The sequence below is a fragment of the Pseudomonas sp. 2822-17 genome (assembly GCF_002742485.1).
In the GTDB taxonomy this organism is placed as follows: domain Bacteria; phylum Pseudomonadota; class Gammaproteobacteria; order Pseudomonadales; family Pseudomonadaceae; genus Aquipseudomonas; species Aquipseudomonas cyclaminis.
In genome coordinates, this window is sequence record NZ_LJRZ01000760.1 from 1 (window position 1) to 112,522 (window position 112,522).

Genomic DNA, 112,522 nt, shown 5'->3' on the forward strand with positions numbered 1-112,522 from the left:
GCCCGGATACATTAGCGCAAGCCTGATTTACCGTTCATCGTGACTGGATAGCAAAAGGTGGGCTGACCATACATTTGCTTACTTTTGGGTCTTTCCAAAAGTGAGCCGCCGTAAGGGCGGAACCATAGGCGGCCGTTACCTAACCAACGGATATGTACTCAGTCAACCACCCCCGCCATATGCTCCGCAATCCTCATCCTCAACCACCGCTCCGCCGGATCATTGTCATGCACCCCACTCCACACCATCGACAATTCCGCCGCATCAATCGCAAACGGCGGATCCTCCGCCCGTAACGTGGTGCCCTCAGTCAACGCACACGCCGCATAATCCGGCACGGTCGCAATGATCTGCGTCCCCGCCAACAACGCGCGCAACCCGCTGAATTGCGGCACCGCCAGCACCACCCGCCGTGCGCGGCCGATGCGGGCCAGGTCCAGGTCGATGTTGCCGCTCAGGTCCCCGGAGAACGACACCATCGCATGGGGCCGCTCGCAGTAATCATCCAGTGTCAGCGGTGCCACCCCATCATCCCCACGCAATACCTTGCACGGAATATCCCGCAGTTTCTTGCGCTTGGCATTCGCCGGCAGTTCGGTGGTGTAGCTCACTCCCACGGAAATCTCGCCGCTGGCCAGCAACGCAGACATCAGCAGGTAATTGGCACGGCGTACCACCACGATGATGCCGGGGGCTTCTTCGCGGAGCTGGCTGAGCAACGGCGGAAACAGGCCAAATTCGGCGTCGTCGGACAAACCGATGCGGAACACCGCACAGCTGGTGGAAGGGTCGAAATCCTTGGCGCGGCTGACCGCGCCGGAGATGGTGTCCATAGCCGGTTGCAGCTCCTTGAGGATCGCCAGGGCGCGTGGCGTGGGTTCCATGCCTCGTCCGTTGCGCAGCAGCAAGGGGTCGTCGAACAGGTCGCGCAACCGGCCCAACGCCGCACTCACCGCCGGTTGGCCCATGAAGAGTTTTTCGGCGACCCGGGTCAGGTTCTTCTCGAACATCAGCGCCTCGAAAATCACCAGCAGGTTCATGTCGACGCGGCGCAGGTCGTTGCGGTTCATGGCGATATCCAAACGGTTGGCAGGCTGCCAGCTAAGCACGCAAAACACTGGCTTGATTGCATGCCTGTGCTGTCTTTTCCGTGACTGCACCTGACGAAATTAACAACGATTAACTCGTCAGCCAGACGGTCCGGCAACAAGATTGACGCCATCTACACTGCACCCATTCACCGGGAACGCTCCCATCGACTGCGGATATTCGTCATGGCCCGAACCGAGCACTGCGCTCCTCGCTTATCCGCTACCGGCGGCCTATGCCCCCGGCGCGAGCGTATCGCCAAGCAATTGATCCTCGCCAACCTCGGCGAAAGCCTGGCGATTGCCGACCTGGCCCAGGCCTGCGCGTTGTCGCGCAGCCATTTTTCCCGTGCATTCAAGTGCACCACCGGGCTGTCGCCCCAGGAATGGATACGCCTGCAACGCATCCAGCGGGCCAAGGAATTAATCACGCAATCGTCCCTGAGCCTGACCCAGATCAGCCTGGAATGCGGGTTCTGCGACCAGGCGCATTTCTGCCACATGTTCACTCGCAGCGTAGGCGTCAACCCGATGACCTGGCGAAACCACCAACTGCGTCACAAGCCTCAAGAGATCGCTGCCTAGTGGTCTGCACGCACCTGGAATATGCTGGCCGCTTACTTTCTCCAGAGCATGGCCACCCATGAGTGACCCACGCGATCAGGCCGTGCACTTCGGGCCCTACCGTATCCACCCGCGCCAGCGCCTGGTGCTGGAGGCCGGTCGCCCGTTGCGCCTGGGGCGGCGGGCCGTGGATATCCTGCTGATTCTGTTGGAGCAGGCCGGCAATGTGGTGAGCAAACAGGAACTGATTGCCCGGGTCTGGCCCAAAAGCGTGGTGGAAGACGGCAACCTGCGGGTGCATATGGCGGCGTTGCGCAAGGCGCTGGGCGATGGCCAGGCCGGGCAGCGCTATATCGTCACGGTGGCCCAGCGTGGCTACAGTTTTGTCGCGCCACTGAGCATCGAGCCAATGAGCCTACCCACCGAAGGCGCGCCCCAACGCCCCTGCCATAACCTGCCGCTGCGCCGCACCCGCATGCTCGGCCGCCAGGCGCTGATCGACACGTTGGTGCAGCATTTGCCCGAGCAACGTTTTATCACCCTGACCGGCGCTGGCGGCATCGGCAAGACCACCGTGGCGTTGCGCGTGGCGGAATTGTTGATCGGGCATTACCGCGACGGTATCCGGCTGCTGGACCTGGCGCCCCTCAGCGCGCCGTCGATGATCCTGCCCAACCTCGCCGCCCTGCTCGACGTGACCCATACCGAGCACGAACCGTTGGCCACCTTCGCGCGCCGCCTGCAAGAGCACCAAGTGCTGCTGGTGATCGACAACTGCGAGCACCTGCTGGACGACATCGCGCTGATCAGCGAAACCCTGCTGCGCCACGCGCCCAAACTGCACATCCTGGCCACCAGCCGCGAAGCCTTGCGCGCCGAAGGCGAGTCGGTGCAACGCCTGCAACCCCTGGCCTGCCCGCCCGCCACTGGCAACCGCGCCCAGGCATTGGGCTATCCGGCCCTGCAATTGCTGATCGAGCGCGCCATGTCCCATCAGGACAGCTTCGCACTCAGCGAAGCAGAACTGCCTCTGGCGATTGATATCTGCCAGCGCCTGGACGGCATTCCCCTGGCGATTGAATTAGTGGCAGCGCAGATCGAGCGCTTCGGCCTGCCGGGGTTGCTGGTGCAGATGGAGGACAATTTTCGCCTGCTCACCCGTGGCCGGCGCAGCGCACTGCCCCGGCATCAAACCTTGCGCGCGACCCTGGATTGGAGCTTCGACCTGCTCACGGCGTGCGAGCAAATCTGCCTGCGCCGTCTCGCGGTGTTCCGGGGCGGTTTCAGCCTGGCCAGCGCGGCGGCGGTGATTGCCGGGGAGCAGATCGCACCGGCCGAAGTGCTCGGTTCGATCACTCAACTGGTCGCCAAATCCTTGCTCAATGTAGAGCCCGGCGATGAAGAGATGGTCTACCGTCTGCTGGATATCACCCGCACCTACGCCCTGGAAAAACTCAGTGTCGCCAACGAGCTCGACGCCACCCGTGAACGCCACGCCAACCGCTGCCTGGCGTTGATGGACCAGGCGCAGGACGATTGGGAGCTGATCGCGACCCAGTCGTGGATCGACCGCTATGCCCCGCTGCGCGAAGACATCCGTGCCGCCCTCGATTGGGGCCTGGGCGACCAGGGCGTGCACTTGCTGGGCATTCGTCTCACGGTCAGCGCCATGCCGTTGTGGCAGGAGCTGTCGCTGCTGCGCGAGCATGGCCTTACGTGGGCAAAGCCCTGGCGCGGCTGGCGCAATCGAGTGCGCCGAGCCAGCGCTTGCACATGGCGTTGCAGCTGGCTTTCGGCAGTTTTTCCTATCATGCCCAAGGGGGGACGTCGCAGACGATCGAAGCCTTTGCCTGTGCACGGCGCCTGGCTGAAGCGGACAAAAACCTGACTGGCCAATTGCGTGCGGTGTCAGGGCAAATGGCGGTCAGCCTGTGCGGCGGCAATTACCGCGAGGCCTTGAAGCAAAGCCTGCATTTCGATCAATTGGGGCCACACGCCGCACCGCTGCTGGACCTCAGCGCCCAGCGCCTGAGAGTGCTGGCGCAGCACTTCGCCGGCCACCAGGCAATGGCGCAGCACAATGCCGAGCAGGTGATCCAGCGCATGGCCCAGAGCGGCCATCTCAATCGGTTTACCCATGGTTTTGGCGTGCAGTACGACCAGAGCGTGGCGTCGCTGACCATCCTCGCGCGTATCCTGTGGCTGCGTGGTTTTCCCGAACAGGCATGGCGCACCGCAAGCCAGGCACTGGCGCTGGCGTTGCAGATCAACCACGGCACGTCGATCTGCTACACCCTGGCCCTGGCCGGCGTGGTGATCGCCCAGTACAACGGCGACACCGTTGTGGCCCGCGATCAGCTGGACCTGCTGTTGCAGCAGGCGCAAAAACACTCGGTGCCGTTGTTCCACGCCTGGGCGCAGTGCTACGAGGGCACGATGCAGATTGCCGAAGTGCAGGGGCTGGGGTTGGTCGAGGACATCCTGGTGACCTTCAATGCCATCGCGGTGAATGACACTCTGTTCGAGCGCGCCAGAAGCGGTGCGGCCGGCTGGTGCACCCCGGAGATTCTGCGCGTGCGCGCCCAGCACATGGCCGATGCACAGGCAGCCGAAACCTTGCTGCTTGAAGCCCTGGGCCTGGCGCACCAGCAAGGCGCGCTTGCTTGGGAATTGCGGTGCGCGGACAGCCTGGCGCGGCTGTGGCGCACCCAAGGCCGTGTGCAGGCCGCCCGCGACCTGCTGGGTGGCGTCTATGCGCGGTTTACCGAGGGCTTCGCTACCCAGGATCTAATCCGCGTACGCCGCCTGCTCGACGAGTTGCAAGACAAACGGCCGGCCTGAAAACGGCCCCAGGTAATGCCCATAAGCCTGTTGCAAACGCGCCACCTGCTGCGGGTCGCGCAGGAGTGCCAAGGCATAACTGCGCACACTGTTGAGCAGGCGATAGCGCGGGTATCCGGGACCGGGTTCAAGGTTCAGCAGCGAGGTGTCGACCAGCCGCGTCAGCAAGTAAGTCAGGTCGGCATGCTCCAGTTCTGTGCCGGCCACCAGCTCACTCAAGGTGGGTAAGGTCACCGCCATCTTGAACAGGCTCATTTGCAGAAACAGCCAGCGTTCCGGCAGGCAGAGGCGCTGGTAGGTCCAATCCAGCGCGGCGCTCAGGGATTGGTGGCGCTCCACCGCCGTGCGACGGCCCCGCGTGAGGACCTGCAAGCCCCGGCACACTTGCATCTGCACACCGCGCACACCTAGGGCATCCACTTGGGCAGCGGCCAGTTCTAGGGCCAGGGGAATACCGTCGAGGCGCCGGCAGATATCCCGCAACGGAGCCAGGTCAGGGTCTCGCAATACAAAGCCCTGTTGACCGGCGCACGCCCGCGCGACGAACAGTTGCACAGCGGGAAACGCCATTGCCTGCTCGACACTGCCCAGTGCCGACGGGGCCGGCACACCCAGTTGAGGCACACGCTGCACCCATTCGCCGGGGGCCTTCAAGACTTCACGACTGCTGACCAGCACGCTGACCTGGGGCGCGTTTTCGTGCAGCACACGCAGCAGATGTCGACAGGCGCCAAGCAGCAGGTCGGCGCCATCGAGTACCAGCAGCAATTGCCGGGAAACCAGTTGGCGGCACAGCTCAGTGGCGCTGCCGCTGGGTTCCAGGTGCAATGCCGTGGCCAGGTGGCGCAGCATCATCAACGGCGACTCGACGGTGGCCAGGTCGATCCACCACACCCCGTCGCGGTAGCGCGGCAATACACGCTCGGCCAGGGCCAGGGCCAAGGTACTTTTGCCCACGCCGGCGCACCCGGTGAGGGTCATCAGGCGCTGTCCGGACAAACGCCGCACCAGCCCCCCCAGCAGTTCATCCCGCCCCATCACCGGGCTGAGCCGCGCAGCCAGGTTGTGCCGGGGCAGCACCGCCGCAGCCACACCCTGCACGGGCGCGGCAAAGCAATAGCCGCGCTGGGGGTCATTGAGGACGAAGCGTTGCCCGTCGAGGGCACGGCGCAGCGCGGCGATGTGTACCCGCAGATTGTTCTCTTCCACCACGCTGTGCGGCCAGACCCGCTCGATCAGAATGGCCTTGCTGACAAACTGCCCAGGCGCCTCCAGCAGCACCGCGAGGATATCCAGCGCACGCCCGCCCAACGGCACCGGCCAACCCGCCTTGCTCACCAGCCGCTGCTGCCGGTGAAAGGCATAGGCACCGAAGCGCACCGTGCTATCCGCGTCCATCGCCTGAGGGTCGTTCATGTCTGCAATCGCGCTGAAACACCCGGCCTTGGGCGTTCGCGCATCCTTTTCCGTGGGCTCGACGCTATTCTTGCCAGCTACCCATGACAGGACAATGCTGGCACAGGGAGCGATACGGACAATCGGGTGTGCGAGACGGACATCCTGTCGTTAACTGAACTGCTGTCGGTATTGGGTAGGGTTGAGGCCGAGTTTTTCACTGAATAAAAAGCGCATGTGCCGCACGCTGCCGAAGCCTGCGTGGAACGCCACAGTCTTGAGCGGCAGGTCGGTGGTTTCCAGCAATTGCCGGGCACGGTCGATGCGCGCCCCTTGCAGGAAGGCCATGGGCGTCATCTGCACGTCCTTGGCAAACAGCCGGGCAAAGTGGCGCGCACTCATGCCGGCCAACGCGGCCATGGACTCGATGGTGAACGGCTGTTCCAAGTGTGCAAGCACGTGGTTCTGCACGCGGGTGATCGCAGTTTCCTGAGGCGCCACGGCGGCCGTCATCGGACTGAACTGCGCCTGGCCGCCCTGGCGTTTCATCACCACCAGCAGCACCTTGGCCACCTCCACGGCCACCTGCTTGCCATGGTCCTGGGCAACGATGGACAGCGCCAGGTCGATACCGGCCGTGACCCCGCCCGAGGTAATCAACCGCCCGTCCTGCAGGTAGATGCGGTCGGTCTCGACGATGGCCTTGGGGAACGCTTTGATCAGTCGCTCGGTGTAGTGCCAGTGGGTGGTCACGCGGTGCTCGTCCAGCAACCCGGCGTGGCCCAGCACAAAGGCGCCAGTGCAGATCGAGCCGAAGCGCCGCGCCCGGGGCGCCGCCGTCTTGAGCCAGGGCAGCAGCGCCGGATGGCATTCGTTATAGGCACCGGGGCCGCCGGGCACCAGCAAGAGGTCATAGGCGCCGTTTGCGTGTTCCAGCAACAGGTCGGTCTGCACCACCACGCCATTGGATGCACGCAACGGGCCGGGTTCGGTGCCGATGGTAAGGATCTGATAATGCGCCGCCGCCGGCAGGTAGCGGTTGGCGATGGAAAACACTTCGAGCGGCCCGGCCATGTCGAGCAGGAGGAAGTCCGGGAACAGCGCCATGGCCACGGTTTTCATACAAGAAGGATCCATCGAGGGGAAGAAAGCGGGAGGCATTATGGCATGCCTTTGACTGTCAATCTAAGAGAGACAGTTATTCAGATTTCAGCTTCTTAATGAATATTTCAGTAACCAGTAACCTTCTTCTCAACGCAAGCGCCCTGCATCTCGCAGCCAGCGCCCACTTGAGGACATCACCATGCTGACCCTACGCAAAGCTTCCGAACGCGGCGCCGCCAATCACGGTTGGTTGAAGTCGTTCCACACCTTCTCGTTCGCCAACTACTGGAACCCCAACGAGCAGGGTTTTTCCGACCTGTTGGTGATCAACGATGACCGCGTCGCCGCAGGCAAAGGTTTCGGCCAGCACCCACACCGCGACATGGAAATTTTCTCTTATGTGCTCGAAGGCGCCCTGGAACACAAGGACACCCTGGGCACCGGCTCGGTGATCCGCCCTGGCGACGTGCAACTGATGAGTGCCGGCAGCGGCGTGGCCCACAGCGAGTTCAACCACAGCCAAAGCCGTGGTGTGCACTTCCTGCAAATCTGGATCGTGCCCGCCGTGGCCGGCGCCGAACCGCGCTATCAACAAGAGCACTTCAGCGAGGCACAGAAACGCGGGCGCCTGCAGTTGATCATCTCGCCGGACGGCAGCGACGGTTCGCTGACCGTGCGCCAAGACGCCAGGGTTTACGCAGGTCTGTTCAACGGTACCGAAGCCGCAACCCTCGACCTGCCGCCGGATCGCCACTTGTACATCCACGTGGCCCGGGGCAGCGTGGAGATCAACGGCCAGCGCTTGCAGGAAGGCGACGGTGCCCGAGTGCGTGACGAGCAGCATATTCACGTCAGCCAAGGCCAGGATGCCGAAGTGCTGGTATTCGACTTGCGCCCCCAGGAACTGCCGCAGATGCCTTGACGGGCCTGGCGATGGCCCTTCGAAACGGACCATCGCTGGCATCGATAGTCACCATCAGCGCAATGAAGTTCTCTAAAAAAATGCAACGCGTAACATCAAACCCATACCAGGCAACACCCAAACTTAAACACTCGGAGCACACCCTCATGAAACGCCAAATCTTGCTTAGCCTCGCTTTCTCGGTACTCGCTGCAAACGCATTTGCCCACCCTGTTGTTGCTGAAGGCGGTTCGGATCGCTTGATGGAAAACCGTGTGGCTGAAGGCGGTTCGGACCGTCTGTTGGAACGCCGTGTTGCCGAAGGCGGTTCGGATCGCCTGATGGAAAACCGTGTGGCTGAAGGTGGTTCGGACCGTCTGATGGAAAACCGTGTCGCTGAAGGTGGTTCGGATCGCCTGATGGAAAACCGTGTGGCTGAAGGTGGTTCGGACCGCCTGATGGAAAACCACGTATAACCCTCTCTGTTCGAGGGGCACCCCAAACCGGCCTGATCAGCCGGTTTTTTTTCGCCTGCACTTTCAACCCCGCCCAGCGAAAAACCGTTGGAGCTAAAATACTTACCGAGCTTTAAGAATATGCACTAGCCTATGTGTAAGTTCGCGTAAAGCCCCTTGCAAAAGTCCCTAACTTCCCCGCCCCGACCTCAAAAATAACGTGACGAATGTTAAAATTTGTCACGCTTGGCCGTAATCAATTCGATTAGTATCTAGATGCTAGCAGCGATTGAACTGACGGCCTTGCATGCCGCAAAAGGGAGTAGGGTAATGCATTTTTCCAATGTCCTCGCTATTGCACGGACTCCATCGAAGTCGGAGGACTTTCGGGAACTGATAGTTCGCACTGTACCGAATGATTTAAAAGTCGATACACGCAGCTACGGGCAACTAACCGACAATCAGGAAATTCACGCGCACTACCGTGCCATCATTATAGAAATTGATACACCCTCCGCCAGCAATCAAATTCTGGACATCATCAGAAAAACCAGAACCGAAAACCCAGGCTGCACCATATTTGTGGTGGTGACCTTTGCGTCCACCCTCAGCAAAACAAAATACTATCTGGCCGGTGCAGACTACTGCATCAAGGTGGTAGAAACTTCCCCGGAAAAAAAGTTGAGCCTGTTCGATGCATTTCTCAGCGAGAGCGCTCGGCTGAACCAGTGCGGGCTGGTACTCGACCAAGACCGCATGTGTATCTATGGTGACGGGAAAAAACTGGAAATATCCTTTATCGAAATGAAAGTATTGGAAGCCCTTATTCACAGCCGACTCCTTAGTCACAATGAGATCGCTGGCGTCATGGGGCTTAATACCAAGTATTACGACTCCAGGGCCTTGGAAAAATCCATCAGTCGCCTGCGCGGTAAAATCAAAGCGCACTACGGTGAAAACATTATTCAAAACATTCGCGGCTACGGCTACAAACTCAGCCGCGGCCTTATTTGCGCCAGCCATTTCCAACCCACCAAGGAGAGGTAGCGCCGTGAACAGCGAGAAACGACCAGCGGCAGAAGCGGCGACTGTGCAGTTGGCCAGGCAGGCAATTGTCTCGCGCAGCCATGCATTGTGGGGCAGTGAAGTCAGTGTGCTGTGCCCCGGCAATCGGGAACCACGTGAAGTCGCCTACCGCGCGGCCCTACAGCACATCACCCCACGTCACCCTCCGCTGCAGGCCGCCGGCCACCTATTCCTGCGCCTGGATCAATCGGCCTTGATGAATGAAGACATCTTCACGCAGTTGACTCAGGTCGCCCTGGCCTTGGAAAAACACACGCAATACCTCACGCTCAGTATTGACAACCCACTGGACACATTGCCCGGCCCCGTAGAGCGCCGCGCAATGGTCCGCCAACTGTATAGACTCAAAGACCAACGCAGTATCAAGCTGGCCTACAACAACTACACACTGGATACAAAACATGCCGACCTGCTGATCGACCTGAAACTCTACGACTATATAAAGATGCCGTTTCCGGACGCCGCCCTCCGGCTGAGTTTAAACACGCGCTCCGACCTGTTCGATCGGCTCTACGACCGCATGCTAGAGCTGATAAACGCCGCCAAAGCCTGCTTCATTGCCGACCATGTCGAGTTTGCCGACAGCGCAATGATGGCTAAGAACTTGCCGTTCGAATATTTTCAGGGCGGTTATTACTCCCCTGCTGACCGCTTATAAAATCCTGCATCTTCCTGATCTCGGTGGACACTATGAGCTCTTTAAAGAAATACGCGTTCAGCCCAACGCTTCCGGCCATCGCGCTGCAAGACTTCACACCCAATGCAGAGGCGTTCCGCTATGACTTAAACGCTGTACCCACGCAGCCCCTTACCCTGCCTTCGCAACCCTTCAACGCGGCGCGGCCAGAATCAAGAACACTCGCTGCCAAAGCCCCCGACAACGCGCCGCATCAACAGAGTGGCGCCGACCGAACCCAGGTGTACCCCCAGGACTTCTGGCTGCTCACCCAACACGACCGGATACTGGTCAAAGGCGGCCTGCGCATCGCACTGACCACCATTGAGTCAGCCCTGATCAAAAAGATGCTGCACCATGAAGAGCGCGTGGTCAGCAAAGAAGAGTTGATCCGCAATATCGGGCGCGAGCCGGAACAGTACCGTGGCCTGGAGATGTGCCTCAGCCGCTTGCAGGAAAAGTTCAAGCGGGCCAACGACGGTGAACGTCTGTTTCGCGCGGTCAGAAACCGTGGTTATTGCCTTACACAAAAAATAAAAAAGCCGCTTGAACAGCACCCTTCGCGTCGATAAAAAATAATAACGTCAGACGTTATGCATCACCCTGCCTATTACCACACTCTTCTACCTGCCCTTTTATAACACCCACTTTAATACCCCCACCTGACCTTGTTATAAGTCGTCAGCCAATGCCCTCTGCCGTTTATTACTATCGACCGGTACGTGCTCGCGCGTGCCCGTTAATTTAGTGCGGTGAGTGCGCAACTTGATTAAACCCTGCCACCACCTGTTGTTACCCCCGGGAGCAGAACCATGCTGAATAACACTAGAATGCATCGCAACCTGGCCCCCAAGGGTTTGACGTTTTGGGGCCAGTGGACGCTGGCGTCGGGTCTGGTCGTTACGCTGTTATTTATGTTGGTGTTTTTCAAGACTGGACAACTTGAGTACAACTATCGAGTGTTGGCCGCTTTTACCATACTTGCCTCTCTTCCCGCGTATAGCGTGTGCGATGTCTACAGCAAAAAGGATGCGTATGGCGTAGGCCTGGGAAGACTGTTCATGGGCTGGCTGCTGACCGTGGGCATACTGTTGGTTGTCGGTGTGGCTTGTAACGCCAGTGCGATGTTCCCCCTGGAAACGCTGTTGCTGTGGGCGGCGGTCAGTTATCCGTTATTGGCACTGTGTTATATCCCGTTGCACAGCCTGTCCCGGTATTACCATCGCCAACTTCACGAACGGCATAAGTCATTGATTGTGGGCACAGGCAAACTGGCCGTCGACCTGGCCAGGACCCTCTCTCGGCAAAAGCGCTCGCCGCTGGTGGGGTTGGTTGGCAGCCGCGCCGAGGCGAGCGAGGATGCACAACTGCAGATCCTCGGCGAACTGCCGCTCCTGCCCCAACTGATCCGCCAGCACGGCATTCGCCGGCTCTACATCACCCATTCACTGCAGGAGGCCACCCACATCGAGGCGCTGTACCTCAATCTGCTCGACATCAGCGTGGATGTGATCTGGGTGCCGGACCTCAACAACATGCTGCTGCTCAACCACTGTGTGGCCGAAGTGGATGGGTTGCCGGCGATCTTCCTCAATGAAAGCCCTTTGACCAGCCGCCCCACCGCTGCCCTGAGCAAATCGTTGCTGGACAAGAGCCTGGCCCTGCTGGCGATCATCCTCCTGAGCCCGTTGCTGTTGCTGTTCGCCCTGCTGATCAAGCTCACCTCCCCAGGCCCGGTGATCTTCAAGCAGGACCGCCACGGCTGGAATGGCGAGGTGATCAAGGTCTGGAAATTCCGTTCGATGCGCGTGCATGACGATCACGAGGTGCGCCAGGCCAGCCGCAACGATTCGCGTATCACGCCAGTGGGTCGGTTCATCCGGCGCACCTCCATCGATGAACTGCCGCAGTTGTTCAATGTGCTGCAAGGGCATATGGCACTGGTCGGCCCCCGCCCCCACGCCATCGCGCACAACGACTACTACACGGGGAAAATCCGCGCCTACATGGCCCGCCATCGGATCAAGCCTGGTATCACCGGGCTGGCGCAGGTCAACGGCTGCCGGGGCGAAACCGAAACCCTGGAGAAGATGCAACAACGCGTCGACATCGATCTGCGTTACATCAACACCTGGTCGCTGTGGCTGGACATCAAAATCCTGCTGAAGACGCCGTTTACCTTGCTGTCCAAGGATATTTACTGATAACACGGTTCAACTGTGGAAGGGGCCCAAGCCCCCTCCACATTGTTGATCCACGGCCTATTCGGTGATCTTGTCGATGTTCTTGTAGAGCAGATCACTGTCGCGCCCATCGGTCATCGAATGCAGCGAATAGGCACGATTCAAGCGCGCCCCACCGTCACGGGTCAGCGGCGCCCACACCAGATTGGCGCGACGCAGGGTCGACAGGCTCATCAACTCATCGAACGGAATGGACAGGTACAGGCCTTTGTCGAAACTGCCTTCGCCGTACTGTTCGGTGGATGCGGTGGTGCGGGTGATCCACGCGCCAATGCGCACGCCGTTGTTGAATTCCCGCGACAGGTCCAGGGTCGCGCCCCAGTCCCTGGCCAGGTAACGGCCGACGCTCAAGGCGCCCTGCACGTTGAATGGCAATGCGGTATAGCCGGTGACATGCCCGGTGACGGTCCGGTAATCGCGCAAGCTGAAGTCCTGCTCGAAACCGCGTTGGCGCACGTAATTCAGGTCGGCACCCAACGCCCAGCGTTGGCCCATCGGGCGATACAGGACTTCGCTGCCGACACCGGCATACATCGACTCAAGCAACCCCCCATAGACCATGCCGTACAGGTCCTGGTCCAGTTGCACCGCATGATTGAGCTGGAAGGTCGGCAGGGTCACATCCGACGCAGTCATGTACTGGCGCAGGTCAGTACGCACGCGCGGTAAGCCGCTGGGTGCGTCGTAGGTAAACCCGTCGTAGTTGTTCAGCAGGTTGACGCTGAGCAGGCCGCTCCACCAGGTGTTGCGGGTGAAACGGTACTCGGCGTCGAGGTCGGCGGAAACCTGATAGAGCAAACCGTCCGGCCCACCGACGTTCTGCTTGTAGCCAAGGCCCACGCCATAGGTCAAGGGCGTGGGCGGCCGGGTATAGAGCACCGTCTGTGTGCGGTGACTGGCACGATTGACCTCCACTTGGCGATGCAGGTCCTGCACGTCCGCACGGTGGTTGACCACCTCGCGAAACGTCTCGCGTGGCACGCTGGTCTCTTCAATCGGCAGTGCGTAGCGCTCGCTGACCAGGGTGAACCAATCGATCTGGTCATTCACACTGTTATCCAGGATCCGACTGGCACGGCCCACCGCCTTGGCGCTGTAGAAGTAGCGCTGCTGTTCGCCGTACACCAACAGTTCCGGCCCGCGCTGGGCAATACGTTGCACGGTGTAGCCGGCGTTATCGTGCAGGCGCCTGGAGACCTCGGCCCAGTCCACCTGGTCCATCGGCGTGGTCGGGGCCTGCGCTGGCAGCTTGGGCGCCGGCGGGTCGTAGGTTTTCGCCGGCGCTTTGCGGCTGACGAAATTGGTGTGCAGGGTGATGCCGAACATGGCGGTGTTGCCGCGCTCCCAGGCTGCACTCAGATCGACCGAGTCGGCCAGTTTGTAGACCAGGCCCAGGTTGATCGGCGAGTCCTGGCGCAGCGGGTTGTCACGGGGCTCGCTCTGGTAGTCATTGCCGTCATACTCCAGCTTGAGGCTCAACGGCGCCCAGGGTGTCTGGTAGGCGATGCCGCCGAACAGCGCGGGACGCCCATGAAAGTAGCCGTTGGAAAAACTGCCGGAGCCTTCGGCGGCAGGCCGTTCGTTGAAGCGATCATCCAGCACGCCCAGCGGGTTGCCGAAGTCGCCACGACTGCCCAGGTAACCCCAGGCGATGCCGGCACTGAAATCCATATCACCATAGCGTTTGTTGGCCACCAGGTACTCGCTGGAAAACAGCCCGGTACCGCCCAGGTCCATGAAGCCCAGCGCCACCTCAGGCAGCCAGTGACTTTCCTGATGCAGGCGCATTTTGGCGTCGACGGCCTTGTCCTTGTAGCTCTGGCCACCGCTGAACGACTCGGCGCCATAGGGCCGATTGGTGATCGCGGTGTAGCGAAAGGTGCCCTCAAGCCAGTCCAGCGGCTGCGCCGAAAAACTGTAGCGGCTGTAGGGTTCGGTGCGGTTGGCGTTGACGCTTAGCTCGCCGGTGGGCGCCATGCGGGCGGTGGGTGTCTGCAGCAGCCCGACACCGCCGAAATCGCTTTGGGTGTAACGAGGATCGCCATGCACGACGCCACACGGCACCAGCAGCACGGCCGCAATACATAATTTCAAGGCGTGACCTCAGCCAGGGGTTGGGTGGCAAGAAACTCAGCCAATTGCTGATTGAGTTCAGGGGTGGGCGGGTCCAGGTCGTCACTGCGGATCGGCACCAGCAGCGTGCTGCCGGGTGCGGGTGGGACACCCTCCTCTCGGTTCCAGGGGGCGATGCCCAAGCGCGTGACGTGGCCATCGGGCTGGATCAGCCACAGGTAGTCGGCGTCGGCCTGCGCCGATGGCGGGCAACCGTGGAGGTAATCGCGTGCCGGCTGCATCGGCTGGAACACCAGGCGGCATGCCGTCGCGACGGCGCCGAGCACACGCACGTCATCGGGCCTGGGCGGGTAGATCAGGCGGTCGCCATCGCTGGCCAACGGGTTGGGCGCAAAACCCACCTCCACCGCCACCGGGTCGAGCATCGCCACCTGCCGGCCGGTTACCGGTAACGCCTGCACCTGTTGATAAAGCTGAGCCGCGGCACGTGCCCGCCCTTCGCGCCCGGCGGCCAGTGCGGCCCGATGCAGGGTGTCCAGGTCAAACAACACCCCGGCCTTGAGCCGTGTCTGTTGCTCCAGCAAAGGGTGGCGCAACCAGGCTGCGCCCAGCCAGTAACCCTGGGCATCCGGTTGCGACGCGGTGATCACATCCAGCAAGCGAGCCTCGGGCGTGAACGGGATTGGCCCCGGATTGCGGACCTCGCCACTGACCTTGATCGCCGCCTGGCAGACACTCGCGCAGCAGCACAACAGCATCAGCGCGCTGAGTCGTCGAACAGTCATGGGGCATCCTTGCGGGTAGGTTGCACCTGGGTGATGGTCAGGGTCAGGCTGGGTGTGAGGTGCTGTTCGCTGTGCACGATAAAACCGTCTTCAGGGTCGACCCAATAGCGGTTGCGCGCATGAAAATCGGCCGCCTCGATGTCTTCGTCCACCCGCAGCAAGGCATAGGGTTTATCGAGAATATCGAGTGTCTCCATGCCCTTGCGCGTCATGCGGCTGTGGACCGTGACGCCGAGACGATAGCCGTCCACCACGTCGGTCTGCCGCGTACTGCGATAGCCATCCGGTACACGGTGCAGCCCCTGCTGGAACGGCGACCGGCCCTGCCAGCGCGTGCCATCCAGGTCAGCCCCCAGACCCACTGTGCGCACCACCAGCCCGTCGCGCAGCAGCAGCACCTGCTTGCCGGAAGCGACCCAGAATTGCAGGTCGCCACGCTGGCGAATCAGCGCCATCACCCCTTCGCCGGACACCGTGCCGACCTTGATCTGGGGGAACGGCACCGCGTCCACCTGGGCCTGGGTCAGCACCAGCGGCGCCGGCCCGACCACAGCCGCCTTGAAGGTATCGAGGGAGGCATTCATCAATGGATTACAGCCAGCCAACATCCATGCCACGCCCACACAGGAAGCGATTTTCAGACTGTTCACGCAGGTTCCACCCTATCGGCTGCTGGCTTCGCTCAGGTTGTTCTGGGTGGACGCACCAATGCCGATGATTGAAGCGGACGGCACCAGTTGGCTGATAAAACGGTTCCAGCGCGTGATATTCGCGGGGCCGACAAACACCACATCCTGCGGCTGCACGTCAAAACGCGTGGCCAGGGCCATGGCCGCAGGCGATGCGGCTTCCAGCTGGAACACCTGGGCCGGCGCCACATCGATGTGCTGTGCGCCGCGAATCACGTAGATGGCGTCTGCATTGGAGGTGTTCTGGTTGACCCCGCCCACCGAACCCAGCACGTCGGAGAGGTTCATGCTGCGGGTCTTGAAACTCAGCGCACGGGGTTGCATGACTTCGCCCATCACGTAGATGCGCTTGCGGTCGTTGTAGGCCAGGTACAACTGGTCACCGTCCTTGAGGTAAACCTCGCTCAAGCGCGACGCGTCGAGGTTAAGCGTGTCCAGGTCCAGGCTGTAGCGCTTGCCGCCACGGGTAAGCGTGAGGTTCGACAGGTCGGCATTGATCGGATCGATACCGGCTAGGCCCAGGGCTTCGCTGACATTCATGGCGATGGTAGTGATCGGCACCGGGCCGGCCTTGACCACCGCACCGCTGATCACCACTTTCTGGCTGGCAAAACGCAATACGCTGACATCCACCTGAGGGCTGTCAATGTACTGACGCAGCTTGTCGGTGATCTCGCTGCGCAGCGCTTCAATGCTGCGGCCCTTGGCAACCACCTCACCCACATAGGGATAGAACAGGTTGCCCTCTGGGCTGACCAGCCGGCCGTTGGCATCGATCTGCTGTTGCGGGCCGGACGGCGCGGTGAGCTCCGGGTGATCCCACACCGTGATATACAGCGCATCATTGGCGCCGATCAAATACGGGCCGGGCTTATAACTCAGGAGTTCTGCCGGGATGGAGTAAGGCACTTGAGTGGCGGCGTCCATCGCCAACAACTTCGGGGTAATTGGAATTAACTCCACGCGACTGTTTCCAGCCCCACCCTCTTCAGTCAGGGCGGCGGTGTCCATATATTGACCCGGTGCAAACATGCAGCCTTGCAACACGGCGACGGCCACGACAGCCATAGAAAAAATACGCATCATAGTGTTGGAACACTCGCGATAAACGACAAGAAAAAAAGACCACTTGGGCGGGGAATCCAAGCGGTCTTAAAAGCGGAAGGTGTGTAACTAGTTGCTGGTACCCGTAGTGCCAGTGGTGCCGGTGGTACCTGTGGTGGTGCCACCATTGGAGCTGCCGCCGCTGTTTGAAGCGGCCGCAACTCCCGCCACGAGGGCAGCGCCAACCAACAGCGTTTGCCCCACCGTCACGCTCCCGACCACTGCGGTATCCAGCCCCAACGGCGTCTCGGCGGCCATCGCCGAAGTACTCAAGACACTGAGCGCTATAATAGCCAGTGATATTCTCATCTCAGACTCCTTATCATCAGTGAGCAGGCAAACCGATAGTGCCATCCAACTAAACAGCACGCCAGACTGATAACTTTTAACCCGCCTAGTTGAAAATAACGTTTTCCCGACGAAGCCCCCGGCGCTCAATGCATTGAGCCCCGTGAAGTTATTTAAAACGTTATTAATTGTCAGAAAACTTCACACCCTGCCGTACTTGTCTTCAATCCGCACAATATCGTCCTCGCCCAAGTAAGAACCCGACTGCACCTCGATCAGCTCCAACGGGATCACCCCCGGATTTTCCAACGCGTGCACTTGGCCGATGGGGATATAGGTCGACTGGTTTTCCGCCACCAGGTAGGTCTGTTCGCCATTGGTCACCTTGGCCGTGCCACTGACCACGATCCAGTGTTCGGCGCGGTGGTGATGCATCTGCACCGACAGCTTGGCCCCCGGCTTCACGGTGATGCGCTTAACCTGATAACGCGGGCCATTGTCCACCGAGTCGTACATGCCCCACGGCCGATATACTTCGCGGTGGTTGAGATGCTCCTGACGCCCGGCCTGCTTGAGCTGGTCGACAATGGCCTTGACCTGCTGCACCTGGTCCTTGTGCGCCACCAGCACCGCGTCCTTGGTTTCGACGATGATCAGGTCTCGCACGCCCACCGTAGCCACCAGCCGACTGTCGGCGTGTACGTAGGTGTCGCGGGTGTCCAGGGCCAGCCCATCGCCGCGTATCACGTTGCCGCTGGGGTCCTTGTCACTGGCCTCCCACAGCGCCGACCAGGAGCCGATATCACTCCAACCGGCCTTCAGCGGCACCATCACCGCGTCGTCGGTTTTTTCCATCACGGCGTAGTCAATGGAGTCATCCGGGCACGCGGCAAATGTTGCGGCGTGCACGCGGGTAAACGGCTGATCCTGGCTGCCGCCTTCCAGCGCCACGCGGCAGGCTTCGAGAATCGCCGGCTGGAAACGCTCCAGCTCTTGCAGGTAACGGCTGGCGCGGAACATGAACATACCGCTGTTCCAGTAATGCGCACCGCTGGCCACATACGCCGCAGCGGTGGCGGCGTCCGGCTTCTCGACGAAGCGCTTGACCCGGTAACCTCCCTCACCCGCCGCCGCGCCCTGCTCGATGTAGCCGTAGCCGGTGTGTGCGCTGGTGGGGGTGATGCCGAACGTCACCAGCTTGCCGTCCCGGGCGAACGCCAGCGCCACTTCCAGGCTGGCGTGAAAGGCCGGGATGTCGTCGATCAGGTGGTCCGCCGCCAACACCAGCAGGATCGGGTCCCGCTGTTCGGCAAGCGCCTTGCATGCCGCCAACGCAATGGCCGGCGCGGTGTTGCGCCCCACCGGTTCCAACAGGATGCTGGCTTGCTCCATGCCTAGATGACGCAATTGCTCGGCCACCAGGAAACGGTGCTGTTCATTGCAGATCAGCTGCGGCAACGCCACGTTTGCCCCGCTCAGGCGGGTGATGGTCTGCTGCAGCATCGACAGGTGCGCATCGGTCAGGCGCAGGAACTGCTTGGGGTTCAACTGGCGAGAAAGCGGCCACAGGCGCGAACCCGAACCGCCTGCCATGATCACGGGTAATAACATCAGGACATCCTCGGGAAACACAGAGTCAGAAGTAGGCGCGGGTGTGTTCATGCACCCGCGGGCTGATGCGCAGTTCGTCCTGGGACCACCATCGGTACTGCTGGTGTTGCGCCGTCGGCGGCTGCAGGACTTGGCCCTCGGCCAGCTCCAGGCAGTAGCTGAGCACCACATAATGGGTGTCCGGCCCCGATCCGGCGTTGGCAAACACACTGTCATCGTAGAAGTGCTCGAACACCCCCAGCAGCCGCGCTTCGGCACGCTCGAATGTGCACCCCAGTTCATCGCGGGTGATGCGGCGGAATGCACTGTCGAAGTTTTCGTTTTTCTGGATCCGCCCGCCAGGCACAAACCAGTAACCGTAGGCCGGCCGATTGACACGCAAGCCCAGCAAGGCCTCGCCACGGCCGTTTCTCACCACCAGGTCGATGGCCACCAGCGGCGTCGACGCGACGACCGTATGGAAGGTCGGTAAATCAAGCCACATACCCATCAAACCTGTGCCAGAAAACGTTGCAGAATGCGTTCCTTATCGAGGAACTCCTTGGCATAGTTCAACGCCACCTCATTGCGTGCCGGCAATGCCAGCGCCCGTTCAATGCCTGCGTTCAGGGCCGCGACGGACTCGGGTTCGATCAATACGGCAATACCAGGATGTTCCTCGCACAAACGGCCGAGGGTGGTGCCAGGGTCGGCGGTGATGATGGCGTGGCCGCCCACCGCCAGGATGTTGGTCAACTTGGAGGGCAACACCGAGTCCGCCACCCCGCGCTTCTGGACTACCAGATGCGCGTCGGCCGAGGCCAGCAGCGCCGGCAAGTCCTCGTAAGCCTGCAACGGCGCAAACACCACATTGTGCAGGCCGTCGCGCTGCACACGCTCCAACAGGCGCGCCTTGCCGGTGCCCTGGCCGACGATCAGAAACACCAGCTCCGGGCGATGAGCATGGGCCTGGGCGGCGTCGAGGATCAATTCCACGCCTTGCTTCTCGCCAATGTTGCCCGAGTACAGCAACACCCGCGTGCCGGGCGGCACACCGAGGCGCTCCAGCAGCACACGGTTGCGGGGCACTTGGCGAAAGCGCGTGGTTTCCGACCAGTTGGGGAAGAACAACAGCCGCTGGCTGCGTACACCTTTGCCACGGGCCTTGTCGAGCATGCCGCTGGAGATCGTCGAGACCCGGTCAAAGCGGCGCAACAGCCAGCGCTCAAGCGCAAACGCCATCCGCCGCAACAGCGTGCCGCCGCCGATGCCCAGACCGAACATCGCGTCCACTTCATAGTCCTGGATATGCAGCACCGAACGCGCGCCACTGAGCTTGGCCAACAGCAGCGCCTGGGGTGCACAGAACAGCGTGGGCACCACCAGGATCACCAGATCCGGCCGCCAGCGCAGTTGCCCCAGCACCGCGAAAAACGAGCTGGCGGAGAAGCTCATCAGGTGCAGCAAGCGCGTCAATGCCGTGGGCTGGCGCGGCACATACAGCGGGCAGCGAATCACGGTCACACCGGCATCCTGCTCGGTACAGAAGCGCCACGGCGAATAACCCTCGCCCACTGCCCAATGCGGGTAATACGGCGGCGCCGTGACGACCCGCACGTCATGCCCCTGACTCGCCAACCAGCGCGCCTGCTCGCCGCTGTACTTGCCGATGCCCGTCAGCTCCGGGCTGTAATTGATGCCATACAGAAGGATCTTCATCACTGGCCCCGCGGCTGTTCGAGCGCTGCAAGGTAGGCGTTATAGGTATCGCGCAGGCCCTCCTCCAGCGGCACGTAGGCCTCCCAGCCCAGGGCGTTGATACGGCTCACATCGAGCAATTTGCGTGGCGCGCCATCGGGCTTGCTGGCGTCGAAGCGCAAGCGCCCCCTGAAGCCTGTGACCCGCACCAACGCCTGGGCCAGCTCGGCGATGGTGCAATCCATGCCGGTGCCGACGTTCAAATGCGAACACATCGGCTGGGTGTGCTCGCGGTAGCGTGCCTGGCCCAGCTCCATCACATGCACACTGGCCGCCGCCATGTCATCCACGTGCAGGAACTCACGTCGAGGTTGGCCACTGCCCCAGATCAGCACCTCGTCATCCCCGCGCTGCGTCGCCTCGTGGAAGCGCCGCAGCAAGCCCGCGATGACATGGCTGTTGTGCGGGTGGTAGTTATCGCCCGGGCCGTACAGGTTGGTCGGCATTACGCTGCGGTAGTCACGGCCGTGTTGGCGGTTGTAGCTTTCGCACAGTTTGATGCCGGCGATCTTGGCCACGGCGTATGGCTCGTTGGTGGGTTCCAGGGCGCCGTCGAGCAACACCGCTTCGATCATCGGTTGCGGCGCATGCACCGGGTAAATACACGACGAGCCGAGGAACAACAACTTCTCCACGTCATGGCTGTGGGCGGCGCGGATCACGTTGGCCTGGATCATCAGGTTCTGGTAAATGAAGTCCGCCGGGTACGTGGCATTGGCGTGAATCCCGCCGACCTTGGCGGCGGCCAGGTACACCTGATCCATGCGGTGCTTGGCGAAATACGCGTGCACCGCCGCTGAGTCGAGCAGGTCCAACTCATCGCGGCCCGCCGTGAGGATCCGGGTGTACCCCAAGGCCCACAAACGCCGCACGATGGCCGAACCGACCATGCCGCGATGGCCGGCGACAAAGATCCGCGCATCAAGATCACGAGCCATGCTCAGTTCTCCACGGCAATCGGTGCGTCGTGGCCATGCAGGCGCAACAGTGCATGGCGCTGGGCGATCTTCAAGTCCTCGCGCACCATCTCTGCACACATCTCCTGGGCGCTGATTTCCGGCACCCAACCGAGTAAGCGCTTGGCTTTGGCGGGGTCGCCCAACAGCGTCTCGACCTCCGCCGGGCGAAAGTAGCGCGGGTCCACCCGTACAATCACATCCCCTACCAGAATGCCCGGGGCCAGGTCGCCATTGACCTGCTCCACCACTGCCACCTCCTCCACACCTTTGCCGACAAAACTCAAATGCAGGCCCAGTTCCGCCGCCGACCAGCGAATGAAGTCGCGCACCGAATACTGCACACCGGTGGCGATCACAAAGTCCTCGGGCGTGTCCTGCTGCAGCATCATCCACTGCATGCGCACGTAGTCCTTGGCGTGGCCCCAGTCGCGCAGCGCGTCCATGTTGCCCATGTACAGGCATTGCTCCAGGCCCATGGCGATGTTGCTGAGGGCGCGGGTGATCTTGCGGGTCACAAAGGTTTCACCGCGACGCGGCGACTCGTGGTTGAACAGGATGCCGTTGCACGCATACAGCCCATAGGCTTCGCGAAAGTTCACGGTGATCCAGTAGGCGTACAGCTTGGCCACCGCGTAGGGCGAACGCGGGTAGAACGGCGTGGTTTCCTTCTGCGGGGTTTCCTGCACCAGGCCGTACAGCTCGGAGGTGGAGGCCTGGTAGAACCGGGTCTTCTTTTCCAGGCCCAGCAGACGGATGGCTTCGAGGATGCGCAAGGTGCCCAGGGCATCCACGTCGGCGGTGTACTCCGGTGAGTCAAAGCTCACGGCCACATGGGATTGGGCGCCGAGGTTGTAGATTTCGTCGGGCTGGATCTGTTGGATGATACGCGTCAGGTTCGACGAGTCCGCCAGGTCGCCATAGTGCAGCACCAGGTTTTTGTGCAGGGCCTGGGGGTCCTGATACAGGTGATCGATACGCTGGGTATTGAACGACGACGAACGCCGCTTGAGGCCATGCACGGTATAGCCTTTTTCCAGCAGCAGCTCCGCCAGGTACGACCCATCCTGACCGGTAATCCCGGTGATAAGCGCAACTTTGTTCATGTCTGTCTCCCAATTTATAGGCGAGCGAGGGCCGACACCCAGACTTGGGTGTTTGTTGAAAACGCTCGGTTACTTCGGTGTGGGCAGGTTCAAGTTATGGCCGGTCAACTTCGAGAGTTCCCGGACAATGGCTTCCTTATCGTTTAAATGGGCAATCGCGGTTTCCAGCTCCAACACTTTGGCGCCCACCAGAAAGCGGTACCAATAGCCCTGGAGCAGGTGATAGACCAGGCCGCTGCGGCCATCGAGAAACCCCAGCTGGATGATGTAGCGCCACAGGAAATACGCGGTGGAACTCACAGTAAACGGCACCCGGTTGTACAGGCGGTGCTTGACCAACCGCTTGGTCTTGGCCTGCAACGAACTCTGCCCTGCGTGCAGGTCGTCGCGGATCACAAACAAGCCCAGCCGGGCGTTCAGCACTTCAATCGCTTCGCGTGTGGCGTACTGGTTGTGCTTGTGGGTGAAGAAGGTCAGGTCATGCAGATTGTGGTCGGCAAACCCGCCTTCCAGGGTGATGGTGCGGCCTTCGGCCACCGAGATGTGCTCGTCCATCCAGCGGTCTTCGATACGACCCTTCCCGGTGCGCCACAGCCGCAGCATCTTCAGCGGGTAGCGGCCGCCATGGCGCACCCAGCGCCCCATGAAGATATGCTTGCGCTTGAAGTTGATGCCGGTGACATCGTTTGCCAACAAAGGCAGTCGCGTATTGATCGCGGCGGCCAGGTCAGCCTCGATGATTTCATCGGCGTCCAGGCGCATCGTCCAGTTGCCGGTGATCGGTAGGTGGTCCAGCGCCCACTGGAACTGTCTGGCCTGGTTGACGAACGGGTGCTGCACCACCAGCGCGCCGTGGCGCCGGGCGATGTCACAGGTGTCGTCGCTGGAGAACGAATCGACCACCAGCACTTCGTCGCTGAAGGCACGCACCGACTCGATGGCCCGGGCGATGTGCAGGCTTTCGTTGTAGGTAAGGATGATCACACTGACGGTTTCTCGCTTCATCTCAACCACCGTGCAGTTGCAGGACTTCGGTGGTGAGCCGGCGCGGTGAACGCGCGGCCCGGAAATGGCTTTCCAGAGGCAAGCCCACGGCGATCATCATGATCAGCCGCTCGCTGGCCGCTATAGCGCCGATACTGCGGATTTTCCGTTCCACCGAGTTGAGGATCGCCAGGTTCAGCGGGCACGCCCCCAGGCCGTTGGCATGGCAGGCCAGCAACAGCCCCATGGAGAACAACGCGCCGTCGACGTAAAGCTGGTTGCGCTGGCCGGCGCCGCCCCAGGCGGTGACTTCCGAAGTGACCACAAACAGGTTGTCCACCGACTGTGCAAAGCCGCGCGAACCGCCTTGCAACTCAAGCAGCTGCGCGATCACGGCGCGGTCCTGGTACACATGCACCCGCGACGACTGGCGGTTGCATTGCGAAGGCGACGACTGCGCCAGCTCCACCAGCGAGGTGAGCAAGCCACTGTCAATCTTGCCGGCCTTGAACATCCGGCAACTGGAGCGCGATTGCAGGAACGCCTTGGCGTCCAGCCCGCCATTGCCCAGCCATGGCGCGGCGCGCTTGATACCGCCGGTGCCGGCGGTGCCGTCGCGCTTGAGGTGCTCGACATAGGCGTCCAGGTAAAACACAAAATCGTCGCTGATGCCGAGCGTACGATGCAGGTCCAGATAGCCCTGGAACGCGCCGAGGGCCATCTCCAGCGGCAACGCCGAATAAGTGCGGTCATATTCGTTGAGCATGTGGATGATGCCGTTGATCTTGTCCTTGCCGAACAGCGGCTTGGGCTCCTTGAGGGACAGGCCTTTCTCCACGGTGTGGGTTTCGATAAGGATCTTGTAGAACAGCTTCTTGTTGCGACTCTCCAGCGGCGAATAGCCGTTGTGGCGCATAAACGTGAGCATGTCGCGAAAAAACTCGCTGACGAACAACATCAACTTCCATGCCTTGGCCATCATGCGTTTCACCTGTTTCATAGTGCGATGTCTCTCGGTTTGAGGGCGCGGCATGGCGCACCGACGCAAATCATCCAGGCCGGCAGGTCGGCGGTGACCACCGACCGCGCGCCCACCACGCAGCCCTCTTCCAGCACACAGCCGGGATGGATAAACGCTTCGGCGGCGACCCATACGTGGTCCTTGATCACGATCTCCCGGGTCACCAACGGCCGCAGCAGGCTGCGGGTGTCATGGGTGCCGGTGCAGAGGAAACTGCGCTGGCTGATGGTGACCTTGGAACCCAGGGTGATCCGCGCCATGGCGTACACATCCACCCCGTCGGCGATGGCGGTGTAGTCGCCGATCTCCAGGTTCCACGGGGCCCAGATGCTGCAGGTGGGCGCAATCCGGCACCCCTCGCCGATCCTGGCGCCAAAGCAGCGCAGCAGCCCGCGCCGCCAGCCATGCAACATCCAGCGCGGCGTGGGGCGAAACAGCAGTTGATACACGATGCCCCACAACAGGCGTCGGGCCTTGTCACTGTGGGGCAAGGTGTCCACGTACTTGAGTTGGGCGAAGTCGCTCATGACTGGAGCGCCGCCAGCTGTTCCAGCAAGTAGCGTTCGCCCACCTGCTGCAATGCCTGGCGCCGGGCGCTGACGGCGACCCAGTCGATGGGCGCGGCAATCAAGCGTTGCACCTGGCCTGCGTCGTCCGCCGGCAAAAACCGCTGGGACAGTTCAAGCTTCTCCAACAGATTGCGCACCCGCGCGTTGAGCGAGGCCTTGGTGCCCGGCAGTCCCACGGCGATAAACGGCTTCTCGAAAATGATTGCGAACACCGTGGCATGGAACGAGTTGGTCACCACGTAGGCGCTGTCCTTGAGCAGCTTGAGCCAGTCCTGGGGGCCGACCTGCACGGTCTCGCCGATCTGGCGCCAGCGCCGGTGCGCGTTGTACGGCGAGACGATCGGTCCGGCCACATGGCGGGACAACGCCTGGGCCACCTCACGCACGCCCACGCCGGTGCGCAGCGCATAGCAGAACACGTGGCCAGTGCGGGTCTGGCTGGCGGTGGCGAGCAGCGCTGAATAATCGCGGTGCAGCAGCGTCGGGTCGGGCACGCAATGGGCGGCCAACCCGGCGACCTGCTGCACGATAGCCACCCCGCTCTCTTCGCGCACACTGATCGCCGACAGCTGCTTGAGCAGGCCTTCGGCTTCGGCGTGGTACTCGGGTTCCAGGTATTCCTTGCCGAAACTGGCTGCGTAGGAAATGCGTCGAGTCGCCTTGTCGCAGTCGAACGCCAGGAAGTACGCAGGGTCCAGGCCGGTCTGGCCCGAGGGGTTCCAGATCTGGTCACTGCCCGCCACCAGCAACTGCTGGCCGGCAACCGCCTGCTTGAGCTGCGCGGCGGTGGCGTAGCGCGGCGCCTGGATATTCAGGAAACGCGCCTTGAACGCCTGGAATTGGCGCGACTGGACATTGGGCCCCAGCACCTGGGTTTTCAACGCCAGGGCCTTGAGGTACAGCGCCTTGAGGTTGGCCTTGAGCTGGCGTGGGCTGAACAGTTGACGCAACTCGCTGCCGTCCTCCACATAGGCCGGGTGGTAGTTGATCAGGCTGACCTGCAAGCCCTGCTGCTGCAGCCAGCGCTGCAACGCATAGGCTTGCAGCACGGCGCCGAAGTTCTCGCTGAAATGGTAGGTCAGTATCCCGGCCTTCACGGGGCGTACAGATGCGTTCATGAACCAGCCTGTCTGAGTGAGGAATGGATTGGGCGCGCGGGCGGGCGAACGGCCTGGCGGGCAGGCGCGGCCGTGTTGAGCAGGCCGATAAGCATCGACCACACCAGCAAATAACTGCCATCGAAGGTGGTGAAGAACTGGTAGCTGGTCTTGAACGAAAAAATCAGCAGAATCGCCACCACCGCCAGCGACACCGGGGTGCGCGGCAGGCCGCTGAACAGCAGGCAGAACAGCGTCACACCGACGACGCCCAGCTTGGCGGTCACCCCCCAGTAGCCGTTCTCGATATCGAACTTGGAATTTTCGAACCAGCGCTCGTCATTGGTCGGCACGCCGGGGGTCAATTGCTTGGCCAGGCCATTGCCAAGGAACACCGTGGCCGGGTTGTCGAGGAACGACTCCTTGGCGTGGGCGATCTCGAACGCGCGGGTGACGTCTTCGCCCTTTTCCTCGAACAAGTACGTGGCAAAGCGCGACACTGCCAAGGGGCTGGCATAGAACGTCAACGTACCCAGGGCACCGATGGCCACCACCAATACCGCCAGGGACTTGACCTTGCGCTGCGTGATTGCCGACAGCAGGATCATCACGGCCATGGCCGCGAGGATGGTCTTGGAGCCGGCCGCCAGCAGTGTGACGGCGATGATCAGCATCAGGCCGATTTTGCGTTGGCAGCAGGCGTAGAAGAACAGCAGCACGGCCGAGCTGGTGGGGAACAACATGATCCGCCCCACTTCGTCGCTGGATTTGGAGGCAGCATTGGTCAGGTCGATGCCCACGCCGTACAGGCTGACCTGCAACAACTGGCCGAGGGCGAAGAAGTAAATGATCCGCTCGATAATCCGTCGATAGCCAGGGCTGTGGGCGCGGGCGATGTTCTCCACATTGGCCTGCACATAGCGGTACCCCGCCAACAGCAGCACAAAATAGAAAAACGGAATGCCCGAGCGCATGAACTGATACAGGGAAATCTTCGCCCCGCTGCTCACCAGCACCTGCAACACGCTGGCGGCAATCACCAGTGCCAGCAACGGCAGTGCCCGGCTGAAACCGCGCACCCCATACACCACGAACGGCAGCAACAGCAGCAACGCCAACGGCTGCGACAGGTTATTGCTCAACGCCAGCGGCAACGCAAAAAACGTCAGCGGCAAGTACAGGGTCAGGCGCGCCTGGGACAGCATCATGGGCCCACCTCCCCGACGCGAATCACCCGCAGGTAAACCAGCACCACCAACTCCGGCATTGCCAGCAACAGAGACGCGCCGAGCAGTGGATCGATGTGTGCCCTGCCCGCCAGCCACAGCAACAACGCGGCCAGGCTGCTCACGGCGTAGATCACCGAGGTGCGCGTATGGCGGTTGGTGGAAATCAGCATCGCCGCGAGGATGAACCACGCCACGTTGAGAATCGTATGGGCGCCGATCAGCGCCAATGACACGCGGTCCACCTGCACCAGGCCATGGCTCCACAGCGTAATGATCTGCGGCCCGGCCCAGATGCCTGCGCCGTACACCAGCACGCAGAGGCCCAGGACCATTGAACTGGCGCGCTGGGTAAAGCGTCGCGCCTGGTCGAATTGCCCGCGCCCGGCCAGGCGTGATATCTCCGGAGTGAGCGCATTGCTGCAGGTGATGCCCAACTGGATGATCAGCCGCATCAGGGTGCGCGCCATGGTGTAGCCCACCACCGCTGCCGGGCCGGCGATCTGGTTGAGCACTTGCAGACCGCCTTGCAGGGTAATGGCTTGCGCCAGCGGAATAGCTGCACTGCCCACTGCGGGTTTCCAGATACCGCGAAACTCGGCCCACGACGCCGAGCCCAGCCCCAGCAACGGCCAGGGTGAAATACGCCGTACAAACAGGGTCACCAGCAGCAGGAACAGCACCTGGCTGAAAAACATGCCCTGGGCCAATTGCAGCTCCGAGCCGCCGAGCAACAGCACACCGATCGACAACATAATGTCCAGGGTCCTGCGGTTGGCCATGATAAAGACGCCACCGACAGTCCTGTCGATGGTACGGAACCACGCGTCAATCGGCCCTCCGAGCAGCCGCGTGCACAGGTAGCCGGACATGAACACCACCACCAGGCTCGCTTGCTCGGGCGCCAGGGTCTTGAGCCTGAGCAGCGTCACCCAGTCGAGCCACTGGCCAAGGGTCAGGGCGAACACCAGCACCAGCCCCACCACCGCCAGGGTAAATGCCAACGCGGTCTGTACACTGCGCCGCGCACCGGGCACATCGCCCTGGCTGGCGCGCAACGTGGCACTGGTGGCGGACGCCTGGGCGACACCGAAATCGAGCAGGCTGAGCATCGACGGGATACCCGTGAGCACGAGCCAGTCGGCATAACGCCCGGTACCCCAGGCGTGCAGGAAGAACGGCACCAGCACCAGTTGTGCCGCCAGCGTCACCAGTTGGGTGTAGCCATAACTGAGCACGTTTAGGCGAAAGCGGCGCGACAGCGAACGGGGCATTTCAAGCGCCTTGTTCATCGGCATCAGGCCTTGTCGGACTGGTAGGCGTAGCTGTAGTAGCCGTAGTCGCCATAGCCGTAGCTGGCGGAACGACGCTTTTCCACGCCGTTGAAAATAGCGCCCTTGAGCTCGACGCCGTTTTGATAGAAACGGCGCAGGGTCAGCTCGATTTCCTTCGCCGAGTTCACCCCGAACCGCGTCACCAACAGACTGGTCCCGGCCTGGCGCCCGATAATTGCGGCGTCGGTCACCGCCAGCAGCGGCGGCGTGTCGATGATCACCAGGTCGTAGCGCTCGCTGACGTCGGCCAACAGCGCGGCAAAATTGGGGTGCATCAGCAACTCGGACGGGTTCGGCGGGATTTGCCCACGGCCGATGAAGTCGAAACGCTCCACGGCAGTGGGCTGGATCGCATCCTGAAGCTCGCAACGCTTGACCAGCAGGTCGGACAATCCTGCTTCCACCATCTGGCCGAGCACCTTGTGCAAGTAGCCCTTGCGCATATCGGCATCGATCAACAGCACCCGCTGGCCCGACTGCGCCACGATGGCCGCCAGGTTCGCCGAGACAAAGGTCTTGCCCACTTCGGGGCTGGGGCCGGTGATCATCAGGCGGTTGTTCTTCGCTTCAAGCATGGCGAAGTGCAGGCTGGTGCGCAGGCTGCGCATCGCCTCCATCACCAGATCATGGGGATGGTTGACCGCCAGCAACGACGGCGCGTCTGAATGGCGCTTGGCCGCATTGGCTTCCTCTGCCTTTTGCAGCAGGCTGAAGGGAATCGACGCGTACACCGGCAAGCCGAGTTTCTCGATGTCATCCGGGCTTTCGAGCCCCCGGTTGAGCAGGCTGCGCACCAGCACCAGGCCTATGGAAAGCATGCCGCCGAGCAGCATCGCCAGCAGCACCACGATCACTTTGCGCGGTTCCACCGGCTTGCTGATATTGGCATCGGCGCTGTCAATCAAGCGCACGTTGCCCACGGTGCCGGCGCGCATCACGTCCAGTTCCTGGGAGCGATTGAGCAACTGCGTGTAGATCTCGGTACCGACCTGCACGTCGCGGGTCAGGCTGAGCAATTCCTGCTGGGTGCTGGGCAGGCCTTCGACCCGCTTGGTCATCTGCGCCTGCTTGGCGTTGAGTTCAGCCAACTTGGCGATCAAGGCTCGATAGGCCGGGTGCTGCGGCGTGAACTTGCGGTCCATCTCGGCCTGTTGCAGCTTGAGTTCGGAGATGCCGGTGTCCAGGGCCACCACTTGGTCGAGCACGGCCTTGGCTTCCAGGCTGATGTCGATGGACTTGCTGCGAGTCTGGAAGCGGTTCAGCGCGTTTTCGGCCTTCTCCAGATCACGGCGTACCTGGGGCAACTGATCGTTGAGGAACGACAGGCTCTGCGCCGCCTCGGCCGAGGTACGGTCGACGTTCTGCTTCACATAGAGGTTGGAAATTTCAGTTAGGGTGCGAATCGCCAGGGCCGGGCGCGTGCTCTCCAGGGACAGGCTGATGATGCCCGACTCCTTGCCGCGTTCGATCACGGTGAGCAAGTCCTGATAGTCGGCCACCGCATCCAGGCGCGGTTTGCGCACAATCTTGAAATGCGCACCGGGGTTGGCCCGCAGTTCCTTGATCAGGACCTCCACGCCGCCGGCGGAAAACGCCTCGCCGACGCGGCCCGATGCGATCTCCCGGTCATCCTCATCAAACAGGCTGTAGCGCTGGGCCTCACCGGCCACCAGCAGCAGAGAAGTGCCGAGCAATGCGGCCGGCAGATTAAGCGTGGTCAGCGCCAGTTGCTCGCCCCCCACCGACCAGCGACTGAAGCCGAACAGCGGCGGCGCAATATCACCCTTGTGTTCCGGCGCATACCGTCGCGCAAGGAAACCGCCGATCAGCGGGAAACGCTGGGGTGTGACGGTGATGTCCAGCGCCAGGGTGTCGACAGTCTTGCCGATGATGGTGCGCGACTTGATCAGTTCGATCTCGGTCACCGCCGGCGATTCCTTGCCCAGCAGGCTGCTGACGTCGGAGAAACCGAGCATGTCGTTCTTCTTTGGCTCCACCTGGATCAACGCATTCGCCTGGTACACCGGCGCCGCCAGAATCGCGTAGGTCGCGCCGATCACCATGCAAGTGCCGGTGATCCCGGCGATCAGCCATTTGTGATCAAGCAGGGTGCCGAGCATGCCGAGTACATCGATCTCGTCACGTTGGGGGCTGTCAGCGGAAGCGTTCTGGGGTGAATACATAAATCGCGTCTTCGTCCTTGCAATCGTTTTAAAGAGGGAGCGTCAGCGCGCCAGGCGCCGGGCCCAGGCCTGCACGGCCTGTTCGATCAATGCATAGGCCTGAACAAAGGCAGGCTTGCCCTGGCGATAGGGGTCGGTGATCTCAAGGTTCTGCTGCCACTTGCCCAGCAGGAACACTTTGCCCCGCGCCTCGGGAGCGAGATTGAGCACCCCGTCGATGTGCCGCTGTTCCATAACCAGGATCAGGTCGGCCTCGCTGACGGCCTCGACGTTGAGTTGCCGCGCCTTGTGCGCTTGGGGAATATGCCCGTGCTCCAGCAGCACTTGCCCGGCGGTAGGCTCCAGCGGATGGTCACGCAACGCAGCCAGGCCGGCCGAACGCACCTGAATTCCGCAGGGGCTCAGCGCGGCGCCCAGCAAGTGTTCTGCCGTCGGGCTGCGGCAGATGTTGCCGATACACACAATCAATATATTTTTGAACAAGGCAACCTCCCACGCACCGCACATTTGTTTATCGGCAAAAGGGACGACCTTATTTAAATAACAAACAACTAACGACCGGCCAATTATGACCACAGGCTGCAACTAGAGACCATCTATCGCGCAGGACAAAAAATAACAACACACGCACTATCGGACTAAAAATAACATTCCAGTACTTTTTCACCCTTGCATAATAAAGTGCGGTTTTAATGCACCAACCAAGGGGCGGCCATGAACACGTCAAAGTTATTGGTAGAGCGTATTGGCCTATTTCCTTCTTCGGGGAATATTCACGTCGAGGTGAATAACTCGACCCGTGTCGTCGAGCGCATGCAGGTGTTGTATGCCAGCCATTCCCTGGCCAGCGATGAGTCGGGCGCGGGCTTGTCGATGGTCTTCGCCGACTGGCGCTTCAAGTTGCAGGTCAGCAATGCGCTATCGGTGTGCCTGTGCGTGGAAAGCCGTGGCGACAGCCAGTTCATGCAGGTCAAGACCGCCGAGCTGCTGGCGAATATCTCCGGCACCGAGGAGCGGTCATGAGCCTGTTGGGCGGGCTGCGCCGTGGATATGCCCTGAGAAAACTGACCGGCATGTTCCAGGGGTTTGTGGAGCCGCCAGCCGGCGCACAGTACCAGCAGAACACCCGGGCGATTGGCCACTGGCTGGACCAGCTGCAAGGCAGCTCTCCCCTGCAAATTACTCACACGCTGTTCAAGCAAATGCAGGGCGCGAAGCGTCGGGGCGATGCACAGTGTTTCAACGCGCAGACCGTATTGCTGGAACTGATGGTAGACAGCAACCTGGCCCTGGACCTGGCGAGCTACTCGGCCTTGGTGTGCGCCGCTCCCAGGCGCCAGGCCGGTTCCTGATGGGCTTGCTCAGCACCTGACAGGCTCACGGCGACGCGGTTGAGCAGCAACTCGGCGTTGTACTTGGGCACCAGCGCGCACGCCAATAAAAACATCAGGCCACCGCCCATAAGCCCTGGGGAAAGCTTGATGTTCGCCGCGTCAATGCGCCAAAGAAACGCAAGGGCAGCTGTTGAACCCAGCATGGCGCCGGCAAGGGCCTCATTCAGAGGATGTATGTAAGGCGCTACACAATAAGCACTAAAGCCCAGACTCAGGGTTAACCCCACTAACGCCGCCGGCCAACGCCATCCAACATTTAATTGGCGCACCCATAAACTCGTGGCCACTGTCACCATCAGGCACGTGTTCATCGCATGGCCACTTATAACGGCAATGTCCAAAGGCTGCGCGGACAATCCCCAGCCTTTAAACAGCAACTTGCTGGCCGCGACTATGGAGTAAGTAACACCCACCGTTATTATCCAGGCCCGCAATGCCCAAGGGGTGGAATACCTCAGCCAGACAGCAATCACCACTGCGGCCGGAATCATGACGGTAATGCCGCCAAATTGCGCCAGTTCTGCCCGCATCATTGCCTAACCCTGGAGGAGCCATTTTCGGCGCCCATCAGACCTCAGCCCCACGCAAAACACAACGTTATCTACCGTCAGCATCAAGCATAAAATGCAATTTACTGATCAAATAATAACCCTATGATTCTGAATTTTAATAATTAGGATAGAACCAAACGGCATTTTACAGCGGCTGTCGCGCCCCCTACCTTGGACGAGCATGACCGACCCCCTGCCCGGCGGAGGTACACACTCCCTACTCGACAAGGACAGACCATGAGCATCGAATTCATCGGCTATATCGGCGGCCACCACGCATCCGAAATCCACCCACGCAGCGGTCCGACCCTGCAACCGGACTACGTGGAAACCGTGGCCCGCGCCCACGAAGAGGCCGGTTTCGACCGCGCTCTGGTGGCCTTCCATTCCAACAGCCCGGACAGCACGCTGATCGCCTCCCATGCGGCCAGCGTCACTGAAAAGCTGCAATTCCTGATCGCCCACCGCCCCGGTTTCGCCCAGCCCACCCTTGCAGCGCGCCAGTTCGCCACCCTGGATGTGTTCAACGGCGGGCGCACCGCCGTGCATATCATCACCGGTGGCGACGACCGCGAACTGCGCGCCGATGGCAGCCACATTGGCAAGGATGAACGCTACGCACGCACCGACGAGTACCTGAGCGTGGTGCGCCAGGAATGGACCCGCGAACAGCCCTTCGATTTCGCCGGCACCTACTATCAGGTCGAAGGCGCGCACTCCAGCGTGAAGTCGCCGCAGCAGCCGCATATTCCGCTGTACTTTGGGGGTTCTTCCAAGGCCGCGATTGAAGTGGCCGGCAAGCATGCCGACGTGTACGCACTGTGGGGCGAAACCTACGAGCAAGTGCGCGAGACCGTGACCCAGGTTCGGGCCGAAGCGGCCAAACATGGCCGCACGATTCGCTTCAGCCTGTCGCTGCGACCGATCCTCGCCGAGACCGAAGAACTGGCGTGGGCGCGTGCTGACAGTATCTTGCAGCAAGCCACGGCACTGGCCGAACAGAACGGTTTTGTACGCCGCGAACCGCCGAATGAAGGCTCGCGCCGGTTGCTCGCGGCAGCGGCGCAAGGCTCAAGGTTGGATAAGCGTTTGTGGACAGGCATTGCGGGGTTGCTGGGCGCGCAGGGTAACTCCACGTCGTTGGTGGGCACCGCCGAACAGGTGGCAGAAGCGTTAGTGGATTATTACGACCTGGGTATCACCACGTTCCTGATCCGTGGGTTTGATCCGCTCAATGATGCGATTGAGTACGGCAAGCAATTGATCCCCCTCACCCGCCAACTGATTGCTGAACGCGAACAGGCCAAACAGGTCGCGTAAGCAGGAACACTACAAAACCAATGTGGGAGGAGGCTTGCCCCCTCCCACATTCTTCATTTGGCTCGGGATCAGTTCTTGTAGTCGGTATCCGTACGCTCCAACTGCCGAATCAATGCATTCCAATGCCGCGCCACGCCCGGGCCTTCACCGCTGCTATGCGCCTTGGCCTGCTCTTCCACCTTCGCCACCACCTCCTGTGGCGGAAAGACCAACTCCGCATTCCCCGCCGCCTGCGCCGCAATCTGGATATTGCACGCGCGCTCCAACCCTTGCAGTTGCTGGAAGGCATGTTCGACGCTGATGCCCGCCGTCAACAGCCCATGGTTACGCAGGATCATCACACTCTTGTCGCCCAAATCCGCCACCAGCCGCTCGCGCTCGTCCAGGTCGAGGGCGATGCCTTCGTAGCCGTGGTACGCCACACGCCCGGAAAAGGCGATGGAGTGCTGGGAAATCGGCAACAGGCCGTCCTTCTGCGCCGACACCGCAATACCGTCGCGGGTATGAGTGTGCAACACCGCTTGCAGATCATGGCGTGCGCCGTGGATGGCGCTGTGGATCACGTAACCGGCGTAGTTGATACCGAGGCCGGTAGGATCGTCGACGATGGTGCCGTCAAGGTCGACCTTGACCAGGTTGGAAGCGTTGATTTCATCGAACAACAGGCCAAAGGCATTGATCAGGAAATGCTCCTCCGGGCCCGGTACACGGGCGGAGAAGTGGGTGTAGATATGGTCTGTCCACTTGTACAAGGCCGCCAGGCGGTAGGCGGCGGCCAGTTTGACGCGCACGTCCCACTCTTCTGGCGTGACGCGTTGACGAACGTTGTTGGAAACGCTGGAAATCGAGGTGACGCTGCTCATGGCAAAACTTCCTGGATGGCCTTAAAGACTTCCAGGCAAGCCTAGGGGATGCTCAAAAATAATAAAAAGCACATTTTAATCTAAGCTAATTATTATTTTTTTTCATATCAAGCGGCGTCTCGAATCTTGTGCAACGACGCAGCCACCCACTTGCCAAACGCATCCACCGGCCCCTGCAGGTTGCCCAGGAAGTGCGGATAGATCAGCCACAAATCCATCACCGGCTTGAAGTCCTTGAGCGGCATCACCGCCAGTTGCTCACGGTGCGCACTGCGTTCCAGCAGCGGGCGCGGCACTAGGCCCAAGCCCAACCCATCGGCGACCAATCCCAATTGCAACTCGGTGCCGAACGTCTCCAGGTTGACCCGCAGCGCCAAGCCCTGGTCAGACAAGGTGCGCTGCAGGCCAGCGCGGAACCCGCAGCCGTCCGGATTGAGGATCCAACCATTCTGGTACACATCCGCCAGCTTGCACGGCTTCTTCGGCAACTGCGCCTTGGCGCACACCACCACCAGTTCCATCTTGCCGATGGACTCGCCAACGATGTTGTCCGGGAATATCTTGCCCGCCGGGAACAACGCCGCCGCCGCATCCAGCTCGCCGCGTTCGATCTTGCCAACCAACTGGCTGCCCCAGCCGGTCGCGACCTGGGCGCGCAGCTCGGGGTACTCGCTGCGCAGCAGCTTCAGCGCGTCCAGCAGCACTACATCGCCGATGGTCTGCGGTACGCCCAGGCGCAGTACGCCAGTGGGGGGAGCGTCGGTGGCGACCAGTTCACGCAACGCATCCATCTCGCGCAGGATCAACCGGCATTGTTCATACACGCGGGTGCCGATCAGCGTCGGCTTGAGGGGTTTGGTGTTGCGGTCGAACAGCTCTACCCCCAGCGCCTGCTCGAAGTTCTGCACGCGGCGGGTAATGGCCGGCTGGGTCAGTTGCAACGACTCGGCGGCATGGCTGATGGACTGGCAACGAATCACTTCGACAAAGGCATCGATATCGTCAATTTTCATTTGGGCCGCACATAGAGAACAGTCATTAAGATGTGTGCGAAGCATAGTTGCAGGAACGTTATCTGAATAGCCCAGGCTGGGATCGATAACGTCTAACGCTATTCAGACCGGTTCTAAATTACCTTCAGCTATAAGCTAATCATTAAAAAATAGCATATTAACTATAAACATTATGCTTAGATAAACCCATCAACACCGACTGATGGAATTGTCATGACCCAGGCCCGACACCCCGAGAGACTCAGAGCCTTTATTGGCGCCCTGGCGGAACTGATCGACGGCAATCCCCGCGAAGGTGACCTGCTGCACCGTGGCGGCAAGCTGCTCGCGCAACTGGTCAGCCATGATGACTGGCTCCCCGATGAATTCGCCCAACCCAACCCGGAGCGTTACCAGCAGTTCCTGCTGCATGCCGATTCGCGCCAGCGCTTCAGCATTGTCAGTTTTGTATGGGGACCGGGGCAAACCACGCCAATTCATGACCACCGGGTATGGGGGCTGATCGGCATGTTGCGCGGCGCGGAATTTTCCCAAGGTTTTGAACGCGCCCCCGACGGCAGCCTGGTCGCCGAAGGCAAGCCCATTGAGCTGGTGCCAGGCCAGGTCGAGGCGGTGTCGCCCAAGGTCGGCGATATCCATCAGGTGAGCAACGCCCACAGTGACCAAGTGTCCATCAGCATTCACGTGTACGGCGCCAATATCGGCGCGGTACGCCGCGCGGTGTACCAGCCTGACGGCAGCGAGAAACTGTTTATCTCCGGTTATTCCAACGCCTACCTCCCGAACATCTGGGATTTGTCCAAAGAAAAGAGCCCTGCCCTATGAGCACCGTACCGACCCGCAGTTTCGCGCAGATTCGCCAGGCCCTGTTGGACCATGCAGAAGTCGCCCTGATCGACGTGCGCGAAGAAGCGCCGTTTGCTGAATCCCACCCGTTGTTCGCCGCGAATATCCCGCTGTCCAAACTGGAACTGGAGGTGTTTGCGCGCATCCCACGGCGCGATACCCAGGTCACCGTCTACGACAACGGTGAAGGGCTGGCCGTGCGCGCCGCCGAGCGCCTGGCTGCATTGGGCTACACCCAGGTCAGCCTGCTCGACGGCGGCCTCGACGGTTGGCGCAGCGCCGGCGGCGAGTTGTTTATCGACGTGAACGTGCCGAGCAAGGCCTTTGGCGAGTTGGTAGAGAGTGAGCGGCACACGCCGTCCCTGGCCGCCGAAGAAGTGCAGGCCCTGCTCGACAGCCAGGCCGACGTGGTGGTGCTCGACGCCCGCCGTTTCGACGAATACCAGACCATGAGCATCCCCACCAGCATCAGCGTGCCCGGTGCCGAACTGGTGCTGCGCGCCCGTGAACTGGCGCCAGACCCGGCCACGCGCATCATCGTCAACTGCGCCGGGCGCACCCGCAGCATCATCGGCACCCAGTCGCTGATCAACGCGGGCGTGGCCAACCCGGTGTCGGCGCTGCGCAACGGCACCATCGGCTGGACCCTGGCCGGTCAGAAGCTCGCCCATGACCAGTCGCGCCGCTTTGCGCCGACGTCGGAAGAACACCGCCACATCGCTGCCCAGGACGCCCGCCGCGTCGCCGACAAGGCCCGCGTCGGCCGCGCCACCCTCGGCGACCTGCAACGCTGGCAGCAGGAGCCGAGCCGCACCACCTACCTGTTCGATGTGCGCACCCCGGAAGAATTCGACGCCGGCCACCTGCCCGGCGCCCGCTCCACGCCGGGCGGCCAATTGGTCCAGGAAACCGATCACGTGGCCAGCGTGCGTGGCGCACGACTGGTGCTGGCCGATGACGACGGCGTGCGCGCCAATATGTCCGCGTCCTGGCTTGCCCAACTGGGCTGGGAGGTGCACGTACTGGACGACCTGCAGACGGCGCACTTCAGCGAAAAAGGCGCCTGGGTCGCCCCGGTGCCCACGCCGCCCCAGGCCGAACTGATCAGCCCCCACACCCTCGCCGATTGGCTGGCCCACGGCGACACCCTGGTGCTGGACTTCACCGCCAGCGCCAACTACGTCAAACGCCACATCCCCGGCGCCTGGTGGGCCCTGCGTGCACAACTGCCCGACGCCCTCGCAAAAGTACCGACCGCCGAGCGCTATGTGCTGACCTGCGGCAGCAGCCAACTGGCGCGCCTGGCGGTGGCCGAAGTCGAAGCCATTACCGGCAGGCAAGTGTTCCTGCTGCAAGACGGCACCGCGGGCTGGATCAACGCGCAACTGCCCCTGGAAGAAGGCGAAACCCACCTGGCCTCCCCGCGCATCGACCGCTACCGCCGCCCCTATGAAGGCACCGACAACCCCAAGGAAGCCATGCAGGCGTATCTGGATTGGGAGTTCGGCTTGGTCGAGCAATTGGCGCGCGACGGTACGCATGGGTTCTATGTGATTTGACCCCTCCCGGCCGCGACGCTTCGCAAGATGAGTTGCGGCACGCGTTACAAAAATGCAATGCACTCGTACGGAGCGCGGTGTATGTCACATATTATAATTCGTCCGCGCATCTTTCTAACCTATACGGCAGCCTGCCCCTAAACTAAAAAGGCAATGTGCTGCTTATCACTGAAAACTTCTCTATAAGAGCTCCTTTAACGGCCAAATACTCCAGTGCAGCGTCCAAGCTTATAAATATTTTTACCTCTTCATTCTCGTCATCCTCAATCAGATCCATGCGCGATACCTCAACCGCAAAAAAGTACGTACAGTAAACATCATCTTGTTTTTTTATAGCGTATTGAAAAAAAAGCTCCTCACCACAGATCGTGCGACGTTCTTCGTAGCCTCTGCGCTTACCCGCATTTAGCGCCTCAATGAGCTTGTTCATTTTTTAACCCGCGATATCAATACGAACCATTGTTCCGTCAGCGCGCTTAATGTTGACGTGTGGTAGTTCACCATGGCCAGTGCCTTTCGGGTCGTCATGACCGTAAACACGCCCGGTATCCTTATTAATTGGATAATCTTTTCTATAACGAGCTTTTCCATCTCTTTTCTTAAACTGGTCCATCTTATGTTTCTTTCTTATACCACCAGCATCTTGCGAGCCTATACCCCTGACTTTCTGGACATCAGGAAATGCTGCGTCCAACAACTCGTTAGCCTCGCTTTTGTCCTTAACCCTCACGACTGTTTTTTGAGGCCCGTTACGTAAGGCGTCCACTTTCTTTGGACAGGCTGCCAGACCCAAGGGATCCAACCACGTAAAGGGATTAGGCGAGTAGGCGTAAGTATTCACGCCCCCCATCAACCCAATCGGATCCGGCGTCGTAAACCGCCCCACATCCGGATCATAAAACCTAAACGTGTTGTAGTGCAGCCCGGTCTCCCGGTCCAGGTACTGCCCCTGAAAGCGCAGGTTCTGTTCTTCGATAAAGTACGGCTTGCGCACCTCTTCGAGCGTGTTTCCCCACACACGGTATCGCGCATGCCACACGGTTTCCCCTTCGGTTTCGGTCAGTTGCTCAGGCAAACCGTTCAGGTCGTTGTGGTAGTAACGGATTTTTTGCTGGGGGCCGATCCCATCGACTCGCGCCAAGGGTTCGTAGCCTTCATCTTCATAGATGTAGAGGCTTGTCTGGGTATGTTTGTGCTCCTGCAACAAGCGCAAGCCGTCCCAATCAAAGCGGGTCTCTGCCAGCGTAAATCCGTGGCTGTCATGCTCGGTCTTGGCTATTCGCCGGCCGAGCGGGTCGTAGGTCATTTTCACGACCTGCTCCCGCCCATTTATCTGTCTGCAGACTTCGATCAGCCGGTGTTGAGCGTCGTACGCGAAGCGTTGCAGACCTCGCACGGTACTGCGCTTTTCGATCATTCGACCAAAACCGTCGTAACGGTAACGCTTATCCTGATAGGTCAGGAGCTTGTCGTGCCTGACCAGCCCACCCTGCCCTTGCGGGCCGTCCAGCAGGTTGGCGGCCGCGTCGTAGGCGAAGGTTTGCTGCTGACCTTGAACGTTGTCCTGGCTGGCGATAATCCGGCCGGTCGCGTCGTAATGCAGCAATTGGCGTCGGTGCCCGTCCAGGCGGCCGATCAGGTTGTCCGCCGGGTCGTACTCAAACGTTTTCTGTTGGGTTGGCGGCAACTGCCGGGGCTGGCCTGTAGGGCTGCATTTACGTGAACGCAATCGGCCGCAACGGTCGTACTCGCTACGGGTGATGAGCTGGCCTTGGGTGCGCAGGACTTCACGGTGCAGGCGGTCGCGTTCGAAGTCGCTGATAACGTGGCCGTCAAGGTTAAGCTGGTGCAGGTGGCCGCTGCCGTAGTGCAGGCGATTGAGCCAGCGGCCGTCGGGCAGTTGCGTCTGGATCAGGTTGCCAAGTTCGTCGTAGCGGTGGCTCAGGCTGCCGGCGGCACTGTGTTCGGTGAGCAGTTGGCCCAGTGGGTCGTAGGTGAAGGCTAGAGCCTGAGTGGTCTTATCGTTCCCGGTGAAAGTGACGGCGGTGAGTTGGTCGACTAAATCGTAGGCGTATTCGGTTCGCCCATCCTCCGTCTCTTTGGCCAACAGACGACCGACAGCGTTGCGCTCCAGGTAATGGACGATAGAAGCGTCGGCATTCGATGGCACATATTCGACGGCGGCAAGGTTATGCAGCGCGTCGTACGTATAACGCCGCGAGCTACCGCCGAGGTCTTGTTGCTGGGTAATACGGTCGCCCTGGTCCCAGGTAAAACGGTATTTTTCGCCGTTTTCGTTGGTCAGGGTTTGGAGTCGGCCGTAGGCGTCGTAGCAGAACTCGATCTGTCGGCCATGAGCATCGACCCGTTGGCGCATCTGCCCGCGCCGATCGTATTGATAGCGGGTGATATGGCCCGCTGCATCGGTATAGCCGATCAACTGGCCGCTGGGGTCGCGAAGATACTGTTCGATGTGCCCGTAGGGCCTTTCGGTTTGCAGCATTCGCCCTTGGTGGTCATGTTGATAGCGCTGCCGTTCCCCCCACGCATCGATCACGACTTGCAGGTGGCCACGCCGATCGTACTCGAATCGCGTGGGGTAACCCGAGCAGTCGATCTGCTCGATCAACTGTCCGATTCCATTCCAGCGTAAGGTGCTGCCTTTGCCCGTGGCGTCGATGATTTCTATCACCTGGCCAAACGCATCATGACGGTACCGCGTGACGTGACCGAGTGGATCGGTTTCGCTGGTGCAGTTGCCGCGCTGATCGTAGCGATACTGCCAGTGGTGTCCGGTGGCATCGGTCTCTACCAACGGTAGCGACCAGTGCTCCAGCCACGCGGTGGAATCGATACGGCCCAAAGGATCTCGGATGTTGGACAGGTTGCCGGAGGCGTCGTAGCCGAACGCCCAATGCCCGCCCTGAGGATCGGTGGCACCGAGCAACTGACGCTCGTCATTCCATTCAAATTGCCAGGTTTGGCCGAGATTATCGGTATACACGGTGATCTGGTACTGGGCATTCCAACGGCGCGTGCTGACGCGTTTCAGGCCGTCGCTGATCCGCGTGACGCCTCGTGACAGGTCGTAATCGAAGTGGTACGCGTCGCCTTCATCGGTCCAGTGCCTGATCACCCGCCATTCGTAATCATCCACGCAGGCCCATTGATAAAAACACCGCAGACCAGTGGGGAGTTGGTGTTCGACCATGCGCTGGCCACTGTCGTACGCAAAGCGGCGCTGCACATGCCCATCAACATCGCGCACTTCGGCCAGGTCGCCATGTGCGTCGTAGCCGTAGCTGGCGAGGGTTTCTCGGCTGTGATCCAGGTACAGGCGCTCAATACGCTCCACGCGGCCGGGCCATTGCAGGCTGTAGCCCAGTTCGATTCGCACATCGCTTAGGGGGTCGCGCAACTGACTCAGGCGGCCTTGATCGTCATAGTCGAGGACGACGCGATTGTCATTGCGATCTCCCAACTGGTTCAGCCGCAAGTGCAAGGGATTACCAGGCGTGGGCTCGAATAGCCGATAACGGCCGTCGACACTTTCAATCAGCAGGTGGCCGTCACGATGGCGTCTTACACTCAAGCCTTCGCCCGCGCTGAACACCGCGCCACCCAATGCAATCGCGCCCATGTCGATCCGACGCGCTTGCTCATCGGTGTAGATAAGTTGCTCGCCGCCTTCGGGATGCGCGCCAATCTCGACGCTAACCTCGTAGCTCACACTCCAACCGCAGCCAAATAAGCCCTCGCGGCGCTCGTCCTGGCTGCTGTAGTAGCGTTGCCACACAATCGGCAACAGGCCTGGCAACGCGAAATCCAGATCATCGTTTCCATCAAGGATCTTCGCACCCGTGGCGCTGTGCACTGGGTTGGGCGACCCCGCGACCGCAGCGGTCAGCGCTCGGTCCACCTGACTGCTACCCCACGACACCAGCCCACCCACCGCCATGCACGGCAACTGGCTGAAGAACTTCGCGCCACCGCCTCGCAATGCCAGCAGCGCCGTCACGGCCAAGCCGACGCCCGGCGTCTTGCCGCTGTGAATCTCGCGGACCACCACCGGCGCGCCGCCGACGATCACATTCGATGAAACCTGGACGTTTCCGACCTTGGCTTCGCAGCTGCTTCTGTCCCCGCTGCGCACAGCGGGCTGGCCGTTGATGAATACTTTGCTGGAACCTTCGGCCAGGTACTGCTCCGGCATGGGCGGGTGTTTATTGCAGTCGACCGTATCGGCAGGACAAGGCACCGCACCCGTGGCCGGAGCAGCCACGGTCGGACGCCACAATTGAGAAAAGAAGCCTGCGGCGATATCCAGATAGGTCGGCTCAACGCCAGCCTCGGCCACCACAGGCAAAACTTTTCCGGCCGCACGCGCAGCTGGTTTGCCATTGATGAACACATCGGGCGAGCCACTGCGGATAAAGGCATCGACTACCGGCGGGAACAGAGCATCGGCGACCGATTCACATAATCGCGAAAGCCCCTTATCCGCCCCGGCCTTGCTCATCCCGACGCCGACGACCACCCCCACGACCGCGCCCAATATGACGCAACCGAGGCCGCCCGTCGCCACGGTTATCCCAGTCGCCACCACCACGGCCGCTGTTGCCAGGGCGGTCACGGCCACGTTGGCCGCAATCTCAAGCACCCCACCCAACACGTCGGCGAGCATTGAGCTGTGCAACAGCGCATCACCCTCGCGGGCTGCCCACGGCGTATCAGTCATGTGCAACGATCCCTGTCCGAAAAGACCGAGATCAAATCACGCAGTGGCGTTATTGCTCAGGTGAGACTTTCCGAGTCGCTCGTAGGAAAGCTCTGGGGCGCGGCACCTGATAAATGCAATAACCGAATAATAACAATCAAAATAATAAATATATTTGATAATTAACTTATAACCAAAAAGAACTTCACAGCGAGTTCTTATGGGAATAACGTGAAGTCCTCACCGACCCCTTCTCCAGGCGGAGGTAACCGAACCCTTTCACGATCTGCCTGGAGCCTGCATCCCATGGTCTTTCCCACCCCCTTCAAACACCTGCTCCTGAGCACCGCCCTGGCCCTTGGCCTCGCCACCACCGCCCACGCCGCCGACCTGCAACCACTGCGGGTGGCCAATCAAAAATCGACGATTAAGGCCCTGCTCGAAGCCTCCGGCGAAACCAAAGACGTGCCCTACACCATCCAGTGGTCGGAGTTCCCGTCCGCCTCGCCCCTCGGCGAAGCCCTGAATGCCGGCGCGGTGGATATCGGGGCCTTGGGCGACGCGCCCTATGTGTTCGCGCTGGGTGCCGGGGCGTCGCTCAAAGTGGTCAGCATCATCCACGCCGAAGGGCGCAATACCACCGCACTGCTGGTGCCCAAGGACTCGCCGATCAAGACGGCAGCCGACCTCAAGGGCAAGAAAATCGTCACCGGCCGCGGCTCCATCGGGCATTACCTGGCGATCAAGGCATTGGCGACTGCCGGTCTGACCAGCCAGGATGTGCAGTTCATCTTCCTGCTGCCTGCCGAATCGCGCCTGGTGCTGGACAACGGCACCGCTGACGCCTGGGCGACCTGGGACCCTTACACCACGGTGGTCACCTCCCAAAGCCAGGCGCGAATCATCGCCAGCGGCAACACGCTGCTGAGCAACCACCTGTATCTCGCGGCGACCAGCCAGGCCATCGCCGACAAACGCACACAACTCGACGACTTTGTCGCCCGTGTCGACCGCGCCTACGCCTGGGCCAATACGCACCCCGACGAATACGCCGCCGCCCAGACCAGAATCACCGGCCTGCCACTGGCGGTGCATGTGGCCGTGGCCAAGGAAACCCGCCTGAGCCCGGTGTTGATCGATGACAGCGTGATCAGTGGCCTGCAAGCCACCGCCGACACCTATCAAAAAGAAGGCCTGCTGACCAAACACATCGACGTGTCCCAGGGCTTCGACAAGAGCTTTAACGCCAAGCGTGCACCCAACAACCAAGCCTCGCGCTGAAGGAGCAGAACATGAGCAAGCCACGTCATTTGAAATTGGGAGCAATGGTCCACGGTGTCGGTCACGGCTGGGGCGAATGGCGCCACCCGCAGGCCCTACCGAATGCCAGTACCGATTTCGGCTTCTACAAGCAGCAGACTGAACTGGCCGAAGCCGCCAGATTCGACTTCGTGTTCATCGCCGACAGCCTGCATATCCACGCCAAATCCAGCCCCCATTACCTCAACCGTTTCGAGCCGCTGACGATCCTTTCAGCCCTCGCGGCCCTGACCACCCATATCGGCCTGGTCGCCACGGTGACCGTCAGTTACACCGAGCCCTACCAAGTGGCGCGTCAGTTTGCATCCCTGGACCATATCAGCGGCGGTCGCGCCGGCTGGAACGTGGTCACCTCGTGGCTCAGCGGCACCGCCGACAACTTCGGCAAGGCCGAGCATCCGCCGCATGCCGTGCGCTACCGCATCGCCAAGGAACACCTGAACGTGGTCAAGGGCCTGTGGGACTCCTGGGAGGACGATGCCTTTGCCTACAACAAGCAAAGCGGCGAGTTTTTCAGCCCGGACAAGCTGCATGCGCTGAACCACAAGGGCGAGTTTTTCTCGGTCAAGGGGCCGCTCAACATTGCGCGTTCACGCCAGGGCCAGCCGGCGATTTTCCAGGCCGGCACCTCGGAAGACGGGCGTAACTTCGCCGCCGAACATGCCGATGCGATCTTTGTGCATGTGGAAAGCATCGAAGAAGGCCTGGCCTACTCCCAGGACCTCAAGCGCCGGGCCAAAGGCTTTGGCCGCGATGCCGACAGCCTGTCGATCCTGCCGGGCATCCGCCCGATTGTCGGGCGCGATGCCGCCGAAGTGGAAAGCCGCTACCAGCAAGCCGTGGACCTGGTCACCGTGGAAGACGCCATCGTCGCCCTCGGTCGCCCGTTCAACGACCACGATTTCAGTCAATACCCGCTGGACGAGCCCTTCCCGGAACTCGGCGACCTGGGGTCCAACAGCCAGAAAGGCGGCTCCGACCGCATCAAGCAACTGGCCCGCGACGAGGGCTTGACCCTGCGCGAAGTGGCCCTGCGCTTCTCGCGGCCCAAGCGGGATTTTGTCGGCACCCCGGAGCAGGTCGCCGATGCGATCCAGACCTGGTTCGAGACCGGCGCCAGCGATGGCTTCATCGTCAACTCGGTGCTGCCGGATGGCTTGCAGTTCTTCACCGAGCTGGTGGTACCGGTGCTGCAACAGCGCGGGCTGTTCCGCACCGAGTACAGCGGCCACACCCTGCGCGATAACCTGGGCCTGGACGTGCCGGCCAACCGTTACAGCGTCGAGGTGGAAGAACCGCAAGAGGCGCTGGCATGAGCGAATCCCTCAACGGTCGCCTACGCTCCGTGGAAGTCGCCAACTTCGAAGCCCTGCTCGAACGCCTCACCACCGAGCTGGCCAGTACTGCGCCGCAGTACGACGACAGCGGCGCCTTCCCCCACGCCAACTTCCAACGATTGCAGGAACACGGCCTGGTCGCCCTCACCGTGCCCAAGGCCCTGGGCGGCGGCGGTGCCAGCCTGGCCCAGGCGCGCAAGGCGATCAGTGCGATTGCCAAGGGCGAGCCGTCCACTGCGCTGATCCTGGTGATGCAATACCTGCAACACACACGCCTGCAAGACAGCAAAACCTGGCCCCCGCATTTGCGCGTGAAAGTCGCCGAAGACGCGGTGCGCAACGGCGCGCTGATCAACGCCCTGCGCGTCGAGCCCGACCTCGGTACCCCGGCCCGTGGCGGCCTGCCGGCGACCACCGCCGTGCGCACCGCCGAAGGCTGGCGCATCAGCGGGCGCAAGCTCTACTCCACCGGCAGCCACGGCCTGAGCTGGTTCAGCGTGTGGGCGCGCAGTGATGACGCCGACCCGCTGGTGGGCGCGTGGCTGGTGCCCAAGGCCAGCCCCGGCGTGACCATTATCGACACCTGGGATCACCTGGGCATGCGTGCCACCTGCAGCCACGAAGTGGTACTCGACAACGTGCTGGTGCCGCTGGACCACGCCGTCAGTGTCAGCCCCTGGAGCGCACCGCAGCCGGAGCTGGACGCCGACGGATTCCTGTGGATGGCGGTGTTGCTGTCGTCGGTGTACGACGCCGTGGCCCAGGCCGCGCGGGACTGGCTGGTGAACTGGCTGCAAGCGCGCCAGCCCTCCAACCTCGGCGCGGCGTTGTCGACCTTGCCGCGCTTCCAGGAAACCGTCGGGCATATCGACACCCTGCTGTTTGCCAACCGCAGCCTGCTCGACGCCGCCGCCGACGGCCACACCCCGGCGGCCAATGCCGCACAGTTGAAGTACCTGGTCACCAACAACGCCATCCGTGCGGTAGAGCTGGCCATCGAAGCCTCGGGCAACCCCGGCCTGTCACGCCACAGCCCCCTGCAACGGCACTACCGCGACGTGCTGTGCAGCCGCGTCCACACCCCGCAGAACGACGCCGTGCTGCAAGGTGTCGGCAAGGCCGTGTTCGCCCAACGCCAGAAGGAACGCACATGACTCAGGTGATTATCGCCAGCCAACTGGGCGAAGATTTCAATCAAGTGATCCGTGAACGCCTGGCGCCGCTGCACCCCAAGGCCCAGGTGATCGACGTCCCCATCGGCGTCCCCAGCGACCTGCCGCCCCACGCGAACATCCTGCTGCTGCGCCCGATCAATGTGCGCGGCTACACCGCCCTGGACACCCCGCCCCCAGGCTGGCCGTACGCCGCGAAATGGGTGCACCTGGTGTCGTCGGGGATCGATTTCTACCCGCAGTGGCTGTTCAATGGCCCGCCGGTGACGACCTCCCGTGGCAGCGCCGCCGACAACCTCGCCGAGTTCGCCCTGGCGGCGATCTTTGCCGCGTCCAAGCACTTGCCGGACATCTGGGTGAAAGACTCACAGTGGAATTTCACCGCGCTGCGTCCACTCAAGGGCACCACTTTGGGCATCCTCGGCTTTGGTGCGATTGGTGAAAGCCTGGCGCAGAAGGCCCACGCATTGGGGATCAACGTGGTGGCGCTGCGCCAGAGCCCGACGCCGTTCGGGGTCGACGGGGTTGAAGCGGCAAGGGACATCCACGACCTGTTCGCCCGCGCCGACCACCTGGTGCTGGCGGCGCCGCTGACCGATGCGACGCGCAACATCGTCGACCGCGACGTGTTGGGCAGCGCCAAGCCGGGCCTGCATTTAATCAACATTGCGCGGGGTGGCCTGCTTGATCAGGCGGCGCTGCTGGAAGCACTGGACAACGGGCAGATCGGCCTGGCATCGCTGGACGTGACCGAGCCGGAACCGTTGCCGGATGGGCACCCGTTGTACAGCCATCCAAGGGTGAGGTTGTCGCCGCATACGTCGGCGATTTCGACCAACAGCCGCAATGAAATTGCCGATACGTTTTTGGCGAATCTGGAGCGCTACATTTCGGGTACCGAACTGGCAAATCTCGTTAACGCCTGACGCAGTTTAAAAATATTGGTGTTATTTGATGCGGTAGTGGAACGTGTTGCGCACCGCCGGCACCGCAACAGCCTTGCCATCAACGATCCTTGGCTGATAGCGGAAGGTGTTCGCCGCCGTCAATGACGGCCGCATGAACAACGGATGGCAGCCGTCCAGCACCCTGGGATTTTCCACGCGGCCCTGGGTGTTGACGCTGTACTCCAGGGTGCAATCGCCTTCGATGTTCTTGTCCAGGGCGCGCTCGGGGTAGTCCGGTGCTTCCTTGCTCAGGGGCTGGTATTGGCGGCTGTCAAAAGCCGGTGCCGCTGCTGGGGTGGGTGTTGCGACGCGGGCTTTTTCGGCCTGGCGCTCCTGGGCCACGCGTTGCTGTTCCAGCTCGCGGTTGCGTTGCTCGCTCGCCAGGCGTTCCTGTTGTTGCTCGACCTTCTTTTCTTCGACACGTTTACGCGCCAAGGCGGCTTTCTCCAGCTTTTGTGCCTGGATTTGTGGGTCCACCGCAGGCTTGACCGGCGCCGGGACCACTACCGGCTCTGGCGGCGCGGGTGCAACGGCCACCGGTTCTGGCACCGGCGCAGGCGCAGGCGGCAGCATGACCAACTGGGTGTGCATCACCCGAGGCGCCTCCACCAGCGGCTTTTGCGTCGACCAACCCACCATCAACGCCGCCAGCACGCCCGCGTGCAGCGCCACCGCCAGGCTGGCGGCGAAGCTGTTGCGCCACACGCCGGACGTATCCCTGGGTTCCATCGCAAGCTGTGGACTGTGCATGATCATCGCCGTCATTGCGGGGCCTCGGTCACCAGCCCCAGGTTGCTCACACCGCCTTTTTGCAACACCGCCATGGCAGCGACCACACTGCCGTAGCCGGCATTGTCGTCGGCGCGGATATACACCTGGGTGTCACTGCGCGCCGCTACCACCTGCATGACCTTGGCGCCCATTTCGTCCAGGCTCACGGCGCTGTCGGTCTGGTGGCGGGTGTCGAGCTCGCCGCCGAGGTTCCAGTAGTAGCCGCCGTCGGCTTTTACCGACAGCGTCAGGATCTGCTGGCGGGTATCGGTGGCCAGCGCCTCGGCGGCGACCTTGGGCAGCTCGATCTTCACGCCCTGGGTCAGCATCGGCGCGGTCACCATGAAGATCACCAGCAGCACCAGCATCACGTCGATGTACGGCACCACGTTCATTTCGGCCTTGGGCCCGTGTTTGCGTTGCGGCCTGACTAACATCGGAATGCTCCTGTTCAGGCCGCCACGGCCAGGTTGATCGGCGCGCCGCGCAGGGTACGGTGCAGGCGCACTTGCAGTTCGTTGCCGAAGGCGTAGTAGCGAGTGAGCAAGGTCTGGCCGCGTGCGGCGAAGCGGTTGTAGGCGATCACCGCCGGGATGGCTGCAAACAGGCCGATGGCCGTGGCGATCAGCGCTTCAGCAATGCCCGGCGCCACCGTCGACAGCGTGGCCTGTTGCACCTGGGACAAGCCGATAAAGGAATTCATGATCCCCCACACGGTGCCAAACAAACCGATATACGGGCTGACCGAACCCACGGTCGCGAGAAACTGCAGGCCCTTTTCCAACTCGATTTCCTGCTCGGTGATCGCCACCTGCAAGGCACGCTCAACCCCTTCGAGCACCGCCGGGTCATGGCTGTGCAGGTGCTGGTATTCCTGGACGCCGGCGATAAAGATCGGCGCAATCCCGCCCTCGCCTGCCTGCACGGTTTCGCGGTACAGCGGTTGCAAGTCGGGGGCCGCGCGAAAGCGCTGCACAAAGCCGTTCAACTGGCGCTCCAGGCGGCGCAGGACGCTGCCGCGCTGGATGATCAGGTACCAACTGAGCAGCGACGCCAGCAGTAAAGTGATCATGACCGCCTTGACCAACAGGCTGGCGTCACTGATAAGGCCCCAGATCGTCATATGTTCCATCGTCGCGTGCATGGTGATGTCCTATTCGATTAAAAAGTGATGACCGGGTGATGACGGTTCACGGCAATTTCAGTGCGCGGGTCACGTCGGCCCACGGCACGAATTTGAAGTTCTGGGTTTGCTCGGGCATGCGCTTGCGCCCGTCCTGCACCACCAGCATGCCTTGGCTCCACGGCCCGCCAAGGTTGATCGCGGTGACTTCCAGGCCATCGGTTTCCGAGGCGCCGTCAATACCGGCGGCGGCATTCAGACCGACACGAAACCCGCCGTGAATGGCGAATGGCGGCTCGGCATCCACCACCAGGTAGCTGTCGTTGCCTTGGCTGGAGATCACCAGGTAGTCGCGTTTATCGCTCTGGTACAGCGCCAGGCCTTCGACATCCGCATGCAGTTGCGGGCCGACCTTGATCACGCTGGTGAGCGTGGCCGGTTGATCGGCGCGGGCGTCCACTGCCCAGACGCCCACGTCCTCCTCACCAATAAACAGGCGCTGGCGCTGATCGTCGGCCACACAGCCTTCGGGTTGGCTGTCGACCTTGAACTGGCGCACCAGCTCGCCCTGCACGCGACCATCCGGGGCACTCAGGCGGTATTGCAGGAAGGTGCCGTCCTTGCCGTTAGCAATGGCGTAGATCTCACCGCTGGCGGGCTGGTACAGGCAGATGCCGTAGATGTCCTTGAGCGGCGTGGGCACTTCACCGGCCTCGCGCAACTCGCCGCTCTGGCGGTCGATGCTGAACAGGCTGAGGCTGTTGTGATCACGATTGCTGGCGACGGCAAGGTCGACGGTCTGCGCGCCCAGCTTGAAGTTGGGGCGCACATCGACGTTGTTCAGGCGCCCGACTGCCAGTTCCTGCAACAGCTTGCCGTCGAGGTCGTAAGCCAGCAGGCCCTGTTTTTTGTTGGTGCCGAGCACGCGGCTTTTCGACGGTTGCTCAGGGTGAATCCAGATCGCCGGGTCATCCGCCGCATCGCCCTGGCGGCCGACCGGGTCGGTTTGACGCACGGCGGCGACTTGCGGCAGCGCCGGCTCGGCTGCTACCGGTTTGGCCTGCCAGTTGAGTTTGCCCTGGTAGAGCTTGCCGCTGTCGTCGTCGCGTACCAGCAGTTGCTGGCCGTTGACGCTCAATTGTTCCGGTTCTTTCAAACCTGGCAGGCGCAGGCTCGATTGCTCGACCCAACGTTCGCCGGTCTGTTGGAACAGATGCAGCTGTGCGGTTTTCGGGTCCAACGCAACCAGGCCGCCCGGTACCAGTGCGATGGCGCCGGCTTCACGCTTCGGATCGTCGAACACGGCCACCGGCGTGCGTTTCACGTCTGCTTCCGGGTGCGCGGGGTAGGCCCACCAGCCGACATTTTCTTCATTCACCACCAACTGATTGGAAGCGTCATCGACCTGGCAGAACTGCGCCGACGGCGGCAACGGGATCCCGCGCACGCGCTGGGGTTCGGTCAGCAGTGTCGAGCCATTGCCCACCAGCCATTGCTCGCCCTTGCCCTCTTCGCCGACCAGAAACACAAACAGGTTGGCCGCCGAATCGCGGTACAGGCACAGGCCGTTCACCGGGTAATCGCGGGGCGGCAGGTACAGCGGCTTGCCCCAGGTCTTGCTGGCGGGATCGAGGTTGATCAGCAGCGCTTGTTGCCGATCATTGTCGAGGCTGGCGACCAGGATTTGGGCACCGCCAGCGCGGGTATCGAGGCTGCTGAAGTTGCCTGTGAAGCGGGTCAGTTCAGCGCCTTTGGCGTCGAGCAGTTGCAGACCGTCGCGGGTGCTGGCGGCCAGGCGTTCGGCGCCAGTGGGCAGGAAGGCCACGGCTTCGGCGTTCAGGCTGGGTACCCAAGGGGTCAGTGCCAGGTCGGCAGCGGATACATTGCCGCTGGTGATCAGGGCGATCAGCAAGTACAGCTTGGAAATTCTCATGAACAAACAAAGTCCTTCGAAAACAATGGAGATCCAATGTGGGAGGGGGCTTGCCCCCGATGAGGGTGTGTCAGTTGATCAATCTTTCACTGATCCACCGCTATCGGGGGCAAGCCCCCTCCCACATTTGGAAAGTGGTTGGATTCAAAAGTGGGTAAAGGTCAGGCCCACTTTGTAGGTCGGGCCGTACTCTTCGTACTGGCCGTTGTAGCTGCGGTGGCCGGTGTAGACGAAGTACGACTCGTCCGTGAGGTTCTGGGCCTCGAAGCTGACTTGCAGGTTCTTGGTCAGCGAGTAACGCGCACTGAAATCGACGAAGGTCTGCGCATCCACATGCAGGTCGTGGGCTTTGTCGTTGATCGAGGCCAACTCATAGAGGTAGGCCGACTTGTAGTTGGCCGACAGGCGCAGGCTGAGTTTGTCGTCTTCCCAGCCGAGCATCAGGTTGCCGACGGTGTCCGACTGATTGGGCAGGCTGATGTTGCGTTTGCGATTCGTGCCGCTGGCGGCGTCGAAGCCTTCGATATCCGCACTGGAACGGCTGAAGGTGCTGTTGGCACCGATCAGCAGACCGTTCCACGGCGCGGGCAGCCAGTCGAATTTCTGCGAATAGGCCAGTTCCAGGCCGTAGAGCTTGGCGCTGTCGCCGTTGGCATAGGTGTGGGCCTCGGAGAAGTTGGCCCAGGCGCCGGTGCCGGCCACGTCGGTGTTGTAGACGAAGTTCTTGATGTCTTTGTAGAACACGAACGCCGACACGGTGCCGGCGCGGCCCATGAAGTGCTCGATGCCCAGGTCCAGGTTGCTCGACTCCAAGGGCTTGAGGTTCGGGTTGCCGAAGGTGGCTTCGTCATCGTCGATCACAAAGCCCGGCGCCAGTTGGCCGAAGGTCGGGCGCACCACGGATTTGGTCCACGCCGCACGCACCTGGGTGTTCTTGTCGATCTGGTAGCGCGCATGTAGGCCCGGCAACCAGTGGTGGTATTGGCGCTTGGTCTCGGTGGCAGTGAACACGCCATCGGTGGCGCCCGTGCCCTTGGCTTCGAACTCGGTGCCCTCGTAGCGCAGCCCGGCGATAAAGCGCCAGTCGTCGATATCGATGGTGTTCATCAGGTAGCCGGCGTTGATGTCTTCACGAATGGTGAAGTCGTTGACCCTGGATTCGGTCTCGTCGTAGAAATCCGCCGCGTTGAGGCTGCCGATCAACTGCTTGATGCTGCTGGCGCTGATGCCGGGGCCGTAGTTACCGAGGCGATAGTCGACGCTGCCCTTCTGGAACTGGGTCAGGTTGAGCTGGTCGGCGGTGTAGCCGAGGGTGTCGAAGTCCTTGTAGACCCAGGCCTCCAGATCGTTGTCCTTGTTACGGCGGCTGACCTTGCCGCCGAATTTGACCTGGGAGGCGTAGCCGCTCAGGTCGTAGTCGCGGGCCAGGTCCAGGCGCAGGTTTTTCTCGGTGTCCTTGGTGTTCTGTTTTTCCCAGTCGACCTTGTCGAGAGTGAAGTTGCTGGGGTCATAGAAGCCGGCACCGATGATCGGGCGTGGCTTGTCCTTGTCGTAGAAACCGCTGTTGGCAAAGTCGCCGCCGTCGAACGTGGCCCCGGCGATATGCGCCGGGCTGTCTTCGCTGGACTGGCTGTAGCCGGCCTGGCCGCTGAGCGTCCATAGGCCAAGCATGCGCTCGCCACCAAACACGTAGGACTGGATTTCCTGGGTTTCCTCCCGGTTCTTGAGCTTGCGCTTGGCTTCGGCATCGCCCAGTTCACCGGCGGCCTGGGGGTCGGCAAATTCGAGGCTGGTGGAGTTGCGGGTCTCGGTGTCCTTGTAGCGGCTGTAGAGGGTGCGCAGGTAGTAGCTGCTCAGATCATCGGGCTTGTAGTCGAAGTTCAGGCCACCGCCGGCGCGTTCGCGGCTGATGTCGTAGTCGCGCTGTTCAAACTCGTTGAGTTTAGCGCCGTCGGTGAAGTCCCAGGCGCCGCCGGTTTCGACGTTGTCCGAGCCGAAGTCGCGCTTCTGCCAGCTCAGGGCCGCAGCGACGCCGAAGTTGTCGATGCCGTCGCCGAGGCTGAAGCGATTGCTCGCGGCACCGGAAAATTTGGGGCTGGTCTGGCTCGTATTCTTGTCGTAGCTGGCTTCGGTACTGCCGGTGTAGAACAGGCCTTTGTGGTCGAAGGCCGACAGGCTTTGCACATCGACGGTGCCGCCGAGGGAGTTGGCGTCCATGTCCGGGGTGAGGGTCTTGATCACCGACAGCGATTGCACCAGTTCCGACGGCAATACATCGAGGGCCACGGCGCGGCGTGCGCTTTCCGGGGCGGGCACCAGGGTGCCGTTAATGGTCACGCTGTTGAGGTCCGGGCCAAGGCCACGCACGCTGACAAAACGGCCTTCGCCCTGGTCGCGCTCGACGCTGATACCGGGCAAACGCTGTACCGCTTCGGCGACGTTTTCATCCGGCAACTGGGCCACGCCATCGGCATGCACCACGCTCTTGATGCTGTCAGAGCTGCGCTGCTCTTTGAGCGCCTGATCAATGGCGGCGGCCTGGCCGACCACTTCAACGTGCTCGGTGGTGGTGGCCTCGGCCGCATTCAACCGTTCGCTGGCAATCGCCAGGGCCAAGGCGGTGAGCGTGAAGCTGACGAGCCCGGTGCGCTTGTACATGAAATCCTCCCCAAGAATCCGTTGGCGCCAGGCAAGTGGCCCGGCAACTGGGAGGGCAAGCTAGGGGTGGGGGATGACGGTTCTGTGACAGGGGTTGGCGGCGGGGCCCGTAAACCGGGGGTTTCAACGGGCTCTCGACTTGGAATGAGCTGAAATGACCTGTGGAGTTCAAATGTGGGAGGGGGCTTGCTGTGGTGAGCGGGCTTGCCCCGCGCTGGTCTGCGAAGCAGACCCAGAGGATCCTCAGTGAACCCGTCGGGGGGCAAGCCCCCTCACCACAGCAAGCCCCCTCCCACATTTTTCAATTTGCGGCGTAGGTGAGATGAGCTGATTCGACCCTCCTCCACCGTCACGCAACCGTCACATCCATCTGCTGTGCTGGCGCCCATCGCTTATTTCCCCAAGGACTCGCGGCCATGTTTTCCGTGCTCAAACCCCACCGCTGGAAACTCGCCTTGCTGCTGATCGCCGCCAACCTCGGGCTGATCCTGCACCTGGCCTGTGGCGAATTGAAAAGCGTCAGCGAGTGGGTTTGGCTGGACATCATCGGCGAAGGCGGTTCCGCCCTGCTCGCCCTGGTGTGGCTGGGCCTGGTGCTCAAAAGCCGGCCCGCCGGGCGCGTCACCAATTACCTGGCGTTGGGGCTGTCGTGCATCTTTTTCTCGTGGTGGATCGACAGCCTTGACGAGTTCATCCGCCTGCCCGACAGCATCACCTGGGACCACTGGCTCGAATCCGGGCCGATGCCGGTGGGCATGATCCTGCTGACCATCGGCATCTACCATTGGCACCGCGAACAACTGGCAATCAGCGCGCAGATGGAAAAACGCGAACGGCTGTTCCGCGAACATCGCCTGTTCGACAAGCTCACGCCCCTGGCCGGTGCCGATTACCTCAAGCGCCAACTCGCCGACAGCCTGCAGGACAGCCGCGAACAGCAGCAACCGCTGTCGTTGCTGGCGTTGGACCTGGATCACTTCGCCGGCATCAACCAGGCCTATGGGCATGCCGAGGGCGACGCGGTGCTCCAGGCCCTCAGCCATCTGTTGTTGCTCAACCTGCGTCGTCAGGATTTGCTGTGTCGACTGGCCGGCGACCGCTTTGTGGTGCTGCTGCCCAATACCGGCGAACGCCAGGCCAAGGAACTTGCCCTGGAGTTGCAGCACGCCGTGCGTGGCCTCGCCCACAAGACCCGGCAACAGGGCGAACGCCTGCAATTGTGCGCGACGACGGCGGTGGTGATGGCCCTCGACGAGCCGCCCCAGGACCTGCTCAAGCGCCTGAACCTGGCGCTGGCCAGGGCCAAGCAGCCTCTCGCGAAAAGCGCCTGAGATGGCGGTAAAAACCAACTGGTATGAGGCCGACAGCCGCTTCATCCCAGGACACAACCAACCCGCCACGCTGATCGACCTGGCCCTGTCCCGTGACATCGACAGCCACCGATTGCTGCGCGGCACCGGGCTGTTCCACGAGGATATCCTCGCCGGCACGGCGCGCTTGAGCCCGCAACAATTCCTGGCGCTGATCGGTAACAGTCGCAAGCTACTGGATGCCGATGACAGCAGCTTTCTGTTCGGCCAACGCTTGCTACCCGGCTATTACGGTGCGGCCAGCCATGCCTTGGGCCATGCCCAGAATCTGCATCAGGCGCTGGAGATCCTGATCCAGCAACAGGTGCTGCTCAGCCCCTTGGTCACCCTGCAACTGGAGCTGGATGAGCACCACGCCTACCTGTATTGGCTGGACAGTTGCGGGGCCGGCGAGCAGTGGCGGTTTTTGCTGGAGGCGAGCATGACGTCGCTGGTTGCCATGAGCCAATGGCTCAGCGGCGAGCGCTTGCCGTGGGTGTGCAGTTTCAGCCATGCCGAACCGCGGTATGTCGAACAGTATTGGGTGCACCTGGGCGAAGACACGCGCTTCGAGCGCCCACTGGACATGATGTGCATCCCCCGCGAGCACCTCACACGCGCCTGGCCGGGGGCTTCGGCCACCGCCGGCCAGGTTGCGCGCCGACAGGCCCGGGAACAGATCGAACAACTGGGATTTGCCGGCAGTTTTCTCGATTGCCTCTACGACTACCTGCGCGAGCAGGTGCGTCAGCCGCCGAGCCTGGAACAGGCGGCCCAGGCCTTTGCCATGAGCCCGGCGACCCTCAAGCGCAAGCTGCACAAACACGACACTGGCTTTCAGCAGCAAGTGGACCGGGTGCGCAAGCAGGTGGCGCTGCACCTGTACCAGGTCAAGGGCTATAGCAATGATGAAGTGGCGGCGTACCTGAACTTCAATGATGCGGCGAACTTTCGGCGCTCATTCAAGCGCTGGACCGGCAGTACGCCGAGCCTGATCCGCCAATTGTTCAACAGCCGCTAGCCAGGCGCTCGCGCAGGAACTCCACCAGCGCCTGCACCGGCCGTGAGCTTTGTCGATGCTGGGGATACACCGCCGACAGGGTCAGGGCTTCGGGGGCGAAGTCGTCGAGAATCGTGACCAGGCTACCGTCCTTCAAGGCGCCGCCGACGATAAAAGTCGGCAAGTAGGTGACGCCCAGGCCGGCAATGGCCGTGTCGCGTAACAGTTCACCGTTGTTGACCCGCATGCGGCCGCTGACGTTCAGCGCCTGCACTTTGCCCTTGAAACGCCATTGCACCTGGCGGCCGTGGCCGTAAGGCAGGCAGTCGTGTTGAGCCAGGTCGTCGGGTTGCACGGGAGTGCCGCGCAGGGCCAGGTAGTCGGGGCTGGCGCAATACACCCGCTGGATGCTGGCGATACGGCGGGCAATCAGAGTGGAATCTTCCAGGGTGCCGATCCGCAGCACCAGGTCGTAGCCTTCACCGATCAGGTCCACGGGGCGGTCGCTGAGGTCGACTTCCACCGACACTTGGGGATGGCGCTGCAAGAACAACGGCAACAGGCAACCCAGGTGAGCCATGGCAAATGACAACGGCGCGCTGAGGCGAATGGTGCCCCGTGGCTCGCTGTTCTGACCGGCGATGCCCTGCTCCACTTGCTCGACTTCACCGAGCAGGCGCAAAGCGGATTCGTAGTAGCTCTGGCCGAGCGGCGTGACATCCAGCCGGCGCGTGGAGCGGTTGAGCAGACGCACGCCGAGGCGATCTTCCAGCTGGATCAGGCGGCGGCTGACGAACTGCTTGGACAGGCCCAGCTGTTCGGCGGCGGCGGTGAAGCTGCCGGATTCCATGACCTGACAGAACAGGCGCATGTCTTCGAAGGGGTTCATTGTCGCTTCTCGGTAGACGATGGGCTGATTTATAACTGGATGGTCGCAACACCACAAATCAAATGTGGGAGGGGGCTTGCCCCCGATAGCAGTGGATCAGTCAAAAATATTCAGACTGACACACCGCAATCGGGGGCAAGCCCCCTCCCACAAGGGATTACCTACAGGCTTGAGAGCAGGTTACTTGGTAGTGAATGCCGAGTAGCTGTTCATCAGGTTGCGATAGTTGGGGATACGCGGCGACAGCAGGTTGGCCAGGCCTTCCATGTCGTTGCGCCAGTCCACTTGCAACTCGCAAGCCACGGAGAACCAGTTCACCAGCTGCGCACCGGCGGCAGTCATGCGTGCCCAAGCGGCCTGTTGCACGGTTTCGTTGAAGGTGCCGGAAGCATCGGTGACCACGAATACCTCGAAGCCTTCATCAAGGGCGCACAAGGTCGGGAACGCTACGCACACGTCCGTCACCACACCGGCAATGATGATCTGCTTGCGGCCGGTGGCCTTGACGGCTTTGACGAAGTCTTCGTTGTCCCAGGCGTTGATCTGGCCTGGACGCGGGATGTACGGCGCGTCCGGGAACAGTTCTTTCAACTCAGGTACCAGCGGACCGTTGGGGCCGCTTTCAAAGCTGGTGGTGAGGATGGTCGGCAGGTTGAAGAACTTGGCCACGTCGGCCAGGGCCAGCACGTTGTTCTTGAATTCGTTGGGGGAGAAATCCTGGACCAGGGAGATCAGGCCCGTCTGGTGATCGACCAACAGGACAACGGCATCATCTTTGTTCAAGCGTTTGTAAGTCATGGGTTAACTCCTTCGGGGGTTTTAAAAGGCAAAACACGAGCAGCCAAACGCACCCCAGAAACCCTGGAAGTCGCTGACCGGCACACTGGAAAGACGGGCTTTTTCATGGCTGTGGGAATGCACGCCGCAAGGGCCGCTGCATTGGTGAACCTGGGCCTGGAGCGGTGAAGTCGGACGCCAGTGACCCGGCACCTTGACCACCGGCGACCAGTCCGGCAGCACCGGCACACGCGGCGGGGCGAAATCTTCGAAGTCGCCGGCGCCGTACACCACCTTGCCGCCGACTACGGTGAGCACCGACTCGATCCACTTGATGGCTTCTTCATCGACACTGAAAAAATCCGCCGACAGCGCGGCGACGTCCGCCAATTGGCCGACCTTGATCTGGCCTTTCTTGCCCTGCTCGGACGAGAACCAGGCGCTGCCGTGGGTGAACAGTTCCAGGGCAGTGAGACGCGGCAGGCCTTCGGCGTGCAGCTCCAGACCACCGACGGTGCGGCCGCTGACCATCCAGTACAGCGAAGTCCACGGGTTATAGCTGGACACCCGCGTGGCGTCAGTGCCCGCGCCTACCGGCACGCCTTCGGCAAGCATGCGCTTGATCGGTGGCGTGGCTTCGGCGGCCTTGGCGCCGTAGCGCTCGACAAAATACTCACCCTGGAACGCCATGCGGTCTTGGATCGCAATGCCGCCGCCCAGGGCGCGCACACGCTCGATGTTTTTCGGGGTGATGGTTTCGGCGTGGTCGAAGAACCACGGCAGGCCATTGAATGGGATGTCGCGGTTGACCTTTTCGAACACGTCGAGCATGCGCGAGATGGACTCGTCGTAGGTGGCATGCAGGCGGAACGGCCAGCGCTGCTCCACCAAGTGGCGCACCACCGGCTCAAGCTCCTGCTCCATGGTCAGCGGCAGGTCCGGACGCGGCTCCAGGAAGTCTTCGAAATCCGCCGCCGAGAACACCAGCATCTCGCCCGCGCCGTTGTGGCGCAGGTAGTCGTCGCCCTGGTGCAGGGTGACGCTGCCGGTCCAATGCTTGAAGTCGCTGAGTTCTTCCTTGGGCTTTTGGGTGAACAGGTTGTAGGCGATGCGCACCGTCAGCTGTTCATCCTTGGCCAGTTGCTCGATCACCGCGTAGTCATCGGGATAGTTCTGGAAGCCACCGCCAGCGTCGATCGCGCTGGTGAGACCGAGGCGATTGAGTTCACGCATGAACTGGCGCGTGGAGTTGACCTGGTATTCCAACGGCAGTTTCGGGCCTTTGGCCAGGGTCGAATACAGAATCATCGCGTTGGGCCGCGCCACCAGCATGCCGGTGGGGTTGCCGTGGCTGTCGCGTACGATCTCGCCGCCCGGCGGGTTCGGCGTGTCCTTGGTGTAGCCGGCCACGCGCAGGGCGGCGCGGTTAAGCAAGGCGCGGTCGTACAGGTGCAGTACAAACACCGGGGTGTCCGGCGCAGCCTGGTTGAGCTCTTCCAGGGTTGGCATGCGTTTTTCGGCGAACTGGAATTCGTTCCAGCCACCCACCACGCGCACCCATTGCGGCGTCGGCGTGCGGTCGGCCTGGTCCTTGAGCATGCGCAGGGCATCGGCCAGCGACGGCACGCCTTCCCAGCGCAGTTCGAGGTTGTAGTTCAGCCCGCCACGGATCAGGTGCAGGTGCGAGTCGTTAAGGCCGGGAATCACGGTGCGGCCCTTGAGGTCGATGACCTGGGTACCGCTGCCACGCAGGGCCATGGCTTCACCGTCGGTGCCAACGGCGACGAACCGGCCCTGATGGATGGCGACGGCGGTTGCGCGTGGGTTTTCCCGGTCCACGGTGTGGAACTGGCCATTGAACAGAATCAGATCGGCGTTCATAGGGTTTCCTTTACAGAGGCTTCAAGCCAGGGGGCGAACAGGCGGGTGGCCGCCGGCATCAGCAGGTACACCACCAGCAGCACGATGGTCAGGGTGACCAGGAACGTGGCGACCACATAGTTGGAGAGGAACGGGTGCAGGCGCAGGATCGGGCCCCACACGATGGGTACCAGCAGGGTCAGCGGCAGAATCACAAACAGGGTGACCACTGCCTGTTTCCAGCGCGGCGGCTTGGCGGCGCTGTCGGCCAGGGGCGCGAACCAGAATTCGTTGACCGCACCGATCTCGGTCTTGTCGCCGTCGGCCAGCATCGGCGCGGCTTCGGCGATCAGGGCCTTGCGCTCGGAGGAGTCGAGCCAAGTTTCCAGGTCATCGGTGGAGCGGTAGCGCAAAACGCAGGTGAACAGCGCCAGGTTGTTCTGTTTGCTGCGTACCACGTCGACACCCAAGTGCCCCGGGCGCTCGCCGGCGATGCGCACGATGCGGCGCAGCCAGGCTTCGTAATCGGCTTCCTGGCCTTGCTTGATCAGGTGTTTGACGACCAGGGTGACGACTTCGTCGGGCCCCGTCTGTGGTGCTGGGTCCATGGTGTGCCCCTCTGCCTTGAAATGTCAGCGATGAGGGGAGTGTGCCGGGGACAGGGGACGGAAAATTGGATGTACGTGCTGTTTAGGTCACCAGCCTTCTTTCAACATGCGCAACTCCAGGTGCTGCAACAGCATGATGGTCTTGCCGTCGGCTATCTCGCCGCTCTGCACCATTGCCAGGGCCCGTTCGAAGCCCAGTTCCAGCACCTCGATGTCCTCGCCCTCCTCTTCCAGGCCACCGCCGCCACTCACACGATCTCCTGGCTGGTATTCGCCGATGAAAAAATGAATCCGCTCGGTGACCGAGCCAGGGCTCATGAACGCCGCATAGACCTTCTCCACCTGCCCGACGCGGTAGCCGGTCTCTTCCTCGGCTTCCAGGCGAATGCGCTCTTCGGGGCTGGCATTGTCCAGCAGCCCTGCCGCCGCTTCGATCAGGTAACCGTGGTAGTCATTGACGAAGGTGGGCATGCGGAATTGGCGAATCAGCAACACGCTACGTTGCACGCGGTTGTACAGCAGGATGGTCGCGCCATTGCCACGGTCGTAGACCTCGCGGGTCTGGGCTTGCCAACTGCCGTCGCGGCGGCGCAGGTCGAAGCTGTATTTTTTCAGCAGGTACCAGTTGTCCGAGAGAGTCTCTTCGGCGGTGATGCGCACGGGGCTGTTGTCCATGGTCGGTCCTTGGCTCAAAGAAGGAAGCCATTGTCAGCGCTGTAACACTTTGCAAGCAATCGCTATGCGCGGCCGTCGAATTAATGCCTGCTTGTGCAGGCCATCTGTTAAAAACGCTGCTTCACCTTTGCCCTGGAACCTTCATGCCCTCTCGTTTTATGTCGCGCCTGAGCCTGCGCTGGTTGCCCATGCTGTGCATGGCGCTGTTGATCATTGGCCTGCCGGTGGGCTGCAGCGTGCTGCAACACAAGGAGCGCGAGCTGGTGTTTCGCATCGAGCCGGGTACCGCCAGTTGGTACAGCGGCTTGCCCAAGGCGGTGCAGGAATTCGAACTCAAGCCCGCCAGCTTCAAGTCCGGGCAAAACATTCATGGCTGGTGGTACCCGGCGGACAAGCAGGACGCGCCCGCGATCCTCTACCTGCACGGCGTGCGCTGGAACCTCACCGGGCAGTTGTTTCGCATCGAGCAATTACATGCACTCGGTTATTCAGTGCTGGCCATCGACTATCGCGGCTTTGGCCAAAGCCACGGCGAGCTGCCGTCGGAAACCACGGTGTACCAAGACGCGCGCATCGCCTGGGAGCGCTTCCAGCTGCTGCAACCTGACCCGAGCAAGCGCCTGATATACGGGCATTCCCTCGGGGGCGCGGTCGCCATCGACCTGGCCGCCGAGCTGGGCAAGCAAACGCCGCTGCCGGTGCGCGGCCTGGTGATCGAGTCCACCTTCACCTCCCTCGCGGACGTCGCCACGGCGGTGGCAAACACGTCATTGCCGGTGCGCTGGTTGCTGTCGCAAAAATTTGATTCCATCGACAAGATCGCCGACATCCATATGCCATTGCTGGTGGTGCATGGCCTGGACGACCGCTACGTGCCGCCGCGCTTCAGCCAGCAACTGTTTGAAGCCGCCCAGGAGCCCAAGCGGCTGTTGTTGGTGCCGGGCGCCAGCCATAACAACAGCATGAGCCTGGCCGGTCGCAGTTATCGCCAGGCACTCGACAACCTGATGCAGGCCAGGATGCCGCCCCAGGTTGTCACGCACTCCACAGGGCGCGACGGCGACTCATAAAAGCGCTTTTCGGCACTGGGTTGGCGCTTGGCTGTCAAGCGCCAACCCTGCCCATACTGGGCCTCGCTGAAAGTTGATCAAATATTGACCGTGGGCCAAATCGCCATACCCGCTGGGGTCTTGCAAAGTTATCCACAGAGATACCCACGGTTTTCGTGGACAACTCTTTTCGTATTTTTACGATTTATTTGCTCAGGCAATGAGTTCTGGAAAGGTCCCCGGCAGCAAAATCCCACGGTTCACATCGCGTATATCGTTATAGCCACACAGCGCCATCGACACGTCCAATTCACGGGCAATGAGTCAAGTGCCTTGGTATTGCGTTTATAGGGGCGGGCGATTAATCTCGCAAAAACCCGCAGAAAAGCGCACAAACATGCACGACGCCCATCACCCCATCGACTTGCCTTCCCTGCGCAAGCAGAAAATCCTGTTGCTGCTGGAACGTGACGGCAAAGTCACCGCCTCGGAACTGGTGGAGCACTTTGCCGTGTCCCAGGACACCATCCGCCGCGACCTCGGCGAACTGGCCGCCGCCGGCCTGCTGCAGCGCGTGCACGGCGGCGCCCTGCCCCGGCCCAAAGACACAGGCAAAGATTTTTTCACGCGGGTCGGCGAGACCAATGATGCCAAGCGCCAACTCGCGCAATGGGCGGCTGGCCGAGTGGAAGACGGCCAGATTGTGCTGTTCGACTCCGGCTCGACCACGCTACAGATCGCCCAGTCATTGCCGCGGGCGATCCACCTGACGGTGGTCACGGCGTCGCCCATGATCGCCATCGCCTTGGCCGATCATCCCCATGTAAAAGTGATTCTGGCCGGCGGTCAACTCAACCCGGCCACGCTGTCCACCGGTGGGCACGAGGCCGTGCGTCTGATCCAGAGCATCAAGGCCGACCTGTTGTTCACCGGCGTATGCGCGTTGCATCCACAGGTGGGCATCAGTTCGGTGCATTTTGATGAAGTGGTGGTCAAGCAAGCCTTGCTCGACAGCGCTTCCCAGGTTGTCGCCGTGACCATGGCGGACAAACTCGGTGCGGTGGAGCCGTTCGTAGTGGCGCCCTGCAGTCGGATTCACACGTTGATTACCGAATGGCACGTGCCAAATATGGAGGCGTATGAGCAGTTAGGGCTGGAGGTGTTGCGGGTTGAGGTCGAGTAGGTACAGGGCGCCGGCCAGTGCTCGCGCGGCAAGCTCCAACCGGCACAACCGAGGTACAACGATGCCGTCAAAACAGCACCGCCGCCGCGTCGCGCATGAAAATCTCGATAGTCTTGGGGCCTACGCCATCGAACTCGGCCAAGCGTTTTTCAAACGCCTGACGGTCGGCGCTGGCGCGGCGGATGTGGGTGATCTTGCCGGCATACTCGGCGTTCAGTTTCGCGCTGAGGTCCAGCAGGCGCTGCGCAGTGGATTCGTCGTAGCGAACGTAATGGGCACGCCCCAGCATTGCCACCAGCTCCCGCGACGTACAGTGCTGCAACTTGCGCGCGGTGTCGCGCCCCTGCTCTTCCACAATCTCCCTGTAGGCCTGTGCCGCGATGGGTGCCTGGATGCGCTTGCCCATCAGGAAGCTGGCGATAAACCACTTGAACAAGCCGCTGTCGTCGTCAGGCTTGAGTTCGATCCCCAATTCAGAGGCGGTAATGGCGCGCGCCATGATTATTGACCCGGTTTGCGCTCAGCCTTGACGGCTGGGTCTGCGCATGTGCGGACATCTTGCGAACTGAGACGGTCGAGAGTTTTACGAGCGGCCACGGTATCTCTCCAGGCAATGGTGGGAGTACGAAAAGTCGCCTCCTTTGTGAAGCAGAGCCCTGGGTGTTTTGATAGTTCAAGGAAATTGCCGCGCAGAAATCGACGCAAAAAAATTTAAACCTTTCGCCCAGGCGCGCCCTCAACAGTCAGGTATCTGCAACGTTGAAAGGGCCAGGAATCCACCGGCCACAACCCTTCTACCCAGGAGACAATCGACCATGAGCGCGCAACTCAACGGCAAGAAAATCCTCATCATCACCTCCAACACCGGCATCGAGCGCGACGAGTTGCTCAAGCCGCTGGATGCGCTGCGCGGTTTTGGCGCGACGGTGACCCATGCATCCAGCAAAGGTGGCACCACCCAGACGTTTGTCGGCGATACCGAAAAGGACAGGACCGTGGAATCCGACGTGCAACTGTCGGATGTCCAGAGCAGTGATTTTGATGCGCTGGTGATCCCTGGCGGCACCGTCAACGCCGACACCCTGCGCCAGGACGCAGCGGCGCTGCGCTTGATCAAGAGTTTCGCCGACGCCGGCAAGACCATAGCGGCCATCTGTCACGGGCCCTGGACGCTGATCGACGCGGGCGTGATCAAAGGCAAGACCCTGACCTCCTATAAAAGCGTACGCATCGACCTGGAAAACGCCGGCGCCGCCGGTTGGGTCGACGCCGAGGTCAAGCAATGCAACGCCAATGGCTGGACCTTGATCACCTCCCGGACCCCGGACGATCTGCCGGCGTTCAATGAAGCAATTGCCACGGCGCTGGCCGGCTGATAATCGCCGTCTGAACGTAAACAGGCGCCCCGCGGGGCGCCTGTTTGCTGATCGCTCAAAGCATCAGCTCTTGCGGTGTTCCGGCATCTCGCGCTTGGGTCCGAACATCGCCCACGCAATCAGGCCCAACAACGGCACAAAGATCAGAATGACCAGCCACAACCCCTTGGTCTCCCAGCCACTGGTGCTGCGTAATACGACATTGATCGCCCACAGTTCCAAGAGCAGCAGAATCACCGCCAAACCGATCCAGACATAATGCATTTCCATGATTCACCTCCTGAGGTCTATGGGTTAGGTCAAGCATTCGCGCCAAGGGTTCCATCGGAATTACGCCAGTGCGCTCTCGCCCAATGATTGCGGCACATGCCGAGTCGCCAGCATCTGCCCGTCGCGCGCGATGGAGGCGGGTTTAATGCAATCCGGTTAGCGGCCGACCATGCAAGCTGCACGACAGAGGCTTTTCAAAGTCGATCTCAACCTGTTGATTCAAATGACTTTTGACCTATCGTCGAGGATGGTCTGAGTTATGCAATTTCCTACCAGACGAAGCGCGCACTTCGACGCGCCCGAACCCTGTCTGTGAGGTTTCATCATGAATGCCATCGACCTGCTTAAAGCCGACCATGAACGTGTCAAAGCGCTGTTGACCCAACTGAGTGAGTCCACCGAGCGCGGGGTTAAAAAACGTACCGAGCTGTTGGCTAAACTCGAAATGGAAATCAGCCTGCACACCCGGCTTGAGGAAGAGATTCTGTACCCGGCCTTCCGTAAAGCCGGCGGCAAGGAGCAGGACATCATGTACCACGAAGCCAAGGAAGAGCATCGCACCGTCGACTCCCTGGTGCTGCCTGACTTGAAGCAGACGGAGCCGTCCACCACCGAGTTTTCCGGTCGGGTGAAGGTGGTCAAGGAACTGCTGGAACATCACATCGAAGAAGAGGAAACCGAGATGTTTCCTCAGGCGAAAAAACTGCTGGGCAAGGCCCTTCTGGAAGAACTGGGTGCACAAATGCAAGCCATGAAGGCCGCGCACAAGAAGGCGACGGCAGCCAAGCCAATGGCTGCGTAATGCCTCGGTCGGCCCGTGGACACGTCCACGGCTGTGTTCGATGAATCAAGAGGATTGAATCATGACGAATAGACAAGGGATCGTGCTTGCACTCTGCCTGGCAGCCCTGTCAGGCCAGCCCGTAACGGCCGCATTCGGCGACAACCCGACACCGGCCGCCGCGGCTGTTGCAGACGACGGCGCTGCAGGCTCTGCACTGCCGCCCGGCACTTACCCGAGCAGCCCGGCCGACAGTGGCAAAGCCGTCAAGCAACCGGACAAGACCCCCAAGCCTGATGAGGAAGATAAAGACAAAGGTCGCCAGGAAAAACCACGTACCGGCAGTTGATAGCTCATCAGTAATCGGCAGCACGGCGAGCGTGCGCTGTTCCAGCCCGCGCCCGTCACGATGACGCCCCTGGATGGTGCGGCTTCTGCCTGGATTTCAGGCAGGGCCGGCACCCTGGCCCTCAGCCTCTAGACCTTGAAGCGTGCGACTGTCTGGTGCAACGCCCCCGCCATCCCCGCAAGATCGTGACCCGCCGTCTCGGTATGCAACGCGCCCTGCAACACCTGCTGAGACAAGGTGCGAATCCCCACCAGATTGCGATCCACCTCACGCGCGACCAATGCCTGTTCTTCGGTGGCACTGGCGATCATCATGTTGCGTTCATTGATCTGCGAGATAGACCGCGTGATTTCTTCCAGCGCCTGCCCCGAGCGCTGCGCCACGCCCAAGGTTGCCTGGACCCGCTCGCTACTGTTGTGCATGGCCGCGACGGCGTGCTCGGTGTCCTGGCGAATGTTGCCGATCATCTGCTCGATCTCTTGGGTCGAGACCTGCGTACGATGGGCCAGCGCGCGCACCTCATCGGCGACCACGGCAAACCCGCGTCCGGCATCACCGGCCCGGGCCGCTTCGATTGCCGCGTTCAACGCCAGCAAGTTGGTCTGGTCGGCGATGCTGCGGATCACCTCCAGCACACTGCTGATGTCCTGCACACGCCCGGCCAGTTGCTGAATACGCTCCGAGGTTTCGACCACGCCCGTGGCCAGGGTGTTGATCGACGCCACGGTTTCCTGCACCTGGACCTGGCCGCGCTGAGCGGTCTGTTCCGACAGGCGCGAGGCCTCGCTGGTACTCACCGCATTGCGCGCCACTTCGTCCACGGCAGCGGTCATTTGATTCACGGCGGTTGCCGCCTGCTCAATCTCCTGGCCTTGCAGTTGCAGGCTGCTGCTGGTCTGGCTGCTGACCGCGCTCAACTCTTCCGAAGAGCTGGCCACCCCGTCCACCGACGCTGCGATGTGCCGCACCATCTGGTTCAGGTTTTGCTGCACCTGGTGCAGGTTGCGCATCACGCTGCCTTCAGCGCTGTTGCCAACGGGCACCACGATGGTCAGGTCGCCTTGGGCGATATGACTCAGGACTCGTGCGGCCTCATCCGGTTCGCCCCCCAGGGGGCGGATCACGCTGCGGGTCACCATCACTGCGGCGGCCACCACCAACGCCAGGCACAGCAGGAACAGCCCGATCATCGTGCGTCGGGCGTCGTCGTACAGGGTTTGCGCCGCGTGCTGGCGGTCGGCAAATACACGGCCCTGCATGGCCATCAAGGCGTCCAGGCTCTTGTACACGTTAAGTTCAGCCGGCATGACCTGTTGCTTGAGCTGCGCCAGGCCCTCGTCGCGGGCGCCTTGCCTGATCAGCGCCTGCACCTGGGTAAAGGCGGCCACATAGGCTTCTCGATGGGTTTTCAACGCGGCATATGCCGCTCTGCCTTCAGACGTATCGAGCAGCGGTTCAAGCGTGGCGAACGCCTCGGTGATGCGTTGCCGGGTGCTGCCAATGGCGTCCTGGGCCTGCTGATTATCCTGGTCGATCAGCAGGTCGCGGGTGTTGCGTCCGTTATCCCGCACGCCGGTGGCGATCACCATGATCGGCGCGATTTTCGGCCAATCCTCCTGCACGATCTGTTCGGATTGCTGCTTGAGCGTTGCCAGATCATGCAGGGCGTAAAACACCAAGCCGACGAGGGCCAGCGGCGCAATCGCGAACCCGATGACAATGCGTTGTGCCGTGGTTAATTGCTTCATTCTGAGAGTCCCTGATGAACACCTGCCCACCATGGGCAGCATCTGAAAAATCCTGTGGCGGACGCTGGCCACCCACGGCGCAGCGTCTCACTGCGCTGGCTTGCAAACGCTGGGCCAGCGACGGATTAGATGCCGGCGCGATGAGACCGCGCCTTGATGCCGATCAAGGCACGGGCAACCAGGCGCTGAAGCCTCCTTGGGCGGTCATAGGGCACCAGGCGAAATCCCATGGCGCGGGTGGCAAGGCTGGCTGCTCGGCTTCGAAGCGCACCGCGCGCTTGCAATCGAACACCGTCATGGCTTGCCAGGCCAGGACCACGCCCTGGGCCTGGCTGATGTCAGTGTTGACCCAACACGCTGCGGCCGCTGCCATGAACGCTTCGATGGGTTCATCGTCGATTTGCGTGCGATACGGCGAGCCGAGCAACCAGCGACACACATTCAGGTGGTAGGTCCAATCCTGCGCAGGTTGGTTGCGATAGGCCCAGGTCATGAAGCTGCGGAACAGGTTCAGGCCCTCGGGCGGGTCGAGTTTGAGCAGCGCCGGGCAGATATCAAACAGGGTGTGCCAGTAGGGCAAAAGGCGTGCATCCAGGTGCACGAAACAGCGGGAGTTGCTCGGGTATTCAGCCCGCGCCGGTTCCGCGCGCAGGCGACGGGACGCCTTGCTGACCAGGCGACTGGCGCCTGCAGGCAATTGATGGTTCATGAAACGCACTCACAGTCGTGACGATCGAACGCCTCCTGGTCACAGGAAGCCCAAGGCACACGTCAGAATGCGGGGGAAGCGCGGGGGTTGGCCGAGGGCCAGGCATGGCGCGGCGGCGCCTTGTTGCGCCGTTCGTGGGCCGGGCGCGGCGGTTGCCCGAGCCCCAGCAGCCAGGCCAGACCGATCAGGAACACCAGGGCGACGGTCAACGCGGCGCACACTGGGCAGGCAAAGTAGTTCGAGATGTTGCTGGAAGCGGGGCTGTCCAACCCTTTGTCGGAAAGTGGCGCCTGCTTGCCGTCCAACGAACAGAACGCGCCGCCGATCCCGTTGAGCTGTTGGCCCATCATCTGGCCATGGCCCAAACCGCACGCGAACAGGTTCATCAGCACGCAGAAGTACAGGGTCCAGACGATCAGCGAACGGTCGGAGTGGCTCGATTTCATGGCGGCGACTCTAACACCGAAGGCGCAAAGGGATGAAATACCGCGGCCCCTGTGGCAGAACGTCGCAGATTACGTGCCATCGCCAGGGTTGGTAGACTTGGCGCCCTCCTCGTTTACTCCTTTTCAAAGCCTGATGTGTAGATCCAGAGCAATGCAGGCGTTTCACAGGATGCACAGTTGATGAGTACGTTATTCACCCGCCGCAAGGTCCTGACCGGCATGGGCCTGTTGGGTCTGGGCCTGCTGACCGGTTGTGACAACAGCCCCAGGTTGAACTTCAAGTACGGCAAGGACTTGAGCGACAAGATCATGGGCCGCACCTTCAAGCTCAAGAACACCGAGGGCGACACTGTCACCCTCAGTTCCTACCGTGGCCTGATGCCAGTGGTGTTCTTTGGCTTTACCCAATGCCCGGCCGTGTGCCCGACCACCCTCGCCCGTGCCGCCCAGGCCAAGAAGCTGATGGGCCGCGACGGCGAGATCATGCAGGTGATCTTTATCACCCTCGACCCGGAACGCGACACGCCAGAGATTCTCGACAAGTACGTCAAGGCCTTCGACCCGAGTTTCGAAGCGCTGTACGGCACCCCGGAAGAAATCGCCGTGGCCGCCAAGGAATTCGGGATCTTTTATGAAAAGATCCCCGCCGGCGACACCTACACCCTGTCCCACACGGCCACCAGTTTTGTCTTCGACACGCGCGGCAACCTGCGCCTGGGCCTGCAGGCATCCCTTACCGCAAAAGAGTGCGCAGAAGACCTGCTCACCGTCATGGAGGTCTGCTAATGACTGCCGTTCAACACCTCAAGCGCTTCACCTTCGGCCTCGCCCTGCTGGGTTTCGCCGCCCACGCCAGCGCCCAGGTGCAAGTAACCGACGCCTGGGTGCGCGCCTCGGTGCCGGGCCAGCCGTCCAGCGGCGCGTTCATGACCATCACCGCCGACACCGACAGCAAGTTGCTGCGCGTCGCATCGCCGGTGGCCAAGGACGTACAGATCCATGAAATGAGCATGAAAGACGACGTCATGCGCATGGGCCCGGTGGACGCCGTAGCCTTGCCCGCAGGCGTGGCCGTCAAGCTCGATCCGAACGGTTACCACGTGATGCTGATGGGCCTGACCGGGCAGATCAAGGAAGGCGACCAGGTGCCGCTGGCCCTGACGGTGCAGGACGCCAAGGGCGAGAAGCGCACCGTTGAGGTCGAGGCCAAGGCCCGTGGGCTGGATGGCATGGACCATAGCAAGATGCATTGATGCACTGAATTTGTGCGATTGTTCCTGTGCCTGTGGCGAGGGAGCTTGCCACAAAGGTCACCCGTTCAATCCACAATAAACAGCTTCGCCCCGACGCTCGTCGATGAGCGATGCGCTTCCATGTCATTGCCCACCTGGTAACTCATCCCGGCCGTCAGCGTGAACTGACGGCCGTCTTCCAACTCCGTATGCAACTCGCCTTCCAGGCACAACAGCACGTGCCCGCGCTTGCACCAGTGATCGGCGAGGTAGCCGGGGGTGTATTGCACCATGCGCACGCGGGTCGTGCCGAAATGGCAGGTGCGCCACAGCGCATTGCCGGTAACGCCGGGGTAGACGACGGGTTCGAGCGTGGCCCAGTCGGTGGTGCCAAAGGGGACAGCAGTAAGGTCCATGGGAAGCCCGTTCGTGAGTGGTCGTGGTGCGAGGCTATCGGCCAACAGAGGTGGGCGATAGACACAGATCCCATGGTTTTGTGAGATACAGCTGACGGCGCTTGTTATCCTGCCAGCCTTGTCTTCATGGATGCGCGCTGATGCAGATCGACCCTGCTTACCTCCTGCTTGAAACCGAGCACTGGCGGCTCAACCATCACCTGGCTTCCAAACTGCCGGGGTACCTGATGCTGGGCGCCAAAGCGCCTATCCATTCCCTGGCGGACATGTCGCAAGCCGCACTGGCCGAACTCGGCGGGCTGCTCGCCATGACCCAGCGAGTCATGGAAGCGCAGCTCAAACCCAAGTGGCTGTACATCAGCCGTTATGGGCATATGCCAGGGTTCCCGCTGCACTTTCATTTCATCCCAGTGTATGACTGGGTGGAAGAGGCGTTCTGGCGGGACGAGCGGTACCGCATGCTGCAAGACTTCGCCGCGCCAGGCATTGCGCAGGCGCCGACTGACGGCGCCGAGCTGACGCTGTTTGTGTGGCGCGAATTTGGAGAGAGCCAGAGGCCTCCGGCGGTTCAGGGGGATTCGGTCGAACAGGTTATCAAGCTGTTGCGCACTAAGTTCGCCGCTCGATAACGACACTTGGCTTGATGCATCAATGCGTGGTTACAAGTCTTTCTGGCAACTCTCCGATGTCTGCATACAGTTCAGAAAAGACCTTTGGATGTGGCCCGTATGAAACGCAAGGTTCGAATCCTGATTCTGTGTAAGACCTACCCTTCTCCCAGTGCCAAATACGCCGAGACTTCCTGTGTTGCCGGTATTGACGAGGCGGGCAATCTGATACGGCTTTACCCGGTCCCGTTCCGTTTGGTCAACGGGGACCAGCAATTCGCAAAGTGGCAATGGATTGATGCCCTGATTGAGAAAAACCCAGGCGATCACAGGCCAGAAAGCCACAAAATTGCGGTAGACAGCATCTGCGCGGGAAACATATTGCCCTCTGGTGACTGGCTCGAACGGCGCGTATGGCTGGATAAATTGCCGGTCTATGAAAGCTTTGAAGCACTGGAAAGAGCCAGAATTGATAGCAACGTGACGCTTGGTCTGATCAAGCCCCTACGCATCCGCACATTACGCATTCAAAAGTCAGCATCGGAAACATGGACGCCTGAAGAAATCGAAAAACTGGAAGCCATGCAGCGCCAACCCAGCCTGTTTGAAGACCAAGAGCGCGCCAGCATCAAGCGGCTGGAAAAGGTGCCTTTTGACTTTCATTACATCTACGAATGCCTGGTGGACGGCGAAGTTAAGTCCTACACCCATAAAATCGTGGACTGGGAGGCCAGCCAGCTCTATCGAAATGTACGCCGCAAGCACGGCGCGCTCGGATGGGAATACCCGTTCAGGCACAAATTGGAGACCGAACTACCCACGAAGGATTTGATGCTCTTGATGGGAACCCTCCACCGATTCCCAGGGCAATGGCTGATTGTCAGCCTGATTTATCCGCCTAAGCGACAGAAAGAAGACGGTCAACAAATCGCTCTGTTTTGATCGGCAAATGCTGGGTTTGCAGCGAGCTGTGCAGCGCTTGGGCCGATTCCGCGATCAGGCTGCGATGGCAAAAATTGGCGTCTGCTTCATAACAGACCATGCAGATGCGCTGTTCAACCGCGCTGGACACCAGCTCGTTCAGCACGTTGTCCTGTGTGCGGATGTAAGCTCGGAAGCCGCGAGCGTACGCAACCCAATCTCCGTCTTCCTTGTACTGCTTGCGTATGGGTTTCGGGCAGCCCAAAGGCCGACTGTGTTCATAGGCGATGCCTTCAGCAGCGAGGCACTGGGCAAAGGCTTTTTTGGAGAAGCCCTTTTTACGCGAGAGTGGATACTCACGCACATCGAGTACCTTGTCGATACCGGCCTGCTTCAGGCGGGCGATAAACGCATCAATGGTGAGGCCCTCATAGCCTGCGGTATAGAGGTTCATGCGAATTCTCCTGGAGCCTCCCGGCGCGATCAAAACGTAAAAAAGCGCCGGGACTATACCATCGGCAACTATTGCTCAGGCCCCGAGGGTGACGGGCGGAGCGGGCAGATCCGCTTCTTCATCGGGATACACGCCAACTCCAGCCCCGACGGCGAATGGTAGATTGCCTGCTGCTCGCCCACATACCCGCACGCCCGATAGAAACTCGCTGCATTCAACGTGGCATCCAGCACTACTTCGCCTAACGCCAGTTCCCGCGCCAGCGCCTCAAGATGATCCAGCAGTGCCTTGCCGTACCCGCGCCCAGTGAACTGGGGCAGTACAAACAGTGCGCCCACTTCATTGTTGTCGAGGTCGAGCATGCCGGTGGCGACCGGTTTATCGTTTACCCAGCCAAGGTAAAACGGTTTGTCCATTAACCTGTTGTAACCATCGTCGGCACTGCCGCGGGTCCAGAGTGCCATTTGTTCTGCGGTGTAGGCGCCAATGCATTGGCTGCGGATGGCTTCGCGGCGGATGTCAAAAGCGGCGTTGGCGTCTTCGCGGGTGGCGCGTTTTATTTCCAGCATTGGGTCCTTCCTTTATGCGGGCGGGTTACCTCGCGGCCTGGTCGGTGCCTTGGGGCAGCGCGTGGGAGTTTATATTAACGCGATCCGGAGGCTGGATGCTGGGGCACGCCCACTCGCCACAAGAGCCCGTGTCACTCGGGGAGTTTGTATCTATCATGTGGCCCTTCACCCAATACCCAGGAACCCGCATGCCCGCCCACGCCTTCCGCAACGCCCTGCCCGCCGACGCCGCACGTTGCTATGAAATCGAAATCACTGCCTACGAAGGCGACGAAGCCGCGACCCTGGCGAAGATCGCCACCCGCATTGCACAGTACCCGCAAGGCTTTTTGATCCTTGAAGCCGATGACCACGTGGTGGGGTTTATCAACTGTGGCTGCGCCCATGACGTGGTGATGTCGGACGAGGCATTCAAGGAGTTGGTGGGGCATGCGCCCGAGGCGCCGAATGTGGTGATCATGTCCGTCGTGGTCGATCCGGCGCATCAAGGCAACGGCTATTCCACGGTATTGATGAACGAGTTTGTGCGGCGCATGAAGGCGCTGGGCAAGCAGACGATTCACCTGATGTGCAAGGAGCAGCATGTAGCGTTGTACGAGCGCATGGGCTACACCTACGTTCGACCTTCGCCCTCGGATCATGGCGGGATGGCGTGGCATGAAATGGTGATGGCGCTCTAAGACACAACTATATCGAGATATATACCGATAAAAATTTGCACCCGCGCAAAAGGCACGGCCACAGACAGAATCTTTATTCGCACCGTCGCTATTTAAAGAAAAACCGAGATTGCGCACCAACGCCAGGACGGAACCTACAGCCACAGCGCTTATTTTTCGAACGGCGTCCAAAGCGGTTTTAACCGGTTACACACCTGAAAATAAGCTCTCTTGAACGGCCTGGCAGGGCTCGATAGTCTCTGGAACGACCCGTCAGACCTGAGTCCGAAGGGCCCTTTTTTTTACCGTCAGAGAGGTTCAGTCATGTCTTCAATCAATGGTTTCAGTACATTCTCTTCGATGTTCCAGGCAGCGGGTACGGGCAGGATCGATAACGACACGCCTCGGCCCAACCCGCTGGACAAACCGGACAAAAATGACGTTGAACACTTCACTCCGCGACCGCAAGGCAAGCCACTCGACACTTCGCGTTTCTACTCGCTCTCGCAAATACTGCTAGGCAATATGGCGAGCAGAATCGACAACGATAAGCCCATGCACAACTCGCTGGATAAAACGGCCGGGGATGACGCAGAGATGTTCGATCCCGCTACCCAAAGCTGGCAGCCCACCCAGGCAGCCGGGAATGGCCAATACGCCCCTCTCGGCGATCCTTATCGCGAGGCAATAGATTTCGAGATCAAGTCCGATAACATGGGCGGATGGGTGCGAGCCTAAAAACCGCGAGAAGCCATGATGACTACCCCCCTCATTGAAATCAGCGATCTACCCCAGCCCGATGTCGAACGCCTGCTCGGCGCCGGCCTTGCTGCATTCAACAAGGACATCACGGGCTTCAACGACCGGCGGCCTCTGACGGCACTCGTCAGAGACCCACACACCGAGGAAATTCTGGGAGGCATTACCGGCAGAACGTCCTTTGGCATGGCCTTCCTCGACCTGTTCCACTTACCCGACGCGCTACGCAGCACAGGCCTGGGCAGCCAGCTACTGCGAGCCTTCGAAGACGAAGCCCGGCGCCGGGGTTGCCTGAATGCCGTGCTGTACACCATCAGCTTTCAGGCGCCAGGCTTTTACGAGAAAAATGGGTGGGTGCGGTTTGGGGAAATACCCTGCGCGCCGGAAGGCAGCAGCCGCATATTTCTGACCAAGCAGCTGTAACTTTCACGAACAGAAAGCCCCCCGCCAGTGGCAAGAACATTCGCCCTTACCAGCTCCCCGACGCCCCGCCGCCGCCACTGGACCCACCGCCGCCCGACGAACTGCTGCTGGAACTGGAGCTGGAGCTGCTGGAGCTTGAACCTGAATCACCACCCGAACCGCCCCCCGAGACACTCTGCACAAACAGCAGAAACGCTGCGAAAGAAGCCACCGGGATCGCGATGATCCAGCCCTGATAACCGTGCCCCAGCAGCACGCCCGCCGCCACGTAGATCGCCGCCGCCGCCAGCGCCCGCACGAAGAAGAAACGCGGACGGGTTTTCCACGATTCCCTGATGACAAAAAACAACCCCACGTAGAGCCCGAGGATCAACGCCCCGCCGAACGGCCACAGCAGCCAGTGGACAAAGCTGACCGCTACAAACCGGTCCGCCACCACGACCCCGATCACATAGACCAGCACGGCCATCACGCAGTAGAACGCCGTGCGCGCCAGCCACAACGCACCGAAGGTGGCGCCGCCGATCAATATCGTCAGCGGCAATACGAACAGGAACATCGGCCATTCGCGGCCACCGCTGAAAGTCGTCAGCAGTACGGTGACCGCCAGCGCAGCGATCAATGCTCGGCGCCAACCCAGTTGGCGGGAGGCGACCAGCACACCGCCAATCGCACCGAAGATAAACGCGAGCAGCACCGCCATCGCCTGGGGGTTGACGCCAGGCCCTGCCACGGCGGGCAGCTCGCCGCCGTCCACCAGCACGACCAGATCATTCACCCCCTGGCTGATACCCGCCGTGTAATCGCCCTGACGAAACGCAGGCGTGATGTGCTCCTCGATGATGCGGTGGGCCAACAGGTCGGTGACGGTGCCTTCCAGGCCATAGCCCACTTCGATGCGCACCTTGCGATCATCCTTGGCCACCAGCAACAGGATGCCGTCGTCGACGTCCTTGCGCCCCAGTTTCCAGGCGCGGAACAGTTGGTTGGCGTAATCCTCGATGCTTGCCGCGCCAATGGAGGGCACCAGCAACACGGCCACCTGGGCGCCCTTGCGCTGTTCGAGGGCGGCAAGCTGCTCTTTCAGACGAGTGGTGGTGCTGGCGTCGAGGGTATTGGTGAGGTCGATGACCCGCTGGTCAAGGGCGACGCCAATCGGCGAAGTGTCAGCCTGGGCGATGATTGACAGGCTGGCGAGCACCAGTACCAGCAGAACCGAGAGAGAGTGCCGCAACCACCGCATCATGTTTGTTACCTGAAGTTTCTTCCTGAAGGCGCCGACTTTACCTTATCAGCGCTATAACACGTGACCTCACAGCGGTGACTATTTAAACTGCCGCACACATAGCAATACGCCATAACTTTGAGACCCTCATGGACCTACGCCACCGCAACAACGTCACTGTGATGGGCTGCGGGACTTCGACCCTGGTGTTTTCCCATGGTTTCGGCTGCAACCAGGCCATGTGGAACTACCTCGCGCCGCAATTCAAAGAGCGCTTTCGTGTGGTGATGTATGACTTGGTAGGCGCCGGGCTCTCCGACCTGGACGCCTTCGACAAGACCAAATACAACACGCTGGAAGGCTACGCCCACGATCTCAATGAAATCATCGACGCCTACGCCGAAGGGCCGGTGATTCTGGTGGGGCATTCGGTCAGCGCCATGATCGGCACCCTCGCCGATCGCCTGGTGCCGGGACGGATCGCCGCCCATGTGATGATCGGCCCCTCACCGCGCTATATCGATACCGATGGCTACGTCGGCGGTTTCAAGCGCAGTGATATCGACGACCTGCTCGATACCCTCGACAGCAACTACCTCGGCTGGTCCAGCGCCATGGCCCCGGTGATCATGGGAGCGCCAGAGCAACCTGCGCTGAGTGAGGAGCTGGCCGAGAGTTTCTGCCGCACCGAGCCGGACATCGCCAAGCAATTTGCGCGGGTGACTTTCACGTCCGACAACCGCCAGGACGTGACTGGCCTGACCACCCCGGTGTTGATCCTGCAATCGAGCGACGACCTGATCGCCCCGGTGGCCGTGGGCGAATACCTGCACAGCGTGTTGCCCAACAGCACCTATTGCCTGGTGGACAACGTCGGCCACTGCCCGCACATGAGCGCGCCGCAAGCCTGCGCCGCGGCCATGGACACGTTCCTCACGCCGTGGGCGGTGGCCCGTGCCCACTGAGCTGTTCGACAGCGCCGCCTGCGCCCTGGCCGTCACCACGCAAGACGGCACGATCCTGCAGGCCAACGCGCGCTTCAGTGACTGGCTGGGGTTCAGCAACGCCGAGCTGTGCGGCCACCGCTTCCAGGACCTGCTGACCATCGGCGGGCGGATCTTCCACCAGACTCATCTGGCGCCAATGCTGCGCATGCACGGCAGTGTCACCGAAGTGAAGCTGGACATGCTGCACCACGACGGCCACAAGGTGACCGTGCTGCTCAACGCCAACAAACGCGAACAGGCCGGCGCGGTAGTGCACGACCTGGCGCTGTTCGGCACCACCGACCGTGACAAGTACGAACGCGAGCTGCTCAACGCACGCAACCTGGCCGAAGCGCTGTTGCAGGAAAAGAGCGCCACCGAACTGGCGCTGCAACGGGCCCAGGCTGAATTGAGCGAGGCCTACGCGATTGCCCAGCGCCGTGCGCTGTTTGCCGAGCAGATGGTCGCGATTGTCAGCCATGACCTGAAAAACCCGCTCACGGCGATCCGCATGGCGTCGGACTTTCTCCGCCGTGGCGAGCGCACCGCCAAGGAACGCCAGCTGCTCGGGCATATCGGCCAATCATCCGAACGTGCCCAGCGCATGATCGCCGACCTGTTGGACTTCACCCAGGCCCGGGTCGGCCAAGGCATCACCATCAAGGCGGCGCCACTGGACCTGCATGAGGTGATTCATCGCACGGTGGACGAGCTGCGTGTGGCGTTCCCCAAGGCGACGTTGGAACATACCGCCAAAGGCACTGGCGACGCCTGCCTGGACGCCGACCGCGTGCAGCAGATCATCGGCAACCTGGTGGCCAACAGCGTGGCCTATGGCGACCTGCAACGACCGATCACCATCACCTCGCAATTGGATAACGGCGCATGCGAAGTGGCCGTGCATAACCACGGCGCGGTCATTCCCGAGGCCTTGCTGGCGGTGTTGTTCGAGCCTATGACCCGTGGCACCGACCAGGGCAGCGAAGTGCGCAGCGTGGGCCTGGGCCTGTATATCGTGCGCGAGTTGGCCAAGGTACATGGCGGCGATGTGGCGGTGAGTTCCTGCGCCACGGGCGGTACCACGTTTACGGTGAAGTTTCAGAACAGGTAGCCCTTCAAGACAGATAGACACTGCCCTGCATCACCGGCTCCACGCTGCCGGTCAACACCACGCCGCCCTCGCCCGTCCAGTGCACGGTGACCGTGCCGCCATCGCACTGCACCTGCACTGTGGCATCCAGCAAGCCACGCCGGATGCCATTGACCACCGCCCCGCAACAGCACGAACCAGACCCCAGCGGCACGCCACCGCCACGCTCCCAGATGCGCAGGCGGATATGCCCACGGTCGAGCACCTGCACAAAATGCACATTGGTCCCGGCCGGGAACAGCGGATGAATTTCCAGCGCAGGGCCCACTGCGGCCACCTCAACGGCGTTGATGTCGTCGACAAAAAACGTGCAATGGGGATTGCCCATGCTGCACGCCGCCGGGCTCCCCTCGATCGGCAAGGTGCAGGTGTCCATGTCCTCGGCCAGCGGTACAGAGGCCCAGTCCAGCGACGGCTCGCCCATGTTCACCGACACCCGTCGCCCCGCCTCGCGCACGCAGGTCAGCAGCCCACGGTCCGTGCGCAGCACCACCGAATCGCTGCCGGTTTCATGCATCAAACGGTCGGCCACGCCGCGGGTGGCGCTGCCGCAGGTTTGCAGCGGCGTGCCGTTGGGGTTCCAGAACTTGATACGCGCCACGGCGTCTTCGCAATCCAGCACCACGGCCAGTTGATTGAAGCCAATGCCGGTGTGGCGATTGCCCAGGCGCCGGGCGACCTGCGCGGTGATCGGGTCATCCAGGCCACGGCGGTCGACGATGATGAAGTCGTCGCCATGGGCGTGCATTTTTACGAACTGCAAGGGCATGGAGTGTCCTGGGGTCGACCTGTGGGGGAGCTGGAGGATACCCTGAACCCGCCCCACTGACCTATCGAAGGACCGAACCATGCTTATCGTCTTCAGCGGCTTGCCCGGCACCGGCAAAACCACGATTGCCCGTGAACTGGCAGGCCGGATCGCTGCGGTTTACCTGCGCATCGATGTGATCGAGCAAACCCTTCGCGATGCGGGCGTGGCGCCGGGCGCCAGCGGCTACGGCGTGGCGAATGCCCTGGCGCTGAGCAACCTGCAATTGGGGCGCACGGTGGTCGCCGACTGCGTGAACCCGGTGCAGGAAAGCCGCGCAGCGTGGCGAGTCACCGCCGCAACAGCGGGTGTGGCGTTGGTCGATATCCAGCTTGTCTGCTCGGATACGCGTGAACACCAACGCCGCGTCGACAGCCGTGAGAGCGATATTCCAGGGCTGATTCCACCGAGCTGGCAATCGGTATCGACTCACGAATACGAGCCTTGGGATGAAGTGCCCTTGACGCTCGACACCGCCCGGATCAGTGCGACGCAGGCGGTTGAAGCGCTCCTCACCCACCTGCGCCATTGATCACTGCGCCACAAAAACCATCCAGTTGTTGATAACCATTATCAACCACAGCTAAACTCCGCGCCCTCTCACTTCCCAGTCTGTGCCACGCGGCACGGTCGCGCGCAGGCAGCTGACTCTCTTGGCGGATGAAAAACTCCAGCTTTACCTGACCCACCGGGCCGCGCTGCTGGACTATGCCGCGCCCATCGTGGGCTGCCGCGCCCGCGCCGAGGACGTGGTGCAGGAAGCCTGGTTGCGTTTCAGCGGCCAGGATGAACACACCGATATTCGCCACCCGGCCAGCTACCTGTACCGCATCGTGCGCAACCTCGCCCTGGACCTGACGCGCCGCACCGCCACCGAACGGGTGCAGCCCGGTGGCGACGAACTGCTCAACGAGTTGCCCTCCAGCAGCGCCTCCCCCGAACGTGAAGTGAGCAGCCAGAACGAACTGCAAGCCGTCTCCCGCGCCCTGGCCCAATTGCCGCAACGCACCCGCCGCGCCTTTGAAATGCATCGCCTGGGTGGCTTGACCTTGCAGCAGGTCGCGGCAGAGCTTGGGGTGTCGACGGCGCTGGTGCATCAGTTGGTTCACGACGCGCTGCGTCATTGCATGGACTGCCTGGGGACGGACGATGACTGATCGCACCGAGACGTTTCTGAAAAAAACCGCGGCTGATGCGTCTTTTGCGGTGAAGGGTGAATCCATGGGATCCTGCCCGCCGTTTTTTGCCTGCGGAGATGCTCCATTCATGCCCACTGAGGATAGCGCCAACCCCCGCCGCGACCAGGCCCTGGACTGGCTGATGCGCGTGCAACAGGCACCGCTGGACGCGGACCTGCGTGGGCAAGTGGCCGATTGGTGCGCCGCCAGCGAGGCCAATGCCAAGGCCTATCGCCAGGCTGAACGTGTGTGGCAGTTGACGGGGCAAGTAGCGCCCGTTGAACCCATTCCACAACCCGCAGCGCCTATGCCGCGCCCCGCCGCCCGCCCGCGCCGGGTTCGACGCTGGGTCGCCGCCGCCATCGCAGCCTGTCTGGTAGTCGCGCTGGCGCCAAACCTGCTGCTGCGCTGGCAAGCCGATTACCGTACCGGCGCCGGTGAAACCCGCGACATCACCCTCAGTGACGGCAGCGTGGTGCAACTCGACAGCCAAACGGCGATTGTGGTGGATATCGCCGGCAATCACCGCGATGTGCGACTGCTGACCGGCCAGGCGTTTTTCAAGGTGATGCCGGACAAGGGCAAACCCTTTCATGTATTGACCAAGACACTGCGCGTGACCGTGACCGGCACCGCGTTCAACGTCGATGCCTCGCCGGATAAGCCGAGCGTCGCCGTGCAACAAGGCTCGGTCAATGTCGACGATGCACAAGCCCGTCGCCCGCTCGCCAGCCTGGTGCCGGGGCAGCGCTTCACCTTGCGCGCCGGGCGTGCCGAACTCGGCAGTTTTGCCCCCAGTCAGGTCGCGTCCTGGCGTCAGGGCCACTTGATTGCCGATGACCTGCCGATCAGCGAGGTGCTGGAGCAACTGCGCCGCTACACCCCGGCCATCATTGTGCTGCGCGATAAGCAACTGGGTGCGCAGCGGGTCACTGGCGTCTACGACCTGCGCAAACCCCAAGCGGCGCTTCAGGCCGTGCTGCAACCCTACGGCGCAAAAGTCAGCGCCTACAGCCCGTGGCTGCTGGTGTTGAGCAAGTAATTTCCCGTGTTTTAAAAATATTTCAGTTTTTTTCTGAAAATCCCCCGCGCTGTCCCGTCTTCTGTCCCGCGCGCAGCAATTGAGATTTATTCGTATTCATTGACTGGCCGGTTTTTATGCCGGCGCGGGGATCTTTGCATGACACACACCCTTCACACGTTCGGTACGCCGGGCACGTGGCCGCTGCGCCTGAAGAAAGGGGCCGCCGCCGGGCTGCTCGGGCTGTGCTGCGCGTTTGGCCCGCTGCCGCTGGCCCTGGCGCAACCCGATACGCCCGCCTCGACCCACGGCTTCAACATCCCCCCACAGGCCCTGGCCGGCGCGTTGATTGCCTTCGGCCAACAGAGCGGCAAGCAAGTGAGCGTCGATCCGCAACTGCTCAAGGGTGTGAGTTCCCCCGGTGTGAACGGCGACATGAGCAACGACGCAGCCCTCGCGTACCTGCTGCAAGGCACCGGCATCGGCTGGGGCTATCAGGACGGTGCTCTGGTGTTTCACCGCTTGCCCAGTGCCGATGCTGGCGGCCCGACGATGTTGGACAGTACGGTCGTGCTGGGCTTCACCGAAGAAAACTCGTTCCAGGGCGCCACGGTGATCGATCGAAAGGCGATCCAGGCCTTCCCCGGCGCCAACGGCGACATCACCACCTTGCTGCAAATGCACCCCAGCGTGCAGTTCAGCGGTGCCCAGCAAAATTCCAATGCGCCGGGCGAAATCGACCCCGCGGACATCAGCATCAACGGCGCAAAGTTCTACCAGAACAACTTCATGATCGATGGCATCTCGATCAATAACGACCTCGACCCCGGCGCCCACGGCTATGGCGAAACCCGCCAGTTCGATGCTTCGCCCAGTCGCTCCCACGGCATTGCCCTGGACGCCGACCTGTTGCAGGAAGTTAAGGTCTACGACAGCAACGTGCCGGCTGAATACGGTGGCTTCAACGGCGGCGTGGTCGATGCGATCACCCGTCGCCCCAGCCAGGACCTGCACGGCAAACTGTCCTATTCCATGAGCCGTTCGGCGTGGACGAGTTACCACACCACCGAAAAGGACCAGGCCAATTTCGACAACGCGTCCAACGAGCAGTACCAGCCCGAGTTCGAAAAAACCACCGTGCGCGGCATGCTCGAAGGCCACCTCACCGACGACTTCGGCGCCATCGTGAGCTTCTCGCAAAAGCGCTCGGTGATCCCCCTCAACAAGTATGCAGACGGCTACAACAGCCCGAATGGCGACAACCGCGAAGACCAGACGCGGCAGCTCGACAACTACATGTTCAAGGCGTACTGGAACGTCAACGAGCGCTTGAGTCTGGACGGCTCGTTCATCAAGGCGCCACAGGAAAACACCTATTTTCGCGAGAACTACAAAAACTCCGGTTTCACCAATATCAACGGCGGCTGGCAAGGGTCGCTCAAGGCAGTGTGGGAAGGCGATTCAGCACGCTGGTCGCACACCCTGGCGTTAACCGACCTCAACAGCTCCCGGGAGTCGGAGTCCAACGATGCGATCGCCTGGTATTACTCCAGCACCAAGAACTGGGGCCTGCCCACCACCGCGACCTCACGCAGCGGCGAAGGCTCCTACGGCAACCTCACGCAAACCCAGCGAGGCATCAACTACAAACTCAAGGCCGACTGGCAAGGGTTCCGCTGGGCGGGCGCCGAACATGCCGTGGTGACCGGCATGGAGCTGACCCGCAACCAGGCGACCTGGGAGCGTGAAACCGAAGCGACCTCGGTCAACATCACCCGCCGCGACAACATCGCCACCTGCCTCAATGATGACCCGTTGTGCTCCATCGGCTTGCTGCGCAATGGCAACACCCGTCAATGGGCCAATGCCCGCAACGTCTATGGCGCCGGCAAGCTGGACCTGACCGAAAACAAGTACGCATTTTTCATCCACGACAACCTGCAGATCGGCAAACTCGGCCTGCGCCCAGGCTTGCGCCTGGAAGGCGATGACTACATGCAGAAGCAGAACCTGGCGCCGCGCTTTTCCGGTGACTACGACTTCTTTGGTGATCGCAGCACCGTGCTGGTGTTCGGCGCCAACCGCTACTACGGGCGCAACCTGTTCAAGTACCGCCTGGCCGAAGGTCGCCAAGGCTTCAATACCCGCTACACCCGCACCACTCAAGGCGGTGCATGGACGGCCACCCAGGTGGAGAACCTGAACAAGTTCTCCGACCTCAAGGTGCCGTACGACGATGAATGGACCCTTGGGCTTGACCAGGTCTGGCTCGACACCGACTTCCGTCTCAAATACGTACACCGCGACGGCAAGGACAAGATCGGCCGGGCCTCCTCCCGCGTGCTTGGGCTGGGCCCCGCCGCCGGTTTCGACAGCATCTATTACACCTACACCAACGACGCGTCGAGCGAGAGTGACAACGTCACGCTGAGTATTACCCCACGGCACGAATTCCAATGGTTGGGGTCACGCACCAGCGTACAGGCGGCGTTTGACTGGTCGCGCACCAAAGACGCCTACGGCACCTATGAATCAGGCATCACCGCCGATCAATACGCCAATGAGGACGTGCTGTACGACGGTAAGCGCATCGCCTACAGCGAGTTGCCCGCCAGCGACTTCAATCGCCCCTGGACAGCCCGCCTGACGACCATCACCGAGATCCCGCAATGGAACCTCACCCTGAGTAACTTCCTGCGTTATCGCGGAGCCTACGAACAGATCATCGATAGCAGCGAAATCGTAACCGTCAATGGCGAGGACCTCGCCGTGTACGAGGCAGCCAAGGTCAAGGCGGCACCCACCTGGGACATGCGTGTCAGCTGGGAAATCCCCACGGGCAAGGAACAAGCGCTGTTCGCCGCCGTGGACATCACCAACGTCACCGACCACGTCAACGAGATCGTCGGCAGTGGCAGCTCCACCGTCACCTATGAAGTCGGCCGCCAATATTGGCTCGAAGTCGGCTACCGCTTCTAACGCTGCCACCTGATTAGCCTGGAACCCCTGATGAACAAATTACTTGCAGGCCTGCTCGGCCCGCTGCTGCTGTGCGCCTGCGCATCGCCCGTCACCCAGGCACCGCTGCCGTGGGCGCCGCAGGTGGTGCGCGGCCAATTGGCCAATGGCCTGGAATACCGCCTGGTACAGGACAGTACCCAAACCGGGCGCCTGGACCTGCGCCTGACCGTGCGCGCCGGCTCGGTGGATGAAGACGACGACCAGGTGGGCGTGGCCCATATGCTCGAACACCTGACCTTCCGCAGCCGCGCCGGCCAAACCACCGACCTGCGTGCGCAGATGACGGCGCTGGGCTGGGTGCAGGGCCGCAACTTCAACGCCATGACCAGCTACGACCGCACCCAGTACCTGCTCAGCCCCATGGCCGGGACCACGCAAACCCCGGTGGCCCTGTCGAAACTCGCGCAGCTGGTGTTCGCGGGTGATTACAACGCCGCTGACCTTGAGCGCGAACGGCCTATCGTCATTGAAGAATGGCGCGGCGGCCTTGGCGTGGCCCAGCGTATGAATGACCAGCGCGCAGCCACCCAACGGGTCGGGTCGCGTTACCCGCAACATCGCACCATCGGCAATGAAACGGCGATCCGCGACGCCTCGCTGGGTGCGTTGCAGCGTTTTCAACAGCGTTGGTACGTGCCCAATAACATGGTGTTGTCGGTGGTCGGCGACTTCGAACCGCAGCAGTTGGCGCAGCAGATCCAGCAGGCCTTCGGCGCGCCCGCCGCCCAGGCATTGCACGAGCGTGAACACCGCGAACTGCCCCTCGACAACCAGTTGAAAATCTTCCGCCTGCAAGACCCGCAGACCGGCAGCAACCAGGTGTCGCTGCTGTTTCGCCTGCATGAACCGGACAGCCGTGGCGTCACGGCCGAGGCCACCCGCGAGCGCTTGATCGACCGCATGGCGCTGTCGGCCCTGTTGACCCAATTGCGCCGCCAGCCTCTGCAAGCCGGCGTGCGCAGCCTGACCGCACAGAAAACCTTGATCGGCGAATACTCCAGCGTACTGGGCGTCGCGGCGGCAGTTGACGGGGCTCATCATGATGAAGCCTTGAAGCAACTGCTGACCGAGTTGGAGCGTTTGCGCCAACACGGTTTCACTGCGCAGGACCTGGACCGGGAGAAGCGCAAAATCCGCCAATTGGCAGACGGCATGCTGGCCAAGGACGAATCACGCACCTTCGAGCAATGGGTGACCTCGCTCAACGATGCCGCGGTGCAGAACCGCCCTGTCGTCGCGCCCCATCAGATCGCCCGGCGTACGCTCCAATCGCTGGACACCATCGACCTTGCGGCCCTGGATGCCCGCCTGCAACGTTGGCTGGACAGCCCCGACCAAGTGCTGCAATTCACTGCGCCGGGCAACCGCGTAGTACGCCTGCCGACGGTGGACGATGTGCAGCAGTTGCGTGACTCAATTGCCCACTCATCGCTGGTTGCGCCACAGTCAGCCGCACCGGCGGAACCGCCCATTGCCACCTTCACACCGCCAACGGCGGGCACGCCGGGCGCGGTGATCGGCAAGCGCAGCTTTAGCGCTGAAAAGGTCGAGCACTGGCAGTTGAGTAACGGTGATCGGCTGGTCTGGCTGCGCCGCAATGCCGAAGACGGCCAATGGCGCCTGCAAGCCGAATCGGCCGCCGGTTACGAGCGCCGTGACGTACCCGCCTGGCGCCTGCAGATGGCTGCGCAACTGGGCAACCAGAGTGGCGCGCCAGGCCTGGAGGCGTGGCGCAAACAGCACAAGGCAACCTTGAGCCTTGAACAAAGCGCCACACGCCTGCAACTGAGCGCCACGTCAAAAGCCTCGATGGGTGCGCTGACCACGCTGCTGCAAAGCTATCGCCAGAGCCAGGTTGGCGTAGCAATCGATGACGAGCTGTTCAGCGCTGCCCGCGATGATTTGCTGACCCGCGTGAGCACCCGCCCGGACGCCATCGCCGCCGCCCGACGTGAACTGCGCTACGGCGCCGACACCTGGCAAGCGCCGGATCAACAGGCCTTGGAGGTGTTGCAAGCCGGCACCCTGACCGAAGACTGGCAGCGACTCACCCAGGCCCCGGTCAGCTACTACCTGATGGCGGACGTGGACCCTGTGCAACTGGCAAACGCGGTGGGCGAACACCTGGCCAATATCCCCCGTGGCGTTGCCCAACCCAGCCGCCCTGCCCTGCAAAAACCCGGTCAACGCCGCACCGACATCGCCGTGGCCCTGGAGCCACGGGTGGTGCTCGAAGCCAGCAGTTTCAGCGAACAACCCTGGACGCCCGAAGCGGCGGCCCGTGTCGCCGCCCTGCGTGAGTTGGCCAACCAGCAGCTCAAGCAACGCCTGCGCGGCGAAGCGTCCGGCGTCTATCGCCTACGTTTTGACAGCGAACTGAACCCCGACACCCAGCGTATCGAAAGCCAATTGAGCTTCACCTGCGACCCCCAACGCGCCGAGGAACTCTGGGCGCTGGCCCAGCAAACCCTGGCGCAATTGGGCGGTTCGGTGGATGCCAACTGGGTCGCCGGCGAACGCAGGGAACTGCGCCGCCAGGAACACAAACGCCTGCTCGATCCCACCACCCAATGGCGCCGCCTGTTGCTCAGCGAACGCCAATGGCAAGACCCGCGCTACCTGAGCCGCCAGGCCCGCTTGCCGGACGGCCTGCGCCTGGAGTTGCTCAAACCCTTGGCCAGCCAGATGTTCCCGCCCAATAACCAAGTGCTGCTGCGCGTACTGCCCAAGGCGGATGCGCCGTGAAGAGCTTGCGTACGTTCTATCGCCTGGCCGCGCCGTTCTGGCGCCAGGGCTCGCAGTGGCTGGGCTGGCTGATGCTGGCCAGCGTCATCGGCATGGGCCTGTTGATCGTGCAGATCAACGTGCTGATCAACGCCTGGAGCAAGAGTTTCTACGACACCCTCGGCGCCTTCGACACGCCTGCGCTGTACGCGCTGATGGGCCGCTATGTGATTTACCTGGGCGCCTACGTGCTGATCGTCGTCGCCCTGGACTGGGTGCGCAAAGCGCTGGTGCTGCGTTGGCGCCAGGCCATGACCGAGCAGTTCACCCACGCGTGGCTGGCGGACCAGGCCTTCTATCGCCTGGGCCTGAGCGGCGAGCCAGACAACCCCGACCAGCGCATCAGCGAGGACGTGGATATCGTCGCCGACCTGAGCGTGGAGCTGGTAGCGTCGTTCATCATCAACATGGCCCAGGTCGGCGCGTTCATGAGCATTCTGTGGCAGTTGTCTGGGGTGCAGACTTTCAGCGTCGGGGAGTACAGCATCACGTTGTCGGGTTACCTGGTGTGGATTGTGGTGCTCTACACCCTGGCCGGCAGCTTGATCACCCATTGGGTCGGTCGCCCGCTGCACCGTTTGAATGTGGACCGCCAGCACTATGAGGCCGACTTTCGCGCCAGCCTGCTGCGCAAGCGCGAGCATGCCGAACAGATCGCCCTGTACCGCGGCGAAGCGGTGGAGCGCGCGCACCTGGCCGAGCGGTTCCAGGCGATTGCGCACAACTGGCGCCAGTTGATGGGCCGCGAGCGCAACCTCAGCCTGTTTACCGTCAGCTATGAACGGGTCAGCCTGATCATTCCGGTGTTCGCCGCCCTGCCCGCGTTTCTGGCCAAGACCATCACGTTGGGCGGCCTGATGCAGATCCGCAGTGCGTTTGGCGCGGTGCAAGGTTCCCTCAGTTGGTTTATCAAGCTGTACCCGAAGCTGATGCGCTGGAGCTCGGCGGTGGAAAGGCTGGGGCAGTTTGAACAGGCCATCGCCGCCAGCCGCTGCCAGGCCCAGGCGCCGGTGATTGGCGACTGCCTGTGTATCAGCGGCCTGGATGTACTGCGCCCGGACGCGGGCCTGCTGCTGGCTGATGTGTCGGTGCAAGTGGCCCAGGGCGAATGGCTGTTGATTGCCGGACGCAGCGGCATCGGCAAGTCCACATTGCTGCGCACCTTGCAGGGCATCTGGCCGTATTGCCGGGGTGGCTGGCAATTGCCACCGGGTCGCAGTTTGCTGCTACCGCAGAAGCCTTACCTGCCGAGCATGCCGCTGCGTCAGTTGCTGGCTTACCCAGCGATTGAAGTGCCGACTGGCGTCCACTTGGTTGCGGTGCTGCTGCAGGTGGGGTTGCCGGGGTTGGTGCAGCGTTTGGATGAACAGTGCGAATGGGCGCGGGAACTGTCCGGTGGCGAGCAGCAGCGCATCGGCCTGGCGCGGGCGCTGCTGTATGCGCCGGATACGCTGTACCTGGACGAGGCCACCAACCAGTTGGACGAGGCAAGTGCGCATGCCCTATTGGTGCTGCTGCGCGAACAGCTGCCGGCCTGCACGGTGATTGGCATCAGTCATCAGGCGGCGTTGGCACCATTGTTTGATCGCGCCTGGTCGCCTGAAACATCACAAGCCCTGAGGTGAGCGGCCCGTTCGCTACAGCACACTCCCCATCGCCTTCATCAACACCAGGTCCCGCGCGTAAATATCCGGCGCGTACACCAGCCCACCCTGGCGGTCGACCTCGACCGTCCAGTAGCCGAGCAGCACCGGCACCGGCGTGGCCAGCCTGAATTCATGGGTCACGCCGGTGGCCAGCAGTTCATCGGTGCGCGCGCGTTCGGCCGGGCTCACCAGCAGGTCGCGCAGCAGCAACGGTTGCTCTACCCGCACGCAACCCGAGCTGAACGCACGCGGGCCTTTGGTGAACAGCGGCTGGCTCGGGGTGTCGTGCAGGTACACCGAATACGGGTTGGGGAAGCGCATTACGATCTTGCCCAGCGGGTTGCGCGGCCCGGCTTCCTGGCGCAGCAGGATATTGCCGGGGCGCGCCCAATCGATCTGCTCGGGCGCCAGCGGGTGGCCTTCGGCGTCGAGCACTTGCAGGTTTTGCTGGCGCAGGTATTCGGGGTTGAGGCGGATGGCCGGGAGTTTGTCCTCGCGCATGATGGTCGGCGGGATGGTCCAGGTGGGGTTGAGCGTCAGCCGGGTGATGCGTGACTTGAGCAGCGGCGTCTGGCGCTCGGCGCGGCCTACTTGCAGGCGGGTTTGCCACACGGGAATGCCGCTCTGGTACACGCTCAATTGCGCGGCGGCGACGTTGACCAGCACGCCCTCGGGCTCCAGGTCCTGGGCCAGCCAACGGAAGCGTTCGAGGTTGATGCGCAGTTGCTCGCGGCGCATGGCCGGGCTGATATTGAGTTCCGCCACGGTGCCAGCGCCGATCACACCGTCCGATTGCAGGGAGTGGCTGACCTGGAAGGCTTTGACCGCCGCGACCAGTTCGGGGCGGTATTGCTTGCTGGCACCCGTGGGTTCGATCGGCAGGTAGCCTCCGCTGTGCAGCCGACGCGCGAGTTCCGGAACACGTGGATCGTCCATGCCAGGACGCAACAGCGGGCCGCTGCCAACCGCATCCCATTGGGGCAACGGCTGCTGGCGCACGGTGGAATAGGCATTGCGCAGGCTGCGGTACAAATCCGCGCTGGGACGGGCCTGGTCGAACGCTTGCGCCATGTCGTGCAGGCCGGTGGCGGCAAAGGCCAACACCTCGGTGTCGGGGTCGCGGGCAGGTGGCTGGGAATGCCACAGCGGTTCGAAGCGCGATTGCTGCAAGCGGCCGAAGTGCAGATCCTGCAGGGCTTGCAGGTAGTGCTGGCTGCTGTCGATATCGCTGCACAGCACGTTCTGCGTGGCGTGTGGCACGGCCAGACTATAGTGAGTGGGGTCCAGGCCATCGTCGGCGAGCATCAGCAGCTGGGTCTGGAGTGCTTGGCGGCGCGTCTCGTCCGACCATAACGGGGCATCGCCTTGTTGCTGATAAAAGGCTTGCAGGCGCGCCAGGGCGGGCGCGTCGATCTGCGTCGCCAGGCCGGGGCAGACGCTGGGCAGTTGCGCCAGGGCTTGTTGCACCGGGGCCAGGTCCACCGGCGCGGGAGTCGTGACCGGCAACGGCTCCACCGGCAGCGCGTCGGCCGTGGCGACCAATGGTGCAACGAGCAAGCAAATGCTCAAGTAACATGCGTGTTTTTTGAACAATGACTTGGCTCCAATCCACAGTGGGGGAGATGTACTGTAGATGCTGACTTTTATGTACCGCCTGGGGATCGCCGTCAGTCTGGCTGTATTGAGCAATGCTGCGCTCGCCGCCAACGGTAACCCGCCTACCCTGTATAGCAGCCTGGCGCGCTCGGCTCCAGAACTCAACCCCACTGTACTTAAAAGCGCCCTGAGTGCGATGCAATGCGCGGTCAGCAATGGCGAGGAACGCTCCGAGCGCCTGGCCGTGATTGACTATTCCCAACCGTCGACCGCCCGTCGCTTGTGGATTTTCGACCTGCGCAAGAAAACCCTGGTGCTGCGCGACCTGGTGGCCCACGGCGCCAAGTCCGGGGAAAACTTCGCCACCCAGTTTTCCAATACCGAAGGCAGCCATCAATCCAGCCTGGGCCTGTTCCGCACCCAGGAAAGTTACCTGGGCACCCACGGTTATTCACTGCGCATGGACGGCCTGGAGCCGGGGTTCAATGACCAGGCCCGTGATCGCGCCATCGTGATTCACGCCGCCGACTATGTGAGCCCGCTGTGGAGCAAGCGCGAAGGCCGTATCGGCCGCAGCCAGGGTTGCCCGGCCGTACGCCCGCAGGTGGCGCGCCAGGTGGTGGACAAGCTCAAGGATGGGCAGTTCATGTTTTCGTGGTACCCGGACCAGCGCTGGTTGAAGTCCTCGACGTACCTCAATTGCAAACCCCAACAGGTGGCGAGTAGTCGTACAATCCGTGGCGGTTAGCCTGTCCCCACAGATAAAAGAGAGCTTCGCATGCTTCTACATCAATCGACCTGGATCGAGATCGGGCAGTTTCTGGAGCGCAGTCGTACGGTGGTGATCCCCATCGGCTCCAACGAGCAACACGGCCCGACCGGCCTGTTGGGCACCGACTGGATGTGCCCGGAAATCATCGCCGTCGAGGCACAAAAGAACGCCGACATCCTGATCGGCCCGACCTTCAATATCGGCATGGCCCAGCATCACCTGGGTTTTCCCGGCACCATTTCGCTGCGCCCTTCCACCTTTATCGCCGCGATTGGCGACTGGGTGCGCTCGCTGGCCGGGCATGGTTTCGACAAGATCCTGTTCCTCAATGGCCATGGCGGCAATATCGCGACCATTGAAGCGGCGTTTTCCGAGTTGTACGCCGAAGCCAGTTTCGCCCGCCGCCCAGCCGGCTTCGCCTTGAAGCTGGTGAACTGGTGGGACCTGGAAGGCGTCAGCGACCTGGCCCACCGCCAATTCCCCGTAGGCCACGGCAGCCATGCCACGCCGTCGGAGATTGCGGTGACGCAATGGGCGTACCCTGGCTCGATCAAGTCAGCAGACTATGCGCCACAGATCGCCAACACCGGCCCGATCCGTGAAGCCCTGGACTTTCGTGCGCGCTTCCCCGATGGACGCATGGGCTCAGACCCGGCGCTGGCGACGGTGGAGAAAGGCGGTGAGTTGGTGGCGTTGGCGGCTCAAGGGTTGGTCAAGACCGTCAACAGCTTCAGCAACGAAGCCAAAGCCTAGGCCGAGTACACATCAACCGGTAGGAAGGGCTGCTTCGCAGCCCAGCGCAAGCCTGCTCACTACAGGTTGCCTGAAGTTATTGGCATTCCTTGGCAGCCAATTCCAGCCGCGACGGCGTTAGTGCCGACGCCAGCGGCTTGCGCTCATACAAGAACACCTTGCCGCCCTCTCCTGCCTTGTAGGCTTCAAGCACATCGTCGGCGGCGATCTTGCTGGTCAACACGGCGCGGGCGTGGCGCGAGTTCTGGGTCACGGTCGACGTGATCCCGTGTTTTTCCAGCTTGGGCAGGACGCATTGCAGATAGGCTTCGGGGCCTTTGCTGGTTTGCAGGGTCAAGGTCGGCGTGTTGGGGGCGGACACACAGCCGGCCAGCAACAAGGCTGCGACCGGTAAGAGAAAAGAGCGCATTAAGAATCCTGACGGTAAAAAAGTAAAAGTTCACGTTAACTGGCGCGCACCAGCGCCTTGAGCGACGCATCAAACTGCTTCAAGGCATCGAGCTGTACATCGCGTTGCTGTTCGATCTGCGCGGCAATTTCCGGCGCGGCCTTGTTGCGGACCCACACCGAGGCCACCTGCCTGTGCACCGCGCCTTCGGCCTTGGCGATGTATTGCAGGTCGGCGTCATAGAACCGCGCAATAAAACGCGCCTCGACCTGATCGTTACGCTGGGTCAGCAGTTGGTTATGGGTGTCGAGCATCACCACCACATCGGGGTGAGCCTGCACCAGGGCATCCAGGTTGTCGTAGACGGTGACCGACAAAAAGGTGCCTTGCAGCGAACTCATCAACCAGTCAATGGCCAGTTCCGGGTCGGAACTATTGACGAACGCCTGGCGGATACGCCCGTCGAGGGCATCCTTGGCGCCATTCAAGGCCATGTCGTGGTAGCGTTCGAGGTAGCTGAGGTTGTCGCGGGTGTTGTCGCTCAACAACACACCCACTGACTGCGCGTGCTGCAGGGAGTTTACGCTACCGACGATGGGTAGCAAATGGCCTGTACGCAGTTCACCGGCAATGGCCGCGTTGTTCACTGCCACCGTGGCCAGCATCAGAATCATTAAACCCAGCTGAATCATCGTCCTCATCGCGCATTTCCTTGAACAGCGTCTCGATGAAGGGATTTTGCGCTTTCCTTGTAAAAACAGAACTTGCGATGCGTGATGGTGACTATTATCTGAAGCGATAGTGTCACGATAAAACCGATAAGGAGCCGCCATGAAGCCCCACCAGAAAACCTTCGACCGTATCCGTGAAGCCGTCCTGCCGGAGTTTCGCGAGCGGATTGCCGATTACCTGGTCGACTATGAAACCGTGCTGCAGGACATCAACGCCGACGCCGACCAAGCCTGCGCCAGCGCCCAACAATTGCGCGGCTACCTGCGCGGCTTGAACACCACGCGGGTGCTGGGCATGGCGGATTGGGAAGACCTGGACCGGCGCGTGCAACAAATGACGGCCAACGCTACAGCGCAGGACGTGGCTGATTGACCCATCCCTGCACCGACGGCCGTTGCCACTGGCGCTGGGCATAAGCCACCAGCTCGGCCGGCACGCTGTCACCGTTGAGGATCAGGCGGTTGAGCATGATCGCCAGGTCCACATCGGCAATCGACCACTCACCGAACAGGTGCGTCAGATTACCCGCCAACAACGCCTGCGCCCCAGTGATCAACCGGCTGGCGGCCGCTTTGGCCACAGGTGATAACGGTGGCATCTGCCGTCCGTAGAACACCACCAGCGTGGAGCGCTCCTGACGGATCGGCAGCAAATCACTGCGCAACCACGCCTGCACCTGACGCGCCCTCGCCCGGAGCTTGAAATCTGCCGGGTACACCGCTGTGTCAGGGTAGGCGTCTTCCAGGTACTCGGTGATCGCCGAAGATTCGGACAGCGCAAAGTCTCCTTCTACCAAGGTCGGTACACGCTGGGTCACAGATAACCGGGCAAAATCGGCGGTCTGGTTTTGCGCCGCATCCAGATCCAGGGTAACCAGATCGAAGGGCAGGCCTTTTTCCCGCAGGGTAACGAACACCGACATCGCGTACGGGCTGGTGAACAGCGAATCAACGTAAAGGCGCAACGGGCTCTGGCTCATGGGCAATCTCCTTGAATGAGCCTTCACGCTACGAGATGTGCGCGGATAAAGACAATGCAGGGTTTTTATGGAGGCATTCCTGGGAGGAATACCGGGTTAGCCGGCAAACCCGCCCTTGTCCAGAAAAACGCGCTCTTCATCGGTGGTGACCCTGGCCAGCACCGCATTACGATGCGGGAAACGCCCGAAGCGCTGAATGATCTCGGCGTGCTCCTTGGCCCAGCGGTAGGTGTTGGCATCCAACTGCTGGTTGACGGTCAGGGAGCGTTGCTGGTCCTTTGGGTCTTCCGAGTGCTCGAACGGCAAATAACAGAACGCACGCAATGCCGGCTCAACCTGCTGGTCGAGCCCGGCGTCCACCATGCGCTGGGCGTACAGGCGCGCGAGCGGGTCGGTGGCGAACATGTGCGCGCTGCCGCGAAAGGCATTGCGCGGGTATTGGTCCAGGAGGATCAGCAGGGCCAATGCGCCTTCGGCTGAGTCCAGCCAGTGTTCAAGCTCGCGCCGGGCGGCTTGCAGGTGGGTGGTGAAGAAGGTGTCGCGAAACAGTGCGTCGAAGGCGTCGTCCTTGGCGAACCAGCGTTTGGGGCCGGCGTGTTGCCAGAAGTCGATGACGGATTGTGGGGTGATCATGGCGAGGGGCTCCGATAGCGCTTTCAATGACGGTATCAGAACCGTCGGCCCGATCAGAGAGCAATTGAGGGCAACGGGCACGTTAATGTTATAGGATAACGTCCAATTTCCACCCTGCCCTGCGATTCCGCCCATGACTGATGCTGCTCCCCTACGTCAACGCCTGCTCTCCATCGACGCCCTGCGCGGCCTGGTGATCCTGTTCATGCTGCTCGACCACGTGCGGGAAACCTTCCTGCTGCACCGCCAGGTCGGCGACCCGATGAGCATCGACAGCACTGAACCCGCGCTGTTTATCAGCCGCACCCTCGCCCACCTGTGTGCTCCGGTGTTTGTGTTGCTCACCGGGCTGTCCGCGTTTTTGTACGGCCAGAAATACCAGGGCCGCCGCGATGTGTCGGCGTTCCTGTTCAAGCGCGGGTTGTTCCTGGTGGTGCTGGAGTTCACCCTGGTCAACTTCGCCTGGACCTTTCAACTGCCGCCCAGCGTGATCTACATGCAAGTGATCTGGGCGATCGGCCTCAGCATGATCGCCCTCGCCGCCTTGGTGTGGTTGCCGCGACCGCTGCTGATCGCGCTCGCGCTGGTGATCATCGGCGGGCACAACCTGCTCGATGGCGTGCACTTCACTCCTGGTTCGGCGCTGCAAGACGTGTGGGCCATCCTGCATGAACGCAGCTGGATCGACGTGTCCGCAGACCTGCGCCTGCGCACCACGTATCCGGTACTGCCGTGGATCGGCGTGATTGCCCTGGGCTACGGCATCGGTCCGTGGTTTGCCAATGCCACCTTGCCTGCGGTGCGCCAGCGCTATCTGTTGCTGGCCGGTATGGGATCGTTGGTAGGGTTTGTAGCGCTGCGTGCAATCAATGGCTATGGCGAGAAGCCTTGGCAGACGTACGACAGTGGTGTGCAGACGGCGATGAGCTTTTTCAACGTAACCAAGTACCCACCTTCGTTGTTGTTCCTGGCGTTGACGCTGGGGATTGGGCTGTTGCTGCTGTTGGCGTTTGAACGCGCCGGGCACAAGCGTTGGATCGGGGTATTGGCCGTGTTTGGTGCCGCGCCGATGTTTTTTTACCTGTTGCACCTGTACGTGTTGAAAGTGCTGTATGTGGCGTGTGTGGCGCTGTTCGGGCTTAACCAGGGCAACTACTTCGGGTTCGACAGCATCGGCGCAGTCTGGATGGCGGCGCTGTTGCTACCGCTGGCGCTGTACTTGCCGGTGCGTTGGTTTGCCGCGTTGAAGGCGCGTCGACGGGATCTGGCGTGGCTCAAATATCTCTGAGCTGACTTAGATTCAATTGTGGGAGGGTGCAAGCCCCCCACACTTTTTGACCGTGCTATGCCAATTCAGCTCGAAGCTGGCGAGCCGCAGTCACCATATGAATCAACGCCGCCTCAGTCTCCGGCCAGCCCCGCGTCTTCAACCCGCAATCCGGGTTCACCCACAGCCGCTCGGCCGGAATCCGCTTGGCCGCCTTGCGCAGCAGGTTGGCCATTTCCGACGCCTCCGGCACCCGTGGCGAGTGGATATCGTAGACGCCCGGACCGATGTCATTCGGGTACGCGAAGGCTTCAAACGCGTCCAGCAACTCCATGTCCGAGCGTGACGTTTCGATGGTGATCACATCGGCATCCATCGCCGCGATGGACTCGATTACGTCATTGAATTCGCTGTAGCACATGTGCGTATGGATCTGGGTGTCGTCCCGTACGCCGGAGGCGCACAGGCGGAACACTTCGGTGGCCCAGTCCAGGTACGCCTGCCACTGCGCCTGGCGCAATGGCAGGCCTTCGCGGAAGGCGGCTTCGTCGATCTGCACGATCTTGATGCCGGCCGCTTCCAGGTCCACCACTTCATCGCGAATGGCCAGGGCCAATTGGCGGGCCTGCACTTCGCGGCTCACGTCTTCGCGGGGGAACGACCACATCAGCATCGTCACCGGACCGGTCAGCATGCCTTTCATGACCTTGTGGGTCAGGCCTTGGGCATAGCGGATCCACTCCACCGTCATGGCCTTCGGACGGCTCAGGTCGCCGAAGATCACCGCCGGTTTCACGCAGCGCGAACCATAGCTCTGCACCCAGCCAAAGCGCGTGAACACGTAGCCGTCCAATTGCTCGGCGAAGTATTCGACCATGTCGTTACGCTCGGCTTCGCCATGCACCAGCACATCCAGGCCGAGGTTTTCCTGCACTTCGACGGCGTGCTTGATCTCGCTGTGCATCGCTTCGACGTATTCGGCTTCGCTCAACTTGCCGGCCTTGTACGACTGACGCGCCAGGCGGATCGAGGCGGTTTGCGGGAACGAACCGATGGTGGTGGTCGGGAACAGCGGCAGGTTGAGGCCTGCACGCTGCTGCGCGATACGCTGGGCAAACAGCGAGTGGCGCTGGCTGTCCTTGGCGGTAATGGCGGCAACGCGTGCCTGGACCGCCGGTTTGTGGATACGCGGCGAAGCGGCACGGGCGGCCTGCACGGCGCGGCTGTGCGTCAAGGCAGCGAGCACATTGGGCGCTTCAGGCTGGTTGACTGCCTGGGCCAGCACCGCCACCTCGGCGCACTTCTGCACGGCGAAGGCCAGCCAGCTTTTTAACTCCGCATCAAGCTGGTCTTCACGGCCCAGGTCCACCGGGCTGTGCAGCAATGAGCAGGACGGCGCCACCCACAGGCGATCACCGAGTTTTTCATGGGCATGCTGCAAGGTCGCCAGGGCGTTTTCCAGGTCGCAGCGCCAGACGTTGCGGCCGTTGACCACCCCCAGGGACAGCACCTTATACGCCGGCAGGCGATCGAGGATGGTCGGGTACTGTTCCGGTGCGCGTACCAGGTCGATGTGCAGGCCGTCGACCGGCAGGTTGGCGGCCAAGCCCAGGTTTTCCTCCAAACCGCCAAAGTAAGTGGCGACCAGTTTTTTCAGCGGGTCACGCTGGATCAGGTTGTACGCGCGTTCAAACGCGTTCTTCCATTCCTGCGGCAGGTCGAGCACCAGGATCGGCTCGTCGATCTGCACCCATTCCACGCCCAGTTCCGCCAGGCGCTGGAAGATCTGGCCATACAACGGCAGCAGGCGGTCCAGCAGGTCGAGTTTGTCGAAGTCACCACCCTTGGCCTTGCCCAGCCACAGGTAGGTGAGTGGACCGATCACAACAGGCTTGACGTTGTGGCCCAGCTCGCGGGCTTCCTGGACTTCTTCGAACAGTTGGTCCCAGCCCAGGTAGAACTGCTGGTCGACACTGAATTCCGGCACCAGGTAGTGGTAGTTCGTATCGAACCACTTGGTCATTTCCTGGGCGTGAGCACCGCCGCAGCAACTGTCGCTGACACCACGCGCCATGCCGAACAGGGTGTGCAGCGTGGCCTTGCCATCCGCCGGGCGAAAGCGCTCGGGAATCACGCCGAACATCAGCGAATGGGTCAGCACCTGGTCGTACCAGGCGAAATCCCCAGCGGGCAGCAACTCGATGCCGGCCTGTTTTTGCAAATCCCAGTGGGTTTTGCGCAAGTCACGGCCAACGGCGCGCAGGCCGGCTTCGTCGAGCTCACCCTTCCAGAACGCTTCCTGCGCTTTTTTCAATTCACGATCGCGTCCAATGCGCGGAAATCCAAGGGAATGAGCGACTGCCATGACTTACAACTCCAATGTCGGTAGATATGGCAGCCATTGTCGGGATTAGATCATAGTGAGACAAACTCATTATATTTTAGACCATCACAAGTTTCACTCATGTTAAGACCTACCTTTAGCAGACACGGCACCCATTCATTGCGGGTACTATGCTCGCGAACAACACATCCAAATGAGCACCCATGATCAAAGCCAGCCTGCGCACTCACTTGACCCTATGGTTTGCTGCTTTGTCCTTGCTCACGTTACTGAGCGTGGGTTTTTATGTGGGGCACATCGCCACCGGGCAAATGAAGCAGGCCAGCGGCAATACCTTGTTGAGCACGGCACGATCCACGGCTGCGCTGCTGGCTGTGCAACTGCACGAGCGCCAGCTGGAGGTTTCCCTGCTCAGCAAAGCGCCGCTGTTTCGCAAAGGTGGCTTGAACGAGCCGGACATCCTCACGCTGATGGAACTGCGCACCCAGTCTCGCGCCGAATACGCGTGGATGGGCGTCGCCGATGTCGATGGCCGTGTGCGCCAGGCGGTGAATGGCCTGCTGGTGAATCAATCCGTCAGCCAGCGCCCTTGGTTCCAGGCGGGCCTGCACGGTGAGTACACCGGAGATCCCCATGAAGCGGTGCTGCTGGCCAAGTTGCTGCCGGGCGCGGCGAATGGCGAGCCGTTGCGGTTTATCGATTTCGCCGCGCCGATCCGTAACGCCAAAGGCGAGACCATCGGCGTACTCGGAGCCCATGCGCACTGGCGTTGGGTCACGCAAATCGTCGATTCGGCGGTGATGCAGAAGGACGCGATCCCTGACATCGAGGCACTGATTGTCGACTTCGATGGCAAGGTGCTTTATCCCGAAGTGTTGGCCGGTGAGCAGATGCCCAAAGACAGGCTGGTCACGTCTTCCGGCTGGAGCACAGCCAACGGTTTTGTGACCGCTTCGGTCGCCGTGCCAAGCCCCGCCAACGCGAAAATGAACTGGTACATCATGGTGCGCCAGCCCTTGGAGGTGGCACTGCAACCGGCACGCACGCTGCTCTACAAACTCCTGATACTCGGCGTACTCGCCGCCGTGGCGTTTGTGGTCGCGGCGTATTGCCTGGCCTCCTCCCTCAGCCGGCCTATCGAACGGCTGGCCAAGTCCGCCAAGCAAGTCCAGGAGCATCAGCCCGGCGCGGTGTTTCCCCAGGCGCACTCAGTGTTGGAAATCGCCCAGCTGGGCCGCTCGCTGACCGGCATGACCCAATCCCTGCTGGCCAAGGAGCGCCAGTTGCAGGACGCCAACGCCTCCCTGGAAGCCACCGTCGCCCAACGCACCGCCGACCTCACCCAGGCCAATACCGAGCTGCTCAACCTTGCGACCCACGACGCACTGACCGGCGTCTACAACCGTCGCCGCTTCGACGAAAAACTCGCGGAAAACAGCCTGCTGTTCCAACGCACCGGCCGCACTTTTGCCCTGCTGCTGATCGACGCCGACTACTTCAAACGCATCAATGACACCCACGGCCACGCTGTCGGCGATGACGTGCTGCGCCAACTCGCCCAACTGATCCAAAGCACCACCCGCGTCACCGACTTTGTCGCCCGCTACGGCGGCGAAGAGTTTGCCGTGCTGCTACCAGAGGTCGAAGCACCGGACAGCCCGGATGTGGTGGCCGAGAAGATCCGTGCCGCGATTGCCGGCGCGCAGTTTGAACAGGTGGGGCCTGTCACGGTGAGTATCGGCGTGGGCATTGCCGCACCGTCGGACCGCGACACACGGGCGCTGCTGAATCGGGCGGATCAGCAGTTGTATGAGGCCAAGGCTGGCGGGCGTAATCGGGTGGCGTGAGGCCCGGGAGCTAGCTTTGTGGAGAGCGGGCCTGTCGTGGTGAAAGGCTGATCACAAGGCAGGGTTGTCATCTTGGCAGGGCAGAATAATCGCGGCGCAGCTAAATCCGCTCACTAACCTTTCGATCCTGACCAAGTGCGGGCACAATGCGTGTCCTTTTTTGGCAGGCACCGCCGCAGGCTCTCAAAAATGATCAAAACGCCGTACTACCTCATCGATAAACAGAAGCTTCTGGTCAACATGCAGAAGATTGCTTACGTGCGCGAGCAGTCCGGCGCCAAGGCCCTGCTGGCGCTCAAGTGCTTTGCCACCTGGTCGGTGTTCGACCTGATGCAGGAATACATGGACGGCACCACCTCGTCGTCGCTGTATGAGTTGAAGCTCGGTCGCCAGAAGTTCGAAGGCGAGGCGCACGCCTACAGCGTGGCCTGGGCCGACGATGAAATCGAAGAGATGCTGGATAACTGCGACAAGATCATCTTCAACTCGATCAGCCAGTTGCAGCGCTTTGCCGAGCGTTCCGAGGGCAAGACCCGTGGCCTGCGTGTCAACCCGCAGGTAAGCAGCTCCGACTACCTGCTGGCCGACCCGGCACGGCCATTCAGCCGCCTGGGCGAATGGGACCCGGTGAAGATCGAAGGCGTGATCGAGCAGATCTCCGGCTTTATGTTCCACAACAACTGCGAGAACGGCGACTTCAACCTGTTCGACCAAATGCTCAACACCATCGAAGAACGTTTCGGCGCGCTGCTGCACAAGGTCAACTGGGTCAGCCTCGGCGGCGGCATCCATTTCACCGGTGAAGGCTATGCCATCGACGCCTTCTGCCAGCGTCTCAAGGCGTTCTCGCAGAAGTACGGCGTGCAGGTCTACCTGGAACCCGGCGAAGCGGCGATCACCAACAGCGCCTCCCTGGAAGTCACCGTGCTCGACACCCTGTACAACGGCAAAAACCTCGCCGTGGTCGACAGCTCCATCGAAGCTCACCTGCTGGACCTGCTGATCTACCGCCTCAACGCCAAGCTGGCGCCAAGCGACGGTGAACATACCTACATGGTGTGCGGCAAATCCTGCCTGGCCGGGGACATCTTCGGCGAGTATCAATTTGATCGTCCGCTGGCCATCGGCGATCGGCTGTCGTTCATCGACACTGCTGGCTACACCATGGTCAAGAAAAATTGGTTCAACGGCCTGAAAATGCCGTCCATCGTAGTGAAACAACTCGACGGTACAGTCGAAGTGGTTCGTGAATTTGGTTACGACGACTACCTGTCCAGCCTTTCGTAAGCTGGCGGATATAGGAGAAAGAAAGCAATTGAAAAAGAACGTTCTTATCATTGGTGCAGGAGGTGTCGCCAAGGTGGTGGCCCACAAGTGCGCGCAGCACAACGACGAACTCGGTCGTATTGCTATCGCGTCGCGCAACATCTCCAAATGCCAGGCCATCATCGACAGCGTCAAGGCCAAGGGTAGCCTCAAGGTTCCCGCCGATATCCAAGCCTTCGCGCTGAACGCCATGGACGTGGAAGCGACCAAGGCCCTGATCCGCGAGACTGAATCGCAGATCGTCATCAACGTCGGTTCGTCGTTCCTGAACATGTCGGTCCTGCGTGCCTGCATCGACACGGGCGTTGCGTACCTCGACACCGCTATCCACGAAGAGCCAGGCAAGGTCTGCGAGACCCCGCCGTGGTACGGCAACTACGAGTGGAACCACCTACAAGAGTGCAAAGACAAGAACATCACCGCCATTCTTGGCGTGGGCTTCGACCCAGGCGTCGTCAACGCGTATGCCGCGCTGGCGCAGCAACAGCATTTCGACCGCATTGATTCGATCGACATTCTCGACGTCAATGCCGGCAGCCATGGCAAATACTTTGCCACCAACTTCGACCCGGAAATCAACTTCCGCGAGTTCACCGGACAGGTGTGGAGCTGGCAGGACAGCCAGTGGACCAGCAACACCATGTTCGAAGTCAAACGCACCGACGACCTGCCGGTCGTGGGTTCGCAGAACCTCTACCTCACCGGTCACGATGAAGTGCACTCGCTGTCGAAAAACCTCGACGTGCCCAACGTGCGGTTCTGGATGAGCTTTGGCGAACACTACATCAACGTGTTCACCGTACTGAAAAACCTCGGCCTGCTCTCCGAGAAGCCGGTCAAGACTGCCGAAGGCCTGGAAGTGGTGCCGTTGAAAGTGGTCAAGGCCGTACTGCCTGACCCGTCTTCGCTCGCCCCTGGCTACACCGGCAAGACCTGCATCGGCGACCTGGTCAAAGGCACCAAGGACGGCCAGCCGCGTGAACTGTTCATCTACAACGTGGCCTGCCACGAAGAAGCCTTCGCCGAAACCGACAGCCAGGGCATCTCCTACACCGCAGGCGTCCCACCGGTAGCCGCCGCGCTGCTGGTCGCCCGTGGCGAGTGGGACGTGAAACACATGGCCAACGTCGAGGAACTGCCGGCTGAGCCGTTCCTGAAAGCGCTGGACGTGATGGGCTTGCCGACTCGGATCAAGGACGAGAAAGGTGATCGAGCCTGGGATGCGATTGCCTGATAGGCGATAGCTGACCGAACAAAAAAATGCGCCCCCAGGGGCGCATTTTTTGTTTGGGGTGGGTAGCGATTCCAAGACCGATGAAGATCCAAATGTGGGAGGGGGCTTGCCCCCGATGAGGCCGTTTCAGTTGATGCATCTTTGGCTGACACACTGCCATCGGGGGCAAGCCCCCTCCCACAGGGATAGCACTTCGCCCCAGACTCTCAGAGTTTTCCCACGACTGTTTCAGGTTGTCGCTCGGAACGCGGCTGACTAACCTCTGCGCCGTCGCTGCCAATTCAGCGACCGGATTTGACCGTCCGTTTCCCAACTGCATCTGTGCCACATCGAATCAGGCGTTTTCTTGACGCCTGCTGTATCGTGTCGCGGCAGCTGTACGCGGGATACCTTCGGGTATGCCGGGCTCCTTGGGACCGGTCGGTCAACCCGCGTATAGCTGCCACCCTAATTCGTTTGACCGCGAACCGTGGCAGCTCCATTCCCCTTGGAGTTCCACCATGATCAAAGACACCCCAAATCCCCCAGAAAAACTCTTCACCGTACGCCCCAACCTGGGCACGGAAACCCTGCTAATCAACGCCTCCCAGGATCTATCCTCAATCACCGACATCGCCACCCACCTCGCCTTTGAAATCGACGGCACCCAACGCAATGTGGCATTGGGCATCTGCCGAATGCTGGAAGGCGTGCAATTGCTGGTAGACAAGGCGCTGGACACGTCTCACCCCGCTGCTTGAGATAAAGATCGTTCCACGCTGCGTGGGAATGAATCACGTGACGCACTGCGTCACCGTTGCGCAGGAGGGACGCAGAGCTTCCCAGGCGGCATTCCCACGCAGAGCGAGGGAACGATCACATCAAAAATTCGTATTGCCGGTGATTGTTTATATTTCGATTTAATCTTGTCAACTGTCATTTCTGACAGTTACGGGCAGGCTGCTTAATACCTAAAGTCAGAGGGTGTTAACAGTGCCAAAAAACTCATAAGCGTTCTTAAGAGTCACCTTATTCCTTGGAGATGAATCATGCCAAACGTAGAAAACACCAAAGGTTCCACGGAAGATACCGTTAGCGACACCACGGTAGAGGCGATGTTTAAGAAAGTTGGGATTGGCAACAAATGCAAGGTCACTCACGTTTCCGCCGATGACAACATGAAGGAGTTATATACTGAGGGAACATTAAAGCACTACGACATGACTCACAGAACATGCATCGTCACTGGCTCTGACTCCGAACAGGTCATTGACATGAATCTCATTTCAGAGTTTTCTAGCTTGACCCTCGAAGATCTGAACATGAGAAAGAATAATGAACGAATAAAAAGACTCTTCAAACTGATGAGTCTTCAAAGCGTAATTCACATTGCACTTTCGAACAATGACGACACCGCCTTGAATTCCGATGATCTAAAAGAGTTCAACATGCTGACTTTAGAAGATTTGAAAAAATTTAATTCAACCAACCCTTACAAAATAGTTTTTGAACTTAACTCTCCTGAGCTTTTAAAAGCAGACAATAAAGATCGTTTTGAAAGTTATAAACGCCTGGCAGATGGCACAACATAAAGTCCGGCTTGAGTTTAGCCTCACCTAAGGCTTTTCCAGTACCCGACACAGTGTGCCGGGTGCTTTTGCAAGAGTTCAAATTCTTCATCGAGAGCGCAGCGCACAGCGGTCCAGGCAGCGTCTTGAATGTGCTCTTCCCACTCCCGTTCAGTCCGGCGAACATGCGAACTCGAGGCGTCGTGCTCAAGCCTGAATCTGCGCTTGGGCAGACCGACGATCCAAAAGAGACTTTTTGGTTTTCAAACGGGTACCTGCCTTAATAGTTCCGTATGTTTCAACTGGGCGGATGACCAGCGTCTCTGTATTTGAAACTTTCATCAGTTGGCCAGCATGGACCACGAGCACAGACTCACCTTTGGAAATCGCAACTTCATAAGCATCCCTGAATGCCTTGGCAGCAATAGAAGGGATACTCGATTCTTGAGCAAGAATCTGCGCTTCAGTGATTTGCGGTTTAATTTTCTTACGTGACATGCTGGTCTCCGGCTTAGGACAAGGGAGGATCGATGACAATTAGCATAGATCACATCAGGCGTCGATCGCAGGGGCGACTTACCTCAATATGTCCCCATGTCCTCTCAGCCAGCGTTTACAGCGCCCTAGCCCCAGCTGAATCACATCAAAACACCGACCACCCAATCCGCTCACTCAACAATTCCAACGCCCTGATCCCCGCCAGCGAGTTCCCCGCCGCGTTCAACTCCGGCGACCACACGCACACCGTAAACTGCCCCGGCACCACTGCGACAATCCCGCCGCCCACCCCGCTCTTACCGGGTAACCCCACGCGATAGGCAAAATTGCCCGCCTCGTCATACAGCCCGCTGGTGGCCATGATCGAGTTGACTTGCTTGGTCTGGCGCGCCGTGAGGATCTGTTCGCCGCTGTGGGCGCTGGTGCCTTCGTTGGCCAGGAAGCTGAAGGCCTTGGCTAGGTCCAGGCAGCTCATCTGTAAGGCGCAATAGTTGAAGTAGCTGTGCAGCACCGCGTCCACGTCGTTATGGAAGTTGCCGAAGGACTTCATCAGGTAGGCCATGGCCGCGTTGCGTGCGCCGTGCTGGGCTTCGGAGTCGGCGACAACTTTGTTGACCAGGATCTGCGGATTGCCCGACAGGCGCCGCACAAAGTCACGCATCGACAGAATCGGCACGGCGAAGCGTGACTGGTTGATGTCGCAGATCACCAATGCGCCGGCGTTGATGAAGGGATTGCGTGGCCGGCCGCGCTCGAACTCCAGTTGTACCAGGGAGTTGAACGGTTGCCCCGAAGGCTCATGGCCCAGGCGCTCCCAGATGCTTTCGCCGCCGTGGTCGATGGCCTGCACCAGGCTGAACACCTTGGAAATGCTCTGCACCGAGAACAGCGTATCGGCGTCGCCGGCGCGGTAGGCCGAGCCGTCGTTGCCGTACACGGCGATACCCAGTTGGTTGGCCGGTACATCGGCCAGCGCGGGAATGTAATCGGCAACTTTGCCGAGGCCGATCAGTGGGCGCACTTCGTCTAGGATCGACTCCAGCAGCGCCTGCATGTCTTGTCCTGTCATCGTGGTTTGAATCAGTGATAAGCGGGGCGCGGAGGATACCTGAAACACGCAGGTCAGGTGAGCTACTACAGAACGTGAAACCCCGCCTCGTCCCGGTAATACATGAGGGACTCGTACTGAAACGACATCAGGAAACAGGCGTCACACCTCGTAGCCAGTTGCTGCGCCAGTTCCCTGACGTCAGCCAATGGATCAGCGCCCTCCGGCGCAGGCCCTTTGATGCGCAGATAACAACGAATGGCCACCGTAAATGCCAGATCATTCGTGTCTTGCGCCCGAATATCAGGATCATCCACTTCATAGCAGCCGCTCAGAAAAAGACCTGAATAAAAATGCGCCTCCACCGACTGTTCATGCTGTTCCAGTTCAGCACCACCCACCGCGTTCACAGCGTCAGCCAGATGTGCCAGGGACATTCGCTTATCAGCCTCAAGATGAATATCAAGCCCCATGGAGCGCAGCCTCCAACTGTGTGTACAGGCGTAACCCCTCAGTCTCGTCAGCGTTTGCATCGAGAAACACCAGATCCTCGCAAAGCCCGGACGGCAACGAAATACCCACCACAAAATCTCGTCCTGCTGCGCCCGCCAAGGATTTTGCAAACAGGACCAATTGGTCAATTTGAGATTGGCTAACGGGAGGCAAAGGAAGGTTGAGCCCGATAAACCAATCATTCAGGTCATCAGGCGCCATGTCGGGTGTACGCTCGTGCTGGTGATTCACAAACACGGCGCAATATTGCGCCCAATCGCTGACAAACGCGCGAAAGGCGTCGACCAATACCGATTCGACTGCTTGGTTGTCAGAACCATCGACGTAACAATAAAGCGTGGGCATGGTGCGCATCCTGGGTCCGCGTGCGGCGATTCTAGCGTGAACGCGTTAATACCTCGATTTTCAAGGCGCGCGGAAGCCCCACACAATCTCTACCACCCGCTCGGCCACCACCAGATAAACCAGGACCAGCAACAGCTGCAAGGCCAGGTGATAACGCAGCTTGGCCAGCCTGCGAATGCCATCGCTGACGTTCAGGAACATCAACACCGTGGACAGGATGATCAACCCCCAGCCCGCCACGTTTGACGCAAACACGCCGATAAAAAGGGCCTGCTGACCGAGAAGCGCGTTGGTGCCCGCCGCAAACAACAGTGCGCAGACCAGCAGGTTTTTCACATTGTCGAAAATCTGCGTACTCAGGTCGTTGTCCAACAGGGCCATATATCTTTTCAACAACGTGCGCATGGATCAGTACCGGGTAGGGATCGCTCGTCAGTCAAAGTAGTTCAATTGACCCTGCACCGCTCGCCGACCGGCGAGAAAGCCTGCCTCCTCGCCACAGATAGGTGTTGCGCGCCTTCAAAAATGCGCCACATCCGACACCCGCTCATCCAGCACATCCCGCGCCAGCGCCCAGGCCTGGTCCTTGGACTCCACCACCAGCAACGGATAGCCCCAGGCCTTGCCGAACATCAGCGCAAACGGTTTGAGTGCCAGGCGTTTGGCGGCGCTGGGTTCTACCTGGATCATGCCTTTGACGAACGTGTGCAGCGCCTGTCGGTGTTTCTTCATCCAGATCGAGGCTTGCTTGCGCTGTTCATGGGAGTGTTCGTAGTCGTTTTCGTCCACGGCTTTTTCGTGCAGCAGCAGGAAGGATTGCTGCCGTGCCAACAGGTCTTCAAAGACCCGGAAGGCGTCCTCCGGCCCGCCTTGGTTCGGGGCATCGAAGACGATTTTGACTACAGGGAACGTTGTACTGTCGAGTCGCATGGCAAAGTTCCTTAATGAGAGTGGATCTCACTATAAGAAAACCCGCGCTGGACGGCATTGCACAGAATAGCCAGACTATTTCGCAATTCGGCCAACTTTCGAGACCTGCCATGAAACACCTGCGCCTTGATCTGCACGACCCGCTGCTGGCCAAGGATGCCGATGTGGTTCAGCGCGCCGTGGTGGCCGTGGGCGCCAGCAGCGCGTCGGACACCTGGGAGCACACCCCGCACACCCATCGCAAGGGCCAGTTGATGTACACCCTGCGCGGGGTGATCCACTGTGAAATCGAGGCCGGGATATGGATCGTTCCGCCGCAATGCGCGCTATGGATTCCCGGTGGCGTGTCGCATTCGGCGCGGGGCAATGGCGAAGCCCATGTGTATTGCCTGCTGATCGACCCCGATGCCGCAGGCGCCCTGCCCACGCAATGCTGCACGTTGGGCGTGTCGGGTCTGTTGCATGAGTTGATCAGCAAGGCGATCAGCTTCCCACAGCTGTACGAGGTCGACGGCGCCCAGGGACGGTTGATCAACACGCTGTTGGATGAACTCGCCCAAGCCCCACTGGAAGCCCTGCACCTGCCGATGCCCCAGGACGCACGCTTGCGCCGCCTGGCCAATAGCCTGCTGGCCGACCCGGCCGACAAAGCCACCCTCGGCCAATGGGCCATGCGTATCGGCATGAGTGAACGCAGCATGACGCGCCTGTTGCTGGAGGAATTGGGCCTGAGTTTCGGCCGCTGGCGTCGGCAGTTGCATGTGATCCTGTCGTTGCAACGTCTGGCCACGGGCGACAGTGTGCAGCGGGTGGCTCTGGACCTAGGTTATGAAAACGCCAGCGGCTTTATCACCATGTTCCGCAAGACCGTAGGCCAGCCGCCGGCTCGCTATCTGGCGGATCGGGCCGCGATGAGCTGGCACGAATTCCCCAGCGGCCTGCCGCTGCTCGAAGCGCCGGACAATGGGTGAAAAACCATCCGCAGGACGCGGCGAAAGTGCTGGGACCGCTGTGGGGTAACCTGGATGTGGCCACGGTTGAAGCGGCAAACGCGCGCCGCAGCTATCAGGTGCAACCGGTGACGGTGGGTGACAGTTACAGATGAGCTGACTGATAAAACGCTATCGGGGGCAAGTCGAATCGTCGCACCGCCCCTCCCACAGTTGATCTCCACGGGTCTTTAGAGAAGGGTGCGGGCCAAGGCCTTTTTCCACTCTGCGTAACGGGCTGCCATCGCCGGATCATCCTGCGGCTCGAACCGCTCGCGCTGGCGCTCCAACTGCCCCAACGCTTGATCACTCGCCCAAATCCCCAACGCCCTGCCCGCCAGATGCGCTGCGCCCAACGCCGACACTTCCGGCGACAGGCTGCGCACCACCGGGCGTTGCAGCAGGTTGGCCAGGAACTGCATCAGCCAACGGTTGCGCGTCGCGCCGCCGTCCACCCACAGTTCCTTCAACGGGCTGCCGATGTCCTGCTGCATCGCTTCAAACACATCACGAATCTGATAACCGATGGACTCCAGCGACGCCCGCAGGATATGCGCGCCCGAGGTGGCTTCCGTCAGCCCGCAGATCAATCCACGTGCATCGGCTTTCCAATGCGGTGCGCCCAGACCCGACAGGGCCGGCACGAAGTACACGCCGCCATTGTCCGGCAGTTGCGCCGCTTGTTCGGTCAGGGCATCCAGGGATTCGCCGGCCACCAGCCGCGAGGCCCACTGCACGGCGGCGCCGGTGTGGACGATATTGCCTTCCATGCCGAAGGTCGGCCTGCCGCCGTCATGCCAGGCCAGGGTGGTCGACAGCCCATGGGTGGACGCAATCGGGCCGCTCATGGGCGTCATCAAGGATGAGCCGGTGCCGAGGGTGGCCTTGACCAGCCCCGGTGCAAAACCGCCCTGCCCGTACAGCGCGGCGTGGGAGTCGCCGATCATCGACATCACCGGGATGCCCGCAGGCAAGCCGCCCAACGCGACGGTTTCGGCGAAGAAACCGGCGCTGGGCTGGATCGGTGCCAGCGCCGCCAACGGAATGGCAAACAGGTCCAGCAACTCGGGATCCCAGGCGCAGGTGTGCAGGTTGAACAGCTGCGTGCGCGCCGCGTTGGAATAGTCGGTGGCAAACACCCGGCCGCCACTGAGTTTCCACAGCAGCCAACTGTCGACGGTGCCCAGGCAAATCTCACCCGCTGCGGCGCGGGCGTGGCCGTTGTCCAGGTTGTCGAGAATCCAGCGAAATTTGCCCGCCGAAAACATCGGGTCGAGGGCCAAGCCGGTTTTTTCGAGGATGAGCGCCTCATGCCCCTGCTCATGTAATTGGGTACACAACGCCATGGAGCGGCGGCATTGCCAACTGATGCACGGTGACAACGGCTCGCCGGTTCGCCGGTCCCAGGCCACCACGGATTCACGCTGGTTGCTGATCGCCACGGCGGTGATGGGCCGATCCACCTGGGCGAGGCATTCTTCCATCGCGGCCAGGGTGCTGTGCCAGATAAACAGCGGGTCCTGTTCGGAGAAAACGGCCTGGGGATGGCTGACGCTCAGTGGCCGCGAACCGCGAGCAATCACCTGCCCCAGTTCATTGACCAGCACCGCCTTGGCGTTGCTGGTGCCTTCGTCTATCGCCAGGATCAGCGGAGTGTTGTTAGTCATGGGTTCACCGCAACCGAGTGGCAGCCGCCACAATCCCAGCCGCGTCGATGTTATGCAAGGCGCGGGTCGGTTCACGGGCGCCGGCAGCGGCGTATTCGCCATCGCCGATGCCCAGGCGGATCAGGGCAATGCCCAGCCCGGCTTCGGCCAGCACTTCGGCGACCAGGCTGCCGACGCCACCGTTGATATTGTGTTCTTCCACGCTGATCACCGCGCGGGTGCCGCTCAAGGCGCTGAGCAGTACCTCGCGCTGCAACGGCCGGATCGATGACAGGTTGATCACCTGCGCCTGGATGCCCTGCTCCGCCAGCAAGGCGGCGGCGTCCACGGCTTCATGCACCACCGAGCCCAACGCGACGATGCTCACATCCGCGCCCTGGCGCAGGATATCCACCTGACCGGGTTGGAAGTGGTAGTCGCCAGCGTGTACGTCCGGCAAGGCTTTACCGTCAAGACGGATATACACCGGGCCGTGGTAACGCAGCGCGTAATCGACAATCTGCCGACACTCGATGGCATCGGCCGGCGCGAAGATCTGCACATTGCCAAAGCCGCGCATCACCGAAATATCGTCGAGGCTGTGGTGGGTGCTGGCCAACGGGCCGTAGCTGGTACCGGCGTTCAGGCCGAACATTTTCACATTGGCCTGGTTGTAGCAGACGTCCACCTTGATCTGCTCATTGGCGCGGGAAATCAAAAACGGTGCCGCGTTGCAGGTGGCCGCAATCTTGCCACCCAGGGCCAACCCCGCCGCGACGCTGACCAAGGACTGCTCGGCAATCCCAACGTTGATCAAGCGCTCCGGGAAGCGCTGCACAAACGGGCCGATCTTGGCGGTGGACGTGGAGTCGCTGACCACTGGCACCACATCCAGCCCGGCGTCGACTGCGTCAATAAAGGCCTGCACCATGACGCTCGCCAAATGTTCACTCGCCATGGTTCAACTCCTCCAGTGCCGCATTGATTTCATCGCCCTTGGGCACGCGGTGGTGCCATTCAGGGCGGGCTTCGATAAAGGACACGCCCTTGCCTTTGATGGTGTGGGCGATCAGCACCTGGGGCGCGCCGGTTTGGGTCTGCATGCGTTCCAGAGTGTCGATCAACTGGCCCACGTCGTTGCCATCGCACTCGCTGACGGTGAAGCCGAAGGCGGCCCATTTCACATCCAGCGGGTCGAGCGGCATGATCTCGGCGGTCAGGCCGGCCAGTTGCAGTTTGTTCTTGTCGACGATCACAAACAGGTTATCCAGCCCGTACTTGGCGGCGGCCATGGCGGCTTCCCAATTGGAGCCTTCGGCGAGTTCGCCATCGCCGGTCAGCACATAGATGCGCTTTTTACTGCCGGACATCTTCGCCGCCAACGCCAGCCCCACCGCCACCGGCAAGCCGTGGCCGAGGGCGCCGGTGTTGAGTTCGATACCGGGGGTTTTCTGGCGCACCGGATGGCCCGGCAAGTGGGAATTGAAGTGCTGGTAGGTGGGCAACCATTCGGTGGGGATATAGCCCGCCTGCGCCAGGCAGCAGTACAAACCGCCCACACCATGG

General features: G+C 61.3%; 110 protein-coding genes and 2 pseudogenes (1 of these 112 cut by a window edge). 50 read left to right on the top strand and 62 right to left on the bottom strand.

What is annotated here, in order from left to right:
- Positions 1-158: 158 nt before the first annotated feature.
- The gene (locus AOA60_RS26445; RefSeq protein WP_099586839.1) at positions 159-1,070 is read right to left on the bottom strand and encodes a LysR family transcriptional regulator; all 912 of its coding nucleotides are present in this window, start codon (positions 1,068-1,070) and stop codon (positions 159-161) included.
- 204 nt (positions 1,071-1,274) lie between these two features.
- On the opposite strand from AOA60_RS26445, the gene AOA60_RS26450 reads away from it, so the two are divergent.
- Both AOA60_RS26450 and AOA60_RS26455 read left to right on the top strand, forming a co-directional pair.
- Positions 1,275-1,673 (top strand): helix-turn-helix domain-containing protein, encoded by a 399-nt coding sequence (locus AOA60_RS26450; RefSeq protein ID WP_099586840.1) that lies wholly within the window; start codon positions 1,275-1,277, stop codon positions 1,671-1,673.
- A gap of 58 nt (positions 1,674-1,731) precedes the next feature.
- Positions 1,732-4,493 (top strand): annotated as a pseudogene (locus tag AOA60_RS26455) (winged helix-turn-helix domain-containing protein).
- Here the strand turns inward: AOA60_RS26455 and AOA60_RS26460 are convergent.
- The gene (locus AOA60_RS26460) at positions 4,440-5,909 is read right to left on the bottom strand and encodes a winged helix-turn-helix domain-containing protein (RefSeq protein WP_099586841.1); all 1,470 of its coding nucleotides are present in this window, start codon (positions 5,907-5,909) and stop codon (positions 4,440-4,442) included. The pseudogene AOA60_RS26455 and the gene AOA60_RS26460 sit on opposite strands and share 54 nt — an antisense overlap.
- A 150-nt stretch (positions 5,910-6,059) precedes the next feature.
- The gene (locus tag AOA60_RS26465; protein WP_099586842.1) at positions 6,060-7,010 is read right to left on the bottom strand and encodes a GlxA family transcriptional regulator; all 951 of its coding nucleotides are present in this window, start codon (positions 7,008-7,010) and stop codon (positions 6,060-6,062) included.
- Positions 7,011-7,191: 181 nt separating this feature from the next.
- On the opposite strand from AOA60_RS26465, the gene AOA60_RS26470 reads away from it, so the two are divergent.
- The 6 genes from AOA60_RS26470 to AOA60_RS26500 all read left to right on the top strand — a co-directional run bounded on the left by AOA60_RS26470 (position 7,192) and on the right by AOA60_RS26500 (position 12,314).
- The gene (locus tag AOA60_RS26470) at positions 7,192-7,914 is read left to right on the top strand and encodes a pirin family protein (RefSeq protein ID WP_099586843.1); all 723 of its coding nucleotides are present in this window, start codon (positions 7,192-7,194) and stop codon (positions 7,912-7,914) included.
- Positions 7,915-8,060: 146 nt separating this feature from the next.
- Positions 8,061-8,369 (top strand): hypothetical protein, encoded by a 309-nt coding sequence (locus tag AOA60_RS26480; protein WP_099586845.1) that lies wholly within the window; start codon positions 8,061-8,063, stop codon positions 8,367-8,369.
- Positions 8,370-8,678: 309 nt separating this feature from the next.
- Complete coding sequence (locus tag AOA60_RS26485; protein WP_099586846.1) at positions 8,679-9,395, top strand: winged helix-turn-helix domain-containing protein; 717 nt, start codon at positions 8,679-8,681, stop codon at positions 9,393-9,395.
- A 4-nt stretch (positions 9,396-9,399) separates the two neighbouring features.
- Complete coding sequence (locus AOA60_RS26490; RefSeq protein ID WP_099586847.1) at positions 9,400-10,092, top strand: hypothetical protein; 693 nt, start codon at positions 9,400-9,402, stop codon at positions 10,090-10,092.
- Positions 10,093-10,124: 32 nt separating this feature from the next.
- Complete coding sequence (locus AOA60_RS26495) at positions 10,125-10,682, top strand: helix-turn-helix domain-containing protein (RefSeq protein ID WP_099586848.1); 558 nt, start codon at positions 10,125-10,127, stop codon at positions 10,680-10,682.
- Between the two features lie 240 nt (positions 10,683-10,922).
- Complete coding sequence (locus AOA60_RS26500) at positions 10,923-12,314, top strand: undecaprenyl-phosphate glucose phosphotransferase (protein ID WP_099586849.1); 1,392 nt, start codon at positions 10,923-10,925, stop codon at positions 12,312-12,314.
- Between the two features lie 57 nt (positions 12,315-12,371).
- On the opposite strand, the gene AOA60_RS26505 is transcribed toward AOA60_RS26500, so the two are convergent.
- From AOA60_RS26505 to AOA60_RS26590, 18 genes are all read right to left on the bottom strand, one after another.
- Complete coding sequence (locus AOA60_RS26505) at positions 12,372-14,447, bottom strand: YjbH domain-containing protein (protein ID WP_099586850.1); 2,076 nt, start codon at positions 14,445-14,447, stop codon at positions 12,372-12,374.
- Positions 14,444-15,211 carry a capsule biosynthesis GfcC family protein gene (locus tag AOA60_RS26510; protein WP_099586851.1) on the bottom strand — a complete coding sequence of 256 codons (768 nt, stop codon included), beginning with the start codon at positions 15,209-15,211 and terminating at the stop codon, positions 14,444-14,446. Before AOA60_RS26510 ends, AOA60_RS26505 begins: the two co-directional genes overlap by 4 nt.
- A complete protein-coding gene (locus tag AOA60_RS26515) occupies positions 15,208-15,861 on the bottom strand; it encodes a YjbF family lipoprotein (RefSeq protein ID WP_256592890.1) in 654 nt (217 codons plus the stop codon). The genes AOA60_RS26510 and AOA60_RS26515 overlap by 4 nt, the downstream gene beginning before the upstream one ends.
- 12 nt (positions 15,862-15,873) lie before the next feature.
- Positions 15,874-16,986, bottom strand: a complete 1,113-nt coding sequence (locus AOA60_RS26520; protein WP_099586852.1) for a polysaccharide biosynthesis/export family protein — start codon at positions 16,984-16,986, stop codon at positions 15,874-15,876.
- Between the two features lie 87 nt (positions 16,987-17,073).
- On the bottom strand, positions 17,074-17,313 hold the full coding sequence (locus AOA60_RS26525; RefSeq protein ID WP_224793926.1) for a hypothetical protein: 240 nt from the start codon (positions 17,311-17,313) through the stop codon (positions 17,074-17,076).
- A gap of 180 nt (positions 17,314-17,493) precedes the next feature.
- Complete coding sequence (locus AOA60_RS26530) at positions 17,494-18,903, bottom strand: mannose-1-phosphate guanylyltransferase/mannose-6-phosphate isomerase (protein ID WP_099586853.1); 1,410 nt, start codon at positions 18,901-18,903, stop codon at positions 17,494-17,496.
- A gap of 25 nt (positions 18,904-18,928) precedes the next feature.
- On the bottom strand, positions 18,929-19,387 hold the full coding sequence (locus tag AOA60_RS26535; protein WP_099587033.1) for a GDP-mannose mannosyl hydrolase: 459 nt from the start codon (positions 19,385-19,387) through the stop codon (positions 18,929-18,931).
- A 5-nt stretch (positions 19,388-19,392) separates the two neighbouring features.
- The gene (locus AOA60_RS26540) at positions 19,393-20,601 is read right to left on the bottom strand and encodes a glycosyltransferase WbuB (RefSeq protein ID WP_099586854.1); all 1,209 of its coding nucleotides are present in this window, start codon (positions 20,599-20,601) and stop codon (positions 19,393-19,395) included.
- Complete coding sequence (locus AOA60_RS26545) at positions 20,601-21,578, bottom strand: GDP-L-fucose synthase (protein ID WP_099586855.1); 978 nt, start codon at positions 21,576-21,578, stop codon at positions 20,601-20,603. Before AOA60_RS26545 ends, AOA60_RS26540 begins: the two co-directional genes overlap by 1 nt.
- Before the next feature lie 2 nt (positions 21,579-21,580).
- On the bottom strand, positions 21,581-22,702 hold the full coding sequence (gmd, locus tag AOA60_RS26550; RefSeq protein WP_099586856.1) for a GDP-mannose 4,6-dehydratase: 1,122 nt from the start codon (positions 22,700-22,702) through the stop codon (positions 21,581-21,583).
- A 69-nt stretch (positions 22,703-22,771) separates the two neighbouring features.
- A complete protein-coding gene (locus AOA60_RS26555) occupies positions 22,772-23,707 on the bottom strand; it encodes a glycosyltransferase family 2 protein (protein WP_099586857.1) in 936 nt (311 codons plus the stop codon).
- Between the two features lies 1 nt (position 23,708).
- The gene (locus AOA60_RS26560; RefSeq protein ID WP_158235070.1) at positions 23,709-24,686 is read right to left on the bottom strand and encodes a nitroreductase family protein; all 978 of its coding nucleotides are present in this window, start codon (positions 24,684-24,686) and stop codon (positions 23,709-23,711) included.
- The gene (locus AOA60_RS26565; RefSeq protein ID WP_099586859.1) at positions 24,683-25,234 is read right to left on the bottom strand and encodes a putative colanic acid biosynthesis acetyltransferase; all 552 of its coding nucleotides are present in this window, start codon (positions 25,232-25,234) and stop codon (positions 24,683-24,685) included. The genes AOA60_RS26560 and AOA60_RS26565 overlap by 4 nt, the downstream gene beginning before the upstream one ends.
- The gene (locus tag AOA60_RS26570; RefSeq protein ID WP_099586860.1) at positions 25,231-26,394 is read right to left on the bottom strand and encodes a polysaccharide pyruvyl transferase family protein; all 1,164 of its coding nucleotides are present in this window, start codon (positions 26,392-26,394) and stop codon (positions 25,231-25,233) included. Before AOA60_RS26570 ends, AOA60_RS26565 begins: the two co-directional genes overlap by 4 nt.
- Entirely contained in the window at positions 26,391-27,581 is a 1,191-nt protein-coding gene (locus AOA60_RS26575) for an O-antigen ligase family protein (RefSeq protein WP_099586861.1), read from the bottom strand. Before AOA60_RS26575 ends, AOA60_RS26570 begins: the two co-directional genes overlap by 4 nt.
- Positions 27,578-28,873 carry a lipopolysaccharide biosynthesis protein gene (locus AOA60_RS26580; protein ID WP_143522568.1) on the bottom strand — a complete coding sequence of 432 codons (1,296 nt, stop codon included), beginning with the start codon at positions 28,871-28,873 and terminating at the stop codon, positions 27,578-27,580. Before AOA60_RS26580 ends, AOA60_RS26575 begins: the two co-directional genes overlap by 4 nt.
- Before the next feature lie 23 nt (positions 28,874-28,896).
- On the bottom strand, positions 28,897-31,116 hold the full coding sequence (locus AOA60_RS26585; RefSeq protein WP_099586863.1) for a polysaccharide biosynthesis tyrosine autokinase: 2,220 nt from the start codon (positions 31,114-31,116) through the stop codon (positions 28,897-28,899).
- A 42-nt stretch (positions 31,117-31,158) separates the two neighbouring features.
- Complete coding sequence (locus AOA60_RS26590; RefSeq protein WP_178075424.1) at positions 31,159-31,599, bottom strand: low molecular weight protein-tyrosine-phosphatase; 441 nt, start codon at positions 31,597-31,599, stop codon at positions 31,159-31,161.
- Positions 31,600-31,830: 231 nt separating this feature from the next.
- Between AOA60_RS26590 and AOA60_RS26595 the strand changes: the two genes are divergently transcribed.
- Both AOA60_RS26595 and AOA60_RS26600 read left to right on the top strand, forming a co-directional pair.
- Positions 31,831-32,139, top strand: coding sequence for a phosphomannomutase (locus AOA60_RS26595; RefSeq protein ID WP_244643475.1), 309 nt, complete (start codon positions 31,831-31,833; stop codon positions 32,137-32,139).
- A complete protein-coding gene (locus AOA60_RS26600; protein WP_099586866.1) occupies positions 32,136-32,468 on the top strand; it encodes a hypothetical protein in 333 nt (110 codons plus the stop codon). Before AOA60_RS26595 ends, AOA60_RS26600 begins: the two co-directional genes overlap by 4 nt.
- Here the strand turns inward: AOA60_RS26600 and AOA60_RS26605 are convergent.
- The gene (locus tag AOA60_RS26605) at positions 32,420-33,043 is read right to left on the bottom strand and encodes a hypothetical protein (protein WP_099586867.1); all 624 of its coding nucleotides are present in this window, start codon (positions 33,041-33,043) and stop codon (positions 32,420-32,422) included. The genes AOA60_RS26600 and AOA60_RS26605 overlap by 49 nt on opposite strands.
- Positions 33,044-33,298: 255 nt before the next feature.
- Between AOA60_RS26605 and AOA60_RS26610 the strand changes: the two genes are divergently transcribed.
- A complete protein-coding gene (locus AOA60_RS26610; protein WP_099586868.1) occupies positions 33,299-34,381 on the top strand; it encodes an LLM class flavin-dependent oxidoreductase in 1,083 nt (360 codons plus the stop codon).
- Positions 34,382-34,449: 68 nt separating this feature from the next.
- Here AOA60_RS26610 and AOA60_RS26615 read toward each other — a convergent pair whose 3' ends face one another.
- Both AOA60_RS26615 and AOA60_RS26620 read right to left on the bottom strand, forming a co-directional pair.
- Positions 34,450-35,244, bottom strand: a complete 795-nt coding sequence (locus AOA60_RS26615; protein WP_099586869.1) for a class II aldolase/adducin family protein — start codon at positions 35,242-35,244, stop codon at positions 34,450-34,452.
- Positions 35,245-35,351: 107 nt separating this feature from the next.
- Entirely contained in the window at positions 35,352-36,257 is a 906-nt protein-coding gene (locus tag AOA60_RS26620) for a LysR family transcriptional regulator (protein WP_099586870.1), read from the bottom strand.
- A gap of 213 nt (positions 36,258-36,470) precedes the next feature.
- Between AOA60_RS26620 and AOA60_RS26625 the strand changes: the two genes are divergently transcribed.
- Positions 36,471-37,082: a cysteine dioxygenase gene (locus tag AOA60_RS26625; protein WP_099586871.1), complete on the top strand. Its 612-nt coding sequence runs from the start codon at positions 36,471-36,473 to the stop codon at positions 37,080-37,082.
- Entirely contained in the window at positions 37,079-38,662 is a 1,584-nt protein-coding gene (locus AOA60_RS26630; protein WP_099586872.1) for a rhodanese-related sulfurtransferase, read from the top strand. Before AOA60_RS26625 ends, AOA60_RS26630 begins: the two co-directional genes overlap by 4 nt.
- A 142-nt stretch (positions 38,663-38,804) precedes the next feature.
- Here AOA60_RS26630 and AOA60_RS26635 read toward each other — a convergent pair whose 3' ends face one another.
- Together AOA60_RS26635 and AOA60_RS26640 are read right to left on the bottom strand one after the other, a co-directional pair.
- The gene (locus AOA60_RS26635) at positions 38,805-39,092 is read right to left on the bottom strand and encodes a hypothetical protein (RefSeq protein ID WP_099586873.1); all 288 of its coding nucleotides are present in this window, start codon (positions 39,090-39,092) and stop codon (positions 38,805-38,807) included.
- A gap of 3 nt (positions 39,093-39,095) precedes the next feature.
- The gene (locus AOA60_RS26640; protein WP_099586874.1) at positions 39,096-43,400 is read right to left on the bottom strand and encodes an RHS repeat-associated core domain-containing protein; all 4,305 of its coding nucleotides are present in this window, start codon (positions 43,398-43,400) and stop codon (positions 39,096-39,098) included.
- Between the two features lie 285 nt (positions 43,401-43,685).
- Here AOA60_RS26640 and AOA60_RS26645 point away from each other — a divergent pair, with 285 nt between their 5' ends.
- The 4 genes from AOA60_RS26645 to AOA60_RS26660 are packed head-to-tail and all read left to right on the top strand — an operon-like array spanning position 43,686 to position 48,134.
- A complete protein-coding gene (locus AOA60_RS26645) occupies positions 43,686-44,660 on the top strand; it encodes an ABC transporter substrate-binding protein (RefSeq protein ID WP_099586875.1) in 975 nt (324 codons plus the stop codon).
- A gap of 11 nt (positions 44,661-44,671) precedes the next feature.
- Positions 44,672-46,015 carry an LLM class flavin-dependent oxidoreductase gene (locus tag AOA60_RS26650; RefSeq protein ID WP_099586876.1) on the top strand — a complete coding sequence of 448 codons (1,344 nt, stop codon included), beginning with the start codon at positions 44,672-44,674 and terminating at the stop codon, positions 46,013-46,015.
- A complete protein-coding gene (locus tag AOA60_RS26655) occupies positions 46,012-47,190 on the top strand; it encodes an acyl-CoA dehydrogenase family protein (RefSeq protein WP_099586877.1) in 1,179 nt (392 codons plus the stop codon). Before AOA60_RS26650 ends, AOA60_RS26655 begins: the two co-directional genes overlap by 4 nt.
- Positions 47,187-48,134: a D-isomer specific 2-hydroxyacid dehydrogenase family protein gene (locus AOA60_RS26660; protein WP_099586878.1), complete on the top strand. Its 948-nt coding sequence runs from the start codon at positions 47,187-47,189 to the stop codon at positions 48,132-48,134. The genes AOA60_RS26655 and AOA60_RS26660 overlap by 4 nt, the downstream gene beginning before the upstream one ends.
- A gap of 21 nt (positions 48,135-48,155) precedes the next feature.
- On the opposite strand, the gene AOA60_RS26665 is transcribed toward AOA60_RS26660, so the two are convergent.
- From AOA60_RS26665 to AOA60_RS26685, 5 genes are all read right to left on the bottom strand, one after another.
- Positions 48,156-48,920: an energy transducer TonB gene (locus AOA60_RS26665; RefSeq protein WP_099586879.1), complete on the bottom strand. Its 765-nt coding sequence runs from the start codon at positions 48,918-48,920 to the stop codon at positions 48,156-48,158.
- Entirely contained in the window at positions 48,917-49,363 is a 447-nt protein-coding gene (tolR, locus tag AOA60_RS26670; RefSeq protein ID WP_099586880.1) for a protein TolR, read from the bottom strand. Before tolR ends, AOA60_RS26665 begins: the two co-directional genes overlap by 4 nt.
- A 14-nt stretch (positions 49,364-49,377) precedes the next feature.
- Positions 49,378-50,070: a protein TolQ gene (tolQ, locus tag AOA60_RS26675; protein ID WP_099586881.1), complete on the bottom strand. Its 693-nt coding sequence runs from the start codon at positions 50,068-50,070 to the stop codon at positions 49,378-49,380.
- 46 nt (positions 50,071-50,116) lie between these two features.
- Positions 50,117-51,982 (bottom strand): phytase, encoded by a 1,866-nt coding sequence (locus AOA60_RS26680; RefSeq protein WP_099586882.1) that lies wholly within the window; start codon positions 51,980-51,982, stop codon positions 50,117-50,119.
- Between the two features lie 144 nt (positions 51,983-52,126).
- Complete coding sequence (locus AOA60_RS26685; protein WP_099586883.1) at positions 52,127-54,640, bottom strand: TonB-dependent receptor; 2,514 nt, start codon at positions 54,638-54,640, stop codon at positions 52,127-52,129.
- A 416-nt stretch (positions 54,641-55,056) separates the two neighbouring features.
- Here AOA60_RS26685 and AOA60_RS26690 point away from each other — a divergent pair, with 416 nt between their 5' ends.
- Positions 55,057-55,971, top strand: a complete 915-nt coding sequence (locus tag AOA60_RS26690) for a GGDEF domain-containing protein (protein WP_099586884.1) — start codon at positions 55,057-55,059, stop codon at positions 55,969-55,971.
- A gap of 1 nt (position 55,972) precedes the next feature.
- Positions 55,973-57,010: an AraC family transcriptional regulator gene (locus tag AOA60_RS26695; protein ID WP_099586885.1), complete on the top strand. Its 1,038-nt coding sequence runs from the start codon at positions 55,973-55,975 to the stop codon at positions 57,008-57,010.
- On the opposite strand, the gene AOA60_RS26700 is transcribed toward AOA60_RS26695, so the two are convergent.
- The 5 genes from AOA60_RS26700 to AOA60_RS26720 form a co-directional block, all read right to left on the bottom strand.
- Complete coding sequence (locus AOA60_RS26700; RefSeq protein WP_099586886.1) at positions 56,997-57,878, bottom strand: LysR family transcriptional regulator; 882 nt, start codon at positions 57,876-57,878, stop codon at positions 56,997-56,999. The two genes, AOA60_RS26695 and AOA60_RS26700, sit on opposite strands and share 14 nt — an antisense overlap.
- 180 nt (positions 57,879-58,058) lie before the next feature.
- Positions 58,059-58,676, bottom strand: a complete 618-nt coding sequence (gene ycaC / locus AOA60_RS26705; protein WP_095015792.1) for an isochorismate family cysteine hydrolase YcaC — start codon at positions 58,674-58,676, stop codon at positions 58,059-58,061.
- A gap of 21 nt (positions 58,677-58,697) precedes the next feature.
- A complete protein-coding gene (locus AOA60_RS26710) occupies positions 58,698-60,536 on the bottom strand; it encodes an amidohydrolase (protein WP_099586887.1) in 1,839 nt (612 codons plus the stop codon).
- Positions 60,533-61,123, bottom strand: coding sequence for an antibiotic biosynthesis monooxygenase (locus AOA60_RS26715; protein WP_099586888.1), 591 nt, complete (start codon positions 61,121-61,123; stop codon positions 60,533-60,535). Before AOA60_RS26715 ends, AOA60_RS26710 begins: the two co-directional genes overlap by 4 nt.
- Positions 61,124-61,210: 87 nt before the next feature.
- Complete coding sequence (locus AOA60_RS26720) at positions 61,211-61,798, bottom strand: NUDIX domain-containing protein (protein ID WP_099586889.1); 588 nt, start codon at positions 61,796-61,798, stop codon at positions 61,211-61,213.
- Positions 61,799-61,941: 143 nt separating this feature from the next.
- On the opposite strand from AOA60_RS26720, the gene AOA60_RS26725 reads away from it, so the two are divergent.
- Positions 61,942-62,868, top strand: coding sequence for an alpha/beta hydrolase (locus AOA60_RS26725; RefSeq protein ID WP_099586890.1), 927 nt, complete (start codon positions 61,942-61,944; stop codon positions 62,866-62,868).
- A gap of 192 nt (positions 62,869-63,060) precedes the next feature.
- Here AOA60_RS26725 and AOA60_RS34185 read toward each other — a convergent pair.
- Positions 63,061-63,185 (bottom strand): annotated as a pseudogene (locus AOA60_RS34185) (L-lactate dehydrogenase); the annotation flags it as partial.
- Positions 63,186-63,244: 59 nt separating this feature from the next.
- On the opposite strand from AOA60_RS34185, the gene AOA60_RS26735 reads away from it, so the two are divergent.
- A complete protein-coding gene (locus tag AOA60_RS26735) occupies positions 63,245-64,030 on the top strand; it encodes a DeoR/GlpR family DNA-binding transcription regulator (protein WP_099586891.1) in 786 nt (261 codons plus the stop codon).
- A 67-nt stretch (positions 64,031-64,097) separates the two neighbouring features.
- Here AOA60_RS26735 and AOA60_RS26740 read toward each other — a convergent pair whose 3' ends face one another.
- Positions 64,098-64,529 carry a DNA methylase gene (locus AOA60_RS26740; protein WP_099586892.1) on the bottom strand — a complete coding sequence of 144 codons (432 nt, stop codon included), beginning with the start codon at positions 64,527-64,529 and terminating at the stop codon, positions 64,098-64,100.
- 316 nt (positions 64,530-64,845) lie between these two features.
- Between AOA60_RS26740 and AOA60_RS26745 the strand changes: the two genes are divergently transcribed.
- Entirely contained in the window at positions 64,846-65,406 is a 561-nt protein-coding gene (locus tag AOA60_RS26745) for a type 1 glutamine amidotransferase domain-containing protein (protein WP_099586893.1), read from the top strand.
- Between the two features lie 63 nt (positions 65,407-65,469).
- On the opposite strand, the gene AOA60_RS26750 is transcribed toward AOA60_RS26745, so the two are convergent.
- A complete protein-coding gene (locus AOA60_RS26750) occupies positions 65,470-65,676 on the bottom strand; it encodes a PLD nuclease N-terminal domain-containing protein (RefSeq protein WP_099586894.1) in 207 nt (68 codons plus the stop codon).
- Positions 65,677-66,001: 325 nt separating this feature from the next.
- Between AOA60_RS26750 and AOA60_RS26755 the strand changes: the two genes are divergently transcribed.
- Positions 66,002-66,478 carry a hemerythrin domain-containing protein gene (locus tag AOA60_RS26755; protein WP_099586895.1) on the top strand — a complete coding sequence of 159 codons (477 nt, stop codon included), beginning with the start codon at positions 66,002-66,004 and terminating at the stop codon, positions 66,476-66,478.
- 61 nt (positions 66,479-66,539) lie between these two features.
- On the top strand, positions 66,540-66,806 hold the full coding sequence (locus AOA60_RS26760; protein WP_099586896.1) for a hypothetical protein: 267 nt from the start codon (positions 66,540-66,542) through the stop codon (positions 66,804-66,806).
- A gap of 128 nt (positions 66,807-66,934) precedes the next feature.
- Here the strand turns inward: AOA60_RS26760 and AOA60_RS26765 are convergent, their stop codons facing one another.
- The 3 genes from AOA60_RS26765 to AOA60_RS26775 form a co-directional block, all read right to left on the bottom strand.
- Positions 66,935-68,554 carry a methyl-accepting chemotaxis protein gene (locus tag AOA60_RS26765; protein WP_099586897.1) on the bottom strand — a complete coding sequence of 540 codons (1,620 nt, stop codon included), beginning with the start codon at positions 68,552-68,554 and terminating at the stop codon, positions 66,935-66,937.
- 163 nt (positions 68,555-68,717) lie between these two features.
- Positions 68,718-69,263 (bottom strand): putative natural product biosynthesis protein, encoded by a 546-nt coding sequence (locus AOA60_RS26770; protein WP_099586898.1) that lies wholly within the window; start codon positions 69,261-69,263, stop codon positions 68,718-68,720.
- A gap of 62 nt (positions 69,264-69,325) precedes the next feature.
- Positions 69,326-69,709, bottom strand: a complete 384-nt coding sequence (locus AOA60_RS26775; protein WP_099586899.1) for a DUF2946 domain-containing protein — start codon at positions 69,707-69,709, stop codon at positions 69,326-69,328.
- Between the two features lie 180 nt (positions 69,710-69,889).
- On the opposite strand from AOA60_RS26775, the gene AOA60_RS26780 reads away from it, so the two are divergent.
- Positions 69,890-70,495 carry an SCO family protein gene (locus AOA60_RS26780; protein WP_032889449.1) on the top strand — a complete coding sequence of 202 codons (606 nt, stop codon included), beginning with the start codon at positions 69,890-69,892 and terminating at the stop codon, positions 70,493-70,495.
- Positions 70,495-70,962 (top strand): copper chaperone PCu(A)C, encoded by a 468-nt coding sequence (locus tag AOA60_RS26785; RefSeq protein ID WP_099586900.1) that lies wholly within the window; start codon positions 70,495-70,497, stop codon positions 70,960-70,962. Before AOA60_RS26780 ends, AOA60_RS26785 begins: the two co-directional genes overlap by 1 nt.
- Before the next feature lie 65 nt (positions 70,963-71,027).
- Here AOA60_RS26785 and AOA60_RS26790 read toward each other — a convergent pair whose 3' ends face one another.
- On the bottom strand, positions 71,028-71,357 hold the full coding sequence (locus AOA60_RS26790; protein ID WP_099586901.1) for a DHCW motif cupin fold protein: 330 nt from the start codon (positions 71,355-71,357) through the stop codon (positions 71,028-71,030).
- 140 nt (positions 71,358-71,497) lie between these two features.
- On the opposite strand from AOA60_RS26790, the gene AOA60_RS26795 reads away from it, so the two are divergent.
- A complete protein-coding gene (locus AOA60_RS26795; RefSeq protein ID WP_099586902.1) occupies positions 71,498-71,986 on the top strand; it encodes an HIT family protein in 489 nt (162 codons plus the stop codon).
- A gap of 99 nt (positions 71,987-72,085) precedes the next feature.
- Positions 72,086-72,907, top strand: coding sequence for a hypothetical protein (locus AOA60_RS26800; protein WP_099586903.1), 822 nt, complete (start codon positions 72,086-72,088; stop codon positions 72,905-72,907).
- Here the strand turns inward: AOA60_RS26800 and AOA60_RS26805 are convergent.
- Together AOA60_RS26805 and AOA60_RS26810 are read right to left on the bottom strand one after the other, a co-directional pair.
- A complete protein-coding gene (locus AOA60_RS26805; protein WP_099586904.1) occupies positions 72,864-73,340 on the bottom strand; it encodes a DUF488 family protein in 477 nt (158 codons plus the stop codon). The genes AOA60_RS26800 and AOA60_RS26805 overlap by 44 nt on opposite strands.
- 68 nt (positions 73,341-73,408) lie before the next feature.
- On the bottom strand, positions 73,409-73,909 hold the full coding sequence (locus AOA60_RS26810; RefSeq protein WP_099586905.1) for a GNAT family N-acetyltransferase: 501 nt from the start codon (positions 73,907-73,909) through the stop codon (positions 73,409-73,411).
- A 188-nt stretch (positions 73,910-74,097) separates the two neighbouring features.
- On the opposite strand from AOA60_RS26810, the gene AOA60_RS26815 reads away from it, so the two are divergent.
- The 3 genes from AOA60_RS26815 (at position 74,098) to AOA60_RS26825 (ending at position 75,750) form a co-directional block, all read left to right on the top strand.
- Positions 74,098-74,589: a GNAT family N-acetyltransferase gene (locus AOA60_RS26815; protein ID WP_099586906.1), complete on the top strand. Its 492-nt coding sequence runs from the start codon at positions 74,098-74,100 to the stop codon at positions 74,587-74,589.
- A gap of 303 nt (positions 74,590-74,892) precedes the next feature.
- Entirely contained in the window at positions 74,893-75,306 is a 414-nt protein-coding gene (locus AOA60_RS26820; RefSeq protein ID WP_099586907.1) for a hypothetical protein, read from the top strand.
- A gap of 18 nt (positions 75,307-75,324) precedes the next feature.
- Positions 75,325-75,750: an N-acetyltransferase gene (locus AOA60_RS26825; protein WP_099587034.1), complete on the top strand. Its 426-nt coding sequence runs from the start codon at positions 75,325-75,327 to the stop codon at positions 75,748-75,750.
- A 46-nt stretch (positions 75,751-75,796) separates the two neighbouring features.
- On the opposite strand, the gene AOA60_RS26830 is transcribed toward AOA60_RS26825, so the two are convergent.
- Positions 75,797-76,996 carry a YgcG family protein gene (locus tag AOA60_RS26830; RefSeq protein ID WP_099586908.1) on the bottom strand — a complete coding sequence of 400 codons (1,200 nt, stop codon included), beginning with the start codon at positions 76,994-76,996 and terminating at the stop codon, positions 75,797-75,799.
- Between the two features lie 128 nt (positions 76,997-77,124).
- On the opposite strand from AOA60_RS26830, the gene AOA60_RS26835 reads away from it, so the two are divergent.
- Both AOA60_RS26835 and AOA60_RS26840 read left to right on the top strand, forming a co-directional pair.
- The gene (locus AOA60_RS26835; RefSeq protein ID WP_099586909.1) at positions 77,125-77,940 is read left to right on the top strand and encodes an alpha/beta fold hydrolase; all 816 of its coding nucleotides are present in this window, start codon (positions 77,125-77,127) and stop codon (positions 77,938-77,940) included.
- Positions 77,930-79,072: a PAS domain-containing sensor histidine kinase gene (locus AOA60_RS26840; RefSeq protein WP_099586910.1), complete on the top strand. Its 1,143-nt coding sequence runs from the start codon at positions 77,930-77,932 to the stop codon at positions 79,070-79,072. Before AOA60_RS26835 ends, AOA60_RS26840 begins: the two co-directional genes overlap by 11 nt.
- 4 nt (positions 79,073-79,076) lie before the next feature.
- Here the strand turns inward: AOA60_RS26840 and dapF are convergent, their stop codons facing one another.
- Positions 79,077-79,880, bottom strand: a complete 804-nt coding sequence (gene dapF, locus AOA60_RS26845; protein WP_099586911.1) for a diaminopimelate epimerase — start codon at positions 79,878-79,880, stop codon at positions 79,077-79,079.
- Between the two features lie 79 nt (positions 79,881-79,959).
- Here dapF and AOA60_RS26850 point away from each other — a divergent pair, with 79 nt between their 5' ends.
- The 6 genes from AOA60_RS26850 to AOA60_RS26875 all read left to right on the top strand — a co-directional run bounded on the left by AOA60_RS26850 (position 79,960) and on the right by AOA60_RS26875 (position 89,548).
- Positions 79,960-80,451 (top strand): AAA family ATPase, encoded by a 492-nt coding sequence (locus tag AOA60_RS26850; RefSeq protein ID WP_099586912.1) that lies wholly within the window; start codon positions 79,960-79,962, stop codon positions 80,449-80,451.
- Between the two features lie 121 nt (positions 80,452-80,572).
- On the top strand, positions 80,573-81,076 hold the full coding sequence (locus tag AOA60_RS26855) for a sigma-70 family RNA polymerase sigma factor (protein ID WP_099586913.1): 504 nt from the start codon (positions 80,573-80,575) through the stop codon (positions 81,074-81,076).
- 109 nt (positions 81,077-81,185) lie between these two features.
- A complete protein-coding gene (locus tag AOA60_RS26860; protein ID WP_256592891.1) occupies positions 81,186-82,139 on the top strand; it encodes a FecR family protein in 954 nt (317 codons plus the stop codon).
- A gap of 138 nt (positions 82,140-82,277) precedes the next feature.
- Positions 82,278-85,097 carry a TonB-dependent receptor gene (locus AOA60_RS26865; protein WP_099586914.1) on the top strand — a complete coding sequence of 940 codons (2,820 nt, stop codon included), beginning with the start codon at positions 82,278-82,280 and terminating at the stop codon, positions 85,095-85,097.
- A 30-nt stretch (positions 85,098-85,127) separates the two neighbouring features.
- Positions 85,128-87,884: a M16 family metallopeptidase gene (locus AOA60_RS26870; protein WP_099586915.1), complete on the top strand. Its 2,757-nt coding sequence runs from the start codon at positions 85,128-85,130 to the stop codon at positions 87,882-87,884.
- Entirely contained in the window at positions 87,881-89,548 is a 1,668-nt protein-coding gene (locus AOA60_RS26875; RefSeq protein ID WP_099586916.1) for an ABC transporter ATP-binding protein/permease, read from the top strand. Before AOA60_RS26870 ends, AOA60_RS26875 begins: the two co-directional genes overlap by 4 nt.
- Before the next feature lie 12 nt (positions 89,549-89,560).
- On the opposite strand, the gene AOA60_RS26880 is transcribed toward AOA60_RS26875, so the two are convergent.
- A complete protein-coding gene (locus AOA60_RS26880) occupies positions 89,561-91,162 on the bottom strand; it encodes a murein L,D-transpeptidase (protein WP_099586917.1) in 1,602 nt (533 codons plus the stop codon).
- 40 nt (positions 91,163-91,202) lie between these two features.
- Here AOA60_RS26880 and AOA60_RS26885 point away from each other — a divergent pair, with 40 nt between their 5' ends.
- Positions 91,203-91,913 (top strand): murein L,D-transpeptidase catalytic domain family protein, encoded by a 711-nt coding sequence (locus AOA60_RS26885; protein ID WP_099586918.1) that lies wholly within the window; start codon positions 91,203-91,205, stop codon positions 91,911-91,913.
- A gap of 30 nt (positions 91,914-91,943) precedes the next feature.
- Positions 91,944-92,690, top strand: a complete 747-nt coding sequence (locus AOA60_RS26890) for a creatininase family protein (RefSeq protein WP_099586919.1) — start codon at positions 91,944-91,946, stop codon at positions 92,688-92,690.
- A 76-nt stretch (positions 92,691-92,766) separates the two neighbouring features.
- Here AOA60_RS26890 and AOA60_RS26895 read toward each other — a convergent pair whose 3' ends face one another.
- Positions 92,767-93,099: a hypothetical protein gene (locus AOA60_RS26895; protein WP_099586920.1), complete on the bottom strand. Its 333-nt coding sequence runs from the start codon at positions 93,097-93,099 to the stop codon at positions 92,767-92,769.
- Positions 93,100-93,134: 35 nt separating this feature from the next.
- Complete coding sequence (locus tag AOA60_RS26900) at positions 93,135-93,779, bottom strand: ATPase (protein ID WP_099586921.1); 645 nt, start codon at positions 93,777-93,779, stop codon at positions 93,135-93,137.
- Between the two features lie 130 nt (positions 93,780-93,909).
- Here AOA60_RS26900 and AOA60_RS26905 point away from each other — a divergent pair, with 130 nt between their 5' ends.
- Entirely contained in the window at positions 93,910-94,182 is a 273-nt protein-coding gene (locus AOA60_RS26905; RefSeq protein ID WP_099586922.1) for a hypothetical protein, read from the top strand.
- Here the strand turns inward: AOA60_RS26905 and yfcF are convergent.
- Together yfcF and AOA60_RS26915 are read right to left on the bottom strand one after the other, a co-directional pair.
- A complete protein-coding gene (yfcF, locus tag AOA60_RS26910; RefSeq protein ID WP_099586923.1) occupies positions 94,157-94,789 on the bottom strand; it encodes a glutathione transferase in 633 nt (210 codons plus the stop codon). The genes AOA60_RS26905 and yfcF overlap by 26 nt on opposite strands.
- A gap of 96 nt (positions 94,790-94,885) precedes the next feature.
- Positions 94,886-95,422 carry a DUF924 family protein gene (locus tag AOA60_RS26915; RefSeq protein WP_099586924.1) on the bottom strand — a complete coding sequence of 179 codons (537 nt, stop codon included), beginning with the start codon at positions 95,420-95,422 and terminating at the stop codon, positions 94,886-94,888.
- A gap of 133 nt (positions 95,423-95,555) precedes the next feature.
- Between AOA60_RS26915 and AOA60_RS26920 the strand changes: the two genes are divergently transcribed.
- A complete protein-coding gene (locus AOA60_RS26920) occupies positions 95,556-96,710 on the top strand; it encodes a DUF1624 domain-containing protein (protein WP_099586925.1) in 1,155 nt (384 codons plus the stop codon).
- Positions 96,711-96,765: 55 nt separating this feature from the next.
- On the opposite strand, the gene metE is transcribed toward AOA60_RS26920, so the two are convergent.
- Positions 96,766-99,054 carry a 5-methyltetrahydropteroyltriglutamate--homocysteine S-methyltransferase gene (gene metE / locus AOA60_RS26925; protein WP_099586926.1) on the bottom strand — a complete coding sequence of 763 codons (2,289 nt, stop codon included), beginning with the start codon at positions 99,052-99,054 and terminating at the stop codon, positions 96,766-96,768.
- Positions 99,055-99,236: 182 nt separating this feature from the next.
- Between metE and AOA60_RS26930 the strand changes: the two genes are divergently transcribed.
- The 5 genes from AOA60_RS26930 to AOA60_RS26950 all read left to right on the top strand — a co-directional run bounded on the left by AOA60_RS26930 (position 99,237) and on the right by AOA60_RS26950 (position 105,011).
- The gene (locus tag AOA60_RS26930; RefSeq protein ID WP_099586927.1) at positions 99,237-100,880 is read left to right on the top strand and encodes a sensor domain-containing diguanylate cyclase; all 1,644 of its coding nucleotides are present in this window, start codon (positions 99,237-99,239) and stop codon (positions 100,878-100,880) included.
- Positions 100,881-101,069: 189 nt separating this feature from the next.
- Entirely contained in the window at positions 101,070-102,167 is a 1,098-nt protein-coding gene (locus AOA60_RS26935; RefSeq protein WP_099586928.1) for a carboxynorspermidine decarboxylase, read from the top strand.
- 28 nt (positions 102,168-102,195) lie between these two features.
- The gene (locus AOA60_RS26940) at positions 102,196-103,440 is read left to right on the top strand and encodes a saccharopine dehydrogenase family protein (protein WP_099586929.1); all 1,245 of its coding nucleotides are present in this window, start codon (positions 102,196-102,198) and stop codon (positions 103,438-103,440) included.
- 500 nt (positions 103,441-103,940) lie between these two features.
- The gene (locus tag AOA60_RS26945) at positions 103,941-104,180 is read left to right on the top strand and encodes a DUF6124 family protein (RefSeq protein WP_099586930.1); all 240 of its coding nucleotides are present in this window, start codon (positions 103,941-103,943) and stop codon (positions 104,178-104,180) included.
- A 288-nt stretch (positions 104,181-104,468) separates the two neighbouring features.
- Positions 104,469-105,011 carry a hypothetical protein gene (locus AOA60_RS26950; protein ID WP_099586931.1) on the top strand — a complete coding sequence of 181 codons (543 nt, stop codon included), beginning with the start codon at positions 104,469-104,471 and terminating at the stop codon, positions 105,009-105,011.
- Positions 105,012-105,194: 183 nt separating this feature from the next.
- Here AOA60_RS26950 and AOA60_RS26955 read toward each other — a convergent pair whose 3' ends face one another.
- From AOA60_RS26955 to AOA60_RS26980, 6 genes are all read right to left on the bottom strand, one after another.
- A complete protein-coding gene (locus AOA60_RS26955) occupies positions 105,195-105,485 on the bottom strand; it encodes a hypothetical protein (RefSeq protein ID WP_099586932.1) in 291 nt (96 codons plus the stop codon).
- 145 nt (positions 105,486-105,630) lie between these two features.
- A complete protein-coding gene (gene glsB / locus AOA60_RS26960; protein WP_099586933.1) occupies positions 105,631-106,539 on the bottom strand; it encodes a glutaminase B in 909 nt (302 codons plus the stop codon).
- Between the two features lie 80 nt (positions 106,540-106,619).
- Positions 106,620-107,006 (bottom strand): hypothetical protein, encoded by a 387-nt coding sequence (locus AOA60_RS26965; RefSeq protein WP_099586934.1) that lies wholly within the window; start codon positions 107,004-107,006, stop codon positions 106,620-106,622.
- Positions 106,996-107,391 carry a hypothetical protein gene (locus AOA60_RS26970; RefSeq protein WP_099586935.1) on the bottom strand — a complete coding sequence of 132 codons (396 nt, stop codon included), beginning with the start codon at positions 107,389-107,391 and terminating at the stop codon, positions 106,996-106,998. The genes AOA60_RS26965 and AOA60_RS26970 overlap by 11 nt, the downstream gene beginning before the upstream one ends.
- A gap of 60 nt (positions 107,392-107,451) precedes the next feature.
- On the bottom strand, positions 107,452-107,796 hold the full coding sequence (locus AOA60_RS26975; RefSeq protein WP_099586936.1) for a hypothetical protein: 345 nt from the start codon (positions 107,794-107,796) through the stop codon (positions 107,452-107,454).
- Positions 107,797-107,910: 114 nt separating this feature from the next.
- On the bottom strand, positions 107,911-108,321 hold the full coding sequence (locus AOA60_RS26980) for a hypothetical protein (protein WP_099586937.1): 411 nt from the start codon (positions 108,319-108,321) through the stop codon (positions 107,911-107,913).
- A 110-nt stretch (positions 108,322-108,431) separates the two neighbouring features.
- Between AOA60_RS26980 and AOA60_RS26985 the strand changes: the two genes are divergently transcribed.
- Positions 108,432-109,292, top strand: coding sequence for a helix-turn-helix domain-containing protein (locus AOA60_RS26985; protein WP_099586938.1), 861 nt, complete (start codon positions 108,432-108,434; stop codon positions 109,290-109,292).
- Positions 109,289-109,426, top strand: coding sequence for a hypothetical protein (locus AOA60_RS26990; protein ID WP_178075425.1), 138 nt, complete (start codon positions 109,289-109,291; stop codon positions 109,424-109,426). The genes AOA60_RS26985 and AOA60_RS26990 overlap by 4 nt, the downstream gene beginning before the upstream one ends.
- Before the next feature lie 75 nt (positions 109,427-109,501).
- Here AOA60_RS26990 and AOA60_RS26995 read toward each other — a convergent pair whose 3' ends face one another.
- The 3 genes in view from AOA60_RS26995 to AOA60_RS27005 are tightly spaced (at most 4 nt apart) and all read right to left on the bottom strand, a layout consistent with a single transcriptional unit that may run on beyond the window.
- Positions 109,502-110,977: an FGGY family carbohydrate kinase gene (locus AOA60_RS26995; protein ID WP_099586939.1), complete on the bottom strand. Its 1,476-nt coding sequence runs from the start codon at positions 110,975-110,977 to the stop codon at positions 109,502-109,504.
- A gap of 4 nt (positions 110,978-110,981) precedes the next feature.
- Positions 110,982-111,914 (bottom strand): transketolase family protein, encoded by a 933-nt coding sequence (locus AOA60_RS27000; protein ID WP_099586940.1) that lies wholly within the window; start codon positions 111,912-111,914, stop codon positions 110,982-110,984.
- A protein-coding gene (locus tag AOA60_RS27005; protein ID WP_099586941.1) for a transketolase crosses the window boundary here: on the bottom strand, positions 111,904-112,522 show its 3' portion. 218 nt of this gene lie beyond the right edge of the window; only the last 619 of its 837 coding nucleotides appear in the window; its start codon lies beyond the right edge, outside the window; the stop codon is at positions 111,904-111,906. The genes AOA60_RS27000 and AOA60_RS27005 overlap by 11 nt, the downstream gene beginning before the upstream one ends.

Bases quoted from the DNA above. Each gene is read 5' to 3' on its own strand.
- AOA60_RS26465 (WP_099586842.1), bottom strand. From the start codon at position 7,010: ATGAAAACCGTGGCCATGGCGCTGTTCCCGGACTTCCTCCTGCTCGAC.
- AOA60_RS26770 (WP_099586898.1), bottom strand. From the start codon at position 69,263: ATGAACCATCAATTGCCTGCAGGCGCCAGTCGCCTGGTCAGCAAGGCG.
- tolQ (WP_099586881.1), bottom strand. From the start codon at position 50,070: ATGCACGCGACGATGGAACATATGACGATCTGGGGCCTTATCAGTGAC.
- AOA60_RS26865 (WP_099586914.1), top strand. From the start codon at position 82,278: ATGACACACACCCTTCACACGTTCGGTACGCCGGGCACGTGGCCGCTG.
- AOA60_RS26605 (WP_099586867.1), bottom strand. From the start codon at position 33,043: ATGATGCGGGCAGAACTGGCGCAATTTGGCGGCATTACCGTCATGATT.
- metE (WP_099586926.1), bottom strand. From the start codon at position 99,054: ATGGCAGTCGCTCATTCCCTTGGATTTCCGCGCATTGGACGCGATCGT.
- AOA60_RS26820 (WP_099586907.1), top strand. From the start codon at position 74,893: ATGTCTTCAATCAATGGTTTCAGTACATTCTCTTCGATGTTCCAGGCA.
- AOA60_RS26890 (WP_099586919.1), top strand. From the start codon at position 91,944: ATGCTTCTACATCAATCGACCTGGATCGAGATCGGGCAGTTTCTGGAG.
- AOA60_RS26715 (WP_099586888.1), bottom strand. From the start codon at position 61,123: ATGGACCCAGCACCACAGACGGGGCCCGACGAAGTCGTCACCCTGGTC.
- AOA60_RS26520 (WP_099586852.1), bottom strand. From the start codon at position 16,986: ATGATGCGTATTTTTTCTATGGCTGTCGTGGCCGTCGCCGTGTTGCAA.
- AOA60_RS26795 (WP_099586902.1), top strand. From the start codon at position 71,498: ATGCAGATCGACCCTGCTTACCTCCTGCTTGAAACCGAGCACTGGCGG.
- AOA60_RS26920 (WP_099586925.1), top strand. From the start codon at position 95,556: ATGACTGATGCTGCTCCCCTACGTCAACGCCTGCTCTCCATCGACGCC.
- AOA60_RS26975 (WP_099586936.1), bottom strand. From the start codon at position 107,796: ATGCGCACGTTGTTGAAAAGATATATGGCCCTGTTGGACAACGACCTG.
- AOA60_RS26640 (WP_099586874.1), bottom strand. From the start codon at position 43,400: ATGACTGATACGCCGTGGGCAGCCCGCGAGGGTGATGCGCTGTTGCAC.
- AOA60_RS26760 (WP_099586896.1), top strand. From the start codon at position 66,540: ATGACGAATAGACAAGGGATCGTGCTTGCACTCTGCCTGGCAGCCCTG.
- AOA60_RS26595 (WP_244643475.1), top strand. From the start codon at position 31,831: ATGAACACGTCAAAGTTATTGGTAGAGCGTATTGGCCTATTTCCTTCT.
- AOA60_RS26700 (WP_099586886.1), bottom strand. From the start codon at position 57,878: ATGAACCCCTTCGAAGACATGCGCCTGTTCTGTCAGGTCATGGAATCC.
- AOA60_RS26745 (WP_099586893.1), top strand. From the start codon at position 64,846: ATGAGCGCGCAACTCAACGGCAAGAAAATCCTCATCATCACCTCCAAC.
- AOA60_RS26725 (WP_099586890.1), top strand. From the start codon at position 61,942: ATGCCCTCTCGTTTTATGTCGCGCCTGAGCCTGCGCTGGTTGCCCATG.
- AOA60_RS26575 (WP_099586861.1), bottom strand. From the start codon at position 27,581: ATGATGCTGTCCCAGGCGCGCCTGACCCTGTACTTGCCGCTGACGTTT.
- AOA60_RS26825 (WP_099587034.1), top strand. From the start codon at position 75,325: ATGACTACCCCCCTCATTGAAATCAGCGATCTACCCCAGCCCGATGTC.
- AOA60_RS26450 (WP_099586840.1), top strand. From the start codon at position 1,275: ATGGCCCGAACCGAGCACTGCGCTCCTCGCTTATCCGCTACCGGCGGC.
- AOA60_RS26445 (WP_099586839.1), bottom strand. From the start codon at position 1,070: ATGAACCGCAACGACCTGCGCCGCGTCGACATGAACCTGCTGGTGATT.
- AOA60_RS26790 (WP_099586901.1), bottom strand. From the start codon at position 71,357: ATGGACCTTACTGCTGTCCCCTTTGGCACCACCGACTGGGCCACGCTC.
- AOA60_RS26470 (WP_099586843.1), top strand. From the start codon at position 7,192: ATGCTGACCCTACGCAAAGCTTCCGAACGCGGCGCCGCCAATCACGGT.
- AOA60_RS26580 (WP_143522568.1), bottom strand. From the start codon at position 28,873: ATGCCCCGTTCGCTGTCGCGCCGCTTTCGCCTAAACGTGCTCAGTTAT.
- AOA60_RS26660 (WP_099586878.1), top strand. From the start codon at position 47,187: ATGACTCAGGTGATTATCGCCAGCCAACTGGGCGAAGATTTCAATCAA.
- AOA60_RS26565 (WP_099586859.1), bottom strand. From the start codon at position 25,234: ATGAGCGACTTCGCCCAACTCAAGTACGTGGACACCTTGCCCCACAGT.
- AOA60_RS26500 (WP_099586849.1), top strand. From the start codon at position 10,923: ATGCTGAATAACACTAGAATGCATCGCAACCTGGCCCCCAAGGGTTTG.
- AOA60_RS26780 (WP_032889449.1), top strand. From the start codon at position 69,890: ATGAGTACGTTATTCACCCGCCGCAAGGTCCTGACCGGCATGGGCCTG.
- AOA60_RS26615 (WP_099586869.1), bottom strand. From the start codon at position 35,244: ATGAGCAGCGTCACCTCGATTTCCAGCGTTTCCAACAACGTTCGTCAA.
- AOA60_RS26710 (WP_099586887.1), bottom strand. From the start codon at position 60,536: ATGAACGCCGATCTGATTCTGTTCAATGGCCAGTTCCACACCGTGGAC.
- AOA60_RS26690 (WP_099586884.1), top strand. From the start codon at position 55,057: ATGTTTTCCGTGCTCAAACCCCACCGCTGGAAACTCGCCTTGCTGCTG.
- AOA60_RS26970 (WP_099586935.1), bottom strand. From the start codon at position 107,391: ATGCCCACGCTTTATTGTTACGTCGATGGTTCTGACAACCAAGCAGTC.
- AOA60_RS26775 (WP_099586899.1), bottom strand. From the start codon at position 69,709: ATGAAATCGAGCCACTCCGACCGTTCGCTGATCGTCTGGACCCTGTAC.
- AOA60_RS26645 (WP_099586875.1), top strand. From the start codon at position 43,686: ATGGTCTTTCCCACCCCCTTCAAACACCTGCTCCTGAGCACCGCCCTG.
- AOA60_RS26610 (WP_099586868.1), top strand. From the start codon at position 33,299: ATGAGCATCGAATTCATCGGCTATATCGGCGGCCACCACGCATCCGAA.
- AOA60_RS26850 (WP_099586912.1), top strand. From the start codon at position 79,960: ATGCTTATCGTCTTCAGCGGCTTGCCCGGCACCGGCAAAACCACGATT.
- AOA60_RS26945 (WP_099586930.1), top strand. From the start codon at position 103,941: ATGATCAAAGACACCCCAAATCCCCCAGAAAAACTCTTCACCGTACGC.
- AOA60_RS26900 (WP_099586921.1), bottom strand. From the start codon at position 93,779: ATGAGGACGATGATTCAGCTGGGTTTAATGATTCTGATGCTGGCCACG.
- AOA60_RS26950 (WP_099586931.1), top strand. From the start codon at position 104,469: ATGCCAAACGTAGAAAACACCAAAGGTTCCACGGAAGATACCGTTAGC.
- dapF (WP_099586911.1), bottom strand. From the start codon at position 79,880: ATGCCCTTGCAGTTCGTAAAAATGCACGCCCATGGCGACGACTTCATC.
- AOA60_RS26800 (WP_099586903.1), top strand. From the start codon at position 72,086: ATGAAACGCAAGGTTCGAATCCTGATTCTGTGTAAGACCTACCCTTCT.
- AOA60_RS26985 (WP_099586938.1), top strand. From the start codon at position 108,432: ATGAAACACCTGCGCCTTGATCTGCACGACCCGCTGCTGGCCAAGGAT.
- AOA60_RS26460 (WP_099586841.1), bottom strand. From the start codon at position 5,909: ATGAACGACCCTCAGGCGATGGACGCGGATAGCACGGTGCGCTTCGGT.
- AOA60_RS27000 (WP_099586940.1), bottom strand. From the start codon at position 111,914: ATGGCGAGTGAACATTTGGCGAGCGTCATGGTGCAGGCCTTTATTGAC.
- AOA60_RS26555 (WP_099586857.1), bottom strand. From the start codon at position 23,707: ATGAAGCGAGAAACCGTCAGTGTGATCATCCTTACCTACAACGAAAGC.
- gmd (WP_099586856.1), bottom strand. From the start codon at position 22,702: ATGAACAAAGTTGCGCTTATCACCGGGATTACCGGTCAGGATGGGTCG.
- AOA60_RS26655 (WP_099586877.1), top strand. From the start codon at position 46,012: ATGAGCGAATCCCTCAACGGTCGCCTACGCTCCGTGGAAGTCGCCAAC.
- AOA60_RS26895 (WP_099586920.1), bottom strand. From the start codon at position 93,099: ATGCGCTCTTTTCTCTTACCGGTCGCAGCCTTGTTGCTGGCCGGCTGT.
- AOA60_RS26805 (WP_099586904.1), bottom strand. From the start codon at position 73,340: ATGAACCTCTATACCGCAGGCTATGAGGGCCTCACCATTGATGCGTTT.
- AOA60_RS26870 (WP_099586915.1), top strand. From the start codon at position 85,128: ATGAACAAATTACTTGCAGGCCTGCTCGGCCCGCTGCTGCTGTGCGCC.
- AOA60_RS26980 (WP_099586937.1), bottom strand. From the start codon at position 108,321: ATGCGACTCGACAGTACAACGTTCCCTGTAGTCAAAATCGTCTTCGAT.
- AOA60_RS26815 (WP_099586906.1), top strand. From the start codon at position 74,098: ATGCCCGCCCACGCCTTCCGCAACGCCCTGCCCGCCGACGCCGCACGT.
- AOA60_RS26720 (WP_099586889.1), bottom strand. From the start codon at position 61,798: ATGGACAACAGCCCCGTGCGCATCACCGCCGAAGAGACTCTCTCGGAC.
- yfcF (WP_099586923.1), bottom strand. From the start codon at position 94,789: ATGAGCCAGAGCCCGTTGCGCCTTTACGTTGATTCGCTGTTCACCAGC.
- AOA60_RS26665 (WP_099586879.1), bottom strand. From the start codon at position 48,920: ATGACGGCGATGATCATGCACAGTCCACAGCTTGCGATGGAACCCAGG.
- AOA60_RS26680 (WP_099586882.1), bottom strand. From the start codon at position 51,982: ATGAGAATTTCCAAGCTGTACTTGCTGATCGCCCTGATCACCAGCGGC.
- ycaC (WP_095015792.1), bottom strand. From the start codon at position 58,676: ATGACTTACAAACGCTTGAACAAAGATGATGCCGTTGTCCTGTTGGTC.
- AOA60_RS26545 (WP_099586855.1), bottom strand. From the start codon at position 21,578: ATGGCTCGTGATCTTGATGCGCGGATCTTTGTCGCCGGCCATCGCGGC.
- AOA60_RS26495 (WP_099586848.1), top strand. From the start codon at position 10,125: ATGAGCTCTTTAAAGAAATACGCGTTCAGCCCAACGCTTCCGGCCATC.
- AOA60_RS26830 (WP_099586908.1), bottom strand. From the start codon at position 76,996: ATGATGCGGTGGTTGCGGCACTCTCTCTCGGTTCTGCTGGTACTGGTG.
- AOA60_RS26650 (WP_099586876.1), top strand. From the start codon at position 44,672: ATGAGCAAGCCACGTCATTTGAAATTGGGAGCAATGGTCCACGGTGTC.
- AOA60_RS26885 (WP_099586918.1), top strand. From the start codon at position 91,203: ATGCTGACTTTTATGTACCGCCTGGGGATCGCCGTCAGTCTGGCTGTA.
- AOA60_RS26955 (WP_099586932.1), bottom strand. From the start codon at position 105,485: ATGTCACGTAAGAAAATTAAACCGCAAATCACTGAAGCGCAGATTCTT.
- AOA60_RS26485 (WP_099586846.1), top strand. From the start codon at position 8,679: ATGCATTTTTCCAATGTCCTCGCTATTGCACGGACTCCATCGAAGTCG.
- AOA60_RS26585 (WP_099586863.1), bottom strand. From the start codon at position 31,116: ATGTATTCACCCCAGAACGCTTCCGCTGACAGCCCCCAACGTGACGAG.
- AOA60_RS26735 (WP_099586891.1), top strand. From the start codon at position 63,245: ATGCACGACGCCCATCACCCCATCGACTTGCCTTCCCTGCGCAAGCAG.
- AOA60_RS26785 (WP_099586900.1), top strand. From the start codon at position 70,495: ATGACTGCCGTTCAACACCTCAAGCGCTTCACCTTCGGCCTCGCCCTG.
- AOA60_RS26860 (WP_256592891.1), top strand. From the start codon at position 81,186: ATGCCCACTGAGGATAGCGCCAACCCCCGCCGCGACCAGGCCCTGGAC.
- AOA60_RS26740 (WP_099586892.1), bottom strand. From the start codon at position 64,529: ATGGCGCGCGCCATTACCGCCTCTGAATTGGGGATCGAACTCAAGCCT.
- AOA60_RS26620 (WP_099586870.1), bottom strand. From the start codon at position 36,257: ATGAAAATTGACGATATCGATGCCTTTGTCGAAGTGATTCGTTGCCAG.
- AOA60_RS26835 (WP_099586909.1), top strand. From the start codon at position 77,125: ATGGACCTACGCCACCGCAACAACGTCACTGTGATGGGCTGCGGGACT.
- glsB (WP_099586933.1), bottom strand. From the start codon at position 106,539: ATGCAGGCGCTGCTGGAGTCGATCCTAGACGAAGTGCGCCCACTGATC.
- AOA60_RS26930 (WP_099586927.1), top strand. From the start codon at position 99,237: ATGATCAAAGCCAGCCTGCGCACTCACTTGACCCTATGGTTTGCTGCT.
- AOA60_RS26965 (WP_099586934.1), bottom strand. From the start codon at position 107,006: ATGGGGCTTGATATTCATCTTGAGGCTGATAAGCGAATGTCCCTGGCA.
- AOA60_RS26630 (WP_099586872.1), top strand. From the start codon at position 37,079: ATGAGCACCGTACCGACCCGCAGTTTCGCGCAGATTCGCCAGGCCCTG.
- tolR (WP_099586880.1), bottom strand. From the start codon at position 49,363: ATGTTAGTCAGGCCGCAACGCAAACACGGGCCCAAGGCCGAAATGAAC.
- AOA60_RS26685 (WP_099586883.1), bottom strand. From the start codon at position 54,640: ATGTACAAGCGCACCGGGCTCGTCAGCTTCACGCTCACCGCCTTGGCC.
- AOA60_RS26540 (WP_099586854.1), bottom strand. From the start codon at position 20,601: ATGAAGATCCTTCTGTATGGCATCAATTACAGCCCGGAGCTGACGGGC.
- AOA60_RS26530 (WP_099586853.1), bottom strand. From the start codon at position 18,903: ATGTTATTACCCGTGATCATGGCAGGCGGTTCGGGTTCGCGCCTGTGG.
- AOA60_RS26625 (WP_099586871.1), top strand. From the start codon at position 36,471: ATGACCCAGGCCCGACACCCCGAGAGACTCAGAGCCTTTATTGGCGCC.
- AOA60_RS26905 (WP_099586922.1), top strand. From the start codon at position 93,910: ATGAAGCCCCACCAGAAAACCTTCGACCGTATCCGTGAAGCCGTCCTG.
- AOA60_RS26995 (WP_099586939.1), bottom strand. From the start codon at position 110,977: ATGACTAACAACACTCCGCTGATCCTGGCGATAGACGAAGGCACCAGC.
- AOA60_RS26570 (WP_099586860.1), bottom strand. From the start codon at position 26,394: ATGAACGCATCTGTACGCCCCGTGAAGGCCGGGATACTGACCTACCAT.
- AOA60_RS26935 (WP_099586928.1), top strand. From the start codon at position 101,070: ATGATCAAAACGCCGTACTACCTCATCGATAAACAGAAGCTTCTGGTC.
- AOA60_RS26535 (WP_099587033.1), bottom strand. From the start codon at position 19,387: ATGTGGCTTGATTTACCGACCTTCCATACGGTCGTCGCGTCGACGCCG.
- AOA60_RS26635 (WP_099586873.1), bottom strand. From the start codon at position 39,092: ATGAACAAGCTCATTGAGGCGCTAAATGCGGGTAAGCGCAGAGGCTAC.
- AOA60_RS26480 (WP_099586845.1), top strand. From the start codon at position 8,061: ATGAAACGCCAAATCTTGCTTAGCCTCGCTTTCTCGGTACTCGCTGCA.
- AOA60_RS26755 (WP_099586895.1), top strand. From the start codon at position 66,002: ATGAATGCCATCGACCTGCTTAAAGCCGACCATGAACGTGTCAAAGCG.
- AOA60_RS26810 (WP_099586905.1), bottom strand. From the start codon at position 73,909: ATGCTGGAAATAAAACGCGCCACCCGCGAAGACGCCAACGCCGCTTTT.
- AOA60_RS26695 (WP_099586885.1), top strand. From the start codon at position 55,973: ATGGCGGTAAAAACCAACTGGTATGAGGCCGACAGCCGCTTCATCCCA.
- AOA60_RS26510 (WP_099586851.1), bottom strand. From the start codon at position 15,211: ATGACTGTTCGACGACTCAGCGCGCTGATGCTGTTGTGCTGCTGCGCG.
- AOA60_RS26600 (WP_099586866.1), top strand. From the start codon at position 32,136: ATGAGCCTGTTGGGCGGGCTGCGCCGTGGATATGCCCTGAGAAAACTG.
- AOA60_RS26915 (WP_099586924.1), bottom strand. From the start codon at position 95,422: ATGATCACCCCACAATCCGTCATCGACTTCTGGCAACACGCCGGCCCC.
- AOA60_RS26525 (WP_224793926.1), bottom strand. From the start codon at position 17,313: ATGAGAATATCACTGGCTATTATAGCGCTCAGTGTCTTGAGTACTTCG.
- AOA60_RS26765 (WP_099586897.1), bottom strand. From the start codon at position 68,554: ATGAAGCAATTAACCACGGCACAACGCATTGTCATCGGGTTCGCGATT.
- AOA60_RS26750 (WP_099586894.1), bottom strand. From the start codon at position 65,676: ATGGAAATGCATTATGTCTGGATCGGTTTGGCGGTGATTCTGCTGCTC.
- AOA60_RS26560 (WP_158235070.1), bottom strand. From the start codon at position 24,686: ATGAAACAGGTGAAACGCATGATGGCCAAGGCATGGAAGTTGATGTTG.